Annotated in this window: 95 protein-coding genes and 1 pseudogene (2 of these 96 running past the window's edge); 54 read left to right on the top strand and 42 right to left on the bottom strand. The window is 63.5% G+C overall.

What is annotated here, in order from left to right; all coding sequences use genetic code 11:
- From BLU88_RS01435 to BLU88_RS01415, 5 genes are all read left to right on the top strand, one after another.
- Positions 1 to 951: the end of an MMPL family transporter gene (locus BLU88_RS01435; protein WP_092009361.1), read on the top strand. Its footprint begins 1,368 nt before the window's first position; 951 of the gene's 2,319 nt are visible here — the last part of the coding sequence; its start codon lies beyond the left edge, outside the window; its stop codon occupies positions 949 to 951.
- Between the two features lie 305 nt (positions 952 to 1,256).
- Positions 1,257 to 1,718: a MarR family winged helix-turn-helix transcriptional regulator gene (locus BLU88_RS01430; RefSeq protein WP_092009359.1), complete on the top strand. Its 462-nt coding sequence runs from the start codon at positions 1,257 to 1,259 to the stop codon at positions 1,716 to 1,718.
- A gap of 82 nt (positions 1,719 to 1,800) precedes the next feature.
- Positions 1,801 to 2,856, top strand: a complete 1,056-nt coding sequence (locus tag BLU88_RS01425) for a pirin family protein (protein ID WP_092009357.1) — start codon at positions 1,801 to 1,803, stop codon at positions 2,854 to 2,856.
- A gap of 106 nt (positions 2,857 to 2,962) precedes the next feature.
- Entirely contained in the window at positions 2,963 to 3,337 is a 375-nt protein-coding gene (locus tag BLU88_RS01420; protein ID WP_092009354.1) for a GNAT family N-acetyltransferase, read from the top strand.
- A gap of 8 nt (positions 3,338 to 3,345) precedes the next feature.
- Positions 3,346 to 3,816 carry a carboxymuconolactone decarboxylase family protein gene (locus BLU88_RS01415; protein WP_092009352.1) on the top strand — a complete coding sequence of 157 codons (471 nt, stop codon included), beginning with the start codon at positions 3,346 to 3,348 and terminating at the stop codon, positions 3,814 to 3,816.
- Positions 3,817 to 3,893: 77 nt separating this feature from the next.
- Here the strand turns inward: BLU88_RS01415 and arr are convergent, their stop codons facing one another.
- Positions 3,894 to 4,307, bottom strand: a complete 414-nt coding sequence (gene arr / locus BLU88_RS01410; RefSeq protein WP_092009350.1) for an NAD(+)--rifampin ADP-ribosyltransferase — start codon at positions 4,305 to 4,307, stop codon at positions 3,894 to 3,896.
- Between the two features lie 239 nt (positions 4,308 to 4,546).
- On the opposite strand from arr, the gene BLU88_RS01405 reads away from it, so the two are divergent.
- A complete protein-coding gene (locus tag BLU88_RS01405) occupies positions 4,547 to 5,854 on the top strand; it encodes an Nramp family divalent metal transporter (RefSeq protein ID WP_092009348.1) in 1,308 nt (435 codons plus the stop codon).
- On the opposite strand, the gene BLU88_RS01400 is transcribed toward BLU88_RS01405, so the two are convergent.
- From BLU88_RS01400 to BLU88_RS01390, 3 genes are all read right to left on the bottom strand, one after another.
- Entirely contained in the window at positions 5,823 to 6,248 is a 426-nt protein-coding gene (locus tag BLU88_RS01400) for a GNAT family N-acetyltransferase (protein WP_231939699.1), read from the bottom strand. The two genes, BLU88_RS01405 and BLU88_RS01400, sit on opposite strands and share 32 nt — an antisense overlap.
- Before the next feature lie 145 nt (positions 6,249 to 6,393).
- Positions 6,394 to 7,176, bottom strand: a complete 783-nt coding sequence (locus tag BLU88_RS01395; RefSeq protein WP_092009346.1) for a DUF4190 domain-containing protein — start codon at positions 7,174 to 7,176, stop codon at positions 6,394 to 6,396.
- Between the two features lie 228 nt (positions 7,177 to 7,404).
- On the bottom strand, positions 7,405 to 8,319 hold the full coding sequence (locus tag BLU88_RS01390) for an aldo/keto reductase (protein WP_092009344.1): 915 nt from the start codon (positions 8,317 to 8,319) through the stop codon (positions 7,405 to 7,407).
- 121 nt (positions 8,320 to 8,440) lie between these two features.
- Here BLU88_RS01390 and BLU88_RS01385 point away from each other — a divergent pair, with 121 nt between their 5' ends.
- The gene (locus BLU88_RS01385; RefSeq protein WP_092017019.1) at positions 8,441 to 9,004 is read left to right on the top strand and encodes a dihydrofolate reductase family protein; all 564 of its coding nucleotides are present in this window, start codon (positions 8,441 to 8,443) and stop codon (positions 9,002 to 9,004) included.
- Between the two features lie 147 nt (positions 9,005 to 9,151).
- On the opposite strand, the gene BLU88_RS01380 is transcribed toward BLU88_RS01385, so the two are convergent.
- The 4 genes from BLU88_RS01380 to BLU88_RS01365 form a co-directional block, all read right to left on the bottom strand.
- Positions 9,152 to 10,435, bottom strand: coding sequence for a TRAP transporter large permease (locus tag BLU88_RS01380; protein ID WP_092009341.1), 1,284 nt, complete (start codon positions 10,433 to 10,435; stop codon positions 9,152 to 9,154).
- Positions 10,435 to 11,019, bottom strand: a complete 585-nt coding sequence (locus BLU88_RS01375; protein ID WP_092009339.1) for a TRAP transporter small permease — start codon at positions 11,017 to 11,019, stop codon at positions 10,435 to 10,437. Before BLU88_RS01375 ends, BLU88_RS01380 begins: the two co-directional genes overlap by 1 nt.
- The gene (locus BLU88_RS01370) at positions 11,019 to 12,053 is read right to left on the bottom strand and encodes a DctP family TRAP transporter solute-binding subunit (protein ID WP_157688920.1); all 1,035 of its coding nucleotides are present in this window, start codon (positions 12,051 to 12,053) and stop codon (positions 11,019 to 11,021) included. The genes BLU88_RS01375 and BLU88_RS01370 overlap by 1 nt, the downstream gene beginning before the upstream one ends.
- Before the next feature lie 261 nt (positions 12,054 to 12,314).
- Complete coding sequence (locus BLU88_RS01365) at positions 12,315 to 12,995, bottom strand: GntR family transcriptional regulator (RefSeq protein ID WP_167356846.1); 681 nt, start codon at positions 12,993 to 12,995, stop codon at positions 12,315 to 12,317.
- Between the two features lie 161 nt (positions 12,996 to 13,156).
- On the opposite strand from BLU88_RS01365, the gene BLU88_RS01360 reads away from it, so the two are divergent.
- The 8 genes from BLU88_RS01360 (at position 13,157) to BLU88_RS01330 (ending at position 22,947) form a co-directional block, all read left to right on the top strand.
- Entirely contained in the window at positions 13,157 to 14,398 is a 1,242-nt protein-coding gene (locus BLU88_RS01360) for a CaiB/BaiF CoA transferase family protein (protein WP_092009332.1), read from the top strand.
- Between the two features lie 5 nt (positions 14,399 to 14,403).
- The gene (locus tag BLU88_RS01355) at positions 14,404 to 16,152 is read left to right on the top strand and encodes a FumA C-terminus/TtdB family hydratase beta subunit (RefSeq protein ID WP_092009330.1); all 1,749 of its coding nucleotides are present in this window, start codon (positions 14,404 to 14,406) and stop codon (positions 16,150 to 16,152) included.
- A gap of 35 nt (positions 16,153 to 16,187) precedes the next feature.
- On the top strand, positions 16,188 to 17,336 hold the full coding sequence (locus BLU88_RS01350; RefSeq protein WP_197678167.1) for an acyl-CoA dehydrogenase family protein: 1,149 nt from the start codon (positions 16,188 to 16,190) through the stop codon (positions 17,334 to 17,336).
- Between the two features lie 85 nt (positions 17,337 to 17,421).
- A complete protein-coding gene (locus BLU88_RS01345; RefSeq protein WP_092009328.1) occupies positions 17,422 to 18,597 on the top strand; it encodes an acyl-CoA dehydrogenase family protein in 1,176 nt (391 codons plus the stop codon).
- 105 nt (positions 18,598 to 18,702) lie between these two features.
- A complete protein-coding gene (locus BLU88_RS01340) occupies positions 18,703 to 19,560 on the top strand; it encodes an FAS1-like dehydratase domain-containing protein (RefSeq protein ID WP_197678166.1) in 858 nt (285 codons plus the stop codon).
- A gap of 11 nt (positions 19,561 to 19,571) precedes the next feature.
- Positions 19,572 to 20,732, top strand: a complete 1,161-nt coding sequence (locus tag BLU88_RS01335; protein ID WP_092009324.1) for a CoA transferase — start codon at positions 19,572 to 19,574, stop codon at positions 20,730 to 20,732.
- A gap of 339 nt (positions 20,733 to 21,071) precedes the next feature.
- The gene (locus BLU88_RS18055; protein WP_157688918.1) at positions 21,072 to 21,686 is read left to right on the top strand and encodes an HNH endonuclease; all 615 of its coding nucleotides are present in this window, start codon (positions 21,072 to 21,074) and stop codon (positions 21,684 to 21,686) included.
- A 259-nt stretch (positions 21,687 to 21,945) separates the two neighbouring features.
- Positions 21,946 to 22,947 carry a DNA cytosine methyltransferase gene (locus tag BLU88_RS01330; protein ID WP_092009322.1) on the top strand — a complete coding sequence of 334 codons (1,002 nt, stop codon included), beginning with the start codon at positions 21,946 to 21,948 and terminating at the stop codon, positions 22,945 to 22,947.
- Positions 22,948 to 22,949: 2 nt separating this feature from the next.
- On the opposite strand, the gene BLU88_RS01325 is transcribed toward BLU88_RS01330, so the two are convergent.
- Positions 22,950 to 23,873, bottom strand: coding sequence for a NaeI family type II restriction endonuclease (locus tag BLU88_RS01325; RefSeq protein ID WP_197678165.1), 924 nt, complete (start codon positions 23,871 to 23,873; stop codon positions 22,950 to 22,952).
- A 742-nt stretch (positions 23,874 to 24,615) separates the two neighbouring features.
- A complete protein-coding gene (locus tag BLU88_RS01320; RefSeq protein ID WP_092009320.1) occupies positions 24,616 to 25,671 on the bottom strand; it encodes a DUF2891 family protein in 1,056 nt (351 codons plus the stop codon).
- Positions 25,672 to 25,904: 233 nt separating this feature from the next.
- Here BLU88_RS01320 and BLU88_RS01315 point away from each other — a divergent pair, with 233 nt between their 5' ends.
- On the top strand, positions 25,905 to 27,404 hold the full coding sequence (locus BLU88_RS01315) for a peptide MFS transporter (protein WP_092009318.1): 1,500 nt from the start codon (positions 25,905 to 25,907) through the stop codon (positions 27,402 to 27,404).
- Positions 27,405 to 27,484: 80 nt separating this feature from the next.
- Positions 27,485 to 29,179 (top strand): amidohydrolase, encoded by a 1,695-nt coding sequence (locus tag BLU88_RS01310; protein WP_092009316.1) that lies wholly within the window; start codon positions 27,485 to 27,487, stop codon positions 29,177 to 29,179.
- A 66-nt stretch (positions 29,180 to 29,245) separates the two neighbouring features.
- On the opposite strand, the gene BLU88_RS01305 is transcribed toward BLU88_RS01310, so the two are convergent.
- On the bottom strand, positions 29,246 to 30,166 hold the full coding sequence (locus BLU88_RS01305; RefSeq protein WP_092009314.1) for a LysR family transcriptional regulator: 921 nt from the start codon (positions 30,164 to 30,166) through the stop codon (positions 29,246 to 29,248).
- 24 nt (positions 30,167 to 30,190) lie between these two features.
- Between BLU88_RS01305 and BLU88_RS01300 the strand changes: the two genes are divergently transcribed.
- Positions 30,191 to 32,131, top strand: coding sequence for a solute carrier family 23 protein (locus tag BLU88_RS01300; protein ID WP_331712455.1), 1,941 nt, complete (start codon positions 30,191 to 30,193; stop codon positions 32,129 to 32,131).
- 154 nt (positions 32,132 to 32,285) lie between these two features.
- The gene (locus BLU88_RS01295) at positions 32,286 to 32,612 is read left to right on the top strand and encodes a CHY zinc finger protein (protein ID WP_092009310.1); all 327 of its coding nucleotides are present in this window, start codon (positions 32,286 to 32,288) and stop codon (positions 32,610 to 32,612) included.
- Positions 32,613 to 32,621: 9 nt separating this feature from the next.
- On the opposite strand, the gene BLU88_RS18050 is transcribed toward BLU88_RS01295, so the two are convergent.
- The 3 genes from BLU88_RS18050 to BLU88_RS01280 form a co-directional block, all read right to left on the bottom strand.
- Entirely contained in the window at positions 32,622 to 32,828 is a 207-nt protein-coding gene (locus tag BLU88_RS18050) for a hypothetical protein (RefSeq protein WP_157688916.1), read from the bottom strand.
- Between the two features lie 434 nt (positions 32,829 to 33,262).
- The gene (locus BLU88_RS01285) at positions 33,263 to 35,224 is read right to left on the bottom strand and encodes a primary-amine oxidase (RefSeq protein WP_092009306.1); all 1,962 of its coding nucleotides are present in this window, start codon (positions 35,222 to 35,224) and stop codon (positions 33,263 to 33,265) included.
- A gap of 6 nt (positions 35,225 to 35,230) precedes the next feature.
- Complete coding sequence (locus tag BLU88_RS01280; protein ID WP_092009304.1) at positions 35,231 to 36,787, bottom strand: APC family permease; 1,557 nt, start codon at positions 36,785 to 36,787, stop codon at positions 35,231 to 35,233.
- 137 nt (positions 36,788 to 36,924) lie between these two features.
- Between BLU88_RS01280 and BLU88_RS01275 the strand changes: the two genes are divergently transcribed.
- Positions 36,925 to 37,542, top strand: coding sequence for a TetR/AcrR family transcriptional regulator (locus BLU88_RS01275; RefSeq protein WP_092009301.1), 618 nt, complete (start codon positions 36,925 to 36,927; stop codon positions 37,540 to 37,542).
- A gap of 90 nt (positions 37,543 to 37,632) precedes the next feature.
- Here BLU88_RS01275 and BLU88_RS01270 read toward each other — a convergent pair whose 3' ends face one another.
- Genes BLU88_RS01270 through BLU88_RS01250 form a run of 5 tightly spaced genes read right to left on the bottom strand, consistent with a single transcriptional unit; the run spans position 37,633 to position 42,939 of the window.
- A complete protein-coding gene (locus tag BLU88_RS01270) occupies positions 37,633 to 39,153 on the bottom strand; it encodes an aldehyde dehydrogenase family protein (RefSeq protein WP_092009299.1) in 1,521 nt (506 codons plus the stop codon).
- Positions 39,154 to 39,204: 51 nt separating this feature from the next.
- Complete coding sequence (locus BLU88_RS01265) at positions 39,205 to 40,608, bottom strand: MFS transporter (protein ID WP_092009297.1); 1,404 nt, start codon at positions 40,606 to 40,608, stop codon at positions 39,205 to 39,207.
- A gap of 59 nt (positions 40,609 to 40,667) precedes the next feature.
- Positions 40,668 to 41,810: a M20 family metallopeptidase gene (locus tag BLU88_RS01260; RefSeq protein WP_092009295.1), complete on the bottom strand. Its 1,143-nt coding sequence runs from the start codon at positions 41,808 to 41,810 to the stop codon at positions 40,668 to 40,670.
- Positions 41,807 to 42,490 carry a DUF1028 domain-containing protein gene (locus BLU88_RS01255; RefSeq protein WP_167356845.1) on the bottom strand — a complete coding sequence of 228 codons (684 nt, stop codon included), beginning with the start codon at positions 42,488 to 42,490 and terminating at the stop codon, positions 41,807 to 41,809. Before BLU88_RS01255 ends, BLU88_RS01260 begins: the two co-directional genes overlap by 4 nt.
- Positions 42,487 to 42,939: a RidA family protein gene (locus BLU88_RS01250; RefSeq protein WP_092017013.1), complete on the bottom strand. Its 453-nt coding sequence runs from the start codon at positions 42,937 to 42,939 to the stop codon at positions 42,487 to 42,489. The genes BLU88_RS01255 and BLU88_RS01250 overlap by 4 nt, the downstream gene beginning before the upstream one ends.
- Positions 42,940 to 43,069: 130 nt before the next feature.
- On the opposite strand from BLU88_RS01250, the gene BLU88_RS01245 reads away from it, so the two are divergent.
- The 4 genes from BLU88_RS01245 to BLU88_RS01230 all read left to right on the top strand — a co-directional run bounded on the left by BLU88_RS01245 (position 43,070) and on the right by BLU88_RS01230 (position 47,756).
- Positions 43,070 to 43,996: a LysR family transcriptional regulator gene (locus BLU88_RS01245; RefSeq protein ID WP_092009291.1), complete on the top strand. Its 927-nt coding sequence runs from the start codon at positions 43,070 to 43,072 to the stop codon at positions 43,994 to 43,996.
- A gap of 199 nt (positions 43,997 to 44,195) precedes the next feature.
- Entirely contained in the window at positions 44,196 to 45,485 is a 1,290-nt protein-coding gene (locus tag BLU88_RS01240) for a flavin-containing monooxygenase (RefSeq protein ID WP_092009289.1), read from the top strand.
- Between the two features lie 158 nt (positions 45,486 to 45,643).
- Entirely contained in the window at positions 45,644 to 47,224 is a 1,581-nt protein-coding gene (locus BLU88_RS01235) for an aspartate ammonia-lyase (RefSeq protein ID WP_092009287.1), read from the top strand.
- A 115-nt stretch (positions 47,225 to 47,339) separates the two neighbouring features.
- Complete coding sequence (locus tag BLU88_RS01230) at positions 47,340 to 47,756, top strand: VOC family protein (protein WP_092009285.1); 417 nt, start codon at positions 47,340 to 47,342, stop codon at positions 47,754 to 47,756.
- A 20-nt stretch (positions 47,757 to 47,776) separates the two neighbouring features.
- On the opposite strand, the gene BLU88_RS01225 is transcribed toward BLU88_RS01230, so the two are convergent.
- The 4 genes from BLU88_RS01225 to BLU88_RS01210 form a co-directional block, all read right to left on the bottom strand.
- Positions 47,777 to 48,541, bottom strand: coding sequence for an enoyl-CoA hydratase (locus tag BLU88_RS01225; RefSeq protein WP_092009283.1), 765 nt, complete (start codon positions 48,539 to 48,541; stop codon positions 47,777 to 47,779).
- The gene (locus BLU88_RS01220; RefSeq protein WP_092009281.1) at positions 48,538 to 49,716 is read right to left on the bottom strand and encodes a CaiB/BaiF CoA transferase family protein; all 1,179 of its coding nucleotides are present in this window, start codon (positions 49,714 to 49,716) and stop codon (positions 48,538 to 48,540) included. The genes BLU88_RS01225 and BLU88_RS01220 overlap by 4 nt, the downstream gene beginning before the upstream one ends.
- 68 nt (positions 49,717 to 49,784) lie before the next feature.
- On the bottom strand, positions 49,785 to 52,727 hold the full coding sequence (locus tag BLU88_RS01215) for an FAD-binding and (Fe-S)-binding domain-containing protein (protein WP_092009279.1): 2,943 nt from the start codon (positions 52,725 to 52,727) through the stop codon (positions 49,785 to 49,787).
- A 60-nt stretch (positions 52,728 to 52,787) separates the two neighbouring features.
- Positions 52,788 to 53,897, bottom strand: coding sequence for a pyridoxal-phosphate-dependent aminotransferase family protein (locus BLU88_RS01210; protein ID WP_197678164.1), 1,110 nt, complete (start codon positions 53,895 to 53,897; stop codon positions 52,788 to 52,790).
- Between the two features lie 406 nt (positions 53,898 to 54,303).
- Between BLU88_RS01210 and BLU88_RS01205 the strand changes: the two genes are divergently transcribed.
- Positions 54,304 to 55,782, top strand: coding sequence for an SLC13 family permease (locus tag BLU88_RS01205; RefSeq protein ID WP_092009277.1), 1,479 nt, complete (start codon positions 54,304 to 54,306; stop codon positions 55,780 to 55,782).
- 18 nt (positions 55,783 to 55,800) lie between these two features.
- Here BLU88_RS01205 and BLU88_RS01200 read toward each other — a convergent pair whose 3' ends face one another.
- Complete coding sequence (locus tag BLU88_RS01200; RefSeq protein ID WP_092009275.1) at positions 55,801 to 57,045, bottom strand: glutaminase; 1,245 nt, start codon at positions 57,043 to 57,045, stop codon at positions 55,801 to 55,803.
- A gap of 165 nt (positions 57,046 to 57,210) precedes the next feature.
- On the opposite strand from BLU88_RS01200, the pseudogene BLU88_RS01195 reads away from it, so the two are divergent.
- Positions 57,211 to 58,307, top strand: a pseudogene (locus tag BLU88_RS01195) (type I restriction endonuclease).
- Between the two features lie 106 nt (positions 58,308 to 58,413).
- Here the strand turns inward: BLU88_RS01195 and BLU88_RS01190 are convergent.
- A complete protein-coding gene (locus tag BLU88_RS01190) occupies positions 58,414 to 59,808 on the bottom strand; it encodes an MBL fold metallo-hydrolase (protein ID WP_092009273.1) in 1,395 nt (464 codons plus the stop codon).
- A gap of 425 nt (positions 59,809 to 60,233) precedes the next feature.
- Between BLU88_RS01190 and BLU88_RS01180 the strand changes: the two genes are divergently transcribed.
- Positions 60,234 to 60,491, top strand: a complete 258-nt coding sequence (locus tag BLU88_RS01180) for a metal-sensitive transcriptional regulator (RefSeq protein ID WP_092017011.1) — start codon at positions 60,234 to 60,236, stop codon at positions 60,489 to 60,491.
- Between the two features lie 71 nt (positions 60,492 to 60,562).
- On the opposite strand, the gene BLU88_RS01175 is transcribed toward BLU88_RS01180, so the two are convergent.
- Positions 60,563 to 63,580: a DEAD/DEAH box helicase gene (locus BLU88_RS01175; RefSeq protein WP_092009269.1), complete on the bottom strand. Its 3,018-nt coding sequence runs from the start codon at positions 63,578 to 63,580 to the stop codon at positions 60,563 to 60,565.
- Positions 63,581 to 64,206: 626 nt separating this feature from the next.
- Here BLU88_RS01175 and BLU88_RS01170 point away from each other — a divergent pair.
- The 4 genes from BLU88_RS01170 (at position 64,207) to BLU88_RS01155 (ending at position 67,012) form a co-directional block, all read left to right on the top strand.
- The gene (locus tag BLU88_RS01170) at positions 64,207 to 64,617 is read left to right on the top strand and encodes a nuclear transport factor 2 family protein (RefSeq protein ID WP_231939522.1); all 411 of its coding nucleotides are present in this window, start codon (positions 64,207 to 64,209) and stop codon (positions 64,615 to 64,617) included.
- Positions 64,614 to 65,063: a VOC family protein gene (locus BLU88_RS01165; RefSeq protein ID WP_269457662.1), complete on the top strand. Its 450-nt coding sequence runs from the start codon at positions 64,614 to 64,616 to the stop codon at positions 65,061 to 65,063. Before BLU88_RS01170 ends, BLU88_RS01165 begins: the two co-directional genes overlap by 4 nt.
- Before the next feature lie 308 nt (positions 65,064 to 65,371).
- The gene (locus BLU88_RS01160) at positions 65,372 to 65,671 is read left to right on the top strand and encodes a biopolymer transporter Tol (RefSeq protein ID WP_092009267.1); all 300 of its coding nucleotides are present in this window, start codon (positions 65,372 to 65,374) and stop codon (positions 65,669 to 65,671) included.
- Positions 65,672 to 65,731: 60 nt separating this feature from the next.
- The gene (locus tag BLU88_RS01155) at positions 65,732 to 67,012 is read left to right on the top strand and encodes an ArgE/DapE family deacylase (protein ID WP_092009265.1); all 1,281 of its coding nucleotides are present in this window, start codon (positions 65,732 to 65,734) and stop codon (positions 67,010 to 67,012) included.
- A 49-nt stretch (positions 67,013 to 67,061) separates the two neighbouring features.
- Here BLU88_RS01155 and BLU88_RS01150 read toward each other — a convergent pair whose 3' ends face one another.
- Complete coding sequence (locus BLU88_RS01150; RefSeq protein ID WP_092009263.1) at positions 67,062 to 67,784, bottom strand: haloacid dehalogenase type II; 723 nt, start codon at positions 67,782 to 67,784, stop codon at positions 67,062 to 67,064.
- A 127-nt stretch (positions 67,785 to 67,911) separates the two neighbouring features.
- Here BLU88_RS01150 and BLU88_RS01145 point away from each other — a divergent pair, with 127 nt between their 5' ends.
- The 3 genes from BLU88_RS01145 (at position 67,912) to BLU88_RS01135 (ending at position 69,904) form a co-directional block, all read left to right on the top strand.
- Complete coding sequence (locus BLU88_RS01145; protein ID WP_092009261.1) at positions 67,912 to 68,430, top strand: helix-turn-helix domain-containing protein; 519 nt, start codon at positions 67,912 to 67,914, stop codon at positions 68,428 to 68,430.
- A gap of 177 nt (positions 68,431 to 68,607) precedes the next feature.
- Positions 68,608 to 69,261 carry a small multidrug efflux protein gene (locus tag BLU88_RS18330; protein ID WP_197678163.1) on the top strand — a complete coding sequence of 218 codons (654 nt, stop codon included), beginning with the start codon at positions 68,608 to 68,610 and terminating at the stop codon, positions 69,259 to 69,261.
- Complete coding sequence (locus BLU88_RS01135) at positions 69,254 to 69,904, top strand: homing endonuclease associated repeat-containing protein (RefSeq protein WP_092009259.1); 651 nt, start codon at positions 69,254 to 69,256, stop codon at positions 69,902 to 69,904. Before BLU88_RS18330 ends, BLU88_RS01135 begins: the two co-directional genes overlap by 8 nt.
- A gap of 23 nt (positions 69,905 to 69,927) precedes the next feature.
- Here the strand turns inward: BLU88_RS01135 and BLU88_RS01130 are convergent, their stop codons facing one another.
- The 3 genes from BLU88_RS01130 to BLU88_RS01120 all read right to left on the bottom strand — a co-directional run bounded on the left by BLU88_RS01130 (position 69,928) and on the right by BLU88_RS01120 (position 72,488).
- On the bottom strand, positions 69,928 to 71,118 hold the full coding sequence (locus BLU88_RS01130; RefSeq protein ID WP_092009257.1) for a pyridoxal phosphate-dependent aminotransferase: 1,191 nt from the start codon (positions 71,116 to 71,118) through the stop codon (positions 69,928 to 69,930).
- 143 nt (positions 71,119 to 71,261) lie between these two features.
- Complete coding sequence (locus tag BLU88_RS01125) at positions 71,262 to 71,798, bottom strand: VOC family protein (protein WP_092009254.1); 537 nt, start codon at positions 71,796 to 71,798, stop codon at positions 71,262 to 71,264.
- A 33-nt stretch (positions 71,799 to 71,831) separates the two neighbouring features.
- Positions 71,832 to 72,488 carry a GntR family transcriptional regulator gene (locus BLU88_RS01120; RefSeq protein WP_092009252.1) on the bottom strand — a complete coding sequence of 219 codons (657 nt, stop codon included), beginning with the start codon at positions 72,486 to 72,488 and terminating at the stop codon, positions 71,832 to 71,834.
- A 204-nt stretch (positions 72,489 to 72,692) separates the two neighbouring features.
- Between BLU88_RS01120 and BLU88_RS01115 the strand changes: the two genes are divergently transcribed.
- From BLU88_RS01115 to BLU88_RS01095, 6 genes are all read left to right on the top strand, one after another.
- Positions 72,693 to 74,906, top strand: a complete 2,214-nt coding sequence (locus BLU88_RS01115; RefSeq protein ID WP_231939521.1) for an alpha-ketoacid dehydrogenase subunit alpha/beta — start codon at positions 72,693 to 72,695, stop codon at positions 74,904 to 74,906.
- 17 nt (positions 74,907 to 74,923) lie between these two features.
- On the top strand, positions 74,924 to 76,282 hold the full coding sequence (locus BLU88_RS01110; protein ID WP_092009248.1) for a dihydrolipoamide acetyltransferase family protein: 1,359 nt from the start codon (positions 74,924 to 74,926) through the stop codon (positions 76,280 to 76,282).
- A gap of 54 nt (positions 76,283 to 76,336) precedes the next feature.
- The gene (locus tag BLU88_RS01105) at positions 76,337 to 77,104 is read left to right on the top strand and encodes an SDR family NAD(P)-dependent oxidoreductase (protein ID WP_092017005.1); all 768 of its coding nucleotides are present in this window, start codon (positions 76,337 to 76,339) and stop codon (positions 77,102 to 77,104) included.
- A 67-nt stretch (positions 77,105 to 77,171) separates the two neighbouring features.
- Positions 77,172 to 77,924, top strand: coding sequence for an SDR family NAD(P)-dependent oxidoreductase (locus BLU88_RS01100; RefSeq protein ID WP_092009246.1), 753 nt, complete (start codon positions 77,172 to 77,174; stop codon positions 77,922 to 77,924).
- Between the two features lie 99 nt (positions 77,925 to 78,023).
- Positions 78,024 to 78,155: a hypothetical protein gene (locus tag BLU88_RS18885; protein ID WP_269457661.1), complete on the top strand. Its 132-nt coding sequence runs from the start codon at positions 78,024 to 78,026 to the stop codon at positions 78,153 to 78,155.
- Positions 78,156 to 78,258: 103 nt separating this feature from the next.
- Positions 78,259 to 79,593, top strand: a complete 1,335-nt coding sequence (locus BLU88_RS01095; RefSeq protein WP_092017003.1) for an MFS transporter — start codon at positions 78,259 to 78,261, stop codon at positions 79,591 to 79,593.
- 82 nt (positions 79,594 to 79,675) lie between these two features.
- On the opposite strand, the gene BLU88_RS01090 is transcribed toward BLU88_RS01095, so the two are convergent.
- Positions 79,676 to 81,130, bottom strand: coding sequence for an NAD(P)/FAD-dependent oxidoreductase (locus BLU88_RS01090; protein WP_092009244.1), 1,455 nt, complete (start codon positions 81,128 to 81,130; stop codon positions 79,676 to 79,678).
- Positions 81,131 to 81,309: 179 nt separating this feature from the next.
- On the opposite strand from BLU88_RS01090, the gene BLU88_RS01085 reads away from it, so the two are divergent.
- The 3 genes from BLU88_RS01085 (at position 81,310) to BLU88_RS01075 (ending at position 84,138) form a co-directional block, all read left to right on the top strand.
- Positions 81,310 to 81,717: a cupin domain-containing protein gene (locus tag BLU88_RS01085; RefSeq protein ID WP_231939520.1), complete on the top strand. Its 408-nt coding sequence runs from the start codon at positions 81,310 to 81,312 to the stop codon at positions 81,715 to 81,717.
- 124 nt (positions 81,718 to 81,841) lie between these two features.
- Positions 81,842 to 82,633 carry an SDR family oxidoreductase gene (locus BLU88_RS01080; RefSeq protein WP_092017001.1) on the top strand — a complete coding sequence of 264 codons (792 nt, stop codon included), beginning with the start codon at positions 81,842 to 81,844 and terminating at the stop codon, positions 82,631 to 82,633.
- A gap of 308 nt (positions 82,634 to 82,941) precedes the next feature.
- Positions 82,942 to 84,138: a pyridoxal phosphate-dependent aminotransferase gene (locus tag BLU88_RS01075; RefSeq protein WP_197678215.1), complete on the top strand. Its 1,197-nt coding sequence runs from the start codon at positions 82,942 to 82,944 to the stop codon at positions 84,136 to 84,138.
- Positions 84,139 to 84,282: 144 nt separating this feature from the next.
- On the opposite strand, the gene BLU88_RS01070 is transcribed toward BLU88_RS01075, so the two are convergent.
- The 3 genes from BLU88_RS01070 to BLU88_RS01060 all read right to left on the bottom strand — a co-directional run bounded on the left by BLU88_RS01070 (position 84,283) and on the right by BLU88_RS01060 (position 87,948).
- Positions 84,283 to 84,741 (bottom strand): acyl-CoA thioesterase, encoded by a 459-nt coding sequence (locus BLU88_RS01070; RefSeq protein ID WP_331712454.1) that lies wholly within the window; start codon positions 84,739 to 84,741, stop codon positions 84,283 to 84,285.
- A 283-nt stretch (positions 84,742 to 85,024) separates the two neighbouring features.
- Positions 85,025 to 85,945: a prolipoprotein diacylglyceryl transferase gene (gene lgt, locus BLU88_RS01065; RefSeq protein WP_167356843.1), complete on the bottom strand. Its 921-nt coding sequence runs from the start codon at positions 85,943 to 85,945 to the stop codon at positions 85,025 to 85,027.
- A gap of 215 nt (positions 85,946 to 86,160) precedes the next feature.
- Positions 86,161 to 87,948: an HNH endonuclease signature motif containing protein gene (locus tag BLU88_RS01060; RefSeq protein WP_157688914.1), complete on the bottom strand. Its 1,788-nt coding sequence runs from the start codon at positions 87,946 to 87,948 to the stop codon at positions 86,161 to 86,163.
- An 829-nt stretch (positions 87,949 to 88,777) separates the two neighbouring features.
- Here BLU88_RS01060 and BLU88_RS01055 point away from each other — a divergent pair.
- From BLU88_RS01055 to BLU88_RS01035, 5 genes are all read left to right on the top strand, one after another.
- On the top strand, positions 88,778 to 89,698 hold the full coding sequence (locus BLU88_RS01055; RefSeq protein WP_092009236.1) for a LysR family transcriptional regulator: 921 nt from the start codon (positions 88,778 to 88,780) through the stop codon (positions 89,696 to 89,698).
- A gap of 293 nt (positions 89,699 to 89,991) precedes the next feature.
- Positions 89,992 to 91,317, top strand: a complete 1,326-nt coding sequence (locus BLU88_RS01050; protein WP_231939519.1) for an MFS transporter — start codon at positions 89,992 to 89,994, stop codon at positions 91,315 to 91,317.
- A gap of 63 nt (positions 91,318 to 91,380) precedes the next feature.
- Entirely contained in the window at positions 91,381 to 92,769 is a 1,389-nt protein-coding gene (locus BLU88_RS01045; RefSeq protein WP_092009234.1) for a M20 family metallo-hydrolase, read from the top strand.
- On the top strand, positions 92,766 to 94,364 hold the full coding sequence (locus tag BLU88_RS01040) for an amidase (protein WP_092009231.1): 1,599 nt from the start codon (positions 92,766 to 92,768) through the stop codon (positions 94,362 to 94,364). The genes BLU88_RS01045 and BLU88_RS01040 overlap by 4 nt, the downstream gene beginning before the upstream one ends.
- Positions 94,357 to 95,601, top strand: a complete 1,245-nt coding sequence (locus tag BLU88_RS01035; RefSeq protein WP_092009229.1) for an amidase — start codon at positions 94,357 to 94,359, stop codon at positions 95,599 to 95,601. The genes BLU88_RS01040 and BLU88_RS01035 overlap by 8 nt, the downstream gene beginning before the upstream one ends.
- 120 nt (positions 95,602 to 95,721) lie before the next feature.
- Here the strand turns inward: BLU88_RS01035 and BLU88_RS01030 are convergent, their stop codons facing one another.
- The 6 genes from BLU88_RS01030 to BLU88_RS01005 form a co-directional block, all read right to left on the bottom strand.
- Positions 95,722 to 97,176: a lipase family protein gene (locus BLU88_RS01030; RefSeq protein ID WP_092009227.1), complete on the bottom strand. Its 1,455-nt coding sequence runs from the start codon at positions 97,174 to 97,176 to the stop codon at positions 95,722 to 95,724.
- 405 nt (positions 97,177 to 97,581) lie between these two features.
- Positions 97,582 to 99,012, bottom strand: a complete 1,431-nt coding sequence (locus BLU88_RS01025) for a purine-cytosine permease family protein (RefSeq protein ID WP_092009224.1) — start codon at positions 99,010 to 99,012, stop codon at positions 97,582 to 97,584.
- A gap of 267 nt (positions 99,013 to 99,279) precedes the next feature.
- Entirely contained in the window at positions 99,280 to 100,419 is a 1,140-nt protein-coding gene (locus BLU88_RS01020; protein WP_092009222.1) for an acyl-CoA dehydrogenase family protein, read from the bottom strand.
- A 93-nt stretch (positions 100,420 to 100,512) separates the two neighbouring features.
- Positions 100,513 to 101,709: a CaiB/BaiF CoA transferase family protein gene (locus tag BLU88_RS01015; RefSeq protein WP_092016993.1), complete on the bottom strand. Its 1,197-nt coding sequence runs from the start codon at positions 101,707 to 101,709 to the stop codon at positions 100,513 to 100,515.
- Positions 101,710 to 101,922: 213 nt separating this feature from the next.
- A complete protein-coding gene (locus BLU88_RS01010; RefSeq protein WP_092009220.1) occupies positions 101,923 to 103,146 on the bottom strand; it encodes an acetyl-CoA C-acetyltransferase in 1,224 nt (407 codons plus the stop codon).
- A gap of 244 nt (positions 103,147 to 103,390) precedes the next feature.
- A complete protein-coding gene (locus BLU88_RS01005; protein ID WP_231939518.1) occupies positions 103,391 to 104,284 on the bottom strand; it encodes a LysR family transcriptional regulator in 894 nt (297 codons plus the stop codon).
- 112 nt (positions 104,285 to 104,396) lie between these two features.
- Between BLU88_RS01005 and BLU88_RS01000 the strand changes: the two genes are divergently transcribed.
- From BLU88_RS01000 to BLU88_RS00990, 3 genes are all read left to right on the top strand, one after another.
- Positions 104,397 to 105,341 carry a CoA transferase subunit A gene (locus BLU88_RS01000; protein ID WP_092009216.1) on the top strand — a complete coding sequence of 315 codons (945 nt, stop codon included), beginning with the start codon at positions 104,397 to 104,399 and terminating at the stop codon, positions 105,339 to 105,341.
- Positions 105,338 to 106,120 carry a CoA-transferase subunit beta gene (locus tag BLU88_RS00995; RefSeq protein WP_092009214.1) on the top strand — a complete coding sequence of 261 codons (783 nt, stop codon included), beginning with the start codon at positions 105,338 to 105,340 and terminating at the stop codon, positions 106,118 to 106,120. The genes BLU88_RS01000 and BLU88_RS00995 overlap by 4 nt, the downstream gene beginning before the upstream one ends.
- A 412-nt stretch (positions 106,121 to 106,532) precedes the next feature.
- Positions 106,533 to 107,699: a Cmx/CmrA family chloramphenicol efflux MFS transporter gene (locus BLU88_RS00990; RefSeq protein WP_092009212.1), complete on the top strand. Its 1,167-nt coding sequence runs from the start codon at positions 106,533 to 106,535 to the stop codon at positions 107,697 to 107,699.
- A 141-nt stretch (positions 107,700 to 107,840) separates the two neighbouring features.
- On the opposite strand, the gene BLU88_RS00985 is transcribed toward BLU88_RS00990, so the two are convergent.
- Both BLU88_RS00985 and BLU88_RS00980 read right to left on the bottom strand, forming a co-directional pair.
- Positions 107,841 to 109,334 carry an MFS transporter gene (locus BLU88_RS00985; RefSeq protein WP_092009210.1) on the bottom strand — a complete coding sequence of 498 codons (1,494 nt, stop codon included), beginning with the start codon at positions 109,332 to 109,334 and terminating at the stop codon, positions 107,841 to 107,843.
- 361 nt (positions 109,335 to 109,695) lie between these two features.
- Positions 109,696 to 110,598: a LysR family transcriptional regulator gene (locus BLU88_RS00980; RefSeq protein WP_092009208.1), complete on the bottom strand. Its 903-nt coding sequence runs from the start codon at positions 110,596 to 110,598 to the stop codon at positions 109,696 to 109,698.
- Positions 110,599 to 110,687: 89 nt separating this feature from the next.
- Here BLU88_RS00980 and BLU88_RS00975 point away from each other — a divergent pair, with 89 nt between their 5' ends.
- The 3 genes from BLU88_RS00975 to hutU form a co-directional block, all read left to right on the top strand.
- A complete protein-coding gene (locus BLU88_RS00975) occupies positions 110,688 to 112,511 on the top strand; it encodes an acyl-CoA dehydrogenase family protein (RefSeq protein WP_231939517.1) in 1,824 nt (607 codons plus the stop codon).
- On the top strand, positions 112,508 to 113,665 hold the full coding sequence (locus tag BLU88_RS00970; RefSeq protein WP_092009206.1) for a CaiB/BaiF CoA transferase family protein: 1,158 nt from the start codon (positions 112,508 to 112,510) through the stop codon (positions 113,663 to 113,665). The genes BLU88_RS00975 and BLU88_RS00970 overlap by 4 nt, the downstream gene beginning before the upstream one ends.
- 258 nt (positions 113,666 to 113,923) lie before the next feature.
- Positions 113,924 to 115,343, top strand: partial view of a urocanate hydratase gene (hutU, locus tag BLU88_RS00965; RefSeq protein WP_092009204.1) — the 5' portion only. The gene runs 302 nt beyond the window's last position; 1,420 of the gene's 1,722 nt are visible here — the first part of the coding sequence; the start codon lies at positions 113,924 to 113,926; its stop codon lies beyond the right edge, outside the window.

The following is a 115,343-nucleotide window of genomic DNA, read 5'->3' as shown; positions in this document are numbered from 1 at the left end:
GCCGAGCATTTCCCCGGCGGCTCCGGATCCCCGGCACAGATCGTCGTGGCGAAAGACCAGCTCAGCGATGCCGCGCAGGCGGTCGGCCGCCTCGGCGAGGTCGAATCGATGACCGTCGTCGCGAACGATTCCCCGAGCGGGACGCTGTCCATCGGCAAGGACGGAGAGCTCGAACAACCGCGCGGAATGCCGAGCGGGGCCGGACCGGGCGGGTCCGGGCAGCCGGGGGAGTCGCAGCCGGCCCCCACCGAAGTCGACGGCAACGTCCTGTTGGAAGCGACGCTGAAGTCGGTCGCGGATTCGGACGAAGCCGAAACCGCGGTGACCGAGATCCGCGACCGGGTGCACGACATCGACCCGGATGCCCTCGTCGGCGGGGAATCCGCGGTCGACCTCGACACGAACACCACCGCCGAGGCGGACCGGGCCTTGGCCATCCCGCTCATCCTCGTCGTGGTCACGATCGTGCTCATCCTGCTGCTGCGGTCCCTGCTGGCACCGCTGCTGCTCGTGGCGCTGACCGTCCTGTCTTTCGGCACCGCACTGGGAGTCTCCGCGCTCGTGTTCAACCACGTCATCGGGTTCTCCGGAGCCGACCCCTCGGTGCCGCTCTACGCGTTCGTCTTCCTCGTCGCGCTCGGCATCGACTACAACATCTTCCTCATGTCGCGGGTGCGAGAGGAATCGATGCATCTGGGGACCCGGGCGGGCGTGCTCAAGGGACTCGTCTCCACGGGCGGGGTGATCACCTCGGCGGGCATCGTGCTGGCGGCAACCTTTGCCGCGCTCGCCGTCATCCCGGTGATGTTCCTCTTCCAGCTCGCCTTCATCGTCACCTTCGGCGTCCTCCTCGACGCGATCCTCGTCCGATCGCTCGTGGTGCCCGCGCTCGTCCACGACCTCAGTCGCAGCGTGTGGTGGCCGTGGCGAAAGCGGATTCCGCGGGACTGAGAAGCGGATGTCCCCGGACTGAGCGGTGGGTTCCGCAGGGCCGGAAAACGGATGCCCTGGGTCTGAGCCGAGAGGCGGGAGACAATACGATACCCCCGGCCGGTGATGAAGGGTCGTGGGGAGACCGTTTTCATCCGTGATCGCCGGGGGTTCGTGGGGGATACTCCGGTACTTCGACGAGGGGATCGTCGACGTGGCCTTATAACTCAGGGCCAGGTACAACATTGAACTACGATTTTGTTGACGGCGCAACAAAAGTGCCGGCCGACACATCGGACGGCAGTTCGTGAGGGAGAGACAGGCAGATGGATAAGACGACTCCCGTCAGCAGCATGATCAAGCAGAACGGTCCGATCAAGATCGCGGCCTGGCGCCTGATGATGGAGAAGTATCAGGATTTCATGACGCGGTTCGAGCACGAGTTCCGAACTCGTCACGGCCTGAGTGCCAACGAATTCGACGTGCTCATCAACGCGTCGACCTCGGCGCAGGTCAGGCAACGCGACCTGTTGCGCAGTCTGGTGATCAGCCGCAGTGCGCTCAGCCGTCTGCTCGGCAAACTCGAGGGGCGCGGGCTCGTGACCCAAGAGCCCGACCCGGAGGATCATCGCGGCGTCCTCGTCGCCCTCACCGAGGCGGGGATGAAGCTCTGCGACGAAGCGGCGGACACGAACGCCGAGATCATCTTCTCTGGCTTCGCCGGAGTCACCGATACAGAGGCGGAGGAGATCTTCGAACTCATCTCCAAGGTCAGTCCAACTGTGTGAATCCGATGAAGTCCTGTTCGGCCTTCCTCGTACCGGCAGGGAGATCCTCCCCGTGAGATAGGAAGGCGGCTACGATGTAGCCATGAGCAACGTCGAGACTCGCCCCGAACAAGTCGTCTGCACTGCCGGCGGCCTCCCCGGCCCCAACTGTGACCAGCAGGGACGTTCCCCTGTCGAGATCATCACTTCCCGCGAAGTGCCGCTGGGCGGACCTCGTGCGATGACCGTGCGCCGGACCCTGCCGCAGCGCCAGCGCTCGCTGATCGGACCCTGGTGTTTCGTCGACCACTACGGCCCGGCCGATGTCTCCGTCACCGGCGGGATGGACGTCGCACCCCACCCGCACACCGGCCTGCAGACCGTGAGCTGGCTGTTCGACGGTGCCATCCAGCACATCGACTCCGGCGGCAATGCGGGCCTCGTCCTGCCCGGCGAGGTCAACCTCATGACCGCAGGAGCCGGCATCTGCCACTCGGAGGTCTCGACCGAGGAGACGACGACGCTGCACGGTGTCCAGCTGTGGCTGGCCCTGCCCGATGCCACGCGCCACCAGCCCGAACGCGAATTCGAGCACTTCGAACCCGAGCCGGTGTCGCTAGACGGCGGGGAGATGCTCGTCTTCCTCGGCCGCCTCGGCGAAGGATCGTCACCGGTGCGCACGCACACCCCGCTGGTCGGCGCCGAGATCCGTCTCGATCCGGGAGCAGTCATCGACCTGCCCGTCGATCCGCGGTTCGAGCACGGCCTCCTCGTCGATTCGGGCGATATCGCCCTGGAGAACGTCGAACTGCCGGTGGCGTCGATCGGCTATACGGGGATCGGCGTCGAGGAGCTGCGCATCGCCAACCGCGGCGACGAACCCGGCCGACTCATCCTCATCGGCGGCGAACCATTCCCGGAAGACATCGTCATGTGGTGGAATTTCGTCGGGCGTACCCACGAGGAGATCGCCCAGTTCCGCGAGGAATGGCAGGCCGAAGGTGATCGTTTCGGCGCCGTCGACGGCTACGTCGGCAAGGGCGGGCCCGGTAAGAATGCCGATGGCATGGGCCGGCTGCCCGCGCCTCGGCTGCCCGACGTCACGATCAAAGCACGGAAGAATCCACCTCCGCAGGTCCAAGGCGGACCCGCGGAATAAGTTCGCGTCGATTTCTGTCCTAGTCAGCGGCGACCGAATTCGCCGCGATACACAGCCGGAACAGATGAACTGACACCGAGCCGCCACAGCAGAAGGAGAGCCCACCATGTCGAAGACATTCGAAGACAAGACCGGGGCCGAAGTCACGGTCTCACTGAACGAATCAACTCAGGCCTATGAGATTTCCGTGGCCGATGGGACCGTGGCCGGGCACGCGTATTTCCTGCCCGGGCCGGAGCCCGAGGCCGAACGCATCTTCTATCACACGGTCGTCGACGAGCAGTTCGGCGGTCGTGGACTGTCGAAGTTCCTCGTCGCCGAGGCGCTCGAGGATTCGCGCGAGCGCGGGATCACGGTCGTGCCAGTCTGTCCGCTCTTCGTCAAGAAGCTGCAGGAGACCGGCGATGACTATGCCGCGCAGGGCGGTAAGTTCCGCAATGCCACCGGCGCCGACTTCGACATCGTCAAGCGACAGGCGTGAGTGAGGGAATGAACAACGCCAGCAGACCATTCATCGACAAGATCCACCCGGAGAACTACAAGGCGCTGGCCCAGGCGGCCGCGGCCTCGCGGAAAGCCTCACGCGCCGCGGGCCTCGATGACGGGCTTATCGAACTCGTCAACACGCGTGTTTCGCAGATCAACGGCTGCCGCACCTGCCTGAGCATCCATGCCCCGGCGGCCAGGAAGGCCGGGGTCTCCCAGCTCAAGCTCGATGTGCTGCCGAGCTGGCACGAGGCTGAGATCTTCACCGATCAGGAGTTCGCTGCGCTGACCCTGGCCGAGTCGTTGACCGTGCTGGACAAAACGGAGGATCGGGATGCGATCGCCGCCGAGGTGGCGCAGTTCCTGACGACCGAGCAGATCTCTGCGATCGAATGGTCGACGATCCTCATCAACGCGTTCAACCGCATTTCGATCGCCAGCGACCACCCGGTGTTCGGAGCCAAGCAGGACTGAGTTCGCGCGGGCTTCGGAGCGAAGCGAGGTTGACTCCTCGCGGGAGCAGTGAGATGTGCTGTGCCGCCTCGGCGGTGTCAGTTGATGATCTCTTTGTCATCGTCCTCGCGGATGGCCGCGAGGCGTTCGCGCCACATCTGCAGGTCCTGCTCGCTCAGGCGCTTCCAGTCGGTGACCTCGCGTACGATGCGCAGGGGTTCGGTACTGCGAAAGGAGCGAGTGGGGTTGCCGGGGAACTTCTTGTCCGTGACGTTCGGGTCGTCGACGTAGTCGCCGAGGGGTTCGACCTCGTAGATGTGCGGCTGTCCGCCGTTGAGGGCGGCCACCTCGGCGGCCAACCCTGCACCGTCGGGCAGGGCCGTGAAATAGATGTGGTTCATTGTCTCTTGGGGTCGGTAGTTCGAGGCGAAGCCGGCGGTCAGCAGGTCGCCGGGTGCGAGTTCGGCACGGGTGCCATGGAAGAAGGGTCCCTCATCGAGTGCTGCAGCCATGGCGTCGAATATACGCCCGAAGATTGCGAATCGTCCTCAGAACTGGCGACTAGAATGGACCTTGAGCGGGCAGTGAAGAGCGCTGCGACACGGATTGAAGCAGGGTTGCTTCCCGGGTGCTGAGACTTCAGTCCCGCGATTCGATAACTTCGGCGATACTCTCCTGAGCGAACGATGCCCCGAGACAACGGTTCCGGCGGCATCGTCGACGTACCCACGTGAAGGAGCCTCACCCGCCTATGTCCGCCGAAACGACATCGCAGACGAAGAACGCCGCCTCGGCGCCGACATCACTGACCGGACGGCTCCGCCTCATCGGTCCGGGGATCGTTCTGGCCCTCGCGAGCGTCGGTGCCTCGGACATGATCACGACGATGAACTCCGGCGCGGAATACGGTCTCGCACTCATCTGGGTGTTCACGGTCGGCATCATCCTCAAATTCGTCCTCTCCGAGGCGGTTTCCAGGCTGCAGATGAGTGGTGACCGGTCTTTGATCTCCCACCTCACCCGGTTCGGCGGACGGACGTTCCCGGTGCTGTTCCTCATCGCAGAGCTGCTCGTCGGCCTGTTCTTCGGTGCCGGTGTCGTCGCGGTGACGACGACGATCCTGCAGTCGATCTTCCCCGTCCTCCCATTCTGGCCGACCGCGATCGTCGTGCTCGTCTCCGCCGCGGTGCTTGTCGGCATCGGCCGCTACGGGATCGTCGAAAAGGCCATGATGGGTTTCGGAATCATCATGTTCTTCGGCATCCTCGCCCTGGCGATCTCCGTGTTCCAGGGCCAGGACGCGCAGGAGGTCGCCGCGGCGACGATCATGCCGACTTTCCCGAACACCTCGATCATCACGGTGATGTCGCTCATCGGCGGGGTCGGGGGAGCGACTGGCATCCTCGCCTACTCGTTCTGGATCCGTGAGAAAGCATGGCGGACCCCAGACTGGAAGCCGGTCGTCCGGCTCGACCTGTTCATCAGCTATGGACTCGTCTTCGTCTTCGCCGTGGCGATGAGCGCCGTGGGTGCCTTCATCCTCTACGGGCAGGGCTTCACGATCTCGGACAACGATGCGCTTTTCGCCATCGCCGATGATCTCGTCGGGCGGATCGGTGAGACCGGGCGACTCGTCTTCCTCATCAGCTTCCTGGCCGTGGTGTACACGAGCGTGCTCGGCGGGTTCTCCGGTATCGCCTACGTCACCGCGGATTGTCTGCGCGTGCTGCGCAGGTACCCGCATCAGGACGAGCCTGCCAATGAGATGTCGGCGAAGTCAATCGAGTTCCGCGGAGTCCTCATCTACCTCTCGGTCGCGACGGTGGTCATCATGAGCCTCGGAAAACCCGTCACTCTTGTGCTCGTCTACGCGGCGATCAGTGCGTTCATCCTGCCGGTGCTCGCCCTGGCGCTGCTCGTCATCCTCAACCGCTCATCGGTTCCGACTCAGCTGCGCAATACGAAGTGGTCGAACGTGCTGCTGACCGTGTGCTTGGCGCTGTTCGGGTTCCTTGCGGCGCTGCAGGTCAAGGAGTCGGTGATGGGGTTAGTGGGGTGAGACCTTTGAAGTATCGGGCCACCGGCCAGCGTTCGAAGCCGGCTGCATCATAAGCCGAACGTGCCGGAGCATGCCCCCGATCATCGCCGGTCTCGACCATGACCATGTTCATGTCGGCACGACGAATGCGTTCGAACGAATGCTCAAGGAGTGCGTTGCCGATGCTTTGTCGCTGGTGTCGAGGGTCAACGGCGAGGACGTAGACCTCGCCCATACGATCCTCCGGATGTAAACGAGTGCAGACCCACCCCACCGGTGACCCGGCGAGCAGCGCAACGTCGATCTGTTGCGGTTCGTCGTCAAGCGTCTTGGCGAGATCATCGTACTGACCTTCCCGCCAATCTCGCGGGTAGAACGATTCGTAGACGAAGTCTGGGACGTCGGTCTCGAGCAGGGGAAAGATCGGCTCCTACGCACGAATCGACAGACCCAACAGTGCATCACGGTGTGACGGCTGGTACGCGTCAATCTGCGGTGCAGCATCCATGAACACAGTGTCGCAGACGGGAGGCGATCATGTGCCGGCACATTAGTGAGCGCTAGCGCTTAGTGATCCAAACGGCGCGTTCGCTGCTCAAGCTGAACACGTCTTCGCTGATCAGCGCGTATTCTCCCTTTTCGCCGGTATCGTCAAAGCACAGATTCCCGTCGGCGCTACCGCCGGGAGCAATATCTCCATAATGAAGCGGATCCTCTCCAGAGAGGGTCGTGTCTTTCATATCTCCAGATGGATACTGAAGCTTCCAGTCGTAAGCGTTGTAGGAAACTTCTGAGTCTCCGTCATTCTTGATGGTGACTTTCGAACAAAGCTGGGCGCCGAAAGTATCATTGACGGCCCGTAGCTCTTCAGCAGTGACCTTGACTCCACGTGTGCTGATCTCTTCGCCTGGTTTGCCGACAATGTCGTCCTCTGTTTGTCCCGGAAATTGGTCCGTCGTCGGTTCCATTTCCTGAACGTCTTCAGCCGGCTGGGCTGCTGGTTGCGCTGCTGACTGTGTGTCACTTTGATCAGAACCCAGTGATCCGATGAACGCACCAGTTGCAATGCTAGACGTCAGGGCGAGGAGGATCGCCAGAATTGAAGCGACGAGGCCGAAGATTGAAGCTACTTTGTTCGTTGCGACTCGCCTGGACGCCCGAACGACCCCGAGGATTCCAAAGATTCCACCAACGATCCCCAGCGGTATTGCGGTGAAAAGCGATACGAATGGGATGAACGCGAGTACGAGTGCAATTATCCCCAATACGAGTGCCGTCGTGCCGAATCCGTTCTTCGGCTGCGGGCGCATTTGGGCATACTGAACAGGCTGATAGTAGGTCAAGGGCAGGGTTCCTTCGAGTCCAAAATGTTGCAGGGGATATATGACTCGATATTAGGCGTAGTTGTACTTAGGATTTGACCAATAATGAGCACGGTTCCGTAACGTTTAGCCAGGTCACGGAGTGCGCACGGTGGACTCGCCTGCTCCGGAGGTGTTCTGTGCAGTTGGAGTTCGACGGGGCATCGCTGCGATGACGGTCGGCAGCTTTAAGCCGTGCCCATTCCCTGGCTAAAGTGAGGGTTCGTGCCGCACTATCTCCCGACCGGAACTGATCCATTTCGGATTGTCGACGATGTTGCGACCTCCCTCGACGAGAGCGCGGATCTCATCGAGTCGCCTCATATCCGCAGGCTCGAGTCGCAGGTCGAGCGCGCTGAGGTTCTCCATGCTGCGTTCGGGCTTGCGTGAGCCCGGAATCTGAACCGCGTTGACCCCCATTTCGGTCGCACGGTGGAGGAGCCAACCCAACGCCACCTGAGCGTTGGTCGCTCCGTGACGGTCGGCCACCTCGGCGACGATGGAGACGATCCGCTGGTTGGCATCCCACGCATGACCCATGCGCGCGGTCCCGCCACGGACATCGCCTGCCACCTGGTCCTTCGTCAGAGTGCCGGTGAGGAATCCGCGGCCCAGCAGGCTGTACGGGACGAACCCGACGCCGAGCTCGGCGCAGGCGGGCACGACATGGTCTTCGACGTCGCGCGACCACAGGCTCCATTCGGATTGGACCGCGGTGATCGGGTGGATCGCATGGGCGCGGCGCAGCTCGTCCGCGGTGACCTCGGACAGCCCGATGTGCGCGACCTTGCCGGTCGTGACCAGCTCGGCCATCGCCCCGACTGTGTCCTCGATGGGAACATCGGGATCCGGCCGATGGAGGTAGTAGAGATCGATCGAATCCACGCCGAGGCAGCGCAGCGAAGCGTCGCACGCTTCGTGTGCATATTCGGGCCGTCCGTCGGTGCGTTTCGTCGATCCGTCGGAGAGTGTGCGTAACCCAGTGATGCCGAATTTCGTGGCGAGCTGGACGTCATCGCGGCGTTTGGCGAGGAACGGAGCGAGCATCTCCTCGTTCGTTCCGGCGGGCCCGGTGGTGCCTTTGCGAGGTTCACCGTAGACGTCAGCGGTGTCGAGGAGAGTCATGGCACCCAACCTACGACTGTGAGTTCGCTCGTCGTCAAGAGGTGGCGGCGAACTCACTGTTCATCGATCTGGGACCGATCTCTATTGAATGTCACTGCGCGTCGTTGAGACACTTGGACTCATGTCCGGGTCAGAGCAGTCTCTCCGCGCCGTAGTCTTCCTCGGGTTGAGCGTCGACGGGCGAATAGCGCGGCCCGACGGGGACTTGGAGTGGCTGACCCGCCGAGGCGCAGCTGCCGGAGACGCGGGGTTCACTCCGTTCCTCGAGTCGGTTGATTCCTTGGTGATGGGGCGGAGGACCTTTGAAGCCATCGCAGCCTACGAAGACTGGCCGTACCTCGACCGCCCGATCCACGTGATCAGCACGACCCTCTCACCGGATGTCGACTCTCGAATCACCGTGCACCGCAACCCCGAATCCGCCATCGACGCATTGCAGAGAGATGGCCGTCGGAGGGTCTATGCCGATGGCGGGGAGACCATTCGTTGGTTCTTAGCTGCGAAACTTGTCGACGAGATCACGCTCTCCTACGTACCCGTGCTCATCGGCGATGGGCCATCACTGTTCGGTCCGCTCGGCGGCGATGTCGACCTGGAACACGTCCGGACTGAGGTCCTCGACGGCGGAATGGTGCAGACCACCTACCGTGTCGTGGATGGGCCGACGCCTCGCGCATCCGAATAGGCCGTCTGCGGCGAGCGACGACTCAATGTCACTTGTGACGGAGACCTCCGGAAACAGAAAACCGCGGGCCAGGCCGACTGCACTCACTGTGCCCCGACCCGGCCCGCGGTCCCAATCGAATCGCGCGGCTCGCTCTGACTTACACGCTCACCCCACGAACGCCGTGGCGAAGAATGGTACGAACGTGACCAGCGCAAGCGCCGTCAGCAGCACCAGAGCACTGGGCAATGCGGCCTTCGCCACTCCGACGACGCTCATGCCCGACATTCCAGAGGCGACGAACAGGTTGAGCCCAAGCGGCGGTGTGATCATGCCGATCTCGAGGTTCATCACCACGATGATGCCGAAGTGGATCGGGTCGATGCCCAGCTCCATCGCGATCGGCAGCAGGATCGGGGCGAGGATGAGGATCGCCGAGGATGTCTCCATCACGCAGCCGACGAACAGCAGCAGGATGTTGACGAGGATGAGGAACTGCCACGGCTGCAGGTCCCATTCGGTGATCGTCGTCGAGATCTGTCCGGGAATCCGCTCGCTGGCGAGCACGAAGGTGAAGAGGATGCCGTTGGCGATGATGAACATGACCATGGCCGAGGTCTTCACCGACGCTAACGTGACTTCCCACAGCTGCGAGAACTTGATCTCGCGGTAGATGAGCAGCGACACGACCAGCGAATAGGCCACGGCCACGGCTGCCGCCTCGGTGGGGGTGAACCATCCGGAGTAGATTCCGCCGAGAACGAGGAACGGCAGGGCCAGGGCGAGGATCGCATCCCGGAATGCCTTGAGTTTGTCCTTGTTCGACATCCGGAAGCCGACCCCGGCGTGACCGTAGCCCTTCTTCCATGCGACGAAGACAGCCATCCCCAACAGCATCACACCGGCGAGGATGCCCGGCAGGACGCCTGCGAGGAACAGGTCGCCGATGTTCTGCTCGGTGGCGATGCCGAAGACGATGAGCGGAATCGACGGTGGGATGAGGATGCCCAACGACCCCGAGGTGGCCACGAGTCCCGTGGAGAATTCCTTCGGGTACCCGTTCTTCACCATCGCCGGAATCATCAACGCACCGACCGCGACGACCGTGGCCGGCGAGGATCCCGAGACTGCGGCGAAGAACATGCACGCGAGCACCGTGGTGATCGCCATACCGCCGCGCAGGTGCCCGACCATGGCCGCACCGAAGTCGGTCAGCCGCCTCGAGATCCCACCGCGGGACATGATGTTCGCCGCGAGGATGAAGAACGGGATCGCCATGAGCGGGAACGAATTCAGGGCGTTGAACAGCCGTTCCGAGACCTGTGTCATCGGAATGAGCGTGAAGTAATAGAAGTAGACGAGGCTGGTCAGGCCCAAGGCGACCGCGATCGGCGCCGAGGTGACGAGCAGTGCGATGAGGACGACGACGAGGACGATGGTGGCTTCGAACATCAGCGAGCGCCTCCCTTCTCATCGGGTCCGTCATCGACGATCGCGATGTCGTCGACATCGATGCCGACGGCGGCGGCCTCCTCGGCGAGGATATCCTTGTCGAGCTCCGTCGCAGGAGTGCGCAGAGCCCGGACCGTCATTTCCACCGCGCGGATGAAGAACAACGTCATCCCCACGGCCAGCGAGAGCTCGACGACCCACAGCGGCAGCTTGAGCGCCGGGGTGATCGTCGTCCGCGAGAACGGTTCGGTGATGAGCGCCCACGACAGGTAGGCGATGAAGCCGGCGTAGACCAGAGTGGCCAGCCCGCCGAGGACGACGAAGAACTTCTTCGCCCTGCCCTTGAGCAGCGCCGGCATGATGTCGACGGCCACGTGCTCGTTGTGGCGCAGGGTGACGACGGCGCCGAAGAACGTCGAGAAGATGATGAGGTAGATGACGGCTTCTTCGGACCAGAAGAGGACGTCACCGGTGATATTGCGCAGGAGCACGGCGAAGACCGCCAAGGCGGTGGCCGCGATGAGGCAACCTCCCGCGAGGAGGTTCTCGACCCGGCTGAGGTACGTGTCGATGGTCTTCATCATCAGCCCCTCTCCGCGTTGCGTTCGAGCAGTTCGTCGACGACCTCGGGACCGATGATGTCGCGGTACTTCTCGTATTCGGACGGCACGACCATGTCCTTGAAGGCTTGGCGCTCTTCCTTGCTCGGGATGACGATCTCCGTGCCGCCGGATTCCTCGATGGTCCTCTTCGACTCTTCGTTGACCTTCTGAGCTTCCTTGCGGTTGAACTCGCTGGCCTCATCGGCGGCCTCGTCGACTGCGGTCTGCAGGTCGTCCGGCAGCTCGTCGTACCAACGCTTGTTCACCGTGAGGATGTAGCCGATGTAGCCGTGATCGAGTTCGGTCACGTACTTCTGGACGGTGTGCATGTTCTGCGACTGGATATTCGAGTAGGTGTTCTCACCACCGTCGATGAGCCCCTGCTGCAAGCCGCTGTAGACCTCGGCGAATGCGAGCGGAGTCGGAATGCCACCCCAGGTCTCGAACTGGGTACGCAGCACGTCCGAGGGTTGGATGCGGTACTTCTTGCCCTTCATGTCCTCGGGCTTCAGCGTCTTGTTGTTCGAGTGGATCTGCTTCATCCCCGAGTCCCACAGACCGAGGACCTTGAGCCCATTGGCTTCCAGATCGGGATTGGCGTAGATCGCCTTGCCGATCTCCGTATCAGGACTGGCGACTTCGGGAATCTCGTCCGGATCGTCGAAGATGAACGGCAGGTCGAGAACCTGCAGGCTCGGCGCGATCGTCGTGAACTTCGCACTCGCCGGGGCCAGGACCTGGACGGCATTGGACTGGATGGCCTGCATCTCGTCCTTATCGCCGTAGAGTTCCGAGTTCGGGAACACCTCGACTTCGATGCGGCCGTCGGACTTCTTCTCGACCTGTTCGGCGAAGAAGTCGGCGGCCAGTCCCTTCGGTGTGCCCACCGAGGTGACATGGGCGAAGCGCAGTTCGAATTTCTGTTGATCTTCGCTGCGGGCGGGATTGCATCCGCTCAGCAGCAGGAGGCTTATCGAGAGGCCCGCGATCAGCGGCTTCCATCTCGGTCGTCTCATTGACGTCATCGTCAGCTCCAGTCAGGTTGGCCAGGGGCGATGCCGATCGGGAGTGTGCGGCTGAGCTCACCGATGACGACGGCTGGTCATTGCCGGGTGGAGAGCTCGTGCCGAGTCATGTTTTCGATCGACCGTTCACGAGCCTAGAGGACTTTTCGACAATTTCCAATATGATCTCACGAATAATGCATTATTTGTCGGGGAGTGGCTTCCCGGGTGTGGATCCCGGAGGGGTGGCGCCTACGGGCCGTGCTGAGGCAGTCAGTCCGTGTCGAAGTCGAAGGGGTCGGAGACTGCGTGGCCCGTCGTTGATTCGGCCAGGCGGAGAAAGCCGTTCGTGATGTGATCGCCGAGGCGGCGCGCCGCCCGATCCGGATCGACGTCACGCACGGCATCGACGATCGACTGGTGTTCGGCGTGCACCTGGTCGAGTCGCTCGGGGCTGTCGAGGGTGAGGTCCCACGGGAACGCTCGCCAGCGTGCAGCGATGTCGTCGCGCAGCGCGGGCATTCCGCAGCGGTCGTAGAAGAAGAAGTGGAACTCCTCGTTGCGGGTGTTACGTCCCAGCGAATCACCGTCGGCGCTGGCCTCGTCAAGCGCCTCGAGCAGGCGCTCGGCCTGGCGCAGCTCGTGCCGAGAGATCCGCGTCGTGGCGCGAGCGATGGCGAAGGTCTCGGTGAGCTTGCGGGTGACGAAGAGGGATTTGAGGCGGTCGACGTCGACGCCGGCGACACGGACGCCCCGGTGTGCTTCGGAGGTGACGAGACCCTCGGCTTCGAGGATCCGCAGGGCCTCCCTGACCGGGGTGATGGAAGCGTTGAACCAGTCGGCGACCTGGTCCTGTCGCAGTCGTTCGCCGCGATCGAGCTCGCGGGAGAGGATCTTGCGACGCAGGCCGAGGACGATGACGTCCCGCTTCGTCGATGCCGACTCCTGATCCACCCGATGCCTTTCGTTCGTGCGCCCACCACCAGCAGGCGACTTTTCATGTCTCGGTGGTCTCAGTCTACAGGCCGAAGGGCTGTTCGAGATCAGATAATGCATTATCTGATGAGATATGTATGATGTGGGTGTCAATGTTTCACACTCGTCGTGGAGGGCTGATGGCCACTGCTGCACCGACGTCCGTACCGAGCCCTGTGGGGCAGGACGACGCGACCGACCGGAACCTGCCGCTGACCGGCATCACTGTCATCAGCTGCGAACAGGCAGTTGCCGCACCCTTCGCCTCACGCCAGCTGGCGGATCTCGGAGCCCGGGTCATCAAGATCGAACGTCCCGGCGTCGGTGACTTCGCCCGCGGTTACGACACGACCGTCAACGGGCTCTCTAGCCACTTCGTGTGGATCAACCGGAACAAGGAGAGCCTGGCTCTCGATCTCAAGAACTCCGACGGGCTTAAGATCCTCCATGGACTCATCGCCTCGGCCGATGTCTTCATCCAGAACTTCGCGCCTGGCGCCGCAGAGAGGCTCGGTCTCGGTACCGACGCCCTCCGTTCGATCAACCCTCGACTCATCCACGCGTCGATCTCCGGATACGGAACGGACGGGCCGTACAAAGATGCGAAGGCCTACGATGCACTTGTGCAGGCCGAGGCAGGACTGGTCTCCGTGACCGGAACAGAGGAGTTCCCCGCAAAGACGGGAATCTCGACGGCAGATATCGCCGCGGGAATGTACACGTACTCCGGCATCCTCACCGCTCTGTACAACCGCGAGCGCACTGGCGAGGGCGCCACCTTGTCGACGAGCCTCTTCGATTCCCTCGTCGAATGGATGGGCTACCCCCTCTACTTCACCCGTTACGGCGGCACCCGCCCCACGCGTGCCGGCACTTCCCATGCCGCCATCGCCCCCTACGGTGCTTTTACCTGCGGCGATGGCACTCAGATCATGCTTGCGATCCAGAACGAACGCGAATGGGAACGCTTCGCCACTCAGGTTCTCGACCGCCCTGATATGGTCACCGATGACCGCTTCGACCGCGCCGCTCACCGCTATGCCCACCGGCACGAACTCCAGGAGATCATCGAGGGAGCCTTCTCCGCGCTCACCGGCGAATCCTGCGACGCCCTGCTCGAACAGGCAGCAGTCGCCCATTCGAAGCAGCGCGATATGAGCGAGATCGCCGACCACCCGCAGCTGACCGAGCGCCACCGCTGGCACGAGGTCGAGACCCCCGCCGGTCCGATCTCCATGCTCGCGCCCCCGGTCGAGATGTCCGGGGTGGGTCCGCGGATGGATCCGATCCCCGCGGTGGGGCAGAATTCGGAGTCCATCCTCGGCGAACTGGGAATGGACGCCGAGGCGATCGGCGAACTGCGCGTCAACGGGGTGATCTGACAGCGATGGACGACGAATCCGCACGCACGACTGACGGCAGCGCCGCCTCGGCGAGGACCGATACCGACGGCTTCGCCTACTCGCCCCTGCTGCCCACCGATGGCGAAGGCCCGCGGATGCGCAGGCTCGACATCGGGGGAGTGGAGACGACCACCACCGAGGTGGCCGGGACGTCGCGCACGTTCCTCACGGTGGCACCGGAGACCCTGACCGACCTTGCCGAGGTGGCCTTCAAAGAGATCTCGCACTATCTGCGCACGGACCACTTGGCCAGCCTGCGAGCGATCATCGACGATCCGGAAGCCAGCGACAACGACGTCTTCGTCGCCCTCGACCTGCTGCAGAACGCCGCGGTCTCGGCCGGGGAGATCCTGCCGATGTGTCAGGACACGGGCACGGCGATCGTCTCGGCCAAGCGCGGCCCGAACGTGCTCACCGACGGCGACGACGCCAGGCACCTGTCCCGCGGAATCGGCCGTGCCTACGAGGAGCTCAACCTCCGGTACTCGCAGCTGGCACCGACGAGCCTGTTCGAGGAGACGAACACCGGCACGAACCTGCCCGCCCAGATCGAAGTGGCGCTGAGCCCCGCCGACGACTATGAGCTCCTGTTCATGGCCAAAGGCGGAGGCAGTGCGAACAAGTCCTTCCTCTACCAGGAGACGAAGGCCGTGCTCAACGAGTCGGCCATGCTTGACTTCCTCGCGGAGAAGATCTCCACTCTGGGCACCGCGGCCTGCCCTCCTTATCATCTGGCTGTCGTCATCGGCGGACCGTCGGCCGAGTTCACGCTCAAAACCGCGAAGCTCGCCAGCGCCCATTATCTCGATGACCTGCCGGAGACCGGAGACGCCGAGTTGGGACACGGATTCCGGGACCGGGAGTTCGAGAAGACCGTCTTCGAACTCACGCAGAACCTCGGCTTCGGCGCCCAGTTCGGCGGCAAGTACTTCTGCCACGATGTTCGCGTCGTCCGGCTGCCCCGCCACAACGGGTCCCTGCCGATCGCGATCGCCGTGAGCTGTTCGGCCGACCGGCAGATCATCGCCCGCATCAACTCCGGCGGCGTGTTCATCGAAGAGCTCGAACACGACCCGGCGAGGTTCCTGCCCGCGATGGGCCGTGTCGAGGAGATCGAATCCGGCAATGTCACCGCCATCGACCTCGACCGACCGATGCCGGACCTGCAGGCGCAGCTGTCCGAACTGTCCGTCGGCGACCGAGTGTCGCTGACGGGAACGGTCATCGTCGCCCGGGACATCGTCCACGCGGAGCTGCGCGACCGCCTCGATGCCGGTGGGGAGCTTCCCGACTATTTCAAGGACCATCCGATCTACTATGCGGGGCCAGCGAAGACGCCCGAGGGGATGTCTTCGGGGTCGTTCGGTCCGACCACCTCGTCGCGGATGGACACCTATGTGCGGCAGTTCCAGGAGGCCGGCGGGCCGATGATCATGCTCGGCAAGGGCAACCGGTCCGCGCAGGTGAAGAGCTCCTGCGCCGAATTCGGCGGCTTCTACCTCGGGTCGATCGGCGGACCGGCCGCCCGTTTGGCGCAGGATTGCATCACCTCGGTCGAGGTCCTCGATATGGAGGAGCTCGGGATGGAAGCGGTGTGGAAGATCCACGTTGAAGACTTCCCAGCATTCATCATCACCGACGACAAGGGCAATGACTTCTTCGACAGCACCGGTCCGCCGACGCTCGGCCTCGGCCGCACCCGCACGGTCCGCGACGGCACCCGATTGGACTGAGCTATGACAACGACGAACGAACAGAGGATTTCGACATGGCAGTGAGCAATGAAGAGCAGATGATGATCGACCTGGTCGCCGAATTCATCGACGAGCAGGTCAAGCCATCGGTCAACAAGGTCGAGCACGCCAACGAATACCCCGAGGCGTGGATCCAGACGATGAAAGACATGGGCATCTACGGGCTCGCCATCGACGAGCCGTGGGGGATGGGCAAGGTCTCGACCGAGGCGTATGCGCTCATCACTCAGGAGCTCGCGCGCGGGTGGATGTCCCTGGCCGGAGCGATGGGCGGGCACACTGTCGTCGCGAAGCTCCTCCAGGAATACGGCACCGATGAGCAGAAGGATCAGTACCTGCCGCGGATGGCCACGGGTGAGCTGCGGGCGACGATGGCTCTGACCGAACCCGGCGGCGGATCCGACCTGCAGGCGATGCGCACCATCGCGGCTAAGGACGGCGACGATTACGTCATCAATGGCTCGAAGACGTGGATCACGAACGCCCGGAAGTCCGACCTCATCGCGCTGCTGTGCAAGACCGACCCCGAGGCGGAACCGCGACATAAGGGCATCTCGATCATCCTCGTGGAGAAGGGGGAGGGATTCACGGTCTCCCAGGATCTGTCGAAGCTCGGGTACAAGGGAGTCGAGACGTGCGAGCTGTCCTTCGACGGTCTGAGGCAGCCGCAGTCGCAGCTGCTCGGCGGGTCCGAGGGTGTCGGGTTCAAGCAGATGATGAAGGGACTCGAGATCGGCCGCATCCAGGTCGCGTCCCGGTCGCTCGGTGTTGCGCAGGCGGCGCTCGATGATGCGGTGAAGTACTCGCAGGAGCGCGAGTCGATGGGCAAGCCGATCTGGAAGCACCAGTCGGTGGGCAACAAGCTCGCCACGATGGCGACGAAGCTCGAGGCCGCCCGGCAACTCGTCCTCCACGCCGCACGCACCTATGATTCGGGTGCGCGTGTGGACATGGAGGCCGGAATGGCGAAGCTCTATGCCTCGGAGATGGCCGCCGAGGTGGCCCTCGACGCCATCCGCGTCCATGGCGGTTACGGATACTCCACCGAATACGACGTCGAACGCTACTACCGGGACGCCCCGCTGATGATCGTCGGCGAAGGCACGAACGAGATCCAGATGAACGTCATCGCCAAACAGCTCATCGGCCGGAACAAGGCCTGAGTGGTCGAGGGCGACACTCACATGTGCCGTACCAGGACGATTCGTCTCTAGCCATCTGACCACGCACTCCACCCGAGGGAAGAACATGACCCACAAACCCCGTCCGCGTCCGGACACTCCGCACCTGATGACCGAGGAGCGCCTCGAGATTCAGGCGCTCGCCCGCGAGTTCGTCCGCGATGTCGTCCTGCCGATCGCCAACGAGCTCGACCCCGTCGAGGGGCAGTTCCCGGATTCGATGGTCAAGCAGATGGCGGAGATGGGCTTCTTCGGCATCCTCATCCCCGAAGAGTACGGGGGCCTGGGGCTCGGTGTGTTCGAGTACTGCCTCGTGGCCGAGGAGCTCTCACGTGCGTGGATGTCGGTGGCCGGACTGTTGGCTCGCGGAAACGGGATGGGCGGCGGGTTCTCTCCCGAACAGGAAGCCCGCCTGCTGCCGAAGGTCGCTGCCGGTGAGTACCTCGGCGCCTTCGCCCTGTCCGAGGCCGAGGCCGGGTCCGATGTCGCGAATCTGCGGTGCAAGGCCGAACGCAATGCCGATGGTGATTGGGTCATCAACGGCACGAAGATGTGGTGCACGTATGCCGACCAGGCCGACTACATCGTTCTCTTCGCCCGCACCTCGGTGGAGGAGAAGCGACATCGGGGGATCTCGGTGTTCCTCGTCGAGAAGGAACGCGGCACCTTCCCCGAGGGGATCTCCGGGGCGCCGGCGAAGAAGATCGGGTATCACGGGTGGAAGACGTGGGAGCTGTCGTTCGACAACTTCGTCCTGCCAGCCGATTCCCTTCTCGGTGAGGAAGGCCGCGGTTTCTACCAGGCGGTGTCCGGTCTCGAAGTGGGCCGCGCCCATACGGCGGCTAGGTCGATCGGTCTGGCGCAGGCGGCTCTTGAGGACTCAATCAAATATTTGAAGGAACGCGAGCAGTTCGGCCATCCGTTGGCGGATTTCCAGCATCTGCGTTTCAAGGTCGCGGACATGGCCGCTCAGATCGAGGCATGCCGGCAGCTGATGTACCACGTGTGCACGGAGATCGACTCGGGTCGTCGCTGTGACAAGGAGGCGGCGATGGTGAAGTACTTGGCCGGGGAGATGAGCGAGAAGGTCACCTCCGAGGCTCTGCAGATCCATGGTGGTGCCGGGTACACGAAAGACTTCGCCGTCGAACGCCACTGGAGAGATGCTCGCCTGACGAAGATCTTCGAGGGCTCGTCTGAGATCCAGATGCGCATCATCTCCGACGAACTCCTCGGCCGCTGAATTTCTACCCGACGGCGGGCCAGCAACCTGGCGCCAGGTATCTACGCCGCCGTCACGTAGCAATTGGGGCATACTTCACGAACTACCGATAGGAAGATGACTGCGATGAGTGAGACGAATCTCCAGGACTGGGTCGGCCGCAGCGCCACCGCGACCGAGACCGCCGACGGGCAGCAGGCCGCACGCCTGGCGACCTTACTCGGTCACGACGGTGACCCGGCTGCACCGCTTTTCCCATTGGGGCATTGGCTGCACTTCCCCGAAGATGATGTGCCGATGAGCGAGCTCGGAGCTGACGGGCATGCGGCGCTTGGTGGGTTCATGCCGCCGGTGCCCCTGCCGCGGAGGATGTGGGCGGGCAGCAAGCTTGAGTTCCATGCCCCGATCCGACCTGGTCAAGCGATCGTGCGGACGACGACGATCGAGTCGATCACGGAGAAGACGGGGAGCACCGGACCGTTGTGCTTCGTCGTGCTCCGCCACGAGATTACCGCGGACGGGACTCCGGCGACGACGGATCGGCACACGATCGTCTACCGGGAAGCGACCTCGGCGCCGGAAGGGTCGGCAGCACGGCCGCCGAGGGCGGACTCGGATGCCCCGGACGGGTGGGACTGGTCGCGCTCAGTCAGGCCGAATGAGGTCATGCTGTTCCGCTACTCGGCGCTGACGTTCAACTCCCACCGCATCCATTACGACCACCCGTACGTCACCGGGGTCGAAGGCTACCCCGGCCTCGTCACGCACGGACCGTTGACCGCGACCCTGCTGTTGGACGCGTTCATGTCCACCCACCCAGAGGTGGCTGTGACCGAGTATCGATTTACCGCGAAGTCCCCGTTGTTCGCGAACGAACAGATCCACCTCGTCGGGCGCGAGAGCGAGGATAGAGTACACGAGTTGCAGGCAGTCGCCCCAGGTGGGAAGACCGCGATCGCCGCCACAGTGACGACGAAGAACTGAGGAGAACCATCATGACCGACACCCGCCCCGCACCGCTGACCGGCCTCAAAGTTGTTGAGATCTCCGCGTTCGTTGCAGCCCCACTGGGGTCGATGACCTTGGCTCAGCTCGGCGCCGACGTCATCCGCATTGACCCGATCGGTGGGAATATCGATGCGAATCGGTGGCCGATCAGCGATGACGGGACGAGCATCTACTGGGCGTCCCTGAACAAGGGGAAGCGCTCGGTCACGCTCGACCTCAAGTCCGAGGAAGGGCAGAAGATCGCTACCCAGCTGATTGCCGAGGCGGGGACGCTCATTACGAATCTGCCGGCGCGGGGGTGGTTGAGTTATGAGAATCTCAAGCAGCATCGCGAGGACCTTTTAATGCTCCGCCTGGGCGGGTGGCACGACGGTTCCCCGGCAGTCGATTACACGGTCAACGCGGCCAGCGGATTCCCGATCATCACCGGTGACGACGAGCGCCCGGTCAACAATGCGGTGCCGGCATGGGACGTGGCCGCGGGGCTCTATATTTCCAACGGGATCATGGCTGCCGAGCTGGATCGTCGTTCCTCGGGCAAGGGCCAGGAGATCACCTTGGCGCTCTCGGACGTCATGCTCGCCACCGTCGGCAACCTCGGTTATATTGCCGAGGTGCAGTCGACGGGATCGACGCGTGGAGCCCTGGGCAATGGGCTTTACGGTGCCTACGGGCAGTCGTTCGAATGCGCGGACGGCCGTCAGGTGATGGTCGTCGTCATTTCGAACAAGCACTGGCGGGGCCTGGGCAAAGCGACAGGTCTGTCCGAGAAGCTCGAGATGATCGGACCACTGCTCGACGTCGACCTGAACACCGAGGACGGCCGGTTCGAGGCTCGAGAGGCCATTGATGCGGTGGTGCGTCCCTGGTTCGCCAAGCACAGTTCCGAGGATGCGACGAGGTTGCTCGCAGAGGCAGGGGTACTCGTCGGCGGGTTCCAGACGTTCGAGGAACTCGTAAACTCAGACCCGCGGTGTTCGACGGAGAACCCGATGCTCACCGAGATTGACCAGCCAGGCGTCGGCCGTGTACTCGCCCCGCGTGTGCCGTTGCAGTTCGGCGGAACGCCGGTGCTAGATGCTGTGCCCGCGCCGCAGCTGGGAAAGGACACGGACCAGGTGCTGCGGGAGACCGTACGGAAGGGCTAGGTGGTCGAAGTCCACTCTCCGTCCAAGCGTTCGAAACCTCTGAAGGGTCCAGCTCCTAGGCGGGGATTACCTAGATTGCCTTAAACCAATTTGAGAGCCGTCTTGAGCAATTTGCCTCCAACTCACTGAGATCGAGCAGATGATCGGCGAAATGGGCTAGTAAACGTTCTTCGGTATAACTGTGGTTATTATGGCTTTATGGAGAGACTGACGTATCCATTCTTGGCATATTGTCCCAAGGATGGTCGCCTTTGGTGGGATCGCGAGTTTGGTGATGGCCCAAGAGGCGCAGATGGGAGTGCCCCGCGAATGGCATCGTGGCTGCGGTGGAATGTTGGCTTGAACGAACGATTTACGACCAAGGCCATGCGCGAAGCTCTGGGTGTGTCTGATGAACATTTTCAGAGACGGCAGCGCGAGCTCCGTGAGGACTTCAACTGGAAATACCTCTCTTCCAAGGAAGACCCTGCCCTCGGAGATGAATGCGTGCTACTTGCATACGGCTGGTGGCCTGGAGAAGGCAAAAGGCCCAAGCAACAGAGAGTGTCAACTAAAGTCCGCCGACAAGTGTTTGAGCGAGATGGCGGACGGTGCGTGATCTGTGGATTAGGTTCCAACGAGAAATACGAGGACGGCGGCACTGTCGTACTCACTGCTGGTCATATTCGTGCGAACTTACACGGTGGGTCCAACGAGCTAAGCAACCTTCAAACCGAATGTCGCCGCTGCAACGAAAGCGCGCGCGCCGATACCGGAGGTGTCGCAGACCCGATTGCAGTACTTGAACGGGTGAAGAGCCTGCCGAAGGCCGAACGGCTAGAAATGCTTGATTGGTTAAGTTCTGGGCAGAGGTCTCGTACGCGGCTGGATATTGCATATGACTCGGTGCGACTAGGTGGACCTATAGTTCGTGAGGTGGTCCTCGACTACCTCGAGGAAGTTGCGCGATACTGATTGGTGGACAGGGTTAGGTCGGCTAAATGGAAACTCCTGTACGAGACCGAAGACTGCTCAAGATCGCTGCTTATCTCCGTACGCCAATTGACTGAGACGAGACTCTTGCCGAAAGTTGCTGAGCTTGCTGGGCGCGGCTGACTCTCGGGCCGCCGATCGCTCGGTGGCGCTTACCCGCGTCGGGGTGCGCAATGCTATGTCATGGTGTCGAGATAGCATGGTTTCAAACGGTCGGTTTCTGAAAAGTACAGGAGAAAAGATGGGCATGCTGAGTTCAATTGAGCTTTGCGCCGGAGCTGGTGGACAGGCACTTGGGCTTGAGCGATCGGGCTTCCATCATGTCGCGGCCATTGAAAATGACCCGTGGGCTTGCGCAACTCTCCGTGCGAATCGTGACAACGATCTGGTACCAGTCGAGACAAGATGGGATGTGCGTGAACAAGACGTACTTAAAGTAGATGGAACGGAGTTTTCCGGGGTCGACCTGGTGGCCGGTGGCGTACCGTGCCCTCCATTTTCAATAGCAGGCAAGCAGCTGGGTGAAGGCGACGAAAGGGACTTGTTTCCGAAGGCGCTCGATATCGTCGCGGATGCAAAGCCACAAGCAGTAATGCTTGAAAATGTACGAGGGCTCTCTCAGCCCCGTTTTGAAACATACAGGCGCCGCGTCATTTCCCGGCTAGAAGACGAGCTTGGATATAAGGTGCACTGGGACCTCGTTAAGTCATCTGACTACGGGGTCCCCCAGCTTAGGCCGCGTTTTATCTTGGTGGCATTGCGTCCAGAAGTCGATGCTTTTTTCGATTGGCCCGTTGGCGACTCTGCGGCTCCAAGTGTTGGAGAAGCCCTTCGGGACTTGATGGCAGATCGCGGGTGGCCGGGAGCGGAAATCTGGGCTCAACAAGCTAATTCCATTGCTCCGACGCTGGTGGGCGGATCGAAGAAGCACGGAGGGCCTGACGTAGGTCCAAGTCGAGCAAGGCTCGCGTGGAAGGCTCTCGGTGTAAAGGGTTCGTCGATAGCAGAAGAATCGCCAGGACCTGAATTTCCATTAGATGAGATGCCCAGATTGACTGTGAAGATGGGGGGTGTTCTGCAAGGATTCCCGCCCGAGTGGCGATTCCAAGGAGGAAAAACTGCGGCATGGCGCCAAGTTGGTAATGCATTTCCGCCGCCGGTGGCTGAAGCCTTTGGCAGGGCAATTGCTGAAGCAATTCTTCAGCATCGTGCCGGGGCTAAAGGTTATGGAGAGCCAGCATGATCCTAAACCTTGGGAAGCTTTGGCGCAGCGACCAGAGCGGGTTCATTGAAGTCTGCTATTCGCCACCATGAACCGGAAATCTCGACGCCATTATTGGGGGCGCACGGCACAACCCGAAGGCTCACAAGTTCTCCGGGCCCCGGAACAACGGCTCCTAGATCACTGGCGATATTCTGCTGTACCGTGTAGTCACCGCTTAGAATGAGGTAGCCGTCCGGACGGAGCGCTCCACGAGCGCCCCCGTTGTCACGGACTCTCTTCATGTAGTCATTTTGCTGTGCCACAGTGGCGATAATATTGCGTGAGATCCGTATGTTTGTGACTCTGCATAGTAGTTCGTTGACACGCGCTTGCCCGCTTGGTCTGCTCATAATTTCGTCCGCGACAGCAGGAGGCAGACGCAGGAGAGCATTAGGTTGCATTGCCGCATCTTTATGCAGCCAAACTATTCGGGATCGACCTAGGGCATTAAGCTCCGTTTTTCGGTCTTGGTTCTTGCTGTTGCGCCGATTCTCTTTTGTGACGCGTATCAATCCTACGCTCCAAGTCGATAGCTCGTCGTTGGCCTTCGTGACTAAAGCAAGCTTGTCGAAGATCTCAGTAGGGAGCATCCAGGCCGCGGTGTGCGAAAATTTGCAGTCGACTTCGTGGCCCGCAATTTTAAAGTCCAGGATTTCCCCGTCGTCGATATTAAATTCTCGCTGAATGTTTATCTCGATGAGTGTGCCGAAGTGAGTTTTTTCGGTCTTGTGCAATTGATCGACTCGGTACCGACCGGTCCTTTGCCCGTCATACAGTTGGTCGTAGGTCCGTCGGAATACTTTGGCCAAGCGTGTACCGTCTGGATCCCACCTGCGAAGTTCTCCATATACTTCGGCCAGGGGAGGGTCGTCGTGATCTAGGGCGGAGATGTCAAAAAGGGGCACGCTTTGAGCATACGGCAATGAAAGCGAACCTGACCCCTTGTGTTGCTCAGGTTGGATGCGAATTCAGAGAAACGCGACTCCAGCAGCTAGCACGACTCGCGAGCTGGGGGAGCACGAGCTTGGCCGTCCAATCAATCGACTCCAGTGAACACATTACGATCGCAGATCAACTCCACTATGTGTGTTGAGTTATTGTAGGTTCAACTCTGGTTTACCTGTTTGAGGTTCTATGAAACTCGTAACCATGACAGCGGCGGACGTATGGCATTACGAGGTATTCAGTCCGTCGTCGGCATCGCTTTTACCTGGAGAGTCATTGACACGTTTTCGTTGGACCGAGGAAGAAATGATCTTGGCGGCAGATCTTGCAGATGAGAGGGGTTGGAAGGGCCCTAATTCTGCGACTCCTGAGGTTATAGAACTTTCGCGGTTACTCAGGCGAGCGAGCTTTCACCCTCTATCTGAAAGAACAGAGAGCTTCAGATCTCCGAGTAGCGTCAGTCTCAAAGTGAACAATTTAATTGGCTCGCACCCCAATGCTCCGGCGAACCCGCTACGAACCTCACGGAGTGAGACTGTAGTTGTTCGCGCCTTCATCGAGGATCGTGGACTGATGAAGGAGCGGGCTTCAGAAATACGTCGCTCAATCGCGGAATCTAGAAGCTAGCTGGAGTCTAGGGCCTGGAAATCTGGAGCGACCTTAATGGCGGGAGAGATCTGAGTCGTGGCATCCTTCGGAATCTTAATGATCTTCGAATCTAATGGCCTCCCACGCAAAGGTCGCGATCCAGTGAGACGAAACGTACTCGTCTGAGACGGCGGCTTCGAGACCAGGTGCCATCAGCGAATCGACTCGAGTAAGCATGCCCTTGGCCTGAGCCATGAGCCCATCTTGGCCTCTCTTTTCCGCAATCGCCTTTTCCGCAATCGCCTCCAACTTCGGGGCCAATCGCATTACCGATGCAGCGACCGAGAGTCCCAATCCGTAGAGGTGGCTCTGCTGACCGTCGGTCGGGTCGAGGACTTTCACGGGAGTGAGCGCTGGTGACTCGGGGGACAGTTCCGAGAGGAACTCGGGCAGCCACGTCGCCAGTTCGTCCCCGGTGAGCACCTCGGCCATGAGATCAGCCTCGCACAATCCCGGGGAGAGGAAGTCGTGACCGCTGCGCTCCTGAACAAAGTTCCACGCGACATCCTCGGAGAAGAATCGACGCGCCGCGCAGGCAATGACGTCGACGACATCATGCCGGTCCGCAGCACGAGCGCCGATCAGAATCCGACGAAGCCCGAAAGCCGTGTTCGAGTGCACCCCATGCCGAACCGGCGCGGCCACCTTCGGCAGCCACGTCGACGCAAGATCGAAGACCGTATCCGCGAGCACTTGAGAGTTCGCGCCGAGCTTACGCAGCTCATCGACTTTGCTGGCATTGAGCACCCGATTGAGCTCGACCGCCCACGCCCAGCCATACGGCCGCTCCCACGAGGGATTCGCACGGAGGAAAGCCGCCTCGGCGAACATATTCTCTTCACTCAAATGCGAGGACAGAACTTCGACCGCACGTTCGCGCCAACCGGCACCCTGCGCCACTTCAGTCTCCAGCAGCGATGCCAGCAGGTAGTGCATGTGCACGCTCGAATGCCAGTCATAGGAATTCGCGAACGCCGGATGCGTCTCCACCGCAGGCACGATGTCGGCCAGACTCCGCGCCAGATGATGGGCCGCGTACGGATATTCACGGGTGATATTACTCAGGGCCACCTCGGCGAAGGGGTGGACGTAATTGTCAATCTGCGGCATAGATCCTCATCGGTTCGGGGTCTCCACATTACTCGCAATTGAGTCCCGCCAAGCCTGGGGAACTGGTCATCTGAAAATCAGACAGAGAGCATCCACAACGACTATTGGAACTGTCGAAGCGCGCTCATTAGGCTCGAACTGCCTCTTCAGCGCAGATGGTAAGCCGATGATTCGCCTTGCCGATCTGCACAGAATCCCATGCTCGACAGAGCACTCAACATGCCGAGGAAGTCATGTCCAATTCGCAGATCGCCGACTCAGCAGAACCGACAGATTCTGCCGCGATGAGCCCCGCATCCAGACCCGAGCGCAAGCAGCCGATCGGCCTATTCACGCTGTCCTCCATCGAGATGTGGGAACGCTTCAGCTTCTACGGCCTTCAGGTCATCCTCGCTTACTACATCTACTACACAGCGGGCGACGGAGGATTGGGGCTTTCGGAAGGTGAAGCCCTCGCCATCACCGGGGCCTACGGCGGTGCCGTCTACCTGGGACAGCCCATCGGCGCATGGTTCGCCGACCGTCTCGTCCCTGCACGGACCATGGTCATGGCCGGCGGAGTCATCATCATGGCCGGTCATATCACTTTGGCGACCGTACCGGGTCTGGCAGGGCTCATCATCGGACTCGCCCTGATCACAATCGGGACTGGGGCCCTGACTCCCAACGTGTATACGATGGTCGGCCGCCTCTACAAGGAACACTCGCCACGGCGAGACTCAGGCTACGCAATCTTCTACACCGGCATTCTCGTCGGGGCGCTCGTCGGCCCTCTGGCTACAGGTTTCCTGCAGACCGAGTTCGGCTTCCACTACGGATTCGGCGCCGCTGCCGTCGGCATGCTCGTCGGCCTCACCACTTACTTCCTCGGCCGCAATACCGTGCCGCAAGAAGCACGCGTGGCTCCCAACCCGATCGCTTCGTCTGGGAAGTGGAAGGCTGCCGGAGTTGGTATCTCACTCTTGGCTCTCGTCGCTGTCCTGGTGGGTACGGGGGCGCTGACCACCGGCAACCTCAACAACTACGTTCTGGCGACGATCTGCATCGTTAGCATCATGTATTTCCTCGTTATGCTGCGCTCGAAGAAAGTGACCCCCGAGGAACATAAGCGAGTCAAAGCCTTCATCCCACTCTTCATCACAGGAACCATATTCTGGACGATGATCCTTCAGCTCTTCACCACTTTCGCTGTCTACGCTGATACCCGAGTCACGCTGACGATCGGCAGCTACTCCATGCCAGCCGCCTATATCAGCACCTTCGAGGTCATCGCTGGGATCATCGCCGGTCCGCTCATTGCTGCCTACGGACAGAAGGTCGCAGGTCGTCCGAACCGCGCTGTGCCGAGCACCTGCTCGAAACTCGGCCTCGGCTTCCTCATGATGACGCTGACCTTCGCCCTCTTCGCCGTCTATCCGATGATTTTCGACGGCAGAATTCCGCTCATTCCTGTCATCATCGGCATGATCGTCATGGGCGTCACCGAGGTGATGTACGCCCCGATCGGATTATCGGCAGCATCTCAGCTCTCTCCTCAGGCGTTCAATGCCCAGATGATGGCATTGTGGGGACTGACGACTGCCGCAGGCGCCAGTCTCTCAGGATTCATGGGCCAACTCTACGGAGGCATGAGTGAAGTCCCGTTCTTCTCACTCATGGCCGTAATAAGCCTCGCTACTGGCCTCGTCCTCTACAGTGTGCGACGCCCGTTGCACGCGCTCGGGCTGAAGTGAATCGCTGTATGTCACGAGTACCACCCAGCGCACAGACTTACTTGACCTCACCAATCGAAAGCGAAGACGAAGGAGCGGCTGTGCCGAGTGCCGATCGCATCTACAGAGGCGGGACCATCCACACGGTTGATTCCTCAAATCCGACCACCGACGCCGTAGCGATTGCCGATGGGCAGATCATCGCCCTCGGCGCCGCGGACTGCGACAGCGTGGCTGGCTCCGACACCGAGGTGGTCGGTCTGTCGGGTCGGACGCTGATACCTGCCTTCCATGACGCGCATGTTCACCCGGTGCTCGGCGGCATCAACCTCGTCCACTGCAACCTCGATGATATCCACGGATATCGGGCTTACCTCGAACGCATCGCCGAGTACGTGCGCAACCATCCAGAGGACGAATGGGTCATCGGCGCCGGTTGGTACGGTGACGTCTTCGAAGGAGGATTTCCCCACCGGCACGACCTCGATTCCGTGATCTCAGACCGGCCGGCGGTCTTCGACAGCCACGATGCTCATGGCTGCTGGGTGAACACGCGGGCACTCGAAGCTGCCGGTATTGACCGTGAAACTCCGGATCCCGACGGCGGTCGGATCGTCAGGGATGAATCCGGGGAACCCACTGGTCTGCTCTTTGAGACCGCTGCAGAGCTCGTCAAGAACCTGTTGCCGGCGACCACCTCGAGCGACGTGGAGCAGGCGCTGGCCAGTGCCCAGGAGTACTTCCACTCTCTGGGGATCGTCGGATGGCAGGACGCAGGCGTCGGAGTGCTCACCGGATCGCCGGTCGACACTTACCCTCCCTATTTATCAATGGCAGAAGGAGGCGCGTTCAACAGCAAAGTCACCGTCGCGCTCTGGTGGGATCGGGACGTGCCCTACGCCGAGCAGATCGAGACGCTCAAGGAGCGTCGAGACGTGATCCGACGGGTCGAGAGCGACCGAGGCTTTGGCGGTGTACAGGTCACCGTCGTGAAGATCATGCTCGACGGAGTGTGTGAGAACCTCACTGGAGCCCTCAAGCGCTCCTATCGTGGCCATGATCATGAACACGGGCTGCTCATGTTCACGGCCGACGAGCTCAACGAGATCACTCGGGGAGTCGAGCGGCATGGCTTCGACATCCACATCCATGCTGTGGGCGATCAGGCTCTCAAGCTCGCGGTGGACGCGCTGACTCAGGAAGATGGTCCTGCCCCCGGTCGCCGCCATCAGATCGCGCATCTGGATATCGCGGATCCCGAGGATCTCGCCAGAATGGCGTCCAGCGAACTGATCGCCAATGTCCAGCCGCTTTGGGCCCGTCGAGATTCTGTCCTCGTTGAGACCAAACTCCCGCTTCTTCACGATGACCAGCAGGCCCACCACTTCACATTCGCAACGATGAGAGACGCCGGCGTCCGGCTTGCGTTCGGGAGTGACTGGCCGGTTTCGAGTCCCGATCCGATCTGGGGAATCCACGTCGCGGTGAACAGAACGGCTCCGCCGGCCGACCCGCATGGTCAGGACGAGGTCGCTCAGAACGAACCGCTGCTGCCGGGCGAGGAGATCACAGTCGAAGAAGCGCTTCGTGCTTATACCTTCGAAGCCGCTCGTGCCAACAGCTATGAGGACGTCTCCGGGAGTATTGAAGTCGGAAAATCCGCGGACTTCGTCATTCTTGACTCCGATCCCTTTGACGTTGAGCAACGTCAGCTGGGCGACATCAGAGTCGAGACAACGATCTCGGCAGGAGAAGTGGTGTATCAGCGCGGGTGGGCTCGTTCAGCGACCAAGTGAGTTCAGCACGGTCTCAGATCGGCGACGGTGACCGCCGACAGGACTCCATCAATCGGCGACGGAAGGTCAGCGCATCCTGATCGTATCCTGTCCGTCTCCGGCAACCTCGTGCACAGGGTGCCGTCGGAATCGATCGAGCAACCAGGTCTCCACCGAGCCGAGACGCCGCCCGCGGTGCCAGATCAGATCGACCGAAACCAACCAATCGGTGAATGGATAGGCATCGAGGCGGAGCTCGACGAGTTCGCCGGAAATGATCTCCGGAAGGACGAGCTGCCGAGGCAGTGTCGCCCATCCGAGGCCTGACCGAGCGAGTGCAGTGAGCGCCTCGTAGGAATCAGTGTGCCATGTCTGCGTCGACTGCAGGTACTCGCTCGTCGGCAGTGCACTCGAATGCGAGATGTATGCGAGGTGTCGATAACCGCGGAGCTCATCGAAGCTGGGAGAGGGGACTTTCGCAAGCGGATGATCTCGGTGCGCGACATGGGTCATCAGGAGCTTGCCCATCTGGTGGAAGCCGAGTGCATCGGGGTATTCAGGGAGCAGGAACGCGATCCCGAGCTCTGCCTCATCGGCGAGGACGAGACGGCTCGCATCGCCACGATCAGGATTTCTGATGATCAGATCGGTGTGCGGAAACCTTTCCGCGAACTCCTCGAGCACTGGCATGATCTGGTCGGGCGGGATACCCACTGCAAGGGTGATGCTCGCGGCCTGTTCATCGGCAAGCGCGTCTCCGTGTCTTTCGAACGTGATGGCGCGATCGTAGAGCGCGCGAGCTTCGAGCAGCAGCGCTTGGCCGTCTTCCGTGAGCGTAGGTACTCGCGTGCTTCGGTGGAACAGCTCGACGGCGAGTGAGATCTCGAGATAAGCGATAGCTGAACTGATCGTTGACTGAGTGCGGCCGAGGGCCCGCGCCGCTGCAGAGAAGGAACCGTGCTCGACAGTGAGCACGAAGGCTTCCACTTGTTCCAGACTGAGTCGCATGACGCCAATCTATCGAATGGATCGATGGAAACTCATTTCTTCTATCGGCGCCGGGACAATACTGTCGCACTTGTTCCCTCACTGAGCAATGAAAGCAGGTGCACCATGAAACTCGCGGTCAACGATGCTCGCGTCGCTGTGGTCGACCCGGTAGATGAGATCCTGCCTGTACGGTCGATGCTGACGCTGGGTCTCCAGCACGTTCTTGTCATTTACGCCGGCGTAGTGGCAGTTCCTCTGATCCTCGGCGGAGCCCTGGGGCTGGAACAACCGCAGATCGTCATCCTCATCAACTGCAACCTCATCATCGGCGGCCTGGCGACTCTGCTGCAGACTCTCGGAATCTGGAGGTTCGGTGCACGGCTGCCGCTGATTCAGGGAGCGTCGTTCATCGCCCTGGCACCCATGATGCAGATCGGCACCGAATACAGCATTCAGCATGTCTTCGGCTCAGTCATGTTCGCAGGCCTCCTGGCTATCGGTCTGGCGCCTCTGTTCTCCCGCCTGCTCCGCTTCTTCCCCCGGGTCGTCATCGGATGCCTTATCACCACGGTCGGAATCTCGCTCATGCCTGCAGCAGCCGGATGGCTCGGTGGCGGTGAAGGCAGCGACTCGTTCGGTGCTCCCAAGCATCTGCTCATCGGTTTGCTCACCGTGCTGGTCACCGTGGTCGTCTATGTGTGTTTCAAGGGCCTCATGAGCAGCCTGTCGGTCCTCATCGGCATGTCGGTCGGCACCGTTGCGGCTATGTTCATGGGACTGAGCGACTTCAGCGGAATCTCCGACGCCGCATGGGTTGGCATTGCCGTGCCGATGAGTTTCGGCATCCCCCAGTTCGACCTCGTGCCGATTCTCATCATGACCCTGGCGATGATCGTCATTATGGCAGAGACCACGGGAAACACCTTGGCGATCGGACGGATGGTCGACACACCAATTACCACCCGCCGCCTCGGAAACGCCTTCCGCGGTGAGGGCCTTGCCACGATGCTCAGTGCGATCTTCAACGGTTTTCCCCTCAACGCCTTCAGCCAGAACACCGGCCTCATCGCTATGACAAAGGTACGGAGCCGTTACGTCGTCGCAGTCGCGGGCATCATCATGGTGGTCATGGGGCTGATCCCGAAGGCCGGTGCGATCGTTGCCGCCATCCCTCCCGCTGTCCTCGGCGGAGGCGCAATCGTCATGTTCGGAATGACCACCGCCGCGGGAATCCAAGAACTGGCACGAGTGAAGTACGAAGGCACACACAATTCCCTCATCGTGGCGATCTCGCTGAGTGTTGGCGTGCTGCCGATGGCGATGCCTTCTCTATTGGACTCCGTGGAAGGCCCACTCTCGCTGATCCTGGAGAGCGGCATCTTCCTCTGCGCCATCGTCGCTGTGCTGCTCAATGCGCTCATCAACAGAACAACCCCCAATGAGAACAATGAAGAAATGGATAGAGATATGACACAGACACAGTCGGCAGCCACCGTCAGTGAAATGGACCTCGACCAGCTCCGAAACGTCATCGCACTGGCTGAAGACTCGAAGAATCGTGGCCGGCACCCCTTCGCCTCCACCGTCGTTGCAGCCGACGGGGAGGTGCTGGCATCCGCAGGAAACAACTCGATGCCGCCCGAAGGCGACCCGACTCAGCACGCTGAACTGCGAGCCGCAGCCGAGGCGGCACGACAGTGCACCCCCGAGCAGCTGGCTTCGGCAACTTTGTACACCAGTGCCGAACCTTGTGTGATGTGCACCGGCGCTGTGTATTGGACGGGCATCGGCCGGATCGTCTACGCGCTCTCGGAGCATCGTCTGCTCGAGCTGACCGGTGATGACCCTGAGAATCCGACCTTCGACCTGCCCTGTCGCGAGGTGCTCTCCCGCGGGCAGCGGGATATCGAAGTGCTGGGGCCGCTGCTGGAGGACGAAGCTGCAGCCGCTCACGCTGGATTCTGGTCCCGCAGAACAAACTGAGTTTCAAGCGCAAGGGGAGGCGGTACGGGCGGCCCTCCCCTTCCGGCCGCCCCAGCAACACAGTCGATCCCCGGATTGACAGGCAAACCCTGCCACCGCAACAGCGACTAGGCTGAATGGGTACAGCGAACCGGACAATGGAAACAGGTAGGTGATGACGCGAACTCCCGAAGTATTCGGCCCGACGGTCGATGATCACACTTGGTGCGTCCACTACGCCACCGAGCTCGACATCATCGCCATCCGCTTCGCCTGCTGCGACCGCTACTATCCCTGCCACTTGTGCCATTCGGAGACGGCGGTTCACCCCGCACAGCAGTGGCCGCGCGAGAAATTCGACCAGCCCGCCATTCTGTGTGGGAACTGCTGGACCGAGCTGACGATCACGGTCTACAAAGCAACCGACGAGTGCCCGGAATGCGCCGCACCCTTCAATCCACGCTGCGCGGCGCATTCGGATCTCTACTTCGCCGGTCAGTGAACACTTCGCTCAGTGAAGGAACTGCATCACCACGATCATCGCGGCCATCCCCCAACAGTCGAGAGAAACTAGTGGGCGCCTTCGGACGATGTCATGGAAAGCGCAGATCACCAAGAGCACGGCAAGGACGACAACGGCCACCGTGAGAAACGTGCTGATGAGCGACATATCCCCGGCATGATGTCCATGCCCGCCGGCATGCGCGGATGTGCTCATATGCGCCCCATGGTTGAGGACCTGCCACGCCATGACTGGGTAGGTGATGGCGGAGAGGACCGCAGCCGTCGGCCCTGGGTGAGATCCCTGAGAACTATGTCCGTCGAGTGCAATCAGCAACCGAATCCTACCCTCGTCCCTGGACGCCGGCGCGCCGTCCGGGCCACTCGCGACGAGAGCGGGGACCGCCTCGGCGAGGGAACCTTGGACGACGATCGGAGGAACACTGCCAAGCAGATCCCGGCGAGGAGCAGCGCCCCCGACCAAACGACTGCCGGGACGAGGGCGGTGTAGGCCAAATCGATCATGGCAAGAACCATCACGACCGCGGCGACGATGGCCGGTCGTCCTTTCGACGCAACGGCGCCGGTGAGGCACAAGGCCCCCGATGCGACCATGAGGAACGATGCCACGCTGCTCATCGTGGATTCCCCTCAGTCGCACTCGCAGGAGTGCCCGGTCTCGGTGCCGCAATGACCCGATTTCGGGCGCGGTACGTCGAGGGCGGGATTCCTGTCGAAGAAGCCATAGGGCTTCATTGTGAACCCGAGCTTTTCGACGGGCATGATCGGCCAGTCCTCGGGACGGGGGAAGTGCGTCATCGCAAACGACGCCCACACGACGATGTCGTCACCATCGACCGGTCGCTGCTGCTCGACCCACTGCGTAATGGTCCCGGCACCCGGGTTCTGATTCGGATACGTCCCTGAGGGGAACCGCTCATCCGCGTCGAAGTGGGTCAGCCACATGTGCTTCGACCCGAAGCCGGCGCGCTTCGAGATCGACGAGCCCTCGGCCGCCATCATCGTCGGCTCATCGGGCACCCGCAGTTCATAGCCGACGGGGAAACCGTGCCGGTTGGTCTTGTCCGGATTGACGATGTGCCAAACCCGCCCGGCCTCACCATCGGAAGTCCGTCCGCCCTCGGCAGTGAGCCGGGTGAGTTTGCGTGTGAACGCGTTGCCGTAGGGATTGTTCTCGCCGAATGGCACACGCACCGCTTCCTGCTCGTCGACGGCGTTGGCGATGCCGTCGACCTGCATATCGAGCCGAGCACAGAACATGTGCTGGTGGAACGGCATGCCCAGTCCCTCATCGCCGAGCGGGGACGACCAGCGCTGACGCTGAGCCTCGTCACCGTACGCGGCGGTGTAGACGATGCCGGTCGCCTTGCACTCGAGCTCGATTGTGCCGTCGAGGTAGAGGTACCAGTAGAAGCCGTAGTCGTAGTTGCCGACGGTGATGAAGAAGGAGATGACGAGGCGGCGGTTGCGGCGCACATCGACGGCGCCGGTGAACTCATCGGTGTGCTTGAACAGGATCCCTGCATCCTCCTCGTGGATGCAGATGGCGTTCGTGATCGTGTGCGCATGCCCCTGATCATCGGCGAGCACCGCATCGGAGTAGTGGATCTTGCCGAGGCAGTCGCACCCGAGTTCGAGTGAGTTCGCGCTCTTGCCCATCGAGTACTCGCCGGCGTCGAAGTAGTTCTGCCAGAAGCGCACTGGACTGGGGTCGCCATAGGGGACGACCATTTCCGCCACCGAGGCGCGGTAGACGATGGGGCGGCGCTCGCCCTCGTCATCGAAGCTGATCTGATGCAGCACGAGGCCTTCGACCGGGTCGAAGCCGAGTCGCACCTGCCACTTCTCCCAATCGAGGACATCCCCGTTCAGGGTGAAGCTCGCGCCCTCGGGCTGGGTGATCTCGATCGGCTTCTGCGTCGTTCGCGGCTCGGGAAGCCAGGAATCGAGGTGGTAGTCGAAGCGTTCCTGGGGCACGGGGACGATATCGGTGTCGACGACCTCGACGACCTCACCGGTGTTGAGGTCGAGGTAGGCGACTAGCCCCTCGAGCGGATGCGCCCATGCATTGTCCTGCGGGTCCGACTGGATGAAGGACGAACCGCGGACGAGGCGGCGCCCGGCCTCTCCGGGAATGTCGAAGCATCCGGCTGAGAGCGCGCAGATGCGCACGGTCTCGATGTCGGTGATGCCGCGCGCTGCGACGGCGGCACGCCATGTGGCATCGTTGCGGATCATCTGCTCGGCCTCTTCGTACTCGGTCATGGTGATCGGAGCCTGACCCTCGGCCGCGACATCGAGCACGCGGGCGAAGAGGACCTTGCGCTCGGTCAGCGAGACGAGGAGCTCCGTCTGCTCTCCGGTGTCGCGATCGATGATGAGCGAGCGCACGCGGCGGTCGAGGTCGGTGGCACCTGCGATGACCTCGCGCTTATCCGGTTCGACGAGGCTGACGAGCGCGAACAGCGTCTGTTCGCTCACGTGGCCGGCATCGACGATGATGGCCCGGTTGAGCTCGATCTCCTCACCAGTCAGGCGGTCGAGGGGATGTGCAGTCGAAGTGCCGACGGCGGTCGTTGTCGGTGCAGTCATGAGTCTTCACATGCCTTTCTGTGTATCGAGTTTGCTGTCGAGAGCGGGGTCGAGGTCGTCGAGCAGATCCTGAGGATCGGCGGGTGTGGGGCGGAAGACGCGGACCCGGTGTCCGCGGACGTATCCGATGAGAGCCAGCGCGGCGAGGGCGCCGAGGGTGCCGAGAGTGAGCGCCGTGAACGGTCCCTGATCGACGCCCCATTCGTCGAGGAAGTTGTACTCCTGCCCGAAGAGCCGGTCGAGCGTGCCGGGGAAGATCGCAACCCAGGAGCCGAGCAGGATCCAGAGGAAGGCGATGCCGCCGAGGATGCTGAACCCGACATTTCCGACAGGCACCCGGAAGGGGCGTTCGATGTCGGGATGCTTCCACCGCAACTTGATGGCCGCGGGGATGATGAGCAAGTAGCTGAGCAGGAAGGTCGAGATGGAGATCGAGAGGACGACTCCGAACAGTGCGCCGGCATCACCGCTGAGCTGCATGGCCGCGATGAGGAACACCGTGGCGACGGTGCCCGAGAGCAGGTTGACGTTGACCGGTGTGCCCAGGGCGCGCGAGATCTTGCCGAAGAAGCCTCCGAAGAATGCTCCGTCGGCCGCAGTCAGTGCCTGCATTCGATCGCTCATGATCATCCAGGCCGCGCCTTGAGAGGCGAGGATGATGACGAACATCAGTGCTGCGAGCACGACCATGACCTCGGCAGCGGGCCCATAGACAGTGAATACCGTCTGCACCGCGTCGAGGAGCCCGCCGATGCCGGTGATCGTCTCGGTCGGCAACACGAGCAGCATGGCGAGTACGGGCAGGAGATAGCAGAGCGCGGAGATGAAACCGGAACGTGCGATCGCGGCGGGGATGTCCTTCTTCGGGTTCTTCATCTCGTCCGACGCGCTGTTCGAAGCCTCGAACCCGAGGTAAGAGAAGAGCAGGAGCGGCACAAGCCCGAGGAAACCGCCGAGGCTGGGGCTGAAATCCGAGAGGTGGAGAGGCTGAACCCCGTGCTGGGCGGCGTAGATGATCGTGGTGAAGAGGAAGAACGCGATGAAGATGACCTTGAGCACGCCGCCGAGCGTGGGCAGCCACTTCGCCTTCGCCAACGACAGAATTGCCGCGATCACCGTGATCCAGATGAAGACGATCTTGAAGATCCAGTCGCCGATCGACCCGGCCTCGAGCGGACTGATGAACTGGTTCCAGGTGCCGGTGGCGAGGAACGCCATCGAACCGCCGACCCATACCGGCTGGGTGACCCAGCTCAGTATCGAGGCGATCGCACCGAACGGCCGGCCGAAGGCCTGGCGGACCCAGATATAGGCTCCGCCCTCACCGACGAAGGTGCTGCCGGTCTCGGCGAAGACGAGCGCGTAGGGCACGAGGAAGAAGATCGCGAGGACGAGTGTCCAGGTGAAGGTCTCCGCGCCGAATCCCGCAGTCTCGGCGAGGACCTCAATGCTCAATACCGCCGACATGACGATGAGCACGATGTCGAATCGGCCGAGCGTCTTCTTCAGATGCTGCTTCTGTTCGTCCGCGTATGCGGTCGTGCGTTCGAGGGAAGACACCATCCACCTCCTTGTGAGTGGGCGTCCGATAGAGTTCTTTGAGTTACACCGTAAAGAATTGCACGGGCGGCCGTCGATTGACAGAGGTGCGGCTATACCGATCTGCGTTTGCCTGCATCACTTCAGGAGATAATGGGGTCATGGCACGACCGAAGAATCAGGCGGGACGCCGTGCACAGCTGGTGCAGGCGGCGAAGCAGGCGATCGCGCAGCGCGGGCTCAACGGGCTGCGCACCATCGACGTTGCCGCGCACTCAGAGCTGGGTGCCGGTTCGGTGGCGTACTACTATCCCGACCTCGGAAACCTCGTGCGTGAGGTGCACGAGGACGCAGTGTCACGGTTCTACTGGAATCGGCGCGAGCAGGGGATCGCAGGTGAGACTCCGGAGGCCAAGCTGGCCAGGATCATCCGCAGCGGCATCCCGCGCTCCCGCGACGACGTCGACTTCCAAGTGCTCAATGAGCTGCATACCCATGCGTACAGAGATAGTTTCCATGCCGGTCTCATGGCCGAGCTCTACCGGCTAGAGGTCTCGCTCTATGCCGCGGTCCTCAACGAGGGCGTCGATTCCGGAGCCTTCACGATGACACTGCCTGTGGGGACGGTGGCGAGCAACCTCGTGGCCCTCGAAGACGCCTACGGGCTTCACTTCATGGGCGGAACCCCGCTCGACGCCGAAGACATCTTTCGGCTCATCGCCGCCAACGCCGAGGTGCTGACCGGGTGCAGGCTGGTGGAGACGACAATGACGCGGTGAACCGGCACTACCCCGCGTTGGGGTAGCTGCCGGTTCACCGCGCCGAGAATGAGCTTCAGTGCCGGTGTGCCGTGCAGCAGCGAGGATGTTTCACCCCCACTGCAGCCAGGTCGTCTTGAAGTCCGAGTAGTTCTCCAGGGCGTGGACGGACAGGTCGCGACCGAAGCCGGACTGCTTGAACCCGCCGAAGGGTGTGGTGAAACCCAGTGCGTCGACGGTGTTGACCGAGACAGTGCCGGCCACCAGGAGAGCGGACACACGATGCGCCCGGGACATACTGCCCGTCCACAGCGCCGCGGCCAGGCCGTACGGCGTCTCGTTCGCCTTGGCGATCGCCTCCTCCTCGGTGTCGAAAGGGGTGACGAGGGCGACCGGTCCGAAGATCTCGTGGCTGTGCAGACGGTGATCGGCCGGCAGGTCGGTGACGATCGTCGGCTCGACGAAGGTGCGGCGACCGTTGATCGCCGGACGGTTGCCGCCCTGGACGATGGTGCCTTCCGCGCGGGCCTGTTCGATGCATTCCCAGACTTCGTCGGCGTGCTTCTCGGACACGAGGCAGCCGATCGCGCTCTCGGGATCGAGCGGATCTCCGGGCTGGAAGTCCTCCGCCGCGTCCTCGAGCAGATGGACGAACTCCTCGTACACGGGTCGTTCGACGAAGATCCGCGAGGTGGCTGAGCAGACCTCTCCCTGGTTGTAGAAGATGCCGAACGCCGCCTTCCGAGCCGCGGCAGCGAGGTCATCGGTGTCGGCGAAGATGACGTTCGCGCTCTTGCCTCCGGCCTCGAGTGCCAAACGCTTCATATTGGACTCCCCGGCGTAGACCTGAAGCTGCTTGGCGACCTCGGTGGACCCGGTGAAGCCGAGCATGTCCACATCCATGTGCCGGCCCAGTGCCGTACCGACGACAGACCCGCGACCGGGAACGACGTTGAGGATGCCCGCAGGCAGCCCCGCCTCGGCGGCGATCTCGGCCAGCAGCAGGACCGAATGCGAGGCCTCGACCGGCGGTTTGACGACCAGCGCATTGCCGGCCGCCAGCGCGGGCGCGATCTTCCACGTCGCGATCTCCAGCGGATAGTTCCACGGCACGATGACCCCGATGACGCCCAGCGGTTCGCGAGTGACGAGCGCTGTCGACCCGGCCGGAGTCACCGGGATCTCGTCGCTGAGCTTCTCGATCGCCTCTCCGTAGAAGCGGAACAGAGCTGCGGCCCCCGGAGCATCGATCGTCGAGGACTCACCGATCGGCTTGCCCATGTCGAGCGTGTCGAGGAGGGCGAATTCGTCCGACCGCGCTTCGATGAGCTCGGCCAGGCGCAGCAGCACCTCACGCCGATGCGTCGCCGAGGCGCGCGACCACTCGCCGGCATCGAACGCGGCGCGGGCGCTCGCCACCGCTGCATCGACATCGGATCCGTCACCGAGGTGGAGCTGCGAGATCACCTCACCGGTGGCCGGGTTCGTCTTCGCATAGGTCTGCCCCGAGCGTGCATCGACCCGGCGTCCGTCGATGACGGGGCGCCCGTCGATGGTCAGGGCCGCCGCTGCGGCCCGCCACTCGGCCAGGGTCGCCGGTCGGGTCGTGGTGTCGGTCAGAGTCGCGGTCATGGAAGGTCTCCTTCGAATGTGGGGCGGAAAGCGAGCGGGCGGTGACAGTGATCAGCGGTCGCTGGAGGATTCGACGGGCGAGGGGCTGGGGCCTTCGGCCTGCGCGGCCGCCTCGGCGACTGGGGTTGCCGATGATTCCTCGAGGTCGTCGGAGCGCAGCAGGTCGATGCCGCGGGTCTCGGGCAGGGAAGCGACGGTGACGATGCCGATGACGCCGACGACGGCGAGGAACCAGCCGGGGCTCAGCGTGCTGCCGGTGGAATCGATGAGCCAGGTGAGGATGTACGGCGCAGTGCCTGCGAAGAGTGCGGCTGTCAGGGCATAGGCGATGGACAGTCCCGTCTGCCTCGTCCGGGTCGGGAAGAGCTCGACGACGGTGGCGGCGTGCGTGCCGAGGATGATCGCGAGGATGAACGCCAGGCCGAAGGTCGAGACGAAAGACGCCCACGGGTAGTCGGCGCCCATGAGGAGGAACAACGGAACCGAGAGTACCGTGAGTGCGATCGCCGCGGTCATGAGCACAGGCTTGCGTCCGAACCTGTCCGAGGCGAGGCCAGCCAGCGGGACGATGACGAGTCCGAGCGCCGAGGCCAGGGTCGACAGCAGCGCTGCCCGTCCCGGTTCGATGCCCACGGCGGTCTCCTGATAGGTGAGCAGGTAGACGAGGACGACGTAGAACGTGACGTTCATGAACGTCTCCATCCCGCAGGTCTGGAGGAACTGTTTGGGATTGCGCCTGAACACCTCGCGCAGGGGCGCCTCGGCGACGGTCTCCATCTTCTGCAGGGCAGAGAACTCCGGGGTGTCCTCGATCTTCCGGCGGATGTAGAGGCCGATGAAGCCCAGGGGCACGGTGATGAGGAACGGGATCCTCCATCCCCAAGAGCCCACCTGGTCGGGCGTCAGCGCCTGGTTGAGGAGGAAGACGACGAAGGAGGCCAAGAGGAATCCGGCCAGGGAGCCTACCTCGAGCCAGCTGCAGCCGAAGCCTCGGCGCTTCGGCGGTGAGAACTCACCGAGGAAGGCCGCCGCGCTGCCGAATTCGCCGCCGGCGGCCAGGCCCTGGACGATGCGGGTGACGATGAGGAGGATCGGAGCGAGTACACCGATGGTTCCGTAGGTCGGGAGCACTCCGAGTGCGAGCGTCGACAGGGCCATGGCGAGGATGACCAGCGACAGGGTGTGCTTGCGTCCGAGTTTGTCGCCGAGGCGGCCGAAGATGACCGCGCCGATCGGCCGGACGAGGAAGGAGACGGCGAAGACCGCGAAGGTGGCGAGCAGTCCTGCTGTGCTGTCCTCCTCGGGGAAGAAGATCGCTGCGATCGTCGTGGCCATATAGGCATAGACGGCCCAGTCGAACCAGTGGACGAGGACGCCGATGGAGCCGGCGACCACGCTTTTGCGCAGACCTTTCTGATAGGCCAGCCCTTCGGCAGCTTGGGTGTCACCTGACATGTCCGAATCCTCCTTTGGAATCGTGGTTGCCAGCGCTGTGCTGGCGGTGTGGCCGTCGGTCAGCCGCGCTGGATGCTCACATCCGCGGCGGTCCAGGCCAACGCGGTGGCGCCGTCGATGAGTGTGCTCTCGGCCCTTTCGCCGACGCAGGATTCGGCGAACGCCGCCTGATGGTTGCTCGCCTCGCCGCCGACGCCGATGTAGGGGTGGATTGCGTCGACGATCTGGGAGACGTTGCCCATATCCGTCGACGCGCGGTTCATCGTCGCTGCGACGGGGTCGACGTCGAAGTTCCGGCCGAGTGCGAGAGCATTGGCCCGGTAGGCTTCGAGCGCGACCTCATCGGTGCGCATCTCCGAATAGCGGCGGCTTTCCGGGTTGATAGTCAGTTCGGCCCCGGTGGCCAGGGCCCCGGCCTCGAAGCAGTTGGTGACCTTCTGTTCGAGGGCGAGCAGCTCCTCCGTCGTCTCGGCACGCACGTACCAGCGGCCCTCGGTCTTCTCGGGAATCGCGTTGGGTGCCTCGCCGCCGTTCGTCATCACACCGTGCACTCTGGCTGTCTTCGGCAGCTGCTGGCGGAGCAGGCCGAGGGCCACCTGGGCGATGAGGAACGCGTCGTTGGCATTGATGCCGCGTTCCGGGTATGCGGCGGCATGGGCGGCTCGACCGGTGTATTCGACGTGCCAGTGGGTGACGGCGAAGGGCTCGGCCTCGGCGACGTCGACGGGAGCGGGGTGGGCCATGAGCGCGAAGTCGAGTTCGGTGAAGGCGCCGCGGTCGAGCAGTTCGATCTTGCCGCCTCCGCCTTCTTCGGCCGGTGTGCCGATGACCTCGACGGTGATGCCGAGTTCCCCAGCCGCCTCGGCGAGGCCGATCGCACCACCGACGCTCATCGCGGCGATGAGGTTGTGGCCGCAGGCGTGACCGAGGCCGGGCAGGGCGTCGTACTCGGCGAGGAAGCCGATGGTGAACTCGCCCGTCCCGAACGTGGCGCGAAACGCGGTTTCGAGTCCGAGGTAGGGGCGTTCGACGGTGAAGCCGTGCTCGGCCAGGACTCCGGCGACGGCGGCCGAGGAGCGGAACTCCTGCCAGCCGAGCTCCGGCTCGTCGTGGAGGGAGTTCGACAGTGCGATGAGCCGAGGGGCGATCTCGGCGATCCTGGCGGCGATTCGATCCTTGACTGCGGTTGCCGCGTTGGTCATCGATCGTCTCCAGGTACGCCGTAGGACGGTGAGGCCGCCGGGTTCAGGCCGCGGGTGATGTAGTCATCACGCTGAGGCATCCAGATCTCGAGGAGGCGGCCCAGCTGCCCAATGGGATCCTCATCGGCCCAGTCGACACGCAGATCGGTGACTCTCCAACCGGAGCCGTTGACCACGGACAAGCCCGCCGAGTGGACGGGACCGGCCTCCCCGCCGGCGGTCATGGCGGCCTCGAATGCTGCGAAGAGGCGCTCTTCGAGGCGTCCGGTGGCAGACAGTGCGGTCTCGACGAAGGCGTCGAGGACCTCGAGGTTTGCGAGCATATTGCCCCCGGCCACGGCATTGGTCTCGGTGCGGGCGCCGAAGATGCCGAGTGCCTGTGCGCCAGAATGTGCGGCGGTGCTGCCGGCGGAATCGATGACGAGCAGCTGCCGAAAGTCGATCGCGGTCGGATCGGCGGCGGCGACGACCGCGTCGAGTGCTGTCTGTGCATTCTTGCCGCTGCTCATCTCGGAGAGGATCGCCGGACCGAGGAGGGGGTCGGTGATGTTCTGGGAGTTCACCCCGCCGATGCCGTCGGCGAGATTGATGCAGCGAGCGGCGACAGCCGGTGAGGACGAGGAGATCGCGGAGCCGAACTCCCCGGTCTCGGGATCGTGGAGGAGAAGCGAGAAGGTCACTGGGCCACCTCGGTTCGTCCCGCCTCGGCGGTGTCGCTGATGACGGCGGTGGCGTCGATCTCGACGAGCCATTCGGGCCGTGCCAGGGCCTGGACGACGATGCCCGTCGAGACGGGGTAGACGCCCTTGAGCCACTTGCCCATGGTGCGGTAGACGTCTTCGCGGTAGCGGGGGTCGATGATGTAGACGGTGACCTTGACGATGTCGGCGAGGCTGCTGCCGGCCTCCTCGAGGAGCATAGCGATGTTCGCCATCGCCTTCTCCGCTTGCGCCGTGACATCGCCGATGCCCACTGACTCCCGAGTCTCGAGGTCCTGACCGATCTGTCCACGCAGGTAGACGACACCGCCGGCGACGACGGCCTGGCAGAGATCGTTGTCGAGATTCTGCTCCGGATAGGTGTCCTTGGTGTTGAACTTTCTCAGTCGTGTGTGCGTCGGCTCTGCCATGGCGGTGTCTCCTCGTCGAGTGAAGCGGTCGTTGTCTGCACCCATTCTCGAGATATTCCATTCATCTGTGAAATAGTTATAATTTAGTCAGAGCATCTACAAAACAGATTCTTCATCGCTGGGAGCCGCAATGGTGCAGAGATTCGCGATCACGCTGACTCAGCTGTCGTACTTCGCCGAATGTGCGAAGACGCTCAATATGACCGAGGCCAGCCAGGAGCTGCACATCGCCCAGTCGGCGGTGTCGACGGCGATCAACCAGCTGGAGAAGGCCCTCGGTGCTCCGCTGTTCGTGCGTCAGCACTCGAAGGGCCTCGTGCTGACTTCGGCCGGTGAGAGCCTGCTGCACGAGACCCGGGAGATCTTCGGTCGGATCACCGACGCCGTCGACTCGATCCAGGCCGGACAGCGTGAGGTGCGTGGAACCATCGTCATCGCCTGCTTCCAGACGATCGCACCGTTTCTGCTGCCGCAGCTTCTCCAGAGATTGGGCGAGCGCCACCCGGAGCTGACCGTGGAGGTCGTCGAAGGAGACCACGAAGAGAGCATCGACGCTCTGCGCAGCGGTCGAGCCGAACTCGCGCTCAACTACGACCTCACCGAATCCGACGGCATTCGCGCCGAGATCGTCGGCGAGGCACGGCCGCACGTCATCGTCGGCACCGATCACCGTCTCGCCCGTCGGAAGAAGGTCTCGCTGTCCGAGCTCGCCGAGGATGACTTCGTCGTCCTCGACCTGCCCGACAGCCGCGAGTACTTCCTCAACATGCTCCGCCTGGCCGGCATCACCCCGCATGTGCGCTATCGCAGCTCGAGCTACGAGACCGTGCGCTCAATGGTCGCCATGGGCCTCGGCTTCTCCATCCTCAATCAGCGGCCGCGTATCCGGCAGACCTACACGGGGGAGCGGACGACGATCCTCGAGATCTCCGATCCCGTCCCCACACTGCATGTGGCCGTGTCCACCCTGGCTCGGTCCGGGCAGACGGCGAAGGCCGCTGCCGTGGCCGACGTCGTTCGCGAGATCCTCGCCGAGGTGGCCCCTGAGTCAGGCTGAGAGCGTTTCCGTTAGATACCTCTAAGTGATCGGCAAATGGGTGCTGCATCTATTCATAAGATGCAGTGGACCGTGAAGAACTATTGGCATTGCCGCTTCCACCTGCGGTTTGCTGGAGGGCGTCCGGGCAACATCGAAGTTGTGCCCGCCAGCAACGAAGCAGAGGCCGCCGCAGTGCGGCACCGACGGAAGGGTGTCCATGTCGAACACAGCCGCAGAATCCACCGAGGTCGTCGTCATCGGCGGCGGTCAGGCGGGAATCGCGATGAGCGAGCATCTCAGCGAGAGGGGAGTGGCCCATGTCGTCCTCGAGAAGGATCGGGTCGCCGAAGCCTGGCGCTCCCGCCGATGGGACTCCCTCGTCGCCAACGGGCCCGCCTGGCACGATCGCTTCCCCACACAGGAATTCGAAGAGACCGATCCTGATGGATTCGCTACGAAGGCAGAGGTTGCCGACTACTTTCAGAAACTTGTCGATCGCAAAGACCTGCCGGTGCGCACCGGTGTGACAGTCACCTCGGTCGATGAGAACAGCGGCAGCCGCGGCTACCGGGTGACCACCGACTCCGGTGCCATCGACGCCGACTACGTGGTGTCGGCAACCGGTCCGTTCCAGACCCCGCGCATTCCCGGACTCATTCCGGAAGACGCAGGATTCACCCAGATGCATTCGAGCTCGTACAAGAACCCTGACCAGCTCGAAGACGGCGGAGTCCTCGTGGTCGGAGCAGGGTCCTCGGGTGTGCAGATCGCCGCAGAGATTCAGAACTCGGGCAGGCCGGTTCATCTTGCTGTTGGTCCCCATGATCGTCCTCCCAGGTCCTACCGTGGCCGCGATTTCTGCTGGTGGCTGGGCGTCCTCGGACTGTGGGACCTCGTTACTCCGCCTGCCGGAGCGGAACATGTCACTATTGCGGTCAGTGGTGCCGGAGGCGGACATACCGTCGATTTCCGGGATCTGGCTGCTTCGGGAATCACGCTCCTCGGGCGCGCCAATGGGTACTCAGGTGGAAAGCTCGTTCTGGGGACGGATCTGCAGAAGAACATCACCAATGGTGACGAGAACTATCTCTCGCTGCTCAACGCGGCCGATGAATACATCGAACGCAATGGCCTCGACCTGCCGCCTGAACCGGAGGCTCATGTGCTCGGAGCCGACCCGGAATGCGTCGCGAATCCGATCCTCGAACTCGATCTAGCCGAGGCGGGCATTCGCACGGTGATCTGGGCGACCGGATTCGGTGTCGACTATTCGTGGCTCAATGTCGATGGGGTGCTGGACGAGTCCGGTTACCCGGTTCATGCACGCGGAGTCTCGCCCGTCCCCGGAGTGTATTTCCTCGGTCTGCCGTGGCTGTCGCGGCGTGGATCGAGCTTCATCTGGGGAGTTTGGCACGATGCCAAGTATGTTGCTGATCAGATCGATATCCAGCGGATGTACCGTGACTATTCGCCTGCTCGCACAGGTCTAGCTGCTGCCGCTGTCTGAATGAGCGACTTCTGCAGGGGGACGGGCGGACAGCTGTGCCGGAATCGTCAGTCTGCTGCACACCAGTCGTCTGATTCTTCCGAGCGAGTCCTCCGCCTGTCCGCTGCCGCCGAGACCACCTTCGGTTGGCTCGAAAGATATGAGATTCTGATACCACTATGACTGAGTCGAACGCCTCCGCAGACCCCAATACCGCTTCTCTTCCCCTCACCTCGACGACGGCGACGGGTCCGATTCCCGCAAGCCAGAACCTTCCCACCCGCACCGAGACCGACTCGATCGGCAGCCTCGAGATTCCCGACACCGCGTACTGGGGCGTGCACACGGCTCGTGCGAATGAGAACTTCCCCATCGCTCGTCGTCCCATCTCCGTCTATCCCGACTTCGTTCGCGCCTTCGCCTGCGTCAAACAGGCCGCTGCTCGTGCCAATGCCGAGATCGGCGCGCTCGATGATCAGCGTGCGAATCTCATCGACGCGGCCTGTGAAGAGATCAAGTCCGGCAAACTCCACGACCAGTTCGCCGTCGGCGTCGTCCAAGGTGGGGCCGGCACCTCGACGAACATGAACGCCAACGAGGTCATCACGAACCGCGCCCTCGAAATCGCCGGCCGATCCAAGGGTGACTACGCGTTCATCCACCCCAACGACCACACGAACCACAGCCAGTCGACGAACGACACCTACCCGACAGCGATCAAGATCGCGTTGGCGTTCTCGCTGCAGAACCTCTTGTCTGAACTCACGCTCCTCGCCGATTCCTTCGCCGCGAAGGGCCGCGAGTTCTCGCGCATCATCAAGGTCGGCCGCACTCAGATGCAGGACGCGGTGCCGATGACGCTCGGCCAGGAATTCAACGCCTTCGCCACGACCCTGCGCGAGGACGTCCAGCGGCTCGAGGAAGCCGTCGCCCTCCTCGGCGAGGTGAACATGGGCGCGACCGCGATCGGCACCTCGATCAACGCGCCGGTCGGGTACAAGGAAGCGGTCATCAAACACCTGCGTCAGATCACGGGGCTCGACCTCGTCACCGCTGGCGACCTCGTCGAATCGACCTCGGACACCGGGGTCTTCATCACGTTCTCGGGTGCGCTCAAGCGCAGCGCACTGAAGATGTCGAAGATCGCCAACGATCTGCGTCTGCTGTCCTCGGGACCACAGGCCGGCCTCGGCGAGATCAACCTGCCCGCCCGCCAGGCAGGGTCGTCGATCATGCCCGGCAAGGTCAATCCCGTCATCCCCGAGGCGGTCTCCCAGGTCGCGTACTCCGTGGCCGGGGCCGACGTCACCGTGTCCATGGCCGTCGAAGCCGGACAGCTGCAGCTCAACGCCTTCGAACCGATCATCGCCCACTCGCTCTTCCAGTCGATCACGTGGCTCGAACGTGCTGCCCAGACCTTCCGCATCAACTGCGTCAACGGCATCACCGCCAACGAGGATCGGCTCAACGATATCGTCGATCGGTCCGTCACCGTCATCACCGCGCTCGCCCCGGTCATCGGATACGCCCCGGCAGCGAAGCTCGCGAAGGAGGCGCTGGCGACGAACGAGCCGATCGCCGACCTCGTCGTCGAACACGGCCTGCTCGAACGCGATCAGCTCGGCGAGATCCTCAAACCCGAACGTCTGACGGGAATGCCTGCTGACGATTCCGTGGACAACACTGCGGCCAGCGCCGAGGCGGTTCCCCGGGATGAAGTGACGACCGAGCTTCCGATCATCCCCGATCCAGAGGGGTGAGGCGCTCGCGCGGAACTGCACATGTCGTGTGCCTGCGCGCGTAACCTTGCAAGAGCACTGTGCACATGGAACCACTGATTCTCCGACCGATGACAGCTCCGAGAGGTGACGCACGATGTCGATTGATGCCTATATATTCTTTAGCGACGGACAATGCGCTGAAGCGTTCAACCGCTACCAGGAGATCTTCGGCGGCGAGCTGACGATCATGCTGATGAAAGACGTCCCCGAAGACCAGCGCATGCCCGGATCGACCGATGAGACCGTCATGCACGCCGCCCTGAAATTCGGGGATACCCTGCTGATGGGATCGGATGACACCACGGGCGATGGTGGTCCGCGGCAGGGGATCGCTCTGTCGTACACGGCCTCCGACCTGGAGACCGCCGGCACGGTGTTCGCCGGACTGTCCGACGGAGGCGAGACCCAGATGCCGCTGGGGCCGACGTTCTGGTCCGAAGGCTTCGGCATGTGCCTCGATAAGTACGGAGTGCCGTGGATCGTCGATACTGCCGCCTCGTCTGACGGCTAGCAGCGTCGAGGCAGAACCGACTACTCCCCGGTCCACTCCACAGGGGTCTTGGTGAGGAACCCCTCGACGGCGTTCGCGAAGTCCTGGCTGCCGTAGACCCGGGAGACGACATCGGCATCGTCGACGGGACCGCTATCGGCCAGTCGGCGGAGATTCTCCTTGATCGCCCACTGCGTCAGCGGAGCCCCGGTCACGACCCGATCGATGAGAGCCTCGGCTTCGGCATCAAGATCCTCGGCGACCGCGGTGAGGAATCCGCAGGCCAGCGCCTCCTGAGCGTCGACCTTGCGTGCGGTGATGAGCATCGACGCGGTCCGCGGTTCACCGAAAGCCCGGACCAGCCGGCGCAGTGTGTTCGCCGAGAGAGTGTTGCCCAAGGTCCGAGCGATGGGAACGGAGAACGCCGAGGCGGCCGACCCGATCCGCACATCCGCACAGCACGCGATCCCCAAACCTCCGCCCACGCAGTGGCCGTCGATGACGGCGATGACCGGTTTGTCGACCGCGGCCAGGGCCCCGAGCACCTCGTCGATGCGCTGCTCGTACGCGACTCCGTCCTCACCGGTGAAACCGCGGAACTGTGCGATGTCGGTGCCGGCGACGAAGGCCCGACCTCCTGCTCCGCGAAGGACGAGGGCACGCAGGTTCGGGTCCGCGTCGACCTGGGCGGCCGCCTCGGCGAGCTTCTGGTACATCTCGAACGTCATCGCATTGCGCGCCTCGGGGCGGTTGAAGGTCACGCGCAGACTGCGTCCGACCACCTCGGTGAGCACATGATCGCTCATGGCCGGGCCTCCTCGGTGACGTTGCCCGCGAACTCCGTGAGCACCCGGTCTGTGTCCGCGCCGAGTGACGGTCCGGCGGGACCGTGGGTCAGCGGCGAACGGGAGAAGCGCATCGGGTTGCCCAATTGCGTCACCTCGCCGAGGCGGGGGTGCTGGGACGTCCAGAAGAAGTTCCGCTGCCGCAGGTGGTTGTCGGTGAAGACCTGCTCATAGTCGTTGATCGGGGCGGCTGGGACACCGACGCGATTCATCTCTTCGACCACCTCGGCGATGGTGCGCTTCCGCAGCCGATCCTCGACGACGGCGATGAGAGCCTCGCGGTTCGCGAACCGCAGCTCGGGTTCGGCATACTTCGGGTGATGCTCGAGATCGGCGAGGTCGAAGGCCGAGCAGAACCGCGTCCACGTCGCCGGGGTGTTCGCGCCGATGGTGACGAATCCGTCGCCGACCTCGATCGCCTGATATGGTGCCTGCGCCTGATGAGCCGAACCGTTCGGCCGACTCACCGTTCCGGCGCCGAAGTACCCTCCGGCCTCCCACACCGCCAAGGACACGGCGGATTCGAAGAGCGAGACATCGAGGTACTGGCCCAGCCCGGACTCGCGCCGCTCATAGAGCGCCGAGACGATGCCGAGCGCGACGTAGAGGGCGGTGGAGAGATCGGAGATCGGCACCCCGACCTTCGCCGGCGGCTGATCGGGGAAACCGGTGATGCTCATCAGACCCGACCGGGCCTGCGCCATGATGTCGAGGCCGGCCAATGGGGCAAGCGGCCCGTCCTGACCCCACCCGGAGGCGGAGGCGTAGATGAGCCCGGGATGGTCCTCACGCAGCTGCTCGTATCCGAATCCCATCTTTGTCAGCGCCCCGGGACGCATGTTCTCCACGAGCACATCCGCCTCGGCGAGCAGACTGTGCAGGCTCGCCCTGCCTAGGTCCGATTTGAGGTCGAGGACGATCGACTCCTTATTGCGGTTGAGGCGGATGAACGGGCTCGATTCGCCGTCGACGAACGGCCCCGAAGAGCGCATCGGATCGCCGCTGGGCGGTTCGATCTTGATGACGCGGGCGCCCATATCGGCCAGCTGCATCGTCGCGTACGGCCCGGCGATGAACACGCCGAGCTCGAGCACGGTCACCCCCGACAGCGGTCCTGGTGCTGAGTCCTCACTCATTGCGTCCTCTCTGATCGGTCTGTTCGGCGGAGTCGGTTCGTCTCAGTCGTTTCGGGGCGCCCACCAGTTCACGCTTCGGCGGGTTCGGGCAGGCGGGAGGCGCGGGCCGAATGCCCCAGCTTCGAAGCTTCGCCGGTGAGCAGCTGCGGCAGTGTCATGCCGTTCACGTTCGCGAGGTCCGCCGCCTGTGTCCGGCAGGAGAACCCGTCGGCCAAGAAGATCGAATCCGCCGGGGCGTCGCGCAGAGCCGGCAGCAGAGCGTTCTCGGCCACCGCCACCGAAGTCTCGTAGTGGCCGGCCTCCATGCCGAAGTTCCCGGCCAGACCGCAGCAGCCCGCGAGCTCGCGAACCGTCGCTCCCGTGCGTTCGAGGAGCGCCCGGTCCGCGGCGAAGCCCATGACCGAATGCTGGTGGCAGTGGGGTTGGACGACGACGGTGCGACCGGTGAGATCGGGAACGTCGAGCTCCGCATCGATGAGGACCTCGGCCAGCGTCGAGGTGGTCGCCGCGATCCGCCTGGCCCGTTCGTCATCGGGGAAGAGACCGCCGAGGTCGCTGCGCAGCACCGCGGTGCAGCTCGGTTCGATTCCGACGATGGGAATGTTCTTCCGCGCGTAGGGATCGAGGATCGCCATCGTTGACTCGAGTTTCCGCTTCGCCGCGTCGAGCTGTCCGGTGGAGATGAGTGTGAGCCCGCAGCAGGTCTGCTGTTCCGGCAGCAGGATCTCGAAACCGGCCGACTCCAGCAGGTCGACGGCCGTTCTCGCCCCTGCGTCGGAGAGGTATTCGGTGAACGAATCTGCCCACAGCAGGACCTGCTTGTTCCCTGCGCTGGAGGTGCTGACGTACTCGTCGGCGACGAGGGCGTCGCGATCCGCCGTTGAGGCATTGCGCGCCTCGGCGGGGGAGATGCGGGACTTCGCCCAGCGGGAGAAGCGTCGGTCGTTGAACCGGACCATCTTCCGCCTGGGGTCCATCCCGCCGCCGGACAGGACGAGCTTGGCGAGGGGACGGAACCCCAGTGCTGCGTTCGCCACGGTACTGACTCCGGGAATCGCGGTGAGCAGGCGCCCCCAGGTGGGCAGCCAGCCCAGGGAATAGTGCGACAGCGGACGGAGCTTGCCGCGATAGGTGCGGTGGAGGATCTCGGACTTGTACTGGGCCATGTCGACCCCGGCCGGGCAGTCGGACGAACAGGCCTTGCAGCTCAGGCACAGGTCGAGGGAGTCAGCCACCTCGGCGCTGTCCCAGGTGTCGAACAGGCCTCCGTTGGTCACCTCTTGGAGGACCCGGGCGCGGCCGCGGGTGGAGTCCTTCTCATCCTTTGTCGCCAGGTACGACGGGCACATGAAGCCGCCGGACCCAGAGGTGTCGGCACGGCATTTGCCGACGCCCACGCAGCGGTGGACGGCGTTCGTGAATCTGCCCTTGTCATGAGCGAAGGCGAAGCCTCCGGCCGTGCCGATCGAGATCGACTGCGGCCTGCGCAGGTCGGCGGTGATCGGCAGAGGGTCGACGATGATGCCTGGATTGAGCAGGTTGTCCGGATCGAAGAGTCGTTTGACCTCGCCGAGGGCGCCGATCGCCTCGTCCGAATGCTGGATGCCGAGGAGTTCGGACCGCGCTCGCCCGTCGCCGTGCTCGCCGGAGGCGGAACCGCCGTACTTCGTGACGAGTCTCCCGGCCTCCATGACGAAATCATGGAAGACCTCGACGCCGTCGGGGCGATCAAAGGGGAAGTCCGTGCGCATGTGCACGCAGCCGTCCCCGAAATGACCGTAGGGCAGACCGCGCACACCGTAGGAGGCCATCAGCTCGTCCTGGTCGCGCAGGTAGTCGCCGAGCACCTCGGGCGGCACCGCGGCATCTTCCCATCCGGTCCAGGCGGGATCGCCGTCTTCGGTGCGTCCGGCCAGTCCGCCCGCATCGGCGCGGATGCCCCACAGGGTGCTCGCCTCTTTGCCGGCGGGCAGGATGCGGAAGTGATCGGTGCCGGCATCGGCGGCGATGACCTCGGCATTTGCGACCGCTTCGTCCGCGTTGGCGCCGGCGACCTCGATGAGCAGCCAGCCCTTGCCTGCCGGCAGTTCGGGCACGGCGTCCTTGCCCTTGTCATTGCGGACCATGTCCATGAGCCGCGAGTCGATGCCTTCGACGGCGAGCGGTCCGTGGGGCAGGACCCGGGGCACGGCATCGGCGGCCTCGAACATGTCCGGGTAGCCGAGGACGAGCACCGTCGGTGAGTTCGGAAGGTCGCCGAGACTGACAACCGCCTCGGTGATCGTCGTCAGGGTTCCTTCGCTGCCGACGAGGAACTTCGCGAGGCTCGGGCCGTTCTCCGGGAGCAGATGCTCCATCGCATAAGCCGAGGCCTGGCGGCTGAACCGGCCGAACTCAGTGCGGATGACTCCGAGGTGACGGCCTGCCACCTCGGCGAGTCCGGGAACGGGATCGAGCCCGGCGCCGGCGAGGAACGACCGACCGGTGCCGTCGATGGCGGTCATCTCGACGATGTTGTCGACGGTGCGACCGGCCGAAATCGCGTGCGGTCCGCAGGAGTTGTTGCCGATCATGCCCGCGATCGTCGCCCGGTTCTTCGTCGACGGATCGGGTCCGAAGGTCAGCCCGTGCGGTTTCCCGGCCTTCTGCAACTCGCTCATGAGCACGCCGGGTTCGACGCGGGCGGTCTTCGCCACCGGGTCGATGTCGAGGATTCGATTGAGGTGGCGAGAGAAGTCGATGACGATGCCGGTGCCGATCGAGTTGCCCGCCTGTGAGGTGCCGCCGCCGCGGGAGGTGATGGGCACCCGGTGTGACCTGGCCACGTCGAGGATCGTGACGACGTCGGCCGTGGTCGTCGGGAAGGCTACGACCTGCGGGACGACCCTGTAGTTGGAAGCGTCGACGGCATATTCGGCCAGGCGGCGGGCCGACGTGTCGACGGCGCCTGCGATGCTACGGGTGAGATCGGTGACGAGGTCGATCATGTCGGAGTTCGTGTCAGCGCTCATGGTGAGCTCAGCTCTCGCGGAGGATGTCGAGGGCGGCTCCGAGGCCGGCCGGGTCGATCTTCACTCCCGCCAACTGCAGTCCCATCTGGACGCCCGCGAGGGTTCCGGCGAGGGTGAGATCGTTGAGGTCGCCGAGGTGGCCGATCCGGAAGACCGTCCCCTGGAGTTTGGATAGGCCCGCCCCAGAGACATGTCGAAGCGGTCGAGGATGAGTTTTCTCAACTCGTCAGCGTCATGACCGTCCGGCATGACGACGGCGGTGAGCACGGGGGAGTGTTCGCTCTCGTTCGTGCACAGCACTTCCAGACCCCAGGTCTCGACTGCGGCACGGGTCGCTTCGCCGAAGCGGATATGTCGAGCGAAGACGTTCTCCAGGCCCTCTTCGTTCAGCAGTCGCAGGGATTCCTTGAGCCCGAAGAGGATGTTCGTGTTCGGGGTGTAGGGGGTCATCCCGTTTCTGCCTGCGGCGAGCATCTCCGTCCAGTTCCATACGGACTTCGGCAGGGACGAGGCCTCGTGCGCGGCCAGCGCCTTGTCGCTGATGGCATGGAAGGACAGTCCCGGTGGGAGCATGAGGCCCTTCTGCGAACCGGAGACGGTGACATCGACCCGCCATTCGTCGTGCCTGTAGTCGACGGAGCCGAGGGAGGAGATCGTGTCGACCATGAACAGAGCCGGGTGGTCTGCGGCATCGATGGCTGCGCGGATCTCGGGGATGCGGCTCGTGACCCCGGTCGAGGTCTCGTTGTGGACGACGCAGACGGCTTTGAACCGGCGAGCTGAGTCGGCTGCAAGAGCCTCGCCGATCTTCTGCGGATCGGCGCCGGTGCGCCAATCCCCGGCGATGACTGTGGGTTTGAGACCCCATTTCTCGGCCATCGTCTTCCACAGCGAGGAGAAATGACCGGTTTCATAACAGAGGATCTCATCGCCGGGGTTGAGTGTGTTGACCAGCGCAGCCTCCCACGCCCCGGTTCCCGTGGCTGGGTAGATGACGACCTGGTTCGAAGTGCCGAAGATGTCGGCCATGCCTGTGAGCACATGACTGAAGAGCTCTTTGAACGCGGGGCCGCGATGGTCGATGGTGGGCATCGAAATGGCCCGAAGAACAGTGTCGGGAACGTTGCTGGGGCCCGGAATCTGTAGGAAATGCCGTCCGCTGATAGTCATTGAAGAATCCTCTCTGATTCCACGATGCGGTACATTATTTTCATTTGACGCTACCACAATGAATTCGAGAGAAGAATGCCCTTTCCAGGATTCGGAACGGAAATCTGCGCAGGTCGTCTCGTTGGGCGAGTCGAGTATTTCGGCTCCGATTCAGTTGGTGGTACTCCATTTCTTCTGAGCTTCGGACCTGCGAATATGTGGATCGGTACGATGCGGTGTTTCTTTTCCGGAAGCGTCCCGGTAGACATAATCCTGATATTCGGGAAAGTGAAGTCGGGGTCTTGACGGTTTGGAATTCGTCGGGGCAGACTTTCATAAAGTAGCAAGAACATTTCCACATCGTGGAATGCTGGTTGCGGCAATGGGGTCGTTTCCGGCTGATTTTCACATCGCATAGGAGCGAATTGTGTCTTTGGAAATTGCTTCGATACTCGTCCTTGTGGCCCTGTTCGTCATCGCCACGTTTGTTTCGGTCCATATGGGTGCGCTTGCACTCATGGCGACCTTCCTGTTCGGGACCTTTGTTCTGGGCGAGGATGTCGACACTCTGCTGTCTGGCTTCCCGGCGGATCTGTTCCTCATCCTCGTCGGCGTCACCTACCTGTTCGCCTTGGCGAAGGACAACGGGACAGTCGACTGGATCGTCCATATACTCGTCAAAGCTGTCGGCGGCCGAATAGCGCTGATCCCGTGGGTGTTCTTCGTCGTCACGGCGCTTCTCTCCGGCTTCGGCTCGGTGGTGCCGGCGGCCATCGCGATCATTGCGCCGATGGGGATGGGCTTTTCCCGGCGGTACGGCATTCGGCCGTTGCTCATGGGGCTGATGGTCATCAACGGTGCAACGGCCGGTGGCTTCTCACCTCTGAGCATCTTCGGTACGATCACCAATCAGGTCGTCGAGCGCAATGACCTGCCGGGCAGCCCTCTGCTGCTCTTCCTTGCCTCCTTCGTCTTCAACGTCGTCCTCGGCTTCGTCTGCTTCTTCCTCTTCGGCGGGCGGGAGCTGCTGGGCAAGCGCGACCTCGGGCATGGCCTCGAGGGCAAAGACGGGGAACTGGTCAACGTCGGAATTTCCGGCGGGGGCGATGGCGCCGGTTCCGGCCACGGTGCCGGCGCCAGCGGCAGCTCGGGCACGTCCGGCTCGAACAGTGCTGGGGTGGGCGGTTCTGGCAGTGGATCGGGTGGCTCGCCCGCGCCTTATCACGATCCCGAACGGAGAGCGGCTCGACGATCGGTCCAGACGACGATGGTCAAAGACACCGACGAGGATGTCGAAGTCACGACCCTCGACCTCAACCGCATCGTCACTCTTATCGGGCTCATCGTTCTTGCAGTCATGGTTGTGCCCCCGCTCAATCAGGACGTCGGCTTCACCGCGATCAGCATCGCCGTGATCATCTCGTTCTTCTCGCCCCGCATCAGCAAAGGCGCGGTGAGCAAGATCGCGTGGCCGACCGTGCTGCTGATCTGCGGCATCGTCACCTATGTCGAGCTCATGGAGCGTCTGGGCACGATCGACTGGCTCGGCGGTCAGGTCGCCGGCATGGGAGCTCCGCTCGTCGCGGCACTGATCATCTGCTTCATCGGCGCAGTGGTCTCCGCGTTCGCGTCGACGACGGGTATCCTCGGCGCGCTCATTCCCCTGGCCGTGCCGTTCCTGCTCACGGGCAGCGTCGGCGAGATCGGGCTGATCATCGCTCTGGCGATCTCATCTTCGGTGGTCGATTCCTCACCGTTCTCCACCTCCGGTGCTCTGGTCGTGGCTAACTCGCCTGAAGAACAGCGGGACAGGGTGTTCAAGCAGCTCATGGTGTGGGGCTTCTCGATGGTCGTCATCGCACCGATCGTCACCTGGCTGATCTTCGTCGTTCCCGGTTGGGGGTGAGCGGCATCGGCGTCGGGCTCAGTCATTCGGGATGAACGGAAAGGTCCCATCGCCGAGGTCGGGCTCGGGTAGGACTTCATCCGGATCCTTGAGTCCGACAGCGAGTCCGTCGAGGCTCAGGCGCCGCATGCCCTCGAGGACCATCCGGCGACCGACGTCGGTGAAGCTGTCGACCCGAGAGAGGTCGATGATGACCTTCGGTGTTGTCGGGGTGGAGCGGTCGAGTCGGTCGAGGACCACCTCGGCGCCGGTGAAGTCGATGACTCCCTGCAGGGCAACGGTCGTCGTATCTCCACTGACCGCGATGCTGCGCGGCTCACGTGAACCGAGCGCCTCGGAGTCCATGAGGTGGAGTCCCATATCTGCGGACAGGCGACGGAAGACTCTCTGACCTCGGACGCTGTTGCCGTGGTCATCGAGGCGTGGGGAGAGCGTGCCGATGCCCACCTGCCCCGGAAGAGCGCCGAGAAGGCCGCCGGCCACTCCGCTCTTCGCCGGAATTCCGACATCGGTGAACCAGGAACCCGCGGCGTCGTACATGCCTGCAGAGGCCATGACCGACAGGGTCCGCCGGGCAATGGGGCGGGCGACGACCGTGGTGCCGGTGACGGGATGGATTCCGCCGTTGGCCAGTGTCGCAGTCATCATCGCGATGTCGCGCACCGTCACTGAGATCGAGCATTGCGCGGTGTATCCGGCGACGACTTCGTGCGGGTCGTCCTCGATGATGCCGTAATTGCGCAGCATGTGGGCGATGGCGAGGTTGCGGTCGGCGGCTTCGAGTTCTGATTCGACGATCCGCTCATCGATGCGCAACGGGCGGCCGGCGAGTTCGGAGAAGAATTCGCGGGCGCGCTCGACCCGAATCTGTCGGCTGGTGCCGGAGCCGACGAGGAGGTGGTGAGTCGTGATGGCGCCCGCATTGATCATCGGGTTCCTCGGTCGGTGGCTCCCGGTCTCCAGGGAAAGCTCGTTGAAGGCCTCGCCGGAAGGATCGACTCCGACGCGCGAGGTCACGAACGGTTCGCCTCGGTCGGCCAGCGCGGCGGCGTAGGCAAAGGGCTTCGACATCGACTGGATGGAGAACTCGACATCGCAGTCGCCCGAGCTGTACGTCCTGCCCGCCACTGTCGTCAGGGCGACGGCGAACAGATCCGGGTTCGCTGCCTTGAGCGCCGGGATGTAGTCGGCGACGCTTCCGGAGTCATCGTCGCGCAGAGCATCGAGGATCTCGTCGAGATAGTCGGGGATCGGGGTGCGCATGGAAGCCTTCCCTCTGTGCTCGGACTGCCGGGTCGTCTCGGTCAAAGACTAAACGCTCCGGCTGATGGAAACAGCATTATGCGCGTCCGGACGGTTCATATCATTCCCAGCAGGCTACAGTTTGAAATTACGCAACTATCGATGACGTGAGCTTGTGGAGGAACAATGGAGTTCGAAGATCGGCTGTCTGCCTTGGCCTCCAAGGTTAGTAACCAGCGAGAAGCGATTCAGACCGAAGAGGCAACGAAGAACGCGTTTATTATGCCCTTCATTTCAACGATCTTGGGTTACGACATCTTCAACCCTCTTGAGGTGGTGCCAGAGTTTTCGGCTGATGTGGGAGTGAAGAAGAGCGAGAAGGTCGACTACGCCATCATGCGCGATGGTGAAGTGCAGATCCTCATCGAGTGCAAGAAATCGACGGAGCCGTTGAAGATCGAGCACGCGTCCCAGCTCTTCCGGTATTTCTCCGTGACAAATGCTCGGATCGCAGTTCTCACAAACGGCGAGGTCTATAACTTCTATACCGACCTCGATGCGCCGAACAGAATGGACGACAGGCCCTTCTTGGTGCTCGACCTCAACGAGATCGACGAGACGATCGTTCCGGAACTCAAGAAGTTGACCAAAGAAGTGTTCGACCTCGATTCGGTAGTCAGCGCTGCAGAAGAACTGAAGTACGTCGGAGCCATCAAGAGAGAAATTGCCGGGCAGTTCAAGGAGCCGGATGAGGCGTTCGTGCGCCTCTTCACCAGCCGTGTCTACGACGGTCGATTTACGCAGGACGCCAAAGCGCAGTTCACTCAGCTCGTATCCAAAGCGGCGAAACAATTCCTCAACGAGAGAGTGAACGATCGCCTGAAGACAGCGTTGGGGCTTCCGAGGCGGCAGCCCCAGTGCATGTTTCGACCGACGAAGCTGTCACCAGCGCGGAAGTCGCCAAATCGGATCTGGACCGAGATACGGAAATTGAGACGACCCTAGAGGAACTTGAGGGGTACCAGATCGTGAAGGCAATCAGTTGCAGCGAGGTGAAGCCCGAGCGCGTTGCGCAGCGTGATGCCAAGTCCTACTTTGCTGTGCTCTTGGATGACAACAATCGGAAGCCGATTGCACGGCTCCATTTCAACGGTAAGAAGCAGAAGTATCTCGGCATCTTTGATGCCGACAAGAACGAGTCCCGGCATCCGATCGACGGTCTTGACGACATCTATCTGCACGCAGATGCGATCCGAGAAACGGTGAAGGGCTACATAGCATAGGAACAAGACCGCGGGAATATTTACTTTAGAGCTTCTAAAGTAAATATTCCCGTGGGATCTGTGAGGTCAGACGCCGTCGTTCCCCCTCAAGCAGGCCTGCGCCAGTTCAGGAACCGAGGGACCGCCACGCGTCATAGGAGCCGGCGAGCTCCGCGACCTGGTATCCGGCGCGGCGCAGGGCGCTTGCCGTGATGCTGCTCCGGGTGCCGCTCTGGCAGTAGGTGACGATCCGGCCTTCGCTGGGCAGGCGGTCGAGTTCCCACAGGGCTCGGCCGCCGCTGAGTTGGGTCGCACCGGGGATGTGGCCCCCAGCGTGCTCGTTCTTCGAGCGGACATCGACGAGGCGGATGTCGGTGGAATCTGCGAGGTTCGCCGGGTCGACCAGGTCGACCGGATGCAGTACCATGCCGGCAAGTGAGGTGACGTAGCCGGTGACCGTGTCGATTCCGACCCTGATGAGATGATCCCGATACTCCGCTGCCTGCTCTGCGTCATCGGCGAGGACGACGATCGGCGTCGACTCCGTGGCCGGGTCGAAGACCCAGGCTCCGAAGCTCGCAGCCTTGCCGGGGCCCGGGATGTGCAGAGCACCGGCAGGCGTTCCTGCGTGGACGTCTTCGATCGGCCGGGTGTCGATGAGGACGGTCGATCCGTCGTCGATCCGCTCCTGCAGACGGCCCGCGTCGAGTTCTTCAAGGTCACTGAGCTTGCCGAGGAGTGATGGCCCCTCTCGGTTCTCGGTCTTCATTCTGGCGAAGTAGGCGTGCGCGTCGGGCTGCCCGGAGAGCAGTTCGTCGACGAAGCCCTGCTCATCGCCGCGTTCGAGGTACGGAGACCACCAGGCGAAGGTGCGCTCGTATCCGACCGTCGACGTGGGTATGGCGCCCAAGGCCTTGCCGCAGGCGCTTCCCGCGCCGTGAGCCGGCAGGATCTGCACATAGTCGGGCAGCGTGAGCAGACGGTCGCGGAGACTGGCGAAGAGGTGTCGGGCACCGGCGAAGCGGGTGTCGGAGCCGCCGGCAGCCTCGTCGAGGAGGTCCGGGCGTCCGATGTCTCCGACGAAGACGAAGTCACCGGTGAGCATGAATCCCGGTGCATCGGCCTGTGCGCCGTCGGTGACGAGGAAGGACAGGTGCTCGGGCGTGTGGCCGGGGGTGTGCGAGGCGCGCAGGTTGATGTTGCCGAGGGTGATCTCGTCACCGTCGCGCAGCTGAATGGCATCGTCGAAGCCCGCCCCGTAGGTCCAGTCGGGGCCTCCCTCCGCGGAAACGTACATTGTCGCGCCCGTGGCCGCGGCGAGCTCGCGGGTGCCGGAGAGGTAATCGGCGTGGATGTGGGTCTCGGTGACCGCGGTGATCGTCAGTCCGTGGTGAGCTGCGAATTCGCGATAGACCGCGATATCTCTGCGGGGATCGACAACGATCGCCTCCTTGCTCGCCTGGCATGCGATGACGTAGCTGGCGTGGGCGAGGTCGGCGTCGAAGATGCGTTCGAGGAGCATGGGAGCCTTCTTTCCGTGATCGAGGGGTGTCTGGTCTGACGTGGGATCAGCGGCCGAAAATGCGGGCGAGGAAGCTGGGCTTGGCCGCTCGGGCCGCATCCTCTTCGGCTTGGGTGTGCTTGCCGTTGCACCACTGGCCGGCCGGGACTGTGCTCTTCACCGACTGGACGTGCTGTCCGCACCCTGCCCACGTGGTCTTTCCGCATACTCGGCACGTCGCTGCTCGACACATGGCAATCAATCTCCTTCTTCGACCATTGCTGGCCTGCTCGTTATTGGCTTCGTATACCCTCTGGGGTATGCATTCAATATACCCGTAGGGGTATAGTTGATGTCAACATCGAGTACGTGAAAGGACGACGATGAGCGAACGCGACACAGCTCTGACTGAGCCGACAGAGGCAGAAGCGGACCCGGGAGAGCGGATGCTCGCCGACCCTGACGCGCAGAAGAAGGTCCTCAATCGACTGCGCCGGGCACAGGGGCAGCTCGGCGCGGTGATCACCGCGGTCGAGGACGGAAGCCACTGCCGCGATGTGATCCATCAGCTCTCGGCGGTGTCGAAGGCGCTCGACCGGGCGGGATTCCTCATCATCTCGACGGCACTGCGGGAGTGCCTCGAGGATGACGAGGACGAAGTGCGCACCGAAGAGCTCGAGAAGCTGTTCCTCTCAATGGCCTGATAGGACCGACGGGGGAGCAGCTAGGCGTAGGAGGAGAGTGACATGTCGCAGGCACCTAACGGCCCGCGCCCCTACCCCTCGAGCAGCCCCTTGATGTCCGCGGCGGTCACGGTCTGGCTGAAAGCCTGACCGTCCGGACCGCGACCCTCGTAGGTGCCGGAGTCCGACATGAGGTCATCGAAGAGTTCGGCTTTGCGCTTCTGCAGGGCGAGCACCTTCTCCTCGATCGTACCTTCGGCGACGTAGCGGTAGACCATGACGTTCTTCGTCTGCCCGATCCGGTGTGCGCGGTCGATCGCCTGATTCTCCGAGGCAGGATTCCACCACGGATCCATGAGGAAGACATAATCCGCCTCGGTGAGGTTGAGGCCGAACCCGCCGGCCTTGAGGCTGATGAGGAACACCGGTGCCGCACCCGACCGGAACGCATCGACCACGGCCCCGCGGTTCCGCGTCGACCCGTCGAGGAGAACATAGGAAATCCCGCGAGCGTCGAGTTCCGCGGCGACATTGGTCAGGAACGAAGTGAACTGGCTGAACACGATCGACCGGTGGCCCTCGGCGATGACATCGTCGAGCCGTTCCAAGAGCGCAGCCAACTTCGACGACGGCACCTCAGTATGTTCGGCATCGACGATCGACGGATCGAGAGCGAGCATCCGCAGCAGCGTCAGCGACCGGAAGACGATGAACCGCTGCTTGTCGTACTCACTGTCGATGAAGCCGAGGATCTTCTTCCGCTCCTTCTGCAGAATCCGATCGTAGAGTCTCCGGTGCGCGGAATTGAGCTCGACCGAGATGACCTGTTCCTGCTTCTCCGGCAGGTCCGCGGCCACCAGATCTTTCGTCCGCCGCATCATGAACGGTCGGATCCGCTTCTGCAGACGCTGCATCCGTCCCGGGTTCTCACCCGATTCGATCGGTCGTAGGTACTCCTCTTCGAACCGATGCGGTGACGGAAACAGTCCCGGCGCCGTGATCGAGAACAGTGACCACACGTCCTTGAGCGAGTTCTCCAACGGGGTTCCGGTCAGCGCCAAACGGAACGGGGCACGCACTTCCTTCGCCGCCAAGTGCGTCTGAGCAGTGGAATTCTTCACGAACTGCGCCTCGTCGAGGATGAGCCCCGCCCACTCCATCCGTGAAATCGGCGTCTCCTCCAACCGGAGCATCGCATACGACATGACGATGACATCGGCACCGTGAGCCACCTCGGCGAGGTCGACCCCACGTGCCCGCGTCGATTCGGCCACGACACGAACGTCGAGGTCAGGTGTGAACGCGGTCGCCTCCTTGATCCAGTTCGGGACCACAGAGGTCGGCGCGACGACGAGGAAGGGGGTGCTTGCCTTCGCATGCTTGATGAGCGCAAGCGTCTGCAGGGTCTTGCCCAAGCCCATGTCGTCGGCGAGGATCCCCCCGAGACGGCACGAGTACAGCAGCGCCAGCCAGCGGAAACCCTGCACCTGATACGGGCGCAGCTTCGCGCCGTTCAAGTCGGGAACCTCGGTGGCGGGCAGGTGATCGAGGTCGGCCAGGGCCCGCACGGAATCGCGCCAGGTCGCGGCCGGTTCGGACTCATCGGCGAGGTCCTCGAAATCCGCCCACAGACCTGCGTGCATGCGGGAGATCTTCGGTGCTCCGGGCTCCCATTCGGGAATGAGGTCCGCCTCGGCGAGAAGGGCTTTGAGCTTGTCGAAGATCGGCTTGTTGAGCGACAGGAACGAATCGTCGGAGAGCTTGATCTTCGTCGTCCCGGCCGCCAATGCCTTGTACAGCTTGACGAAGGGGACCGGGTGGCCGTCGATGCTGATCTGGAAGCCGAGGTCGAACCAGTCGTTCTTCTCCGACTCGACCGAGGTGATCTTCACATTCGGCTCCCCGCCGAGCTCCCGGTACGGCTGCTTCTTACCGCGTGTGACGACCTTGACGTGCTCGATCTCCTCGAGCCCGGGCAGGACGTTGACGACGAAATCCGCGGTGTCCGCGTCGTCGAGTTCGACGTCACTGATGGCCGACAGGGCGGAGCCGGTTTCGTGGGTGTCGGCAAGGAGTTTGTCGACCTCGGTGACGACGGCATCTTCGAAGTCGAGTTCGCGTTGCTCCGCGTACTCCCTCGCCGAGGCGGCGCTGAGCCTCAATCGATCGATGACCGGGAAGGTGCGGCGCGGTCCGTGGTATTCCCAGTACCAGCGCAAGGAGAGTTTGTCCCCGGCGCCGAACGAGGCGAAGACGACGAGGCGGGGGCGACCGTACTGCGGGAAGGCGACGGTGGCGTCGCTGCTGATGACCTCGGCGCTGGAGCGCAGCTGCGGGTAGTACTCCTCGAAGAACTCTTCGGCCTCGGCAGCGGGGATCGTGATCGGCCCGGGGGACTGGAGCACGGACAGTGCGGATTCCTTCGTCGGGGTCTCCGCGGGGGCGAGGGTGACGGTGAAACCGCTGGTGATGTCGATGCCGAAGAAGCCGTGCGTCCAGATCGGCTTGATCAGCCCGGAGTCATATTCGCGTTCGTCGATCATTGCCCGGGTCTGCACCTGCAGGCGGTTCTGGCTGCGGCGGATGTCGATGGCGGCTTTCGCGTTGTGTCCGATGCGGACTGTCATGCCCTGATTGATGCCGACGAATTCGATGCCGAGGGCCTTCCCCTGTAGGAAGTGGTCCCACAGCAGGGGAGTGCGGAAATCGCCGAGGTGGTACGGCGCCCCGTCGGGGGTGAAATCCGTTTTCCCACGGGTGCGCAGCCCGGCGAGTTGAGCGAACCATTCCTGGTGGGCCGGGTCGATGTCGTGCTGGCGGGCCATGCGGTCGATGGTGCGCCACGACAGGGACTTCTTCACCCAGTTGCCGGACTCGCTGAGCATGAGCGGACGGATCGCGAGGCTCGGGTTCACTCCCGGGGTGACGTCGTCCTTGTCGAGGAGGACAGAGTGTTGGGCCTCGAACCATGTCCGGGGAATGACCTGAACGAGCTCGAATCCCAAGGCCACGGGCGTGTGCGAGTGCGGAGCCGCCTCGGCGAGCGGGGCGAAGGCCTCGCGCCAATCGGCGGGGATGGCGGAACCGGTGGTCGGGGAGGTCTCAGGCACCCTGTCATCATCTCATCGCGCGGTGACATGGGGTGTGGTGGGAGCTCTTGACAGTTGACGGTACCGCCGGTGCAAGCGGGCGCCCCGCATCCGGCTGACAGGATCGTGACGCCCGCAGACTCTCCTTACTTGTAGAGGACGGCGCCTGTGTATCTCGAGTTCGGGTTCCCATAATCGTCAGGTGTGCAATTTCCGGCTCTCAGTGTGTAACCGAGGTTTTCAATATGGTTGATGTAATGCTTAACCCCAATTGAGCATGTCTCTACATTGCGGAAATTGGCACTCCAGTATTTGCTCGGTCCAGCTTGTGCCGCGGTCGCGCCGAAGAGGCTCGCAGAGGCCAGTGTGGCCGCAGCCAGGCTCACTGCGCCTATTCGTTTCATGTTCATGGTTGTCTCCTCTGGTGAGTGTTGTCGACCGGCAGGCTTTCTCCCGGCGGACACCAGGTTATGAACAAGCTGGCTTGCTGAGTCTGTGCTGAAGTTGCGAACCTGACACGCGATTGACGAGGTGGGAACACGCGTATTCTGCTGAAGGTGGTTGTCGGGATTCATCGTTCGACCGGGCCGGACTTCTCGCCGGATGACCGTGTCAGTCAGCCGCTGGGTCACACCCGGAAACTGTCTTTGACATTCCCTACGTCAGGGGCGCGGAGTAGCATCTGCGGCAGGAATGAGAACAAAGAGGTTCACAGGCAGTTCGTCGACGCCTATACCCGTGCGCTCATCGATCGGGATGCATCGGCGATCGCCGATCACTACGCGGTTCCGGCGCTCATCGAGTTCCCGGGGCAGTGGATCCTCGTCACTGACGCCGCTCAGACGGAGAGCTTCTTCGCGAGTGCTTTCGAGCAGTACTCGGATGTCACAGAGGTCGATGCCGATGTCACGGTGACTGCGGCGACTGGACACAGCATCTGGGCCGATGTCACATGGAGATTCCGGGGAGGCGCACCCGACGAGCGGAACATGTATCAGCTGGTGAGCACCGAGGACGGCTGGAAGATCGCGGTGCTCACGCCGGTGGAGCTCGGGTGACAGGCGAAGCGAAGGGCACTGGATTTCCTGAGCTGCTCCACACTGTCATCGATTCGACTGACCTGAGGATGCTCGCGGAGTTCTATCGGCAGCTGCTCGGCTACGTCTATCGTCCGGGAGACGAGCCGACCGACGGCCGCGGCTCAGGGGCGAGTGCCGAGGCCGAGGTCCCCGACTGGCTGGTACTCACCGATGCGATCGGTAACCGAAAGCTCGCGTTTCAGCTGGTTGATCGCCTCGAACCGACAACGTGGCCGTCGACGGATATCCCCATGCAGATGCACCTCGACCTCACAGTGCCGAATCGGAGCGAACTCGATCGCCAGCGAAATCGCGCGGAAAGTCTCGGCGCTGCCGTGCTGTTCGACCGAGCCGACGACGAGGATGAACCGCTCTACGTCTTCGCCGATCCTTCCGGGCACCCGTTCTGCATCTTCGTGGCCTGAACTCGATGAGATGGGCTCAACGGCAGATCATTGATGCCTCACTATTGAGGGGCTCCAGTGTGGTCAGCGCTCAGGGACTGAACAGTTCGATCTCGTCGGGAGCGAAGTAGTCCTGCATCGACGCGCCGACGCTATGCTCCATCGGCCCCTAGGTGATCTGGACAGTGCCACCAATGCTGAATTCTTTCGTGGCTCAGTCTGAACACGGTCGAAAGCGACTCAGGAGGGACGTTGAAGGTGACTCACGAGGGATAGGTGAGGCCGACGCGTCCGGTGTTTTCCGGTCGCACTTCCTGTATCTTCGTCGCATGAGCGAGAACAGCGATGGTGGTGACGATCGTTGGCTGATCGTCCGGGGGCGTCGATGGCGACGAACCGATCCCGCATTGGCACCTCGCGTCGCCGAAGAACTCAAGAGCCGCCTCGGCGCTGCGAGGAATGCCGTCAAGCAAGCGAAGAAGCGGGGCGATGAGAATGACCTCGCGGAGGCGAGGAGGAAGGTGGACATCGCGAAGTACGGTCTCGGCGAACGCGGCGAATACTGGTGGGAGATGGCGGTCGAGGATCGCGAACGGCGTGCCGAGGAGGCCCTGAAGGAACTACGCTGAGTTCACTTGCCATCAGAATCTCCGTCAACCATCAGCCAGAGAAACATGGAAGAGCGAAGCATGAATCGAGAAGTCGCCCAGGCCATCACTGACGCCGTCGACAACGCATTCGATCGTCAGCTTGAGTTCACCGGTGATCTGATCCGCTGCCCGTCTGTCCGCGGCAGTGAGGCGGCAATCCAGGACCTCTTGGAACAGGAATTCGCCGACAGAGGACTGGAGATCGACCGCTGGCGCATCGACGAAGAGGATATCGAAGATCATGCGGGCTTCGGTCCGATGACCGTGCCCTATGACGAAGACTTCAACGTTGTGGGCAGTTATCGGCCGACTGTCGTGCGGGGGCGGTCGCTCATACTCCAGGGGCATGTGGATGTGGTGCCGACCGGGCCGCTGGAGAATTGGACCTCCCCGCCCTTCGAGCCTCGAGTCGAGGACGGGTGGCTCTACGGACGTGGTGCCGGGGACATGAAGGCCGGGCTCGCTGCCAATCTCTTCGCCTTCGACGCGATCACTGCTGCCGGCTTCGCCCCCGCGGCACCGCTCCAGCTCCAGTCCGTGGTGGAGGAGGAGAGCACCGGCAACGGAGCGCTGTCGGCCCTCTTGCGCGGGTACACCGGCGATGCCGTGCTCATCCCCGAACCAGAGGAGAACGCTCTGGTGCGAACCAACGTCGGAGTCATCTGGTTCACCGTTCGGGTCGAGGGAAAACCGAGTCATGTCCGCGAGATGAGTCAGGGATTCAATGCCTTCGACGCGACCAATGACGTGATCACCGACCTGCGCGCCCTCGAGGCGGAGTGGAATGCGCAGAAGGACCGGCACCCAGGTTTCGAGGGTGTCGAACATCCGATCAACTTCAATGTCGGAGAGATCTCGGGTGGAGACTGGCCCTCCAGTGTTCCGTCATGGTGTGAGATCTCCGTGCGCGCCGCCATCTACCCGGGGATCGACCCGGAACAGGCGTGGGAAGAGATCCAAGAGCACGTCCGGCATGGCAGCATCGCGCGTCTCGGTCAGGACGGTCGTCTGCCACAGTTGGAGAGGACCGGTTTCTTCGCTGCGGGATATCGGCTCGAGGAAGGCGGAGAAGCAGAGGCCGTGCTCGGCTCGGCCCACCACGATGTGTTCGGCCAGCCCCTGGAATCGTTCACCACGCCGGGCTATCTCGACGGTCGGGTGTACACGAATTACGGAGCGATGCCGACGCTGACCTACGGGCCCAGGTCCCTCGACATCCACGCCTTCGACGAGCGGGTCCACATCGAATCCATCCGCAAGATCACCAAGACCATCGCGCTCTTCATCGCTGAGTGGTGCGGGGTGGAACCACTGAGTTAGACGCGCCGAGGCGGCTTATCGACGTTCGGTGCCGCGCCCGGCAGGTTCGTCAGCCGATCTGATCGGCGAGATCCTCGAAGTCGTCGGCGACAACGTCCCACTCGCCTTCGGCCGCGAGATCAGTCGTCTGGCCAGGTCCGTGCTCGGAAGGGCGACGGACGAAGCACGTCCGCAGCCCGAGTGCCTGCACCGAGGCCAGGTCGCTGTTGTGTGCGGCGACCATGGCGAGCTGATGCGTTTCGAGGCCGAGGACCTCGGCGGTCCGCAGGTACGACTGCGGATCCGGTTTGTACGCTCCGGCCACCTCGGCGCCGAGGATCGCGTCCCAGGGAAGGCCGGCCCGTTTGGCGACGTCGAGGGCGAGCCGGACGTTCGCGTTCGACAACGGAGCGATGATGAACCGCTCCTTCAGCAGAGTCAGTCCCGCGATCGCATCCGGCCACGGATCGAGCCGGTGCCAGGCAAGATTGACCGCGTCGAGAACTTCGGCTGGGATCGATGAGGGATCGACACCGAGGCTGTCGAGCACAGTCTCGAGATTCTCCCGATGGAGCACATCGAGGCGGACGAACTCACGCTCACCGCTGCGCACCCGCTCCATCGACGGCTGGTACTCCGCGCGCCAGCGATCGGCGAAATCATGCGCGTCGAGATCGGGAACATGGTCACGCAGGCGCACGGCCACCTCGGCGGCAATACTTGTGCGCCAGTCGACGACGGTGCCGAACATGTCGAAGACGAGGGCCTCGACCGAATCGAATCCTGTGCTCATGGTTTCACGGTAGTCCGGGCATATCGGGCCGTCTACGTCAGTCCATCCGCATAGGCTGGTCGCAACCGGAATCGCAGCTGAGCGACATCGAAACGGGACCACACGGCATCGGCGGAATGACCTGACCGTGGGATGGAGCACGAGCGAATTGGCGCGGCTGACCGGCACCACGGTCAATACGATTCGGCACTATCACAAGCTTGGACTGCTCACCGAGCCTGACCGGATGAGCAACGGCTGCAAACAGTACGGGGCATCCCACCTGCTGCGACTCCATCAGATCCGGCGGATGCGCGAGCTCGGGGTCCCGTTGACCGATATCGGTTCGGTCGACGACGATCACGAACAGCAGCAGCTCGCCCTCAAACAGCTTGAGGTCGACCTCGGCGAGCAGATCGCCCCGAGCATGAAGCGGCAGCTCGAAGCGAAACCCTGGCTCCTCGCACTGACCGAGCGGATGACCGGGGACGTGAAGATGGGGCAGGCTGCGATCATCGGCTCGCTCAGAGAGCTCTACAACGACGCGCAGATCGACGTCATCCAGCGTGCCTTCATCTCCGTCTTCCCAAAACTCGACATCCCGGACGCCGACCGCGAGCGGTTCATCGCTTTCATCAAGCACATTGCCGCGAAGCCAGAGGGCTGAGGGAGAGGACTGAGGCGGAGAGTTGAAGACAGCGGCTGGGGAAGACGGCTGAGGATTCGCTGGGTCAGACGATGAGGGCTTGACCCTGTTCTGAGAACACAGTCTGTACTGAACGTATCAACCATCAGATCCGGTACATCCGGGCCGGGATCTGCCGATCACGTTCAGGAGACCACCGTGAACCCCATCATCGAATTCTTCCAAGGTCTCGCCGCTCAGGTTCCCGATCTGCTTCAGCCGTTCATCATCGCGGCTGCCGGGGCGATCCCATTCATCGAGGGTGAGATCTCCTCGACCATCGGAGTCTGGGCCGGGACGAACCCCGTACTAGCCGGAATCGCCGGGGCCGTCGGCAACTTCATCTGCGTGACAGTCATCGTGCTCCTCGGAGCCCGGGCCCGCCGCGCCGTCGTGAATCGTCAGAGTGAAAAGCGAGAGTTCGCGGCTGTCGGTGCGGACGGAGTTGCCGACGCCGCGAGGGCTGAGCCTGCGCAGTCGACCGCTGCAGCCGATCCGTCAGGGATCGATGCTCCCGTCGACCCATCGTCGATTGATTCTCCCGCCGCTGTCACCGCGGGTGACACGGTGACGGAGGATCACCTCGGCGAAGGCGGGAAGCCCGAGTCCAAGGGGCGGGTCAAGTTCAAGAAGTTCCTCACCCGCTTCGGCGTTCCCGGTGCGAGCCTGCTCGGGCCGCTGGCCATTCCCACCCAGATCACGTCGACGATCCTCGTCAGCGCCGGCGAAGAGATCGTCCGTGATCGGGTGCATCCGCTTCCGTTCCTCGGCGCGATCGTGCATCAGGGATCGTACAATGGCATGAATGTCTGAAACCGGGAGAACCCACACCTCGTCGCTGGCCGTGCTCGGTGCGCTGCTGTACATCACCGCGCGCAACCTCGATTCCACTGGCGCGCAGGGGATCCCCGCCAGCGCCGATCCGGCGAAGCTCAGCCCCAGCGACCGGGAGACCCTCGCCGAGGTGGAGTCCGCACTGACCGTCCAACTCGAGGGCTCAGGGACGTCCGTGACGTCCACCCTCGCCGAGGTGGCTGCAGCAGTTGCGTACGTCCGTGGCCGGGCGGAGGTCCCGAGCCTGACCGCCAGCAGGTACGACAAGCTGCGCAAGATAGTGCTCGAGAGCCTCGGTGTCACCTCGGCGCAGGGGGCGACGATCTGGCCTCCGACCAGTCAGACCGCGGTGCAGAGGTTCGGGTCCTGGAACGAAGCGCTCAAGGCGGCGGGTCTGGCGACGAACAAGATCGGCCGAGCCAAGGGCCAGCTGCGCTTCGACTCCGCAGCGTACGACAAGGCGATCGCCGAGTTCCTTGCCGACTGCGAGTCACGCGGGACCGCCGCCACCTATAAGGCCTACACGGAGTATGCGGCCGAGCATAAAGGCGAGGTGCCCTCGGCTGCGGCCGTCCGAAAGTTCTACGGAAGCTGGAATTCAGCGCTCGCCGCCGTGGGGTGAGGGATATCTTAGCGACCGCCCATTCACCGTCCGGCGGCGAACGCCTCCAACCGGTCGCACGCGGTGTTGATGGTCTCGTCCGAGACCGCGAATGTCAGGCGCAGATAGCCTTCACCGGCCGGGCCGAAGGCCGAACCGGGAATCGTCGCAAGGTTGTGCTTCTCGAGCAGCTGCGTCGCCAACTCCCACGAGGCCAAACCCCACTCGGACACGTTCACCCAGGCATAGAACGTCGCCGCCGGACGCAGCAGACTCAAGCCTTCGATGGCATTGATGCGCTCGACCATGAGCTCGCGCCGCCTGGCATACGAGGCGACCATCTCCTCGACAGCGGTCTGCGGCCCCTCGATCGCGGCGACGGCGGCTTCCTGGACGAATCCGGGCAGGCTCGAGGTCAGTCCCTCCTGCAGCAGTGCCATCGGGGCGATGAAATCTTCGGAGCCGATGACGAAACCGCACCGCCAGCCGGTCATGGCATAGGTCTTCGAGAAGCTGCCGATGGCCAGGAACCGATCGAACTCAGCTTCCGCCTCGGCGGTGGATGGTTTCACCTCGGCGATGGAGGTGAAGACGGAATCGTCGAAGACCATCTCGTCATAGACCTCATCGGAGATGACGGTGAACCCGTGCTCATCGGCTAGGGCTGCGATCTGCTCGATGTCGGCGCGGTCCATCACGGAACCCAGAGGGTTCGACGGACTGTTGATGATGATCGCCGCGGTTTTGTCTGTGATCGAGGAGCGGACATCCTCGGCGCGGAGCTTGAAATCATTGTCCTCGGTGACAGGAACGGACACGGCAATCCCGCCGAGGCGGTGCACCTGACCCATGTAATTGGGAAAGCTCGGGTCGGGGATGATGACCTCGTCGCCTGGGGTGACAGTGACGTCGAGGGCGAAGGTGAGCGCCTCCATCGCGCCGAAGGAGACCATGACGTTCCCGGGGACGATGCTGCGATTCCACCGAGTCGAGTACTTCCGGGCGATCGCCTGCCGCAGTTCGGGGATGCCTGCATTGGCGACGTAGCGGGTGTTGTCATTCTCGATCGCACGGATGCCGGCGGCCTTGATGTGCTTCGGAGTGGTGAAGTCCGGTTCGCCGACGGTGAGCTTCACAGCATCGGGGAAGTCGAGGGCGAGATTGAACATCTTGCGGATGTCTGAGGCCGGATAGGAAGCGGCCATGTGGGAGATGCGGCTGTGCGAACTCGTCATGGCCTCAGTCTGCCTCTTCCGCGAACCGGACGACAGGGGTGGGCCACAGCGTAAGACTGCGGTAGGGCAGACGCGACCGCCCGGGCATGCAGCGATAACGCGTGAAGCGTCGGTCGCTGAAGGGGCTAGGCCTGATATGCGGCCTACCTCTCAGGCGTGCGAGGATCCCAGAGCAGCGTAGAAGCCTCCACCTCATAGGCCTTCCCCTCGGGGAAGCTCACGAGTTCGAACTGCATGCCCCAGGGCGAGAGGAAATAGACCCAGCGTTGGCCCCGGCTGGCACCGCTGCTGGCTGTCGGCTCGCCGAGGATCCGCACGCCCTTGCTCCGAAGCCATTCGACAGCCTCGTCGAGATCGGAGACGTAGAAGGCGAGATGGTGGCCTCCGATATCCGAATTACGGGGCTGGACCTGGTTCTGATCGGGAGAGTCGTATGAGAAGACCTCGAAATTCGCTCCCGTGTGGCATCGGTAGAAGCGGATCTCCTGCATCACGGCGTCGGGATGCACATTGAGCCGATCGACTATGAGCGCGGGATCAGCAGGGAACGGACCGAGCGAATAGACGTGTGTGCATCCGAGGATGTCGGTGAAGAACGTGTGCGCCTGCTCCATGTCCGGGACGGTGAAACCGACATGATCGGTGCCGACGAGACCGGGGAGGCCCGCTTCAGTGCTCATTGGGTTGTCCTTTCGGTGGTCATTTCGTCGGTGTCACGCAGTCGTGAATACTTCGGGGTGATGCTCGAGTGCCAAGCGCGTGCGTCGAATGTGGACGGCCATGAGCTCCTCGGCCGAGCGCACATCGCGGTCGGAGATGGCTTTGACGAGCAGATCGTGCTCCATGTGGGTCTCCCTCAGTCCGGAATCCCAGACCAATTCCATAAATGCCCGACGGTAGTGCTGTGTCGAGTTCCAGAGCCTGTCGACCATCGAACGCAGGTTGTCGACCGACGGCCCCTCGAAAGCCGCGAGATGGAACTTCCGATCAAGATCGAGGAATTCCTCGACCGAGTCCGCCGCGTTCGCATCGGCGGCCAATTCGCTCAGGCGGGTCAGAGACTCCGGCGAATGCAGAGGCACTGCGAGTCCGAGGAGCAGGGGTTCGAGCCGTTCTCTGATGAGATAGCTCTCCTGCAGCTCCGCCAGGTTCATCGAAGCGACCCACGCTCCGGACGAGGCGACAATCGTCACGAGTCCGGCCGACTCGAGGATACGCAGAGACTCTCGGATGGGGATGCGGCTCACTCCGAACTCTTCGGCGATCTCTTCCTGGAAGATCCGTGTGCCGGGACCGAGGGCGCCGCTGAGAATCCGATCGCGGAGTGCATCGGCAATGCGCGCGCTCGAAGCCGAGGACGATGTGGCCATTGCTGGTTCCTCTGTGGGGTCGTAGGGGTTCGGGCAGTCAGTCAAGACTATCTAGTTCTCGTCGTTCCCTTGAGTGTATACATACAGGGCGAATATTGAAGAAAAAACAGCAAAATACAGTTTGAATGTATACGCAGGCTGGGTTAACGTGGTCCGAAACACAGTCCTCGCACCTCTGGAGCATCGATGCCCGTGAACCAAGAAATGTCTGCGCCGAGCGCGGTCGAAGTCGTATCCACCACCACTGCTGACTGGGACGCGGCGGATCCGGAACTTCTCGAATCGATGCTCGTCCACTCACACACGATCCGGATCTTCGAAGAGATCGTCCTCGGACTCGCCGGCAGCGGACTGGTGCACGGTCCGGCACATTCGAGCATCGGACAGGAAGGCGCAGCGGTCGGGTCCGTCCTCGCGCTCCGAGCAGCAGACGGCGTCAACGGCACCCACCGCGGCCACCACCAGTTCCTCGCGAAGGGGCTCTCATACCTGCGGCCGGAAGGACTGAAGGCCGTCGACGGGATCAAGGCCGATGAAATCACGGAGTTCATCCACCGCACCCTCGCCGAGATCCTCGGCCTCAGCGCAGGCTTCAGCGGAGGCCGTGGCGGATCCATGCACCTGCAGTGGACCGAAGCAGGTGCCCTCGGCACGAACGCGATCGTCGGGGGAGGAGTCCCCCTGGCCGCAGGCAATGCTTGGGCCCAGCGCCACGATGCGCTCGGTCGGGTCGGGACGACCGACGATGGGATCAGCCCCGATATGGGTGTGACGGTCACATACTTCGGCGACGGGGCCTCGAACATCGGATCCACGCTGGAGACCTTCAACCTCGCCGCCGCCTGGAAGCTGCCTCTGTGCTTCTTCCTCGAGAACAATCTCTACGCGGTCTCGACCTCTGTCGACGACGTCACCGGCGAGGGCAATCTCGCGCTGCGCGGCCCGGGATTCGGCATCCGGTCCTGGCAGGTCGACGGCATGGACCCGCTGGCCGTCTACCTCGCTCAGCAGGCCGCCGTGGATCATATGCGCGCCGGTCACGGGCCGACACTCATCGAAGCGCGCACCTACCGCTTCTTCCATCAGAACGGTCCGTTCCCCGGCTCCGCATTCGGCTACCGTTCCAAAGCCGAGGAGAAGGAATGGCGGGAGAAGGATCCCGTCGACAAGGTCGCCGGCGAAATGATCCGCCGAGGCCTTCTCACGGACAAAGACAACGAGGATCTCGCGGAGCGCATTCGCGAGGTCATCAATCGGGTCGTCGACAAACTCACCGAACCCGACCCGCAATCGACGAAGGGCGCCCAGCGGATCCGCCAGGCCGAATGGCCGGACACCACCGAGGTGGATGCCCACATCCGCTCATCGGCTGCGCTCGGCGAGCTGCCTCCAGGCACCCATGGGCCTGCCGTCGAAGACACGGTCGAGCGGCGCTTCGTCGACGCGATCGCCGACATCCTCGAGCACAGGATGAGCACGGATGAGTCCGTCGTCGTCATGGGCGAGGACATCCACCGGCTCAAAGGGGGCACCAACGGAGCGACGCGGGGGCTCGCAAATGCCTACCCGGACCGTGTCCTTGGCACGCCCATCAGTGAGAACGCCTTCACTGGTCTGGCCGGTGGGCTGTCGATGACCAGCCGTTACACCCCTGTCGTCGAGTTCATGTACTCCGACTTCATGTGGGTCGCCGCCGACCAGGTGTTCAACCAGATAGGCAAGGCTCGCCACATGTTCGGCGGTCAGTCCTCGATGCCGGTGGTGCTGCGGTCGAAAGTCGCCATGGGAGCCGGATACGGATCCCAGCACTCGATGGACCCGGCAGGCATCTTCGCCACGAACCCCGGGTGGAGAATCATCGCTCCGTCGAACGCCGAGGACTACATCGGTCTGATGAATACCGCACTCGACCTCGACGATCCGGTGCTCGTCCTCGAACATGTCGACCTCTATGCGCGCAAGGACGAGATCCCTTCCGGCACTCCCGACTACCGGCTGCCGTTGGGCAAGGCGGCTGTCCGCCGGACCGGCACCGACGTCACAGTGCTCAGCTACCTCAACATGGTCGCTCTGGCGCTCACTGAGGCAGAAGCGCGCACAGATCTCGACGCCGAGGTCATCGATCTGCGCTGGCTCGATCGAGCCAGCCTCGACTGGGAGACGGTCGGTGACTCCATCCGGCGAACGAACAGTGTCCTCATCGTCGAGCAGGGACCGATCGGCACCTCCTACGGATCCTGGCTGGCCGATGAGATCCAGCGACGATTCTTCGACCACCTCGACCAGCCGGTCCAGCGCGTGACCGGACGCGAGGCAAGCCCGTCCATCTCGAAGATTCTCGAGTCCGCAGCAAACGCCGGACCCGCTGAAGTCACCCACGGCTTCGACCTCATCGCCGACGGCCTGGGCCGGAACTGAGAGCAAGGAACACCACCATGGCACAGCTTGTCACCCTTCCCTCGATCGTCGCGGATGCCACCGACGCAGTCATCGAATCCTGGCTGGTCGAAGCGGGCGCAGAGATCAGTCACGGCCAGGCCCTGGCCGATATCGAGACCGAGAAGGCCACGGTCGAGCTCGAGGCGGAATCCGCCGGAACACTCGCCCGAATCCTCGTCGAAGCCGGCACCACCGTCGAGGTGGGGACCCCGATTGCGGTGCTCGCCGAGCCGGGCGACTCAGAAGCCGAGATCGACGGTCTACTCGCCGGTGCGAACGCAGAGACTGCGAGCAGTTCGACGGCAGGCTGCGGTTCATCAGCTGAGGTCGAGCAAGAGCGGACCGCGGCCGAAGGCCTCGAGCGCTCGAACGCCTCGAAGACCGAGACCGCAGTCGCTGCCGTCGACACTGTCCTCAACGCGTCCGTCGACACTGTCGCGACCTCTGATATGACACGAGTCTTCGCCTCCCCGTTGGCCCGACGTCGTGCCCGCGAACTCGGCGTCGCTGTCACCGGGCTGAAGGGCAGCGGTCCGGGCGGCCGGATCATCCGATCCGATGTCGAGACTGCAGCAGGGACTGCAGCCGAGGCCGCTGAGAGCGGCTCGGCAAGCGCCCCGACTCACGCACAGCCGTCAGTCGTTTCCGCCGGAGACACCGCGGATGCGGGCTATACCGATGTGCCGCTGACCGGGATGCGACGGGCGATCGCGCGTCGTCTCACAGAATCCAAGTCCACTGTTCCCCACTTCTATCTCACTGGGGATATTCGTATGGATGCCCTGCTCGAATTCCGGAAGCAGATCAATGTCTCTCTGGAACGGCAAGGGGTCAAGGCGACGATCAACGATCTTGTGCTCAAGGCGCTCGGCCACGCCCTGCACGAAGTGCCTGACGCGAATGCGATCTGGAACGAGAACTCGATCCGGAGATTCGACTCGGTCGACATCTCTATGGCGATCGCCACCGAGGGCGGCCTCCTGACCCCGGTCGTCCGCAATGTCTCGAACCTGTCGGTGGCCGCCCTGTGCCGGACGACCCAGGACCTCAAGTTCCGCGCGGGTGAGAAAGCCATACGGCAGCAAGAGCTCGAAGGCGGTTCCTTCAGCGTCTCCAACCTTGGGATGTTCGGCACTGGCGAGTTCTCAGCGATCCTCAACCCTCCGCAGGCAGGCATCCTCGCCGTGGGAGCCACCGAACAGCGAGCAGTGGTCAGCGACGGCGAACTCACCGTCGCGTCGATGATGACCGTGACCTTCTCTGCCGATCATCGGGTCATCGACGGTGCTGTCGCCGGCAGGCTCCTGACCTCTCTGCGGAATGCCCTCGAGGACCCGATGAGCCTGGTGCTCTGACTTCGTCGAGGGCAGAGGCCGCAGGCAATCACAGATCGAAGGAGATTGATGGAAATGAGTTTCACAGACAATGCACCCGTGCTCGCCGTGACCGGCGGCGCCTCGGGAATCGGTTGGGCCACCGTCGAAGCATGGTGTCGTGACGGCGGCGTTGCAGTCATCCTCGACTTCTCCCGGGAGAAGCTCGACGAGGCACTGGCGGGGGCGCCCTCGGACTGGTCCCTGCGGGGGATCATTGTCGATGTCACTGATCGAGCCGCTGTCGACGACGCATTCGCATCGATCGCGGAGACTGAACAGCGGCTCGACGCGCTCGTCAACTGCGCCGGCAACGCCAAACCCGTGCCGAGTGCCGAAATGAGCGACGCGGATTGGGAGGCGCTGCTCGAAGTGCACCTCACCGGCACGATGCGCGCCTGCCGTGCCGCCTATCCGCTGCTCAGGGACGGCGGAGGAGCGATCGTCAACATCTCCTCGGTGGCCGGAGTGGCAGGTATGCCGAAACGCGCCAGCTACAACACTGTCAAACACGGACTGATCGGACTGACGAAGAGCCTGGCAGTGGAATGGGCCGCGGACGGCATCCGAGTCAATGCGATCGGACCGGGATACACATGGACTCCGTTCAACGCCACACTCCAAGAGCAGGGCCTGCTCGACCCCGCGCCGATCACCAAGCGGATCCCGCTTGACCGGTGGGCGCAGCCGGAGGAGATCGCGGCCGGCATCACTTTCCTCGCCGGCCCGACAGCGTCCTTCATCACCGGCCACACCCTCATGGTCGACGGCGGTATGACCATCGCCGGCAGCTGGTACGAGTGACCGCAGCCTCCAGGCGGCCAACGAAACCGACTCCGGCCGCCCCTCCCCTGAACGAAAGGCAACAACCATGAACCCATTCGCCCCAAACCTCTTCTCCGGCCAACGCGTGCTCATCACCGGCGCCGGCGGCGGAATCGGTTCGAAGAGCGCCGAGTACTTCGCGGCCGCTGGAGCCGAACTCGTCCTCGTCGACCTCGCGCCCGAGTTGGTCGAGACTGTCGCCGCAAAGCTGCCTGAAGGCACCTCGGTCTCCCAGCTCGCCGGTGACCTCACCGACGCCGATACGCTCGAAGAGCTGCGCCGTCGCGTCGAATCTGCCGGCGGCATCGATCATCTCGTGCTCGCTGCCGGTATCTATACCGAGCACCCGGTGGCGGAGATGAGCGACGAAGACTGGGACCGGACGATGACGATCAACCTCGACAGCAGCTTCAAGCTGACCAGGGCTCTGCTCCCGCAGATGCGTGAGGGCGGCTCCATCGTCAACTTCGGGTCGATGGCCGGTTCCCGCGGCAGCCGCAACCATGCTCACTACGCCGCCACCAAAGGGGCGATCGTCTCCTTCGGTAGGAGTCTGACCTGGGAACTCGGAGAGCGGAACATCCGTGTCAACGCCGTCGCCCCCGGAATCATCGCGACCCGAATGACTGAAGGACTCGTCGCCTCCGGCGGTGACGCCCTGCTTGCGGCGACGCCGCTGCACCGTTTCGGACGACCGGAGGAAGTCGCCTCGGCGGTGGTGTTCCTCTGCTCCCCGGCGGCATCATTCATCAACGGCGACACACTCCACGTCAACGGCGGTCTGCATATGGCCGGCTGACCCTTTCGACCCTGCCACAGAGACACAGGATGACCTGGCTTCATCGCACCATGCGAGAAGTCGACCTGAAGTACACGAATCACATTCGAAGGAGAAGACATGAGTGATACGAACGTTCCATCATTGGCTGAGCTCTTCGGCCCCAACCCACCGACGAACTGGGGCAGGTGGGGCACCGGTCAACTCAGTCGTCATTCGGTGACTGTCTCTGCCGTCGCAGCGGAAACGTGACGTGGATCGTCTCGGACACCACGGAAACGATGCCGCTGCTGCGGCCCTCGAACTCCGCCTCGAGACCGGTTCCATCCCACCCGCTCTTCACGAAAGGTCAATCTTGTCCTCATCAACCACAGCAGCCGCAGCTCCTGACGCTGCGGCCCAGCGCCGGAACGCGCGCAATGCTGCGACCTCGGGCTTTGTCGGAACTGCGCTCGAATACTACGACTTCTACATCTTCGCCACTGCCGCCGCCTTGTATCTGCAGCCGCTCTTCTTCCCCAGCGAGGGAGGCCTTGGGCAGATCATGGCACTCGCTACCGTCGGAGTCTCCTACGTCGCCCGTCCCGCCGGCGCGATCATCTGGGGATGGCTCGGCGATGTGCTCGGTCGCAAGACCGCGCTGATGGCCTGCATCGTGCTCATGGGTGCCGCGACGTTCTTCATCGGACTGGTGCCCGCGTACTCGACCATCGGCATCTGGGCACCGATCCTCATCGTCCTCATGCGCCTTCTGCAGGGCCTTTCCGCGGGCGGAGAATCGCCCGGCTCGGCCTCGCTGTCGATGGAGACCGCGCCGGAGAATCGACGAGGCTTCTATACCAGCTGGACCATCGCGGGTGCGACTGCAGGGCTTGTTCTGTCCTCTGCTGTGTTCATTCCGCTGAACATGCTTTCGAGAGATTTCATGCTGAGCACCGGCTGGCGGATCCCGTTCCTGCTGAGCATCGTGGTCACCATCATCACCATCTATATGCGCGCACGTTTGCAGGAGCCTGAGGTCTTTGAGGAAGCGAAGGAGAACGACAAGACTGTCAAGGTTCCGCTGTTCCATTTGGTCAAGCACTACCCAATGCAGATGATCCGAGTCGCGGGGATGGCCCTGTTCCTTCTCATGGTCGGCCTCTTCAGCACCTTCTCCCTGGCATACGGCACGCAGGTCGCGGGAATCTCCAGCAGTGAGATGCTTGCACTGATCACGGTGTCGAACCTCGGCACCCTGGTCATGATCCCGTTCCTCGGTCATCTCTCGGACAAGGTTGGACGCAAACCCGTGTTCATTTCGGGCTGCATCGGAATGATCGTGCTCACCTTCGCCTACCTCGGTTCGCTGTCCCATGCTGCTCCTGGGCACACAGGAATCGTCTGGGTGTTGGGAATCCTGCTCATGTCCTTCGCCTATGCTGCGGCGAATGGGATCTATCCCGTTTATTTCCCCGAACAGTTCCCCGCGAACATCCGGTACAGCGGTATGGCGATCAGCCTCATGCTCGGCCTGGTACTCGGGGGCTTCTCTCCAGCCATCGCTCAGGCAATCAACGGCGATGACAACAACTGGGTCGGAGTCGCTCTCTTCGCCGGCGCCGGTATCGCCATCTCCGCGATCTGCGCAGCCTTCAGCCCTGAAACCGCGAAGACTCCGACAGCCGAACTCGGTCTGAAACGCGACTGACGTACGAGTCTTCAGCTTGGTGAACCTGCATCAGCTCGGTGCAGGTTCACCAAGCTGGTGGTGCAGGCAAGACCTTGCCCCATTACTCGTGCAGCCCGGCCAGACGGGACCCGAACTGTGCGAGCAGGCTCGTCTTCTTCGCCCCGATCGCCGTCTCCCACGAGTCGGCAATGCCGAAGATCTTGTACATCGACCGAATACCCAACCACCGAATCGGCTCGGGCTCCCATTGCCCGGAGAAGTGATCGTTCCATGGCAGCCCAGTCAGCGGGGTCGAGGCCCCAGAGGCCCGATCAAGCAACGTCTTCGCCGCCAGATGCGTAGCCGTCACTCCGTGCCCCGCATAGCCGCGGGCCACCCCGATGCGCTGGGAAGAGTCGAAGAAGACGCCCGCACACCAATCCCGAGTCACTCCGAGCGCACCGCGCCAGGCATGCGCAACCTCGAAATCGAGGTCCGGGAAGAGCGAGGACAGGCGCCCGGCCAACAGGTCGACCACCTCGGCGGGGACCTCACCGTCACCGGGCAGGCCCGACCGGAAAGCATAGGGCGCCCCACGGCCGCCGAGCGCGATCCGGCCATCGGCCGTGCGCTGGGCATAGATGAACGTGTGCGCCGTGTCGCCGAGGCATTCGCGCCCCTCCCAGCCGATCGACGCCCACGCCTCGTCCGGCAGCGGCTCGGTTGCGATCGTCGACGAGAACACCGGGATGACCTGCCGTCCCTGCAGGCCCGGCAGGTCGCCGCCGACCGTGTCCGAATACCCCTCGAGACACACGAAGATCGTGTCCGCGCGCACCGGCCCGCGGTCCGTGGCGACCGAATTCTTTCGGATATGTCTCGCCGAGGTGGCCTCACAGATGGTTACGCCCTGTTCCCTGAGCACGTGGCCGAGTCCCCGGGTGAGCAGTGCGGGATCGATGGCGGCGGTACCGGGGAAGTAGAGACTGCCGAGCGCTCCGTCGACGTTGATGCGAGCACGAGTCGCCTCGGCGTCGAGGGACTGCATATCTTCGGGCCCATATCCGAACTGCTCATTGCCGGACTCAAGATCGCGCAGCCGGGCCAGGCCGGCCTCCGTTTGGGCGATGTCGATATGGCCGCCGCGCACCTGATGTGCGTCGATTCCTTCGGCTTCGCACACGTCGAGAACCTCGTCGACGGAGTCGAAGAGCGCGGACTGGAAGGCGCTGACGCTGGCCACGCCGTCGAGACCTGCGGAGCCGACCGGTCCGGTGGGATCGTTCTTCCGGGCACGGTCGACCGCCTCGGCGAACTTGGTGCGGTTGCCCGGCAACAGGGTCGAGAGCCACCCTCCGTTGCGTCCCGAGGCGCCATAGCCGATGTGCCTGGCCTCGATGATGGTGATCTCCCAGTCGGGGTGGGCCTGCCTGGCGTAATAGGCCGACCACAGACCGGTCAGCCCGCCACCGACGATGACGAGATCCTGCTTCTCGCGCGGCAGCGGTGCGGGGTCGACGTCGTCGGCGGGGGAGGCCGCCAGCCAGTGCGAGGCTTCACCGTTGAAGTAGGACATGGATCAACTCCTGAAATCGACGCGTGCGAATCGTCAACGCGTACGGAATCAGTTCTATCTCACGTCAAGAGCGAAGTAAATGGTTGTCGCCGAACTTATTGCCTGCTGGAATCGCCGACGAGCGGTTCTGAATACGTGGGCTGTTCGCATGCCTGAATCTGGCTGGCTACACTGATCGCATGAGCGCAATGGAGCCGATCGACATCAGTGAGTTCCTTCTCAACCACGAGCCCATCGAGGCCTGGCAGGCAATCGATGCAGCCGCCTCGGCGAGGGAGTCGGAAGCGGCCGCTTCGGCGGGTGAACCGAGCGCGCCCGTGACATCGGGGTATGCCGAACTCGGCACGATCGCCGGAGCGGACTACGGGCTGTGGGAGATGAGCGCCGGCGCGATGCGCGACGTCGAAGGCGAGGAGGTCTTCCTGGTCGTCTCCGGGACCGGCCGCATCGAAGTCGACGAGCCCTCCCGGCCTGATGTCGTCCTGGCGCCGGGAATGCTGGTCCGCCTCGAGGACGGGATGAAGACCCGCTGGTTCATCGACGAGGCGCCCCTGCGGAAGCTCTTCATCGCCCCGCACGCGGATTGAGGCCGCCGTGTAGCAGTTGTCCTGCCACGCACCGGTCAGCATGCTCACGGCCTTCGAGCTTACAGTGGCGGTGGGCGAGAGACGCCCGAGCGACAATGCGATCGCGGACAGTCAGGGAGGCAGCATGAAACGGACAATCGTCGTCACCGGAGCAGCATCGGGAATCGGGGAGGCGACCGCCGCCATTCTCGAACGCCAAGGAGACACTGTTATCCGCGTCGACCTCGAAAAGGGAGACGTCACCGGCGACTTGGGCGACCGGGACTCCATCGTGCAGGTGGTGCAGAAGATAGCCGACATCAGCGGCGGCCGCATCGATGGACTCGTCGCCAATGCCGGCGTCTCCACACCCACCCCGCTGTCGCCGAAGATCAACTACATCGGCACGGTCCGGCTCATCGAAGCCTTGCGCCCGCTGCTCGTCGAATCCGGCGCACCGCGGGTCAGCGTGACCACCTCGGCGGCGACGCTGCAGGGCAACGACAAGAAGCTCGTCGACCTCCTGCTGGCCGGAGACGACGAGGCGGCCCTGGCCCGCGGGGCCGAACTGGCCGACCACGGGCCCGAGGCCGGATATGCGAACTACTCGAGTTCGAAGCGGGCGATCTCGCGGTGGATCCGCCGGGTCGCACCCACCGACGACTATGCCGGAGCGGGGATCGGCATCAACGGGGTCGGACCCGGGCAGGTGCGCACCGCGATGACGAAGGATCTCTTCGCCTCCGAGGAGGGGCGGAAACAGGCCGCGACGGCCATGCCGACGCCTTTCAACGGCCCCGCCGACGCCGAGGACATCGCCGCGGTGCATGCCTTCCTCGTCTCCGAGGCGAACTCGCGGATGACAGGACAGATCATCTTCGTCGACGGCGGGTTCGATGCCGTCAGTCGCGGCGATGACATCTGGGGTACTGTCTGAACGATTGCCGGAGCACCGGCCGAGACCGCGAAGCGGGTTCGGCTTGCCGCTTTCATCTGGTCAGGGTGGGCGCCGGAAGCACCTCCCAAAGGGCTGGTCTTCCGGCTGGTCCTCGCCGGGCTCGGGGTCGCGGGACTCGCCCTCGCCGCCGGATGAAACTCGGACACCGCTGACAATCCCTGGTCAGGTGCTCTATCGTGAGTGAACCGGTGTGCGACGTGCCCGGAGACGGTTTCGTCCCACGTTGCGCAGCATCCACGGACACCTCAGCATTGCCCTCGAAGAGATGGACCCCGAAGAAGGAGTCGATGATGAAGACTGCTCGACGCTTGGACAACCTCGGCACTGAGACCGCTTTCCGCGTGGCCCAGGCCGCCGCCGACTGGAAGGCCCGTGGCAACGAGGTCTTCCCATTCCACCTTGGCGATCTCAATTTCCCGCTCGCTCCCCACATCGTCGAGGCGATGGAGCAGGCGATCCGCGACGGCAAGACCGGGTACTGCCCCGGACCGGGGATCCCCGAATTGCGGGAGGTGCTCGCCGATGACATCGGCTCGCGGCGCGGAATGACGATCGACCCCGCCGAAGTGGTCGTGACCACCGGAGGCAAGCCCGTGATCACGAAATTCCTCCAAGCCGTGATGAACCCCGGCGAGGGAGTGCTCTACCCGAATCCGGGATTCCCGATCTACGAATCACAGATCGAGTACTTCGGCGGCACGGCCCTGCCCTACCGATACGTCCCGACCTCCGATGGCTTCGCGATCGACCTCGACCATCTGCGGGCGTCGATCGATGAGAACACCACGGCTATCATCTACAACGATCTGCAGAATCCGATCTCGGCGGAGTCCACTCCGGTCGAACGGGAGGCCATTGCCGCGATCGCGCAGGAGTTCGACCTGTGGGTGCTCTCCGATGAGGCGTATTTCGAGATGCGCTACAAGGGGAAGTCGCAGTCGATCGCAGCCCTGCCGGGGATGCGGGAGCGCACCGTCATCCTCTACACGTTCTCGAAGAAGTACGCGATGACCGGTTCGCGGCTCGGCTGTGCGATGGCTCCGAAGGAGGTCGCCGAGGCGATCTCGCTGATGAACACCAACGACGAATCGTGCACGAACCAGTATGTGCAGTGGGCGGGAATCGCCGCACTGCGCGGACCGCAGGGTCCGGTCGGGCAGATGCTCGAGGTGCTGCGTAAGCGACGCGATGCCACCTGTCGCCTCATCAACGAGATTCCCGGAATGTCCGTGGCGACCCCGGGCTCGACGTTCTACGTCTTTCCCGATGTCACCGAGGCGATGGAGTCGAAGGGAATAGCGACTCTGACGGACTTCTCCACCGAGGCGCTGCATGCTACGGGTGTCTCCTTCTGCACTCGCGAGCACTTCGGCTCACCGCAGTCCGGTGAGGATCGTTCCTACATCCGGCTGGCCTATTCGGGTATCGAGGAAGCCGCGATCACGAAGGGGCTGGGGCAGCTCAAGGAGTGGATCGAGGCCTGAACCGACTGCAGCGGGCCGTGCGGTGGGGCTCGGCGTGCCCGGCGAGGCGTCCACGTGGTGGGAGCGGTCATGCTCGGCCGTGCATTGCCGGCAACGGCGATAAGGTGCAGCCGAGAGCGCAAGCCACAAACGACGGCGGCGTGGCTAGTTCCAGCTGCTCCAGGCAGGCCGCCGAGTGCTCGGCAGCGCGTTGTCTCGACGCCAATCGTGGATCCAGTCAGGAAGTTCGGGTTCGTTCTCTGGCACCCCGAATGCGTCCACGAGGTCGTCCCTGGTGAGCGGACCGTTTTCGGAGATGAGTCGGGTGGCCACGAAGGCCCGGGCGAAGATCTCTCCGTCGACGACCATGCGCTGTTCGAAGAATACCGTGCGCTCATCGATCCCGCAGACCTTGGTCTCGAGGTTGTAGCGCTGCCGGAATTTCAATGACTTGCGGAAGCTGATGGTCTCGGCGCTGACGACGCCTGTCCATCCGCGGTCGCGCATCGCTTGCCATGCTCCGCTGCGCACCATCATGTCGAGTCGCCCCAAGTCCATGATCGAGAAGTACTTGCCGTTGTTGAGATGCATGAAGATGTCGATCTCGCCCAGGTGGACGCGCATGGGGAGGGAGTATGTGTCCCAGATTTCGCGCGCGGAACGCCGTCGGGACCTGAGCAGGTGCAGGATCATGCGGAAGAAGTGCATGAAATCGATGTTACTTCACAGTAGATTTGTGTAGAAGCGCATCCCTGACGGGGAAAGTCTTCACGGTTGAGAGTGCACGCTTCTGCGGCCGGGAGAACCGCCTCGGCTGAGCGTGAACACTTGTGGAACGCGGAGAACTGCCTCGGCTGGGAGTGAGCACATGCGCGAACGGCGTGAGCCGCCTGGGCGAGGGTCTCTGTCAGTCCTTCACTGGGTCGGGGGTGCGGCCGGGGAGGAACGGTGACTCCTCGGGCTCGGGGTGGCGTTTCCACTGGATGAGCATGATCGCCACACCGAGAGCGACCGCACCGATCGCGCCCCACACATTTGTCCGCAGGCCGAGGATGACGAAGCTCGGGTCGAGGCGGATCGATTCCCAGACGATGCGTCCGGCGCCGTACCACATGAGGTAGACGGCGAAGAGTCGTCCCCACTGGAAGAAGACGTGTCGGCCCAAGTAGAGCAGGACGAGTGCGCCGAGGCTGTTCCAGATCACTTCGTAGAGGAAAGTCGGGTGGAACAACGTGCCGGGCGGAGTGCCCAGCGGGATGGCCGGGTTGCCTGGATCGATCTCGAGGCCCCATGGCAGGGTGGTGGGCAGGCCGAACAGCTCTTGGTTGAACCAATTGCCGAAGCGCCCGCAGGCCTGAGCGAGAATGAGTCCCGGAGCCAGGGCGTCGAGCAGGGTGGTGAGTTTGAGGCCGAGTCTGCGGCACATGATCCACGCGCCCAAGGTTCCGCCGATGAGCGAACCGAAGATCGCGATTCCGCCCTCCCAGATCGCCCAGACCGAACCGGGTTCGAACGGATTCCAGGGGTTGCGGCCGGGGCCGAAGTAGTCGGTGTAGTGCGTGATGACGTGGTAGATCCGCGCGAAGACGATGGCCATCGGGACGGCCAACGTCGCGATGTCGAGCACCTGCCAGTCCTCGACACCGAGCTTGGTCAGGCGACGGTTCGTCAGCACAATGGCGAAGATGATGCCGACGAGGATGCACAGCGCATAGAAGTGGATCGTCAGCGGTCCGAGTTGGAAGCTCGAAATGGACGGGCTGGGGATCGCCGCCGAGATGTCGTGTGGAATCGCGGTCGCGCTGGAAGTCAGTAGGCCGAGGTGCATGGGGCCAGTCTATTTGCACCCGTCTGAGAATCTCTTATGCAGCGTCTGGTCTCTGACCGGCGAGGACCGTTTGCGGGCCGATTGCTGTGCCGCCTGCGCTCTGACTAGCGCGTAGACACGAGCCCTGCCCTGTGGGGTGAAGACAGTCGCGACAAGGCCATTCGCGCTCACATCAGAATGGAGGCGCAGCGGTGCCATTGAATGGCCATGCACAGCTACGTGCCGAAGAGGCCGTCGATGATGTCGTCGGTGATGAATCGTGAATGCAGGATTGGGATGCGAGCGGGATCGATGCTTTCGGGCGGTCGCCATGCCGGCCGTCCGTCGCCGAGCATGAAGACTTCCCAGTCGGAGCGGTCCATGAGGTGGTGGTGGAAGGAGCACAGCAGGCACATGTTGTTGATGTCGGTTTTGCCGCCTCTGGCGTGCGGCACAACATGGTTCACGTCGCACCATCCAGCTGGTGCGTCACAACCGGGGAACACGCATCCACGGTCTCGGGCGGTGACGATTGCCGTCTGTTTTTTGTTGGCGAAGCGCTGGTCCGTGCAGACTTCCACCGTGCGAGCCTTCTCGTCCATCAGGTGGAAGAAGACTGTGCCATTGAGGCCGCGGCGGGTGATGTCGCCCATCGGGAATCGGTCGCCGGAGCCCGTAGTGGCTTCGCTGGTGCCGTCGGCGATATCGGATGCTTTGGCTGTGACGACCAGGGCGTAGGGCGAACCCTTGGCGGCTTCCTTCATGCTGATGCGCGAAATGAGAGTGGCGAAACGTTCGTAGATCCAAGCCTTCGCATTGGGCTGCTCGCTCATGAGATTGACAGCCGAACCATCGGCGCGGACCCCGTGACCGGCAGGAACGGGACGGTTGGCAGACAGATCTTCGGAATCGGCTTCGTTATCTTCGGCGGCCTCGATGACGGCCCACGGAGGAGCATCGAAACGATCTCCGGTAAGGACGGCATCGAGAGGTTCGAACCGTTGCTCATCGAAGGTCTGGCCGGGGCCGCCACTACTGGGAGTCTGGTCTGGCTCGGCGTTCGGTACGAGTGGGGGAGCGTCTTCGCGCTCGGCTTCGTCCGCCTCGGTGACAGTGGGTTCTGCGATTGTCGATGTTCTGTCTTTCGCGGATTGGATCCGCGAAGTCAGCAGTCCGTGCAGTTCGGATCCCGCCACGGGATCGAGGACGCCTTCCAGCCTCCAGTCTCCATTGCGCTTGGGCCGGGCAGTGATGAAGTAGGCGGAACGATCGCTGGGATCGAGCGGCTCGGCACCGTCGGGGTCGATGAGAGCGAGCATCCGACGGAAGATGTCGCGGAGCTCGCTCACAGTCACCGATTTCGCGTACTTCACGAGGTCGGTTTCCACACGTGACTTCGTCTCGTGGTCCACCCACGCGGGAAGTGCCTTGAGGCAGTCTTCGATGACCGTGAGGTGCTCCGCCGGCAGGGTGCCGAGGTGGAGCTGCTCGGCGACGAATGGGTGTTCGGGCTCAATCGGTTGTCCGTCGAGTGAGACTCGTCCGCCGAGATTCTCTGCGAGCCTTGCCCGGCGGTTCGCTTCTCGTCCCGAGAGGTTGAGGCGTTCCTGGATGAGCGCCTTAGTCGACTTGGCGCCACTGTCCTTAGGCGTGCCGACGCGTTCGTAGACGGCCAGCGCCAGGGTGGACAGAGATTCACTGAGCCGACGCAGAGCCTCGGCTCCATCGATGACCCGCAGGGCCTCGTTCGGCCCCATCGGCCGGTCGAAGGCACGAAGACCTCCGACCAGTTCGGTCAATGACGAAATCGAGTCGGTGATCTCAGGTGCGCTCGCGGCAAGGTCGTTCCAGGCGGCGTCGGTGAGGATCGGGTGCATCGAAGTTGGGCGTTGAGCATCGTCTCCGCCTTGTGGCTGTGTCGCGTGGTGATCTGCGGTGTTGTTCCTTGCCGCGGCCGGTTCGGCCGACTGGACCGGTGCAGGTTGCGTGGTTGTCTTGTCCTGCTCATCCGTTCCGAGTTGCACAGTCGATTCTGTCGGTGCAGTCGAAGTGAGCTCTGTTGAGTCCGCTGATTCGACGATTTCGCGTGGTTGGTCGGAACCGGCAATTCCAACTGCATTGCTTGGTTCTTCGACGTCGGCAATCGGCGCATTGTCAATCGCTGCGTCATCGTCGGTCGAAACTGGGTCAAGGGCTTCAAACACTTCGGCGAAGTGGTGGCCGCTGAGGTCGAACCCGGCTGCCTTGAGCTGCTCGGCCAGCGATGTGGGGCTCGATGCTTCTTCGGATTGTGCAGGCTCGGTGTCCTTCAGCGCGTCAGCATCTCGAGGAGTCAGGCCCGTGAGGTCTGCCGGTGCGGTGTTCGTTGGCGGTCTTCTGCTCGCCCCACCGCGCGAGTCAGCGACGGCGCGGCGGTTGCGCTTTCCTGACGTGCGTCACTTGCGGTCGGGGGTGAAAGTCATCGTTGTTGAGTTCCGTTCGTCATTGAAGGTCTCTTAGCTCAATTGTAGACGGCCAGAGAATAGAAAACAATAGAATCTTCGAAAAATATTCGACTGTACCTGGCATCCTAAATGTGAAGGTCACGTTTGAGTGTTTTATTGGGATGTCAGTCATTTCGAGGGCACTTTGCTCGTCGGCACTGACACCGGATCGATGACGATTGAAGTGTCGGGAAGATTCTCGGAACTGGATCCGACGCGGTAGAGGTGGGTGATCTGTGCGATGCCTTCCGTTCGGGAAGGGCCGGAGCCTGGCCGTCTGGGAAGGGTCGGACGGTAGTGCTCGGATTGAGCCGCCTCGGCGAGGTTGGATCTGCACGCATTGCCATTGTCGGTGGGATGATGGGGAGCTATGGCCCTTGATTTCACCCTGGTGCAGCTGCGCTACTTCCAGGAGGTCGCCCGGCGGGAGAACATGACCGAGGCGGCGAAACAGCTCAACGTCACCCAGTCGGCGATCTCGACGGCGATGGCTCAGCTCGAGCGGAGCATCGGCCTCGACCTCTTCATCAGGCAGAAGAATCGATCCGTCGTGCTCTCGTCGGCGGGCAAGCGCTTCCTCGCCGAGGTCACCGGCTTCCTCGAGGCCTCTGAGGCGCTCGGCGAAACCGCGCAGGGGCTGTCGCGATCCCTTCGCGGAAGTCTGAGTGTCGGAGTGTTCTCGCCGATCGCGCCGACCCGCCTGCCGCTGATCCACGATGAGTTCGCGAAACGCTACCCGGAGGTGCGTGTGACTTATCTCGAGGCCGATCTGGAGGAACTGCAGAAGTCCGTTACGGCGGGCGATTGCGACCTTGCTCTGACCTACATGCTCGGACCGACGGGTCGATTCGATACCTTCCTCCTCGACGTCGTCGAACCGCATGTTCTGGTGTCCCGCAATCACCGCCTTGCCCAGGGCGGGAGGCCGAAGCCGGTGCGCCTGAGTGAACTCGCCGACGAAGACTACATCCAGCTCGATCTGCCGTTCAGCCGCCAGTACTACGACGAACTGTTCCGCATCGCAGGGGTTGTGCCGAAGACGCGGCATTCGTTCTCCGGCTACGAGACACTGCGGTCGTTCGTGGCGATGGGGCACGGGTATTCGCTGCTGAGCCAGAGCGTCTCATCGGGGACCTATATCGGTCTGCAGACCGTCGATGTTCCCCTGCTCGACAACTTCCCGAGCATCGACCTTGCCGTGATCTGGCCCAGCGGTGTGCGTTTGAGTCGGCGCGGACAGGCCTTCTGCGAGGTCAGCAGAGAGGTGCTGGGGGCTGCGCCGAAAGAGTGACGATCCGGATCTGTCATGTATGCGCCGAAGGGCCGCGGCGGGCGCGGAGGGGCGGCGGTGATCGTGGCGCAGTGGACGAGCAAAGGCCGCCGACCCGGTCTGTCCACATTGATTTCATTGATGACAATGTTCAAAAGTATCTGTTGGACCGATTCCGAATCGCTGATGACAATGAATGGCAGGCATCACCCAGGCAGACGGTGATGCTTCCGCCCGGCAAGGTGACAGGCACTTCAGGGCGACAAGCCCGACTCGGTGACAGGCCCGTCATGGGACACAGCAAAGGAGCTTTGATGTCCACTCCCACTACCGACCACGAGTACCCACCTACCGCCGACGGCCACGGCCGGTCGACGACGATGCAGCGGAAAGTGCTTCTCGGCGGCAGCATCGGCCAGTTCGTCGAGTTCTACGACTTCACGCTGTACGGTCTCTCGGCCGTCATCCTCTCCGAATACTTCTTCCCCGACGGCGACCGCATCACCGGTCTGCTGGTCATCTTTGCGACCTTCGGCGTCGCGTTCGTCATGCGCCCCCTCGGCGGGCTGTTCTTCGGGGCTCTCGGCGACAAGGTGGGCAGGCGGAAGACCCTGACGATCACGATCTTCCTCGTCGGAGCCTGCACCGCACTCATCGGCATCCTCCCCGGATTCGACACGATCGGCTGGTTCGCCCCGATTCTGCTCATCCTCGCCCGCCTTGGTCAGGGCTTCTCCGCCGGTGGCGAATCCGTCGGCGGTCCGTCATTCGTCTACGAGCACGCCCCTGTGGCCAAGCGCGGACTGTGGATCAACATCACCCTGGCCGCGACCGCTCTTCCCTCGGTGTTCGCCGGCGGTCTCATTCTCCTGCTCTCTACCGTGATGACCGACGCCTCCTTCGACTCCTGGGGATGGCGTGTGCCGTTCCTGCTGGCGCTGCCGCTGTCGGCCGTCGGCCTGTGGATCCGGGCAAGAACCGACGAATCCGAGCTGTTCAAGAAGACAGCGGCCGAACGGCCCAAGGAATTCAGCCCGATCCGCGAATCCTTCAGCGAGAACTGGGTCGGCATGCTCCAGGTTTTCTTCGTCCTCGGCGTCACCGCGCTCGGCTTCTACATGCTCTCGGCCTACTTCGTCACCTACATCCAGACCACCGGCGACCTCAGCCGCGAACAGTCGCTGCTGACGAACGCGATCGCCATGGCCAGCTACACGATCTTCCTGCCCATCGCGGGAGCCATCGGCGATCGAGTCGGACGTCGGCCCATGCTCATCGCGGGTACGATTCTGCTCGCGGTCACCTCGGTGCCGGCATTCGGACTTGTGACCAGCGGACACATGGGGCTGGCATTCCTCGGGCAGACGATCTTCGTCCTCGCGCTCTGCTGCTACGGCGGCGGCTGCTACACCTTCTTCTGTGAGCGCTTCTCGACGAAGACGCGGTTCACCTCGGCGGCCATCAGCTACAACATCTCCTACGCCGTGCTCGGAGGAACCGCGCCATTCGTGGGCACGTGGCTCGTCGACATCACCGGAGTCAACACCGCACCCGGTTACTACATGGCCGCGGTCGCTGCCGTGTGCCTCGTCCTCATCTTCGTCACCCGCCTCCCCGAGACCCGCGGACGGCTGGGGTAGGCGCGCCAACCCCACCACAGACCCGCGCAAGCCACATCACCCACAAGAAAGCAGCGATCAGCAATGAACCATCAGGCAGCTCCGTCGTCCGACGCAGCCTTCCTCTCCGCATTCCACCACGTCGCCACTATCGGCGCGACCGACAACAACGGCGTCGACCGACAGGCGCTCACCCCCGAGGACAAGCAGACGCGTGATTGGATGCGCGCATGGGCAGAAAGCCACGGCTTCGAGGTTCGTGTCGATGCGATCGGCAATATGTTCGCCTGCCTCCAGCTCATCCCCGACGAATCCTCGACCTCGACCGACGGCGCCCACGCCGAGGCGGCCGACCCCGCCGCGCCCGTCAGTTCGGCTGACACAAGCGCTGCCCCGTATGTCCTCATCGGCTCCCACCTCGACTCGCAGCCGCTCGGCGGTCGCTTCGACGGAGCCTACGGCGTTATCGCTGCACTCTTCGCCGCCCTGCGGGTGAAAGAGGAACTCGCCGAGTCGGGCCTGCAGCCCACTTTCAACCTCGCCGTCGTCAATTGGTTCAACGAAGAAGGCGGTCGCTTCGCCCCGTCGATCATGGGCAGCTCCGTCTATGCGGGGCTCTTCGACCTCGAGGAGATGCTCGCCGTCACCGATCTTGAAGGAACCTCAGTCTCGGAGGCGTTGAACGCCATCGGCTACGCCGGCTCCGACACCCCGCCGGAGGCGATCACCTACGCCGAGATCCACATCGAACAGGGTCGCATCCTCGAGCGTGAAGCCACCGACATCGGCGTCGTCGAAGCCAGCTGGTACACGCAGAAACTCGACATCGATGTCCTCGGCGAACAGTCCCATACCGGTGCCACCGCGATGGCCGACCGTCACGACGCGCTCGTCGCCGCGTCCAAGGTCGTCCTTGCCGTCGCCGAGGTGGTCGATGACTTCGAGGACGAGGCACTCGTGTCCTCGGTCGGTCAGCACGTCGTCGAACCGAACTCGCCGATCGTCGTGCCCCGCCGCGTCCACATGGTCGCCGACCTCCGCTCGTCCGACCCTGCTATCGTCCAAGCCGCCCGAGATTCCCTCCGGGCCCAGATCGCCGAAATCGCCCGCGCACACGACATCACCATCAACGCCCGCGACTTCGACATCCGCGATAAGCGCCATTTCCCGACCGAAGGCGTCGAACTCGCCGAGAAGGCCGTGGCCAACGAAGGCCTGAGCATCCGCCGCCTCGAGACGATGGCGGGCCACGATTCCGTGGCGATGAATCACCGCGTGCCCGCCGTGATGATGTTCGTTCCCAGCGTCGACGGCGTCTCCCACTGCGAACGTGAGTTCACCACCGATGAGGACATGCTTCGCGGCGTCCGCGTGCTCACTTCGGTGGCCGGTGAACTCGTCCGCGGTGAGCTCGCCGATGTCCGCGACGGTGCCGTGTGGGTGGGGTCGACCGTCGCCGAGGCGCGCGCATGAGCAACACCGACCCGCGCCCCAGCGCCGCCTCGGCCGCAGTCCCGACCGGCTCGACAGCCGAACCCTGGACCCTGTCGGCCACCGAGGCGCTCGCCGCATTCCGGTCCAAGGAGCTCTCCCCGGTCGACTACCTGACCTCGTTCATCGGCCGGATCACCGCCGAGGACGAGCGCATCAATGCGGTCACCGAGGTCGTCGAGGAGGCGGTCTCCTCGGCGCGGGAGGCGGAGACATTCTACGCCGAGGTGACCGCTGATGACCTCGCCGAAGCGGCCGCCGCCCGCCCCCTGCTCGGACTTCCTGTGATCGCCAAGGAGAAGCACGCCTTGGCCGGGCGCGGCCTCACACAGGGGCTGCTCCACGAACGTGACACCGTCGCCGACGATGACGCGGCGATCATCGCCCGCATCCGTGCGGCCGGCGGTTACGTCCACGCCCGCGCCACCTCTCCGGAGTTCAGCTGCGCGACGATCACGCATTCGCCGATGTGGGGCGTGACCCGCAACCCGTGGAACCTCGAGCTCTCACCTGGCGGTTCCTCCGGCGGATCCGGTGCCGCGCTCGCCGCCGGGTTCGCGCCTCTGGCCACGGCCTCGGACATCGCCGGGTCCACGCGGTTGCCCGCCGCCTTCACCGGCACCGTCGGGTACAAAGCCCCCTATGGTCGGATACCCGGAGCGCAGCCCCTGGCTGCGGACTGGTACCGCGGGGACGGGCCGATGGCGCGAACCGTCGCCGACGCCGCACTGCTCGCCCGTGTCATGGTCGGTGTCGATCCGAGCGATCACGCGACGATCGCCTCGCCCGGATTCCTCGCCGACTTCGACCCCGCCGAGGCGGCCGACCGACTCCGCGGACGCCGGGTCGCGCTGTGCGTGCGGTTGGGGGACTTCCCTGTCGGACAGGACATCGAAGCGAATACCCGCGCGGTCGCTTCGGCGCTGGAATCGGCGGGAGCGATCGTCGAAGAGGTCGAACTGCCGTGGACGGTCGAGCGGATCTTCGAAACCGCGTTCACGCACTTCGGGAACCTGCTCGCGCCGGCCATGCGCGCGGCCACCCGCGGCCACAAGGACACCCTGGCCGACTACACGCTGCGGTTCATGGCCGACGCCGAGGCGGTCGCCGGCCGCCGCTCTTTCTATGACGGACTCGCTATGGAAGCACAGATCCAAGCGGAACTCGCCGCAGCCATGGACGGTTTCGATGTGCTCTTGGCACCCACCTCGGCGGTGGCGGGGTTGGAAGCCGGAGCCAGCTACCTCGATGGGATCGCCATCGACGCCGGGGGAGTGGGACGTGAAGGGGAGGGCGAATCCGGGGCAGACGGTGCGTCCGAAAACAGCGGAAGGGACGGCGTCCGCCTCGAACACTACTGGCAGGCGCATATGACGATGCCGTTCAACATCTGCAACCGCGTGCCGATCGTCAACGTGCCCTCGGGGATGGCCGACTGCGGGATCCCCACCGGCGTCCAGGTCATCGCCCACCCCTTCGACGACGGAACTGCCTTCGACGTCGCCGCGGCGATCGAACAGCTGCGCCCATGGACCGGACTGGCGCCGACAGCTCAGATAGGCTCATCGGATGGATGAGCAGACTCTCGCCGAGGTGGAGCGTGCCGGAACGCAGTTCAATGCCGTCACCGCGATGACCGTCGAACGTGCCAACGCCCTCACCGCGGAATCGATCGGCCGCCGCGAATCCGACGAGCCGCCTCGGCGTCTGGAAGGGATTCCCTTCGCCATCAAGGACGTCATCGACCTGGTCGGCTACCCGACGACAATGGGATCGAACGTGCGCAGCGATGATCCGGTGACCGCCTCAGCGACAGTCGTGGAGCGACTCGAAGCAGCGGGCGCGATTCCGGTCGCGAAGACGAACTGTCAGGAGTACTCGTACGGAATCCTCGGCGACGAATCCGCGTTCGGCCGGGTCATCAACCCCGTCGACCCGGCGCTGTGCACAGCCGGGTCGAGCTCCGGATCGGCCGCGCTCGTCGCCACCGGCGCGGTGCCTCTGGCGCTGGGCACGGACACGGCCGGGTCCGTGCGTGTGCCGGCCGCTTGCCAGGGCGCAATCGGATTCAAACCGACCTTCGGCGTCGTCCCCGTCGACGGGGTGTTCCCGCTTTCGCCAGCCTTCGACACCGTCGGACTCTTCGCCGCGGACCTCGGCGTGCTGACCACTGCTTTCAATGTGATCACGGGCGAAGATTCCGGCAAGGCCTCTGGCCGGGGTGCGGAGCCGGGGCTGACAGGCAGCGGCGCACGGACGATCGACGTCAGTCTCTTCGCTGACGACGACGCTCGGGCGAGTGACCTGCTCATGCCGATGCCGGACCTCACGGTCACCTCGGCGAATGGACGAGTCATCGGCAAGCTCCTCGACGATCTGGCACCGATCTACGACTTCATCCGCCTCTATGAGGCGTACGAGGTCCACACAGACCTGTACGCCGAGCACTCCGCGGACTACCAACCAGGAGTGGCCAAGAAGATCGAGGCCGGCAGAGACCTCGGCGAGACCGAATACCGGAAGCAGCTGGAAGCGCTCGCAGACCTGCGGAAACGGTCGCTCACCGTCTTCGGGGGCGCCGACTTCCTGCTCACCCCGGCCATCGACGGGCCAGTGATCCGCTGGGACGAGATCGACTCCGGCTCGGCGGCGAAGTTCATGCGCTATTCGATGCCGTTCAATGTCCTCGGCTGGCCGGCATTGACGATTCCGCTGCCCAGCGCCGGGGCGGCGGAAGTGCCGCAGGCGGTGCAGCTGGTCGGTCGGCCCGGCAACGATCGCGAGCTGCTCGCCTTCGCCTCGCGGCTGGGGTGAATCCGCGAGATCGAAAAACCACAATGCGAATGTCGCCGAGGCGGCCCACCCCATTCCGGTTGGACCGCCTCGGGCGTATGGGCTCCTCAACCGGTTGGACCGCCTCGGCGAGGTTAAAGGTCACAGCCTCCAACAGCTGTCGAGCGGAGCCTTGCCCGCGAATGTGCGGGAGGTGAAGGTCTCGATTCGGGGAAGAGCTGCGACGTAGCCGCCGACGTGCGTGGGCCCGAGGTTGTCCTCGAACGCCACCTTGTGACCGGCTCGGCACCAGGTCGACGCGAGCGCCTTGCCCTGTTCGAACGGAACGACGTCATCGAGGCGGCTGTGGTTGACCAGCAGCGGAACATCCGGCACATCGGCCTTGCCCAGCCGCTGCCGGTGAACGATGTCCGTGAAGTTCTCGTCGATGATGTCGGTGAATGACTCGCCGTTCTTCGTCAGCGACTGCCCATCCGTGAAGGCTGTCGAGAGCAGGGCTTCGACGGTGCACTTGTCCGCTGTTTCGGCCACTATCTTCTGCCCCTTCTCGTTGAGGAAGTCGCTTGTATCGATGTCGGCCTGATCAGCGAACGTGTCTACTCCGTACAGCGCGAAGGCCGTATAGACGCTCGAGAGCCCGGATACGGTCTTGTACAGATCCGTCGGCACGGCGCCGGCCGAAGCGGAGGCGATGTTGAGCTCCGGAGCCCAATCCTTCTGGAGTTCCAGAGCTGCAGTCGTGGCGTGGCCGCCCTGCGAGTATCCGCGCAGCTGGAGCTGGGTCTTCTCGTCGATCTCGCTGCCGTCGACCTGTTGGACGGCGCGTGCCGCATCAAGGACTGATCGTCCTTCCTCTGTGCGGTTGAGGTAGTGATGGGTGCCCTCGGTGCCCAGTCCCACGTAGTCGACGACCACGACAGGATGCTTCGCTGCCAAGGCCGACGCGATGGAGATGCCTTCGTACTCGGTGCCCATGCTCATCTGGCGGCTGGGAGCGCACTTGTCGGCGATGCCCTGGGTTCCGGGAGAGAGGACGACGGCATCGTCGGCGTGGCCGCTCGCACCGTTCGGAGTGAGCAGAGTGGCGGTTGCGGCTCGAGCGTTCCCCTGCTCATCGGTCGTCTTGTACATGAAGACCGTCGATTTAGCGGCATGCTTGATGAGCTTCACCGGATCAAGGTAGAACTCCGAGTCGGCCTGCTTGAGCACCGCACCGTCTTCGCTCGGAAGCGAATCCGGAGTCTGATAGAAGTCCTTTGGCACTCCTGATGCCGGCAGGTCCTCCTGCGCGGCGGCGTATTCGACATCGGCGGTGGTGAGTTCGTCGGTCTTCTCGACGGCCTTCTGCGCCTGTTCGACGCTGACGCCCTCGGGGACGCTGTCGCGATCGAGTGTGCTCGGGTCTTCTGCGGCGCGGTCTTCGATGAGCTGTTCGGCTTCGGATTCGGTCTGCGGAACCAGGTCGGCGGCATGGGCGGGAGCGGTCGTGGTGCACAGGGTGAGTGCGAGGCCGACGACGGCTGCGGCGCTGAGTGCCTGCAGGCGGCGGGGCCCGTGTGAGGAAATGGTCGACAGTGCTGTAGTTGGCTTGCTCATAGGCGGTGGTCCTGTTCTGCCTTGTCTCACGGCATTGAGAAGGTGCGGGACAGCGGTGTCGGTGCAGACCGCGGCGATGTGCACCGTGACGGTGAGATCAGAGTCGCGACGGGGTGCAGTCGGCCAGGATGTTCACCGTTGGACGCCCTGATTGTGACGGGCAACACAAACATTACTTGATAGTAGGACTGAGCGGTAGTTAAGTGACGAACGTGGCACGTCGCCTGGTCAGGTGAGGCCAGGACACGACGACGATCGCCGCCAGTGCACGACGACGGCCGCCGACCGGCAGCGTAATGCACTGCTGACCGACGGCCGGATGGTCGTCTTCTCAGACTCAGACTCAGACTCTGACTCAGACTCGAACCCTGACTTCGACTCGGACTCTGACGAGTCGCCGAGACCTTACTTCCGTTCGAGCTCTTCGAGGCTCGGGTAGATCGTCTCCTTCGGGGCGACTCCATTGTTGCGGATGAGCACGAAGTAGAGCACGAAGGTGACGACGATGCCGACGAGCCACGAGATGTCCGCGCCGCCGAGCTTCGCGACCAGCGGTCCGGTATAGAAGGACTGTGCGAGGAACGGGATCTGAACGATGACACCGATGGCGTAGGCGACCAGCGCACGCCAGTTCCAGGTGCCGTAGCGACCGTGACGGTCGTAGAAGGCTGGGATGTCGAAGCGGTCCTTCGAGATCAGGTAGTAGTCGGTGAGGTTGATGACGCTCCAGGGGGTGAACACCATCAGCAGCGCGAGCACGAAGTTCTTGAAGTTCGCGAGGAAGTCCGCCGAGGCCAGCAGTGCCACGAGCACGGTCAGGGTGACGATGCCGATGACGAAGACCGCGCGGGTCCACCGGCGGATGGCCGCCCTGTTGCCGAAGGAGGTGAGGATCGTCAGTGTGCACATGAACGCGCCGTAGGCGTTGAGAGTGTTGACGGTGAGCTTGCCCAGGAGGATGACGATGAAGATGAGGAAAGCGAACACGCCCCCGCCGACGATATCGCCGACATAGGCGACCTGGTTCTCGACGAACAGATTGCCCGACTCCGTCATGGCGGCGGCACCGATGAGCGCGCCCAGGGTCATCGACCACTGCGAACCGATGACCGATCCGCCGAAGGTGAACCAGAAGGTCTTCGAGGATGGGGTCGAGCGCGGCAGGTAGCGCGAGTAGTCGGCGACGTACGGCCCGTAGGTCAGCTGCCAGCCCACGGACAGTGCGATTGCGGAGAGGAAGGCAGGGAAGGCGAAGGACGAACCCGAGATCAGCCCGGGGACGTCGACCTGGGTGAGCACGCAGTAGGTGATGAACAGGAACCCGAGCAGACCGGTCGCCGAGGAGATCCGTCCGAGGACGTGGATGTACTTGTATCCCAGCAGGGCCACCAGGGCGGTGAGTGCGCCGAAGATGACGATGCCGATCCAGGGGGCCTGTGCGCCGATGATGAGGTTGACGGCCTGGCCGGACAGGACCGCGCCCGTTGAGGCGAAGCCGATGTACATGAGAACGACGAGCACGAGTGGAATGATCGCGCCGATGATGCCGAACTGCGCACGCGAGGAGATCATCTGCGGAAGACCCAACTGCGGCCCCTGTGCCGAATGCAGCGCCATGACGATGCCGCCGATGATGTTGCCGATGAGCAGGCCGATGATGGCCCAGAGCGCATCGGCGCCGAAGACGACGGCCAGAGCTCCATCGACGATCGCGGTGATCTGAGTGTTGGCGCCGAACCACAGAGTGAACTGGGACCGTGGCGTTCCGTGACGCTCGGCGTCAGGCACCATCTCGATGGACCGCTTCTCGATCCCCGAATTGGTCGTACTCGCCATGATTGTCTCCTTTGAACTGATGGACCTGGTTCAGTGTGGCACCGCCGGTTCGCATCGCACGAGATCCGAGTCACAGGTTTCGTCCGAAATATCGGAAAAGTTCGCCGAGGCGGCCCCCGCCTCCCGCGGGATCAACGAGTTCCGGAAGATTTGTGCGGGTTTTCGCCCCCGAATTCCGCACAGATCGACCGGAACTCGGACACCGGCACCTGCGTTCCGTGCCCGGCCCCTACCTGGACTGAGTCCGCATGAGTGTCGTGCCGGCCCCTACTTCGACAGAGAGCGGGCGATGATCGTGCGCTGGATCTCCGAGGAGCCTTCGTAGATGCGGTAGATCCGAGCGTCGCGAACGTATCGCTCGAGCGGGAAGTCGCGAGTGAAGCCGTAACCGCCATGGATCTGCAGGGCTTCGTCGGCGATGAACGCGGCAGCCTCGGAAGCGGCGAGCTTCGCCGTTGCCGACGACCGGGTGAAATCCACCTCGGTGTCGCGCTGTTCGGCGGCGTCCATCGTCAGCAGCCACGCCGAACGGTACTTCGTGTACATGTCCGCGAGCTTGAACGCGATGCCTTGGAGCCTGTTCAGCGGTTTGCCGCTGATCTTGCGCTCGCTGGCCCACGCCACGGCGGCGTCGAGGGCGGCCTTGCTAATTCCCAGGCTCATCGCAGCCACCTCGATGCGGCCGCGATCGAGCACGCGCATGGCCGTCGTGAAGCCCTCGCCTGCGTTCCCGAGGAGGGCATCCTCGGGAACGACGATGTCGATGACGAACTCGTAGACCGGACTGCCGCGCAGACCCATCGTCTTCTCCGGGGGATTGAAATCCAATCCCGCCGAGGCGGCCGCGGTGTCGACGATGAATGCGCTGATTCCCTTGTGGCCGGCGTCGACGTCGGTCTTCGCGTAGACGATGATGAAGTCCGCGAAACCGGCGTTGGTGATGAAGCACTTCGTGCCCTTGATATGCCATCCGCCGTCGACGCGAGTGGCCTTCGTCGACATCTCTGCCGGGTTTGACCCGGCCCCCGGCTCGGTCAGCCCGAAGGAGCCGATGACTTCGCCGGCGGCGGCCCGCGGCAGCCACGCTTCGCGCTGGGCGTCGGTACCGCCGAGCAGGATCGAATCGGTGGCGAGGAACTGCGCAGTGATGATCGACGCGGTGGAGGCGCACGCCTCGGTGACGGAAGCGACCATCTGACTCATCGCCACCGAACCGACCCCGGGTCCACCGAACTCCTCGGGCAGGTTCAGCCCCATCACACCCACCTCGGCGAGGGTCTTCAACGTCTCATCCGACACACGTTCGTTCGCGTCTGCGGAAGCCGCCTGCGGGGCGAGGACGTCCTTGCTGATCTGGGCCACGGCGTCGACGAGTTCCTGTTCGTCGGCGGTGATGTCGAAGGCCATGAGTGCTCCTTGGAGGTGAGGTGATCGTGAGGTGAAGAGGATATGCGCGGAGGGAGGCGTCCGAGGGAGCGGCCGAATCCTTCGGCCCGCGGCTCAGTTCGCGAACTCGGTCGGTTCGGCCGAGTCCGTCGAATCCGTTGAGTCCGACGGCTTCGTCCGCCCCACCTCGGCGAAGTCGGAATTGTGCTCGCCGAGGCGGGGCGCCGGAAGCACGGACGCTGGCCGTGCTCCGTCGACGAGGAGCGGATGGCCGAGGTAGGCATGGCCGGTGCGAGGGTCGGCGGCGGTGAGCCCGCGGTCGGCGCCGATCGGTCCGTCGACCGCCTCGGCGTAGTCGAGGACGGGGGAGTTCGGGATTCCGGCGGCATCGAAGATCTCGCACAGTTCGGTCACGGTGCGCCCCGTGGTGAACTCTTCGATCTCGACGCGCAGCGCTTCGGCGTGCTCCGACCGCTGCCCGTCGGTGGTGAAGCGCGGATCGGTGGCCAGTTCCGGTTTGCCGAGGGTGCGGGCAAGAGTGCCGAAGAGACGGTCGTTGGCCACGGCGATGACGAGCAGCCCATCGGCTGCGCGGTAGGTGTCGAAGGGCGCCGAGACCGGGTGGCGGTTGCCGACCCGGGCCGGGTCGATGCCGGCGGCATGGAGAGACGCATTCGTCGGCTGCATGGCGAGCATGACGTCGAGCATCGGGATGTCGATATGGGCGCCTTCGCCGGTCGTCTGCCGGTGGAAGAGCGCCGACGAGATGCCGAAGGCGGCGAAGGCTCCGGCGGAGACGTCGGCGATCGATTCGCCCACGCGGGTGGGCGAGCCTTCGGGGAAGCCGGTCGAGGCCATGAGGCCGCTCAGGGCCTGGATGACCGTGTCATAGGCGGGACGTCCCGCCTGACTGCCGGCCTGTCCGAAACCGGAGATCGAAGCGTAGACGATATCGGGCTTCACGGCCTTGATGTCGGCGTAGGAGAGGCCGAGTTTCGCCGCGACGCCGGGACGGAAGTTCTCGACGACGACATCGCAGCTCTTGATGAACTCGAGGAGGCGTGCATGGTGCTCGGGGTCCTTGAGATCGGCCTCGATCGATCGCTTGCCGCGGTTGAGTCCGGTGAAGTACGTCGACCCGGAATCGGTGAAGGGTCCGAGATGTCGGGAATCGTCACCGTGGCCGGGCATCTCGATCTTGACCACCTCGGCGCCCTGATCGGCGAGCATGGCGGTGGCGTAGGGACCGGCGAGAACTCGGGAGAAATCGGCGACCCGAACCCCGGTCAGAAGCTGCTTCGTTGCGTTCATGATCTTCATCCTCGGCGGTGACCAGGGCGAAGGCAACGGGGTGCGACGGGATTTCGTCCGAAGTGTCGGACGGAAGTGTCGGACGTTCCGAAGTGCCGACGGGCGGTCTTCCTCCGGGACGGAATTCTGGCGCTCAGTGCATGTTGCCCTGGCCGGAAGAGCTTACGGCCAGGGCAGTGCACTGAGTTCTTCTCGTCGTGAGACGAGCGGGCCTCAGGCGACGCGCTCGAAGACAGCAGCCATACCCTGGCCGCCGCCGATGCACATGGTCTCGACTCCGTAGCGCGAACCGCGACGGTCCATCTCCCGCAGCAGCGTCGCGAGAATACGACCGCCGGTCGCGCCGACGGGGTGGCCCAGTGAGATGCCTGAGCCGTTGACGTTGAGGCGTTCGGCGAAGTCGGACTCCGTGAGCTTCCATTCGCTTGTGCAGGCGAGCACCTGAGCAGCGAAGGCCTCGTTGAGTTCGATGAGGTCGATGTCGCCGAGTTCGAGACCCGCGCGCTGCAGCGCCTTCGCGGTCGCCGGTACCGGTCCGATGCCCATCGTCTTCGGCGGCACTCCGGCCACCGCCCAGCTGCGCATGCGGGCGAAGACCCGCAGCCCCAGCTCGGCCGCCTTCGATGCGGTGGTGACGATGCACAGCGCAGCGCCATCGTTCTGGCCCGAGGCATTGCCGGCGGTCACCGTGGCCTCATCGTCGGACTTCCCGAGCATCGGCTTGAGCTTCGCGAGCTTCTCGACCGTCGATCCGGGACGGATGTGCTCGTCGGTCGTGATGACCTGTTCGGGGGTCTTCCGGGTGGCCGGCAGCGTGATCGGCACGATCTCGTCCGCGAACTTCCCTTCCTCCGTCGCCGAGGCGGCCCGACGATGCGATTCCACGGCGTAGACGTCCTGGTCCTCGCGTGAGATCTTGTACTCCCGACGCAGGTTCTCCGCGGTTTCGATCATCCCACCCGGCACCGGGTAGTCATTGCCGCCGGCGGTGAGGCGGCCGCGGACGAGGCCGTCCTTGAGTTCGACGTTGCCGCCCCTGATGCCCCAGCGGATCTCCTCGTTGAAGAACGGTGCGCGGCTCATCGACTCGACGCCGCCGGCGACGACGAGGTCGGCGAATCCGGCCGAGATCATCGCATGAGCGTCGGCGATCGCCTGCAGGCCGGAGCCGCAGCGACGGTCGACCTGGCGGCCCGGAACGGTGATCGGCAGTCCCGCATTGAGGGCGACGACGCGGCCGATCGCCGGAGTCTCCATGTGCGGATAGCAGTTGCCGAGCACGACATCCTCAATGGCCTCGCCCGGCAGATTGGTCTTCTCCAGCAGAGCTGTCAGCACCTGTCGGCCGAGCTCCTCGTGCGGAACGTCCTTGAACTGTCCGCCGAATCCGCCCACGGGGGAGCGGAGGGGTTCACAGATGACGATGTCTTCGGACACAGGGTCTCCCTCTGGTTGCGGTCGCACAGTCCCGCATTCGAGGCCGGAACGTCGACACGATCGGCATCACTGCCGAATTTGGTATTAAACATTCGCATTTATGAACATATCCGAATGGATTGCCCCTGACAAGGGTGCGTCTCAATGAATGGGTCCCGGGAGGCAGCCTGGCTCCGGCGGGGAAGGGCGCCTCGGTGGACCCATGAGGAGTCGCCGGGTTCGGAGTGCCCGCGGCGGGCAGTCCTCAGCGGACGGTCGGCAGGACCGCCTCGGCGACATCGAGAACCGTGTTCAGGGCGGCGTCCTGATGGTCGAGTCGATAGGCGAGGTGAAGCTGGGTGGCTTCGTTCGGCAGGTCGAGCGGCACCGCGGAGACCCGCGAGTCGTAGCCGGCGGCGACGGAATCGAAGGTGATCGTCACTCCCATGCCGGCGGCGACAAGCGCGGAGATCGACTGCGAGTCAGGCGCCTCCTGGACGGTGCGCGGACTGAACCCGGCGTCGAGGCACAGGCGCATGGCGGTTTCGCGCAGGTTCGAATTCGGTCGTGCGGGCAGGAGGACGAACGGTTCGTCGGCGAGTTCCTCGACGCCGATCTTCTTTCGGCCTGCCAGGCGATGGGAGCTCGGCATGGCAACGCAGGGGCGCTCGATTGCCACGGGGCGCCCGGCGATGAGCGGAGGTCGCCTGCGCCAGCGGACCAACGCGAGGTCGAGAGTGCCGTCCATGATCCGCTCGAGTCCCTCGTCGGCATAGATCGTCGACTCGAGCTGGAAGGTGATCCCCGGATTGCGCTCGTGCGAGGCCGCCACGAGGGTCGCTGCCAAGTCGCGGGAGGACGGATGTGAGTAGCCGAAGCGAACGCGTCCGACCTCGCCGCTGGAGGAACGGTGAACGGATTCGACGGCGGCCTGCTGGGTGGCGAGCATATGCTTGGCCGGCTCGAGCAGGGCTTCGCCGGCGGGGGAGAGGTTGACCGAACGGGTCGTGCGCTGGAACAGAGAGGCGCCGAGCTCGGTCTCCAGGGAGCGGATGGTGCGGCTCAGCGGAGGCTGGGCCATGCCGAGGCGTTCGGCGGCGCGGCCGAAGTGGAGTTCTTCGGCGACGGCGACGAAGGCGCGGATCTGCTGCAGCTCCATTATGTTCTCCTGTGTCAGGCGGCCGCTGGGCGATTGCCTTAATTATTGCATGAAATAGTAATAATTACAGAAGTGTTTTGCAGATTTGGGTAATTGCTATAGCCTGCGAACCATGGATAGTGACACAGTCGTCAGTTTGCCTGAAGCCATCGAACGCTACGTCGAGGACGGAGCCACCGTGGCGCTCGAGGGGTTCTCTCACCTTATCCCGTTCGCCGCCGGGCACGAGATCATCCGGCAGGGAATTTCCGGACTCACCTTCTGCAGGCTCACCCCCGATCTGCTCAGCGACATGATGATCGCCGCCGATTGCGTCGATCGCCTCGTCTGCTCGTTCTTCGCCTCCGGTTCGGCCGGCAGCCTCTACGAGGTGCGTCGACGGATCGAATCGGCCGAACCGCGTCCGCTCGCAGTCGAAGAATACTCACATCACGCGATGACCCTGCGCTATCACGCGGGAGCCGCCCGACTGCCCTTCGCCCCGATCGGCTCCTTCGTCGGCTCCGACATCCCCGGCATCAACCCGGACATCCGCTCCGTCGTCGACCCGTACTCGGGAAAGAAGACCTACGTGGTGCCGCCGCTCAACCCGGATGTCACGATCATCCATGCCCAGCGTGCCGACCGGTACGGAAATGTGCAGATCTGGGGCATCACCGGCACGCAGCAGGAGGCGGTCTACGCGGCAGAGAACGTCATCGTCACCGTCGAGGAGATCGTCGACGACGAGGTCGTCCGCTCCGACCCGAATCGCACCCTCATCCCGGCCCATGCCGTCGACGCCGTCTGCGTGGTCCCGACCGGCGCGCACCCCTCCTATGTGCAAGGCTCCTATGATCGTGACAACGCCTTCTACCGCGAATGGACGCCGATCTCGAAGGATCCGGCCCAGCTGCAGGAGTGGCTCGACACCCGTATCCGCGGCACCCGCGATCACGCCGAATACCTCCAGACGATCGGCGCCGACCGGCTGCTGAGTCTGCGCGTGGACCCACGTCCCTCCGGCGTGGTCGATTACGGACGCCGCGCCTCACTGACAGAAGGGACCGTGAAATGAGCGCCGCCTCGGCGAAGGAATTCACCGAAACCGAACTCATCGTCTGCGCGGCTGCGAAGATGCTCGCCCGCAGTCGCACCGTCTTCGCCGGGGTCGGCCTGCCCACGCTGGCCGTCGACCTGGCCCATCGCACTCTCAACCCGGACATCCAGCTCATCTACGAATCCGGGGTCGCCGGCGCGCATCCGGAGTCGATGGCCGAAGGCATCGCCGACTCCGTCGTCGTCTCCGGCGCCGAAGCGGTCGTGAACATGCACGCCCTCTTCGGCTACGTCCTCCAAGGTGGGAACGTCGACGTCGGCTTCCTCGGAGCGGCCCAGGTTGACCGGTATGGATCGCTGAACACGACGGTCATCGGCGACTGGGATTCTCCGAAAGTGCGCCTGCCTGGTTCCGGAGGGGCCGCGGACATCATGGCCAATGCCGGCGAGGTCTTCGTCGTCCTCCGCCGCCACGACCCGGCCTCCTTCCCGGACGAACTCGACTTCACGACCTCGGCCTCGCCGGTGCGCGCGGCCGAGCAGCCGGACTTCATCCAGCCGCCCGGATTCGGCGTCTCCACCGTCATCACCCCGCTGGGGATCCTGCGGCGGCGAGACCGCCTCGGGGAGCTCGAACTCACCGAGGTCCACCCGGGAGTGAGCGTCGAGCAGGTGAAGGAGGCGACCGGCTGGGACCTCGCAGTCGCCGAGGATGTCCAGCAGACTCAGGCGCCGACGGTCGACGAGGTCCGCCTGCTCCGTGACGAGATCGACACGGTCCGCCTCTACCTGCGCTGAGGCGGGCGCGGGGTGCCGGGCGCGGTCGGCGGTCTGCGGCGGAAGTGCGGTGCCGCGTTCGCTCATGGTCTGCCGCCGGTATGGTGCCAAAACCCGAAGAAAGTGCACCTTTCTCTGAATTGCTCACCGAGGAACGTGAGCAATTCAGAGAAGACAGTACCTAGTCTGTGCCTGGCCACAAGGTTGTTGTCGCTTCTTGGGAGATGTGGTGCAGGCGGGTACGATGAGCCGTATGTCGAGCCCTGAATCGGACACTCAGGGGCTGTCGGTCACGCCGTCAGCCCCTCACCTCCGCTGAGCCCTTAACGCTGCTCCCCGTGTCGCACGCAGCACGACTTTCAGGGGTTTCTATGGGCGCTGACCGTGGTGACGAGACGTTCCTTGTACGTACTCTCACTTCGGAGTTAACTCGATGCCTTTCGTTCTCTATCTTCTTGCCCTGGTGGTCTTCGCCATGGGTACTTCCGAATTCATGCTCGCGGGACTCGTGCCCGACATCTCGACCGACTTCGGCGTTTCCGTAGGGACCGTTGGTCTCCTGACATCGGCGTTCGCCGCAGGGATGGTGATCGGTGCACCTGCGACGGCCGCGCTCACTCGTCGCCTTCCCATGAAAGGGACACTCTTGGGCTGCGTAGTCGTGTTCGCGCTGTCCCATGCCGTCGGAGCACTTACGCCGGATTTCACTGTTCTGTTCGTTACGCGCGTGGTCGCCGCGGTCGTCAATGCAGGCTTCTTGGCTGTCGCACTGGTCGCAGCGACGAAACTCGTGGCGCCCGATGCCAAAGGCCGGGCCGTGGCGATTCTGCTGGCGGGGACTACCGTCGCGACCGTCGCCGGCGTCCCCGCAGGTGGTCTGCTTGGGACGGCACTCGGCTGGCAGTCGACGTTCTGGGCGATCGCCTTTCTCTGCGTCCCCGCTGCCGTCGGCATTGCCGCAGGCTTCACTACTCAGCCGGTTGACTCATCGAAGGTGGAGTCGTCCTCGACTTTGCTTCGTGCGGAGCTGTCACAGCTTGCCTCCCCACGCCTCGTCTTGACGATGTTGCTCGCTGCCCTGGTGAATGCCGGAACCTTCTCCGCGCTGACCTTCCTCGCGCCGATCATTACTCATACCGCCGGCCTGAGCCAGTGGTGGGTGTCGGTGGCTCTTGTGCTCTTTGGTGTTGGTTCTTTCATCGGCGTCACTGTGGCGGGACGGTTCTCGGATGCCCGCCCCAGAATCGTCATCGTGTGCGGTGGAAGCGTTCTCGTGCTCGGGTGGCTCGCATTGGCAACTTTCGCGACGTACCCCGCTGTCCTGCTCGGGCTCATTTTCGTCCAGGGTGTGTTGGGGTTCGCTGTTGGGAGCACGCTGATCACTCGAGTGCTCTACGCGGCGGCGGGTGCGCCGACGATGGCGGGGTCTTATGCGACAGCGGCACTCAACCTGGGCGCGGCCGTCGGTCCCGTACTTGCCGCTGCCGCACTCAGCGTTCTTCCGGGTGCGCTCGGACCGGTCTGGGTGGCCGTGATCGCGACCGCAACGGCATTGCTGGTCGCAGTACCTCTGCTTCGGCTGATTGCACCCCGTCAATAGCGTCCTGACCTCTTACGCCTAGTAGACCGCGCAAAGCTATGCGGCCCCGAGGCCATCAGGATACTCGGGAGCGCCTGGTTATCGAGGCAGGGGCCGCATTGTTAATGAGGCCGGGGCCCTATTGTCGTCGTGGCGAAGTCCTCAGGGAGTGACGGGAGCGCGCGCCGGTGCAGGTTCGGAGCCCGCGCCAGTGGCGTCGGCGGTCGTCACGGAATGGCTCGTGCCGACCGTGTCCGCGGTGCCGGCAGTCAGGGTGTCCGAGTCGGCGTCGCGCTCGGCCTTCTCGGCGGCGAGAGCTGCGGCGAACTCCGCCTCGTCGGCGGCCTCGGCCTTCGAGTTCTCGCTGGCCGTCCAGCCGGTCATGTTGAGCAGGATGAGCGTGCAGACGAGGGAGACGAGCGCGTAGCCGGCGCTGAGGATCGCCACTGGAATGATGGAATCCGAACTGTTGTACATCCATTGCGCGGCCGCCGCAGTACCGCCGCCCACGGTCATCGAGCACAGCTGGTAGGCCAGCGAGATTCCCGTGTACCGGACCCGCGTGGGGAACGCCCGGGCGATGATTCCGCCGATGCCGGCGTAGAACAGCGAGTGCGGAACGGTTGCTGCGGCCATGGCTGCCAGCGCGATCCCCGGATGGCCCAGTTCGATCGCGAAGAACATGAGCGGCATGAGGACGAACTCCGGAGCGATGATCCAGACGATCGCCTTGCGCATGTCCTTGACCCGGTCGAGGATGACCGCGCCGAACGGCTGGACGATGAACTGCACGACGAGTGCGAGCGTGACGACGCCGAGGAACGTCGACGAACTGTACGCCCAGGGGTGGGTGGTGTCCGTGGCCCAGGCCGTGGCGAACGTCGTCTTGAGATAGGTGACCTGGATGAGCGGCAGCGAACCAGCGCCGAGGAGGATGAGCACCCAGTGCTTCTTGATCGCCTCGAATGCAGGAACCTTGACGACGGCGTCCTTCTTCTTCGCGACCTTCATGTTCTCTGGCTCTTCGAGCTTCAGCCGGATGACGAGGCCGATGACGATGAGGAAGATCGAGGCGAGGAACGCGATTCTCCAGCCGTAGAGGAGGAACTGCGGGGTCGGCAGGAGCGCGAGGACGAAGAACATACCCGAGGAGATGAGGTTTCCTGCCGGTGATCCCTGCTGGGCGAAGGCCGAGTACAGGACTCCCTTGCCCTTCGGGGCGTTCTCGCTGGCGATGAGTACGGAGCCGCCCCATTCGCCGCCGACGGCAATGCCCTGCAGGATGCGCAGGCAGGTGAGGATGATCGGAGCGCCGATGCCGATGGTCGCATATCCCGGCAGCAGACCGACGAGGAACGATGCCGCACCCATCATCACGAGGGTGACTACGAGCGTCTTCTTCCGGCCGTACTTGTCACCGAAGTGGCCGAAGATGATTCCGCCGAGCGGACGAGCGAGGAAGCCTGCCCACAGCGTGACGAAGGAGAGCAGAGTGCCGACGCCGGCAGGCAGGGTATCAGGGAAGAAGACATGCCCGAAGACCAGCGCCGAGGCGGTGCCGTAGATGTAGAAGTCGTACCACTCGATGGTGGTGCCGATGAATGATGCTATTCCGGCTTTGCGAGCACGTTTCGCGGTGTTGACCGAATCAGACATGCGATTCCTCTCAGGTGGAGCGTCATTGCGCCTACCGATGCCAGATGTCGATGACGTGGCATGGGTGCTCGTTCACCGTAAGTTGCCCGTGTTGTCCACGCAAAGATTTTTTGGTTATATCGACATAGTAATTAGTGATGACATAGCGAGGTTCCCTGATGCTCCGCGGCCTACCGGGCCGTAGGCCAGGCGGTGAGAATTCTCGGTGATACGGACACCGACGGCCGCATTGATCATTATTGCGTTATGAGTATCAGAGCGATGCTCCGCCCTCGCCGAGGTAGGCCCCGGGCAGTGTGCGGACGCCCGTTTGATGTCGGATCCGGTCAGGCTGGGCGGCAACGTGGCGAGGCACCGGCGCTCAGTCGGCGACCGGGTCGGCGAGTGCTTCCGAGGCGATGACGAGGCCGAGGGCGAGATCGCCGATGAGCGTCGACTGATCCTCCCGGCGGACGGTGATCCATGCCTGCGGGGCGTTCGGTCTGGTACCGATCCGGGTGAAGATCAGTCGCTCATCGCCGTGGTAGTTGCGGGCCACCGGCGAGGGGACGAGGGAGACGCCGAGTCCGTGGGCGACCATCTCGACGGCAGCAGACCAGCTGGCCGTCCGATGGTGGATCTGAGGTTCGAAGCCATGCGTGCGGCAGATGCCGACGACGGTGTCGTGATAGATCGGGGACGCGCTCTTGCGGAAGATGACGAACGGGGAATCGACCGCCTCGGCGATGGTGGTGATCGGTGAGCCGGTCGGAGCGCACAGCCAGAACGACTCCCGGGCAGCCGGAGTGCAGATGACGCCGGGATGTTGGAGGGGCATGTGTCCGCAGGCGATGTCGATGTCGTGGCCGAGCAGCATGTCCGACTGCGCCGCCGAGGTGGCCTCCTCGGTGGTGACGAGGATGTCCGGGTGTGCCGCGGAGAAGTCCGTGATCGTCTGCGGCAGGCCCCGATGAAGGAAGGTGGCTACTGTGCCGATCGAGATCGACGTCGGCGCCCCCGTATTCACGGCCGCCGCATATTCGTTGAAACGGTGGGCGGCTCCGACGGCGGACTTCGCATAGGGCAGCAGCGCCTCTCCGGCGGCGGTCAGCTTCGTCACGGGACTGCGGTGGAACAGCGGTTTGCCGACGAAGTCCTCGAGTCTCTTGAGTTCGGCGCTCAATGCCGGCTGGGAGATGTTCACGGCGTCTGCGGCGAGCTGGAATTTGCCGTGCTCGGCCAGGGCGATGAAGTACTGGAGGCGCTTGAGACTCGGTTCAGCCATAACTGAAGATTATCAGTGATAAGCGAAATGTCTTTGTCAGCCGCAGATTCGCGGGCGTACGGTCGAAGAAACCATCAAAGGAGATTATCTTGCGTGAGACTGCTTCGTCGCCCGATACGACCATGACCCCCGTGCCGGACAGTTACGGGATCGACCGTTTCGCCGACGATCGGTCGCTTGACGACCTGCTGCCGCTCTACCTCGACGAGAAGCTGCTCGCGCACCTCCGGCCGGTGTTCGAGGACCTCGGGCCCCGCCTCGGCGGAGAGCTCGACGATCTCGCCCACGATGCCGACGTCAATCCTCCGGTTCTTCAGCACCGCACTCGCAACGGCGCCGATGCGCAGTCGATCAAGATCCATCCCGCCTACCGCCGTCTTCAGGAGGTCGCCTTCGGCGAACTCGGCCTGGCTGCGATGAGCCACCGGCCCGGTGTCCTCGGCTGGGACGAACCGATGCCTCCGATCGTCAAATACCTCCTCGTCTACCTCTTCACACAGGCGGAATTCGGACTTCTGTGCCCAGTGAACATGACCGACTCGCTCACCCGCACCCTGCGCAAGTACGGTTCACCCGAACTCGTCGACCGGTTCATCGGCGGGCTGACGAGCACCGACCTCGACACCCTCACCCAGGGTGCGATGTTCATGACCGAACAGGACGCCGGCTCCGATGTCGGCCGGGCGACGACCACTGCCGTCGACAACGGCGACGGCACCTGGGCGCTGACCGGTGAGAAGTGGTTCTGCTCGAACGCCGACGCCGAGCTAGCCATGGTCCTCGCCCGCCCCGAGGGTGCACAGACCGGAATCAAAGGCATCGGACTCTTCCTCTTACCGCGCACTCTTGAGGACGGTTCGCCGAACTCCATGCGCATCGTCCGCCTCAAGGACAAGCTCGGCACCCGGTCGATGCCCAGCGGTGAGATGAGCCTGCAGGGAGCGACCGCCTACCTCGTCGGCGATATCGGCCGCGGATTCGTGCAGATGGCCGATATGGTCAACTCCTCCCGCCTGTCGAACGCCGTGCGCGCGGCCGGCCTCATGCGCCGGGCCTTCGGAGAGTCGAAGTTCATCTGCCGCAATCGCGAAGCCTTCGGCTCGACCCTGAGCAAGCTGCCCCTGCAGCGTCGCCAGCTCGCGAAGATCATGACGACCACGGAACAGGCGCTGTCGATCTCCCTGCACACGGCGGACGTCTTCGCCCGCGCCGATGCCGGTGACGCCGAAGCCGCCTCGGTGCTGCGCATCCTCACCCCGCTCATCAAGTTCCGCGCCACCCGCGACGCCCGCAAGGTCACCGCCGACGCGATGGAGATCCGCGGCGGAGTCGGCTACATCGAGGAGTACGGTGACGCCCGCGTCTTCCGCGACTCCCAGCTCGGATCGATCTGGGAGGGCACCTCGAACATCGTCGCCCTCGACGTCATCCGCGCCGCTCACCGGGCGGGCACGCTGGGGCCGCTGTTCCGCCACCTGGAGACGCTCATCGCCGAGGCGGCCGACCTCCCAGCCGCGTTCCGCAGCCAGATCCAATCGTTGAGCTCGACGCTGCTGCACGCGCTCGAATCCACGCCCGAAGGCGTAGAACAGGCACGGGTGCGTCAGCTCGCGACCGCGACCTACAACCTCGTATGCGCGACCATCATGGCCTCGGAGGGGGCGCGGATCGGCAGCGGCCGCGGTGATTGGTCGCGCATCGTCATCGCCGCACTGGTGCTGCGCCACAAGCTGATGCCGCAGAACCCGCTCGTTCCCGTCGTCGACGACGACTCCGTCCTCGATGCTCTCATCGACGGTGTCGGAATGGGCCGGGAGGATGCGTTCGCGGCTGTCGAGGACATCCTCGGCGAGGGCGGAGCAGCTCAGTCCGCCGAGGATGGAACTGCGCGTTCCGGAGGGAGCGGACAGTGAGCGCGGGAGCGCTCGCCGGGATCACCGTCGTCGATCTCTCACGCATCCTCGGCGGGCCCTACTGCACGCAGATCCTGGCTGATCACGGCGCCGAGGTCATCAAGGTCGAACCGCCGTCCGGCGACGATACGCGCATCTGGGGGCCGCCGTTCGTGGCCCCCGAGGTGTCGAGCTACTTCGCCGGGATCAACCGGAACAAGCAGTTGATGACCCTCGACCTGCGCACCGAGGAAGGACAGGAAGCGCTGCACGGGCTGCTGGCCGGCGCCGACGTCCTCGTCGAGAACTTCAAGACCGGGACCCTGGCGACATGGGGGCTCGACCTGGCGTCGGATATTCCGGATCGCTACCCGCACCTCGTGCACGCGTCCATCACCGGCTTCGGCGATGACGGTCCGCTGGGCGGACGGCCCGGATACGACGCGATCATCCAGGCGATGTCGGGTCTGATGTCGGTCAACGGGGACGAGTCGACCGGGCCGATGCGCATCGGCATGCCCGCCGTCGACATGGTCACCGGGCTCAACGCGGCCATCGGCGTGCTCATGGCGCTGCAGGAACGGGTGACCAGCGGGCGCGGTCAGCGGGTCGAGACGACGCTCTTCGACTGCGGGATCTCCGTCATGCACCCGCATCTGCCGAACTTCTTCGGCGGTGGAGCCGTGCCGAAGCTGTCCGGGAACGACCATCCGAATATCGCGCCGTATTCGGCGTTCGCGACCGGGGCTGGGCAGGTGTTCATCACCGCCGGAAACGACGGACAGTTCGCCAGGCTCGTCGAACATCTCGGCGCTCCGGGGCTCGCCGAGGACCCGCGGTTCGTCGACAATGCTGCGCGTCTGGGCAATCGGGATGAGCTGCGGACCGAACTCGAAGCACTCATGGTCTCGACGTCGGCAGAGGCGCTGTCCGAAGAGCTCATGAGCATCGGTGTGCCCGCCGGACCGATCCTCGACGCCGCCGAGGTGGTCGAACATCCGCATACTGCCCACCGTGAGATGGTCGTGGAGATGGGCGACGGCTACCGCGGGGTGGCCTCGCCGATCAAGCTCGCCCGGACACCGGCGAGCTACCGGATCTCGCCGGTGCAGGGAGTTGCGGCGGACTCTGTTGCTGCGGAGAGTGTGGCGACTGAGGTGCCCGCGCGAGCCTGAGGACGCAGTCCAGTCGTGGTGAGCGAATCCCGCCGCCGTAGGTGAGCGCTCGGTGTTGCGTGACTTCGGCTTGACGGCCGATTCATGGGTGTCCGAAATGTCGGACGGAACTTGATCGGGGCCACTTCCGCATTCTGGTTCAGCCGACAGAATGGATGGTGTAGTCAGAGCCGACAGCGCAGGGGTCCACGCCTCGGCGCGACGGCGAAGCGGCAGCCAAGCATCCGCCTCGTCGGACACAGCGACAAGGAGAATCCCATGACCACCAAGCCGTCGTTCACCCAGCACGACCCGTCCCGCGTCATCCGCGCCGACCGCGGGACCGAGATCACCGCGAAGTCCTGGCAGACCGAAGCACCCAAGCGCATGCTCATGAACAACCTCGATCCCGAGGTCGCCGAACGCCCCGAAGACCTCGTCGTCTACGGCGGCACCGGCCGCGCAGCCCGCTCCTGGGAAGCCTACGATGCGATCGTGCGCACCCTCGACGACCTCGAGGACGACGAGACCCTGCTCATTCAGTCCGGTAAGCCCGTCGGAGTCATGCGCACCCACGAATGGGCCCCGCGCGTGCTCATCGCCAACTCCAACCTCGTCGGAGACTGGGCAAATTGGGAGCACTTCCGTGAGCTCGAGGCCGAGGGCCTGATGATGTACGGCCAGATGACTGCCGGCTCCTGGATCTACATCGCCACCCAGGGAATCCTCCAGGGCACCTACGAGACCTTCGGCGCCATCGCCCGCAAGCGCTTCGACGGCACCCTTGCCGGCACCCTGACCATTACCGCCGGCTGCGGCGGCATGGGCGGAGCTCAGCCGCTGTCCGTGACGCTCAACGGCGGTGCCTGCCTCATCATCGACGTCGACAAGACCCGCCTCGACCGCCGCAAGGGCAAGCGCTACCTCGACGAAGTCGAGACCGATCTCGATACCGCACTGGCCAAGGTCATCGAGGCGAAGAAGAACAAGCAGGCTCTGTCAGTCGGGCTCGTCGGCAACGCCGCCGAGATCCTCCCGATGATCCTCGACCGCCCCGAGGCCGCCGAAGTCGACATCGTCACCGACCAGACCTCGGCCCATGACCCGCTGTCCTACCTGCCGGTGGGCGTGAGCGTCGACGACTGGCACGAGGAAGCCGAACAGGATGCTGAGAAGTTCACCATCCGCGCCGAGGAGTCCATGGCCAAGCACGTCAAGGCCATGGTCGAATTCCAGGACCGCGGCGCCGAGGTCTTCGACTACGGCAACTCGATCCGCGACGAGGCCCGCAAGGCCGGCTACGACCGCGCCTTCGAATTCCCCGGCTTCGTCCCCGCCTACATCCGCCCCCTCTTCTGCGAAGGCCTCGGACCCTTCCGCTGGGTCGCACTGTCCGGCGACCCGAAGGACATCGAGGTCACCGATCAGGCTTTGAAGGAGCTCTTCCCGGAGAACGAACACCTTCACACCTGGCTCGACGCCGCCGACGAATACGTCGAGTTCGAAGGACTGCCGGCGCGCATCTGCTGGCTCGGCTACAAGGAGCGCCACCAGGCCGGCCTGCTGTTCAACAAACTCGTCGCCGAAGGCAAGATCTCGGCCCCGATCGTCATCGGCCGTGACCACCTCGACTCCGGTTCCGTCGCCAGCCCCTACCGCGAGACCGAATCCATGCTCGACGGCACGGACGCCGTGGCCG

This window comes from Brevibacterium siliguriense (genome assembly GCF_900105315.1).
Taxonomy (GTDB): Bacteria; Actinomycetota; Actinomycetes; order Actinomycetales; family Brevibacteriaceae; genus Brevibacterium; species Brevibacterium siliguriense.
This window is presented reverse-complemented; position numbering and strand designations above follow the sequence as displayed.

Coding starts and splice junctions, on each gene's coding strand:
- BLU88_RS01430 (WP_092009359.1), top strand. CDS start 1,257: ATGGATAAGACGACTCCCGTCAGCAGCATGATCAAGCAGAACGGTCCG.
- BLU88_RS01295 (WP_092009310.1), top strand. CDS start 32,286: ATGACGCGAACTCCCGAAGTATTCGGCCCGACGGTCGATGATCACACT.
- BLU88_RS01220 (WP_092009281.1), bottom strand. CDS start 49,716: ATGAGTGAGGACTCAGCACCAGGACCGCTGTCGGGGGTGACCGTGCTC.
- BLU88_RS00985 (WP_092009210.1), bottom strand. CDS start 109,334: ATGTCTGATTCGGTCAACACCGCGAAACGTGCTCGCAAAGCCGGAATA.
- BLU88_RS01270 (WP_092009299.1), bottom strand. CDS start 39,153: ATGACCGCGACTCTGACCGACACCACGACCCGACCGGCGACCCTGGCC.
- BLU88_RS01230 (WP_092009285.1), top strand. CDS start 47,340: ATGTCGATTGATGCCTATATATTCTTTAGCGACGGACAATGCGCTGAA.
- BLU88_RS18050 (WP_157688916.1), bottom strand. CDS start 32,828: ATGAGCACATCCGCGCATGCCGGCGGGCATGGACATCATGCCGGGGAT.
- BLU88_RS01420 (WP_092009354.1), top strand. CDS start 2,963: ATGTCGAAGACATTCGAAGACAAGACCGGGGCCGAAGTCACGGTCTCA.
- BLU88_RS01415 (WP_092009352.1), top strand. CDS start 3,346: ATGAACAACGCCAGCAGACCATTCATCGACAAGATCCACCCGGAGAAC.
- BLU88_RS01030 (WP_092009227.1), bottom strand. CDS start 97,176: ATGAGCAAGCCAACTACAGCACTGTCGACCATTTCCTCACACGGGCCC.
- BLU88_RS01405 (WP_092009348.1), top strand. CDS start 4,547: ATGTCCGCCGAAACGACATCGCAGACGAAGAACGCCGCCTCGGCGCCG.
- BLU88_RS01265 (WP_092009297.1), bottom strand. CDS start 40,608: ATGTCAGGTGACACCCAAGCTGCCGAAGGGCTGGCCTATCAGAAAGGT.
- BLU88_RS01035 (WP_092009229.1), top strand. CDS start 94,357: ATGGATGAGCAGACTCTCGCCGAGGTGGAGCGTGCCGGAACGCAGTTC.
- BLU88_RS01080 (WP_092017001.1), top strand. CDS start 81,842: ATGAAACGGACAATCGTCGTCACCGGAGCAGCATCGGGAATCGGGGAG.
- BLU88_RS01005 (WP_231939518.1), bottom strand. CDS start 104,284: ATGGAGCTGCAGCAGATCCGCGCCTTCGTCGCCGTCGCCGAAGAACTC.
- BLU88_RS01225 (WP_092009283.1), bottom strand. CDS start 48,541: ATGAGCGATCATGTGCTCACCGAGGTGGTCGGACGCAGTCTGCGCGTG.
- BLU88_RS01045 (WP_092009234.1), top strand. CDS start 91,381: ATGAACCATCAGGCAGCTCCGTCGTCCGACGCAGCCTTCCTCTCCGCA.
- BLU88_RS01360 (WP_092009332.1), top strand. CDS start 13,157: ATGGCCACTGCTGCACCGACGTCCGTACCGAGCCCTGTGGGGCAGGAC.
- BLU88_RS01180 (WP_092017011.1), top strand. CDS start 60,234: ATGCTCGCCGACCCTGACGCGCAGAAGAAGGTCCTCAATCGACTGCGC.
- BLU88_RS01130 (WP_092009257.1), bottom strand. CDS start 71,118: ATGACGAGTTCGCACAGCCGCATCTCCCACATGGCCGCTTCCTATCCG.
- lgt (WP_167356843.1), bottom strand. CDS start 85,945: ATGCACCTCGGCCTACTGACTTCCAGCGCGACCGCGATTCCACACGAC.
- BLU88_RS01345 (WP_092009328.1), top strand. CDS start 17,422: ATGACCCACAAACCCCGTCCGCGTCCGGACACTCCGCACCTGATGACC.
- BLU88_RS18885 (WP_269457661.1), top strand. CDS start 78,024: ATGAGTGATACGAACGTTCCATCATTGGCTGAGCTCTTCGGCCCCAAC.
- BLU88_RS01380 (WP_092009341.1), bottom strand. CDS start 10,435: ATGTTCGAAGCCACCATCGTCCTCGTCGTCGTCCTCATCGCACTGCTC.
- BLU88_RS01050 (WP_231939519.1), top strand. CDS start 89,992: ATGTCCACTCCCACTACCGACCACGAGTACCCACCTACCGCCGACGGC.
- BLU88_RS01355 (WP_092009330.1), top strand. CDS start 14,404: ATGGACGACGAATCCGCACGCACGACTGACGGCAGCGCCGCCTCGGCG.
- BLU88_RS01200 (WP_092009275.1), bottom strand. CDS start 57,045: ATGCGCACCCCGATCCCCGACTATCTCGACGAGATCCTCGATGCTCTG.
- BLU88_RS00990 (WP_092009212.1), top strand. CDS start 106,533: ATGCCTTTCGTTCTCTATCTTCTTGCCCTGGTGGTCTTCGCCATGGGT.
- BLU88_RS01245 (WP_092009291.1), top strand. CDS start 43,070: ATGGTGCAGAGATTCGCGATCACGCTGACTCAGCTGTCGTACTTCGCC.
- BLU88_RS01305 (WP_092009314.1), bottom strand. CDS start 30,166: ATGCGACTCAGTCTGGAACAAGTGGAAGCCTTCGTGCTCACTGTCGAG.
- BLU88_RS01125 (WP_092009254.1), bottom strand. CDS start 71,798: ATGAGCACTGAAGCGGGCCTCCCCGGTCTCGTCGGCACCGATCATGTC.
- BLU88_RS01090 (WP_092009244.1), bottom strand. CDS start 81,130: ATGTCCTACTTCAACGGTGAAGCCTCGCACTGGCTGGCGGCCTCCCCC.
- BLU88_RS01425 (WP_092009357.1), top strand. CDS start 1,801: ATGAGCAACGTCGAGACTCGCCCCGAACAAGTCGTCTGCACTGCCGGC.
- BLU88_RS00980 (WP_092009208.1), bottom strand. CDS start 110,598: ATGGCTGAACCGAGTCTCAAGCGCCTCCAGTACTTCATCGCCCTGGCC.
- BLU88_RS01385 (WP_092017019.1), top strand. CDS start 8,441: ATGTCCGGGTCAGAGCAGTCTCTCCGCGCCGTAGTCTTCCTCGGGTTG.
- arr (WP_092009350.1), bottom strand. CDS start 4,307: ATGGCTGCAGCACTCGATGAGGGACCCTTCTTCCATGGCACCCGTGCC.
- BLU88_RS01215 (WP_092009279.1), bottom strand. CDS start 52,727: ATGAGCGCTGACACGAACTCCGACATGATCGACCTCGTCACCGATCTC.
- BLU88_RS01285 (WP_092009306.1), bottom strand. CDS start 35,224: ATGACTGCACCGACAACGACCGCCGTCGGCACTTCGACTGCACATCCC.
- BLU88_RS01250 (WP_092017013.1), bottom strand. CDS start 42,939: ATGGCAGAGCCGACGCACACACGACTGAGAAAGTTCAACACCAAGGAC.
- BLU88_RS01105 (WP_092017005.1), top strand. CDS start 76,337: ATGAGTTTCACAGACAATGCACCCGTGCTCGCCGTGACCGGCGGCGCC.
- BLU88_RS01275 (WP_092009301.1), top strand. CDS start 36,925: ATGGCACGACCGAAGAATCAGGCGGGACGCCGTGCACAGCTGGTGCAG.
- BLU88_RS01110 (WP_092009248.1), top strand. CDS start 74,924: ATGGCACAGCTTGTCACCCTTCCCTCGATCGTCGCGGATGCCACCGAC.
- BLU88_RS01040 (WP_092009231.1), top strand. CDS start 92,766: ATGAGCAACACCGACCCGCGCCCCAGCGCCGCCTCGGCCGCAGTCCCG.
- BLU88_RS01070 (WP_331712454.1), bottom strand. CDS start 84,741: ATGCGCGTCCACCTGGGCGAGATCGACATCTTCATGCATCTCAACAAC.
- BLU88_RS01000 (WP_092009216.1), top strand. CDS start 104,397: ATGGATAGTGACACAGTCGTCAGTTTGCCTGAAGCCATCGAACGCTAC.
- BLU88_RS01120 (WP_092009252.1), bottom strand. CDS start 72,488: ATGGCCACATCGTCCTCGGCTTCGAGCGCGCGCATTGCCGATGCACTC.
- BLU88_RS01025 (WP_092009224.1), bottom strand. CDS start 99,012: ATGGCGAGTACGACCAATTCGGGGATCGAGAAGCGGTCCATCGAGATG.
- BLU88_RS01155 (WP_092009265.1), top strand. CDS start 65,732: ATGAATCGAGAAGTCGCCCAGGCCATCACTGACGCCGTCGACAACGCA.
- BLU88_RS01350 (WP_197678167.1), top strand. CDS start 16,188: ATGGCAGTGAGCAATGAAGAGCAGATGATGATCGACCTGGTCGCCGAA.
- BLU88_RS01315 (WP_092009318.1), top strand. CDS start 25,905: ATGTCCAATTCGCAGATCGCCGACTCAGCAGAACCGACAGATTCTGCC.
- BLU88_RS01190 (WP_092009273.1), bottom strand. CDS start 59,808: ATGCTCCTCGAACGCATCTTCGACGCCGACCTCGCCCACGCCAGCTAC.
- BLU88_RS01330 (WP_092009322.1), top strand. CDS start 21,946: ATGGGCATGCTGAGTTCAATTGAGCTTTGCGCCGGAGCTGGTGGACAG.
- BLU88_RS01055 (WP_092009236.1), top strand. CDS start 88,778: ATGGCCCTTGATTTCACCCTGGTGCAGCTGCGCTACTTCCAGGAGGTC.
- BLU88_RS01210 (WP_197678164.1), bottom strand. CDS start 53,897: ATGACTATCAGCGGACGGCATTTCCTACAGATTCCGGGCCCCAGCAAC.
- BLU88_RS01020 (WP_092009222.1), bottom strand. CDS start 100,419: ATGGCCTTCGACATCACCGCCGACGAACAGGAACTCGTCGACGCCGTG.
- BLU88_RS01370 (WP_157688920.1), bottom strand. CDS start 12,053: ATGAGACGACCGAGATGGAAGCCGCTGATCGCGGGCCTCTCGATAAGC.
- BLU88_RS01375 (WP_092009339.1), bottom strand. CDS start 11,019: ATGATGAAGACCATCGACACGTACCTCAGCCGGGTCGAGAACCTCCTC.
- BLU88_RS01240 (WP_092009289.1), top strand. CDS start 44,196: ATGTCGAACACAGCCGCAGAATCCACCGAGGTCGTCGTCATCGGCGGC.
- BLU88_RS01235 (WP_092009287.1), top strand. CDS start 45,644: ATGACTGAGTCGAACGCCTCCGCAGACCCCAATACCGCTTCTCTTCCC.
- BLU88_RS01160 (WP_092009267.1), top strand. CDS start 65,372: ATGAGCGAGAACAGCGATGGTGGTGACGATCGTTGGCTGATCGTCCGG.
- BLU88_RS01260 (WP_092009295.1), bottom strand. CDS start 41,810: ATGACCAACGCGGCAACCGCAGTCAAGGATCGAATCGCCGCCAGGATC.
- BLU88_RS01320 (WP_092009320.1), bottom strand. CDS start 25,671: ATGCCGCAGATTGACAATTACGTCCACCCCTTCGCCGAGGTGGCCCTG.
- BLU88_RS01300 (WP_331712455.1), top strand. CDS start 30,191: ATGGAAACTCATTTCTTCTATCGGCGCCGGGACAATACTGTCGCACTT.
- BLU88_RS01335 (WP_092009324.1), top strand. CDS start 19,572: ATGACCGACACCCGCCCCGCACCGCTGACCGGCCTCAAAGTTGTTGAG.
- BLU88_RS01135 (WP_092009259.1), top strand. CDS start 69,254: ATGTCTGAAACCGGGAGAACCCACACCTCGTCGCTGGCCGTGCTCGGT.
- BLU88_RS00995 (WP_092009214.1), top strand. CDS start 105,338: ATGAGCGCCGCCTCGGCGAAGGAATTCACCGAAACCGAACTCATCGTC.
- BLU88_RS01075 (WP_197678215.1), top strand. CDS start 82,942: ATGATGAAGACTGCTCGACGCTTGGACAACCTCGGCACTGAGACCGCT.
- BLU88_RS01150 (WP_092009263.1), bottom strand. CDS start 67,784: ATGAGCACAGGATTCGATTCGGTCGAGGCCCTCGTCTTCGACATGTTC.
- BLU88_RS01015 (WP_092016993.1), bottom strand. CDS start 101,709: ATGAACGCAACGAAGCAGCTTCTGACCGGGGTTCGGGTCGCCGATTTC.
- BLU88_RS01115 (WP_231939521.1), top strand. CDS start 72,693: ATGTCTGCGCCGAGCGCGGTCGAAGTCGTATCCACCACCACTGCTGAC.
- BLU88_RS01280 (WP_092009304.1), bottom strand. CDS start 36,787: ATGGTGTCTTCCCTCGAACGCACGACCGCATACGCGGACGAACAGAAG.
- BLU88_RS01085 (WP_231939520.1), top strand. CDS start 81,310: ATGAGCGCAATGGAGCCGATCGACATCAGTGAGTTCCTTCTCAACCAC.
- BLU88_RS01390 (WP_092009344.1), bottom strand. CDS start 8,319: ATGACTCTCCTCGACACCGCTGACGTCTACGGTGAACCTCGCAAAGGC.
- BLU88_RS01100 (WP_092009246.1), top strand. CDS start 77,172: ATGAACCCATTCGCCCCAAACCTCTTCTCCGGCCAACGCGTGCTCATC.
- BLU88_RS01340 (WP_197678166.1), top strand. CDS start 18,703: ATGAGTGAGACGAATCTCCAGGACTGGGTCGGCCGCAGCGCCACCGCG.